The sequence below is a fragment of the Streptomyces purpurascens genome (genome assembly GCF_045040895.1).
In the GTDB taxonomy this organism is placed as follows: Bacteria; Actinomycetota; Actinomycetes; order Streptomycetales; family Streptomycetaceae; genus Streptomyces; species Streptomyces purpurascens.
On sequence record NZ_CP108341.1, the window covers coordinates 8,257,979 to 8,368,218 of the forward strand.

Sequence of the window (110,240 nt, forward strand, 5' to 3'; positions counted from 1 at the left end):
GACGTCCTGGCGGACGCGCTCGAAGAGCCGGTGGCCGCGCTCGGTGACACGGCCCTCGTCGGCCATGGTGTCCCACTCGGTGGTGACGACGTGTCCCACATAGGCCTCGATGTCGTTCCGGATCCGGTCGCGTGCGTCGGGCGGGTAGACCCGGACCCGCTCCGAGATCTCGTGCAGCGCCGTGGCCTCGGCCTGGACGTGGTCCTGGGCGGCGCTGCGCCCCTCCCAGACACCGGCGATCGCCAGGCCCAGGACGATGGCGTACACCACGCCGATCCACATCGTCATGTACTCGATGACGTCCGGGGTCTCACTGGGGTCCTCGTCGTCGGACGCCGTGCGGTGGCGTACGAGGGTGATGATGACCACCACGGCGCAGGCGGCCAGCATCGCGAGGGTGAGAACAAGCCATTCCGGCAAGAGGTACCTCCAGGGCTTCAGGGATCAGCGCGCGCGCAGCGCGGCGACGGCGACCACCGCGGGCACCGTGACGAGCAGGACGAAGGTGAGCGGCGACATCGCGTTGCCCGTCCGCCGTGGCCGTGGCGGCGCGGCGCGATACCGCGGGTAGTGCACGGGCGAAGCGGACGGACGCGGCGTGGGTGTGGCCGACGGTTTCGGTGCCGGAGCCGGGGGAGGGGGCGGCGGTGGCTCGGGCCTGCGGGTCGGCTCGGGCGGGGGCGCCGCCGGGCGTGGAGCGGGCGGCGGCGGCGCGGGCGGCGGCTCGGGTCTGGCCGTGGGCGTCGGCTTCGGCGGCGGAGGCTTCGGGTCCGGAGATGGACTCGGCGTCGGCGTCGGCGTCGGTGTCGGTGTCGGCTTCGGCGGCGGGGGTGTCGGGGTGGGTGTGGGCGTGGGCGTGGGCGTCGGTGTGGGTGTCGGGCACGGCGGCTTGGTCGGCCAGGTCTTGCTCCCGGCGTACGCCACCGCCTTCGTGCCGTCCGGCCCCGTCGAGGCGTACGCGCAGGCGGTGGCCACCGCCACTGAACCCGGTGCGCCGACGAGCGCCCAGGTCAGCGCCGCCACCGCCAAGGCCCGTACGGCGACGGCGGGTTGAATCGAGAGGGGTCCATACACGACGAAGATCATGAGCCTTGTTCCGCCGGGACGTGCCGGTGCGCAAGGGGATTGCCCCGAAAGAGGGATTTCCGGGTGTCCTCGGTTTGATCAGCGGACACCCGCAGGGCGCTCGACGCGCACGCCAGTACGACGGTGTGCGGCACTCGTCACAGGTTCCGGAAAGAAATTTGGCCGGTCGTTGAACACAATCGCCGCTCCCGTGCGTACTCATGGCCGTGCGGCGGCGCAGCAGGGCGCTGCAACACCCTTGCGATTATGGGGAGTTGACGATGAAGACCTCCTGGCGGAGCGCCTCACTCGTGGCGAGCGCCGCGGCGGTCCTGGCGCTGACGACGGCGTGCGGTCAGGACAGCCCACCGGCGGCCAGCCAGAACGTGGGCGCCACGGCGGCGCCCGGGGATTACGGAAACATCGGCGCCGGCACCGGGAACGGTGTGGGCGGCACCGCGAGCAGCCCGGCCGCGCCGAGCGCGTCCAGCCCGTCCAACCCCGCGGGCAAGCTGTCCGTGTCCACCGCCGATGAGATCGGCAAGGTGGTGACCGACAGCCTCGGCCTCACCCTGTACCGGTTCGACCAGGACACGGAGCAGCCGCCCAAGTCGAACTGCGACGGCGACTGCGCCAAGACCTGGCCGCCGGTCCCCGCGGACGACGCCGAGGCCGGCGAGGGCATCGACAAGGCGCTGCTCGGCACCGTCACCCGGGCCGACGGCACCAAGCAGCTGACCGTCGGCGGCTGGCCGGCCTACCGCTACGCCAAGGACGTCAACGCCGGTGACGTCAAGGGCCAGGGTGTGGGCGGCAAGTGGTACGCGCTGGCCCCCGACGGCAAGAAGGCTCAGGAGGGCGGGGCGGGCGCCGCCGGCGGCGGCGGGGCCGAGGCGGAGGCCGGGCTGTCCACCCGTGAGGACCCCAAGCTCGGCGAGATCGTCGTCGACAAGAACGGCATGACCGTCTACCGGTTCAAGAAGGACAAGGCCTGGCCGAAGCCCGTCTCCAACTGCACCGGTGAGTGCCTGGAGAAGTGGCCGCTCGTGGAGCCCGTCGACTTCGCCGACACCAAGGGCATCCAGGAGAAGGGTTACATGATCTTCGACCGGACCGACGGCAAGGGCAAGCAGCAGACGATCAACTGCTCGCCGATCTACACCTTCGCCGGCGACAAGGCTCCGGGCGACACCAACGGCCAGGGAGTCGGCGGCACTTGGTACGCCGTGCGGCCCGACGGAAAGCTGGTCGGCGCGTCGGAATAGCAGAGAAACCTCCCCAGGGTTGACCCTCGCGTCACCCGACGGAGCCGACCCGGTCCGCCCCTCCGTGTCTCACGGAGGGGCGGACCGTTTTGCCGTGCTTCACCTGAACTCATCGAATTCTCAGCACTCTTCCCCTTCCGGACCGGAACTCTCCGGAATGCCTCGAACACTGTTCGTCATATGTTCGAAGGGCATGCGGGCGGGTATCAATTCGGCACGTGCCGCAGGCAGTGACCGGGAACGGATGGTCAATTTCCGTTTCGGGTCGCTCCATTGGCGGGCGATCAGTAGCCTCTGCTCGAACACCGGATCGCCTACGCCTTGGAGAGATAGATGGAGCGTCCCGCCTGGGCCCCACGGAGCATCGACATCTCGGTGCCCAGCGTTTCCCGGATGTACGACTTCTATCTGGGCGGATCGCACAACTTCGAGGTCGACCGGGAAGCGGCCCGCAGGGCCATGGAGTTCCTGCCGGGACTTCCCAAGATCATGCAGGCGAACCGCGCGTTCATGCGCCGAGCCGTGCGCTACGCGGCCGACCAGGGCATCACCCAGTTCCTGGACATCGGCTCCGGCATCCCCACCTTCGGCAATGTGCACGAGGTGGCCCAGGCCGCCCGCCCCGGCGCGCGCGTGGTGTACGTCGACCACGACCCGGTGGCCGTGGCGCACAGCGAGGCGGTCCTGCGGGGCAACGACGGCGCGGGCGTCGTCGCCGCGGATCTCCGCAAGCCCCAGGACATCCTGAGCAGCCCCGAGGTGGAGCGGCTGATCGACCTGAATCAGCCAGTGGCTCTGCTCCTCGTTGCCATACTTCACTTCGTGGAAGACGAGGACGACCCGTACGGGGCGGTGGCCGAGCTGCGGGAGGCGCTCGCGCCCGGCAGCCTGCTCGTGCTCACCCACGCCTCCTACGAGGGGATCCCGCTGCCGCCGGAGCGGGCCGGGGGTGCGGTGGACGTGTACGAGGAGATCCGCAACCCGCTGATCATGCGCTCGCGCGAGGAGATCGCGCGGTTCTTCGAGGGGTACGACATGGTGGAACCCGGACTGGTGGCGATGCCACGCTGGCGGCCCGACACCGCACCGGAGGACGAGGATCCCTATGCGTTCTCCGGTTTCGCGGGCGTGGGGCGTACGGCGTGATCGCGGAACCGGACGGGCCGGAGGACAGACTGCGCAGATTCGCGACGATCTGGAGCCGGGCGGTCTTCCCGGTGACCTCGACGTCGTCGACCCGCCCTGAGTTCGAGGAGCAACTGCTGCCGCTGGCCCGTCGGCTGAGCGACGCGCTGCTGGCCCGGGCCTTCGACTCCGACGAGGGCAAGGCCGTGGGCGCCGCCCTCGTGGACGCGCACTGCACCGACCCCGAGGCGCTCAGCCACACGCTGGACTGCGTGGACGCCTACCTGGTCCTGTACTGCGGGGGCGACGGCGACCAGGAGGACCTGCGGGCGCGCTGCGCGCGACTGCAGCACGCGATGTCCGCCGGCTTCGCCCGGGCGCTGCGCGAGCGGACGCTGGCCGAGCAGGAGGCCATCGCCGAGGCCGCCCTCCAGGCGCAGGGCGTGGTGGCGCAGGCCCTGCACGCGAGCGAGGCCCGGTTCCGGGCGGTCTTCGAGGGCGCGGCCATAGGCATCGGCATGGCCGACCTCGAGGGCAACATCCTGCAGGTCAACGGCGCGCTGCTGCGCATGTTCGGGATCTCCGAGCCGACCTTGCGCAGCCGCAACGTCAGGGAGTGGACCCACCCCGACGACGCGCCCCAGACCTGGCGGCTCTACGACGAGCTGGTACGCGGCGAGCGTGAGCACTACCACCTCGAGAAGGCCTTCTACCGCCCTGACGGAACGGTCCTGTGGACCAACCTGACGGTCTCCCTGCTGCGCGACGCCGACGGCGATCCGCAGTACCAGCTCGCCCTCATGGAGGACACCACCGAGCGGCGGCTGCTCAACCTGAGGCTGCGCTACGAGGCCACGCACGACGCGCTCACCGGCCTGCCGAACCGCACCTTCTTCTTCGAGCGCCTGGAGAAGGCACTGGGCGCCGGGGAAGGCCAGCGGTTCGGGCTGTGCTACCTCGACCTCGACGGCTTCAAGACCATCAACGACAGCCTGGGCCACGCGGCCGGCGACCGGCTGCTGGTGGAGGTCGCCGACCGGCTGCAGTCCTGCGCCACCGCGCCCGGCGAGATGGTCGCGCGGCTCGGCGGCGACGAGTTCGTGGCACTGACCACCGGCACCGACACCCAGCGCGAGGTCGACGAGCTCGCCGGCCGCATCATGAACGCGCTGCTCGCGCCGATCAGCGTCGACGGCCGGGAGCTGACCGTGCGCGGCAGCATCGGCATCGTCGAGGGCCCGGCCGGGGAGCGCAGCCCGGCGGAGGTGCTGCGCAGCGCCGACATCACCATGTACCGGGCCAAGTCGGCGGGCGGCAACCGCTTCGAACTCGCCGACCCCGAGGCCGACGCCCGCGCCATCACCCGGCACGGACTGACCACCGCCCTGCCCACCGCGCTGGAGCGGGGCGAGTTCTTCATCGAGTACCAGCCGCTGGTCCACCTCGGAGACGGCAGCGTCCGGGGAGCCGAGGCCCTGGTGCGCTGGCTGCACCCGCAGCACGGCGTGCTCGGCCCGGACCGCTTCATCCCGCTCGCCGAGCACACCGGGCTGATCGTGCCGCTGGGCCGCTGGGTCCTGGAGCAGTCCGTACGGCAGGCCCGCGAGTGGCGGGAACTGCAGGGCGGCGCGGAGGCCGTGGGCCCGCTGCGGATCAACGTCAACCTCTCGCCCTGCCAGCTGACCCACCCCGGCCTGGTCCAGGACACCGTCGACATCCTGGAACGCACCGGCGTCGAACCGAACGCGCTCTGCCTGGAGGTCACGGAGTCGGCGCTGATCGGCGCGGACGACGACCTGCTGAAGCCGTTGCGCCGGCTGGCGGAGATGGGCGTCGACATCGCCCTGGACGACTTCGGCACGGGCTACTCCAACCTCGCCAACCTGCGCCGCCTGCCGGTCAGCATCCTGAAACTGGACCGCTCCTTCACCCAGAGCATGCAACAGTTCCCGGCCGACCCCGTCGACCTCAAGATCGTCGAGGGAATCGTCTCCCTGGCCCACAGCCTGGACCTCGCGGTGACGGTCGAGGGCGTGGAAACGGGTGCGCAGGCGGAGCAGTTGCGCATACTGGGCTGCGACACGGCCCAGGGCTGGTACTACGCGAGGCCGGGCCCTCCGGAGCGCCTGCACGAACTGGCCCTGGTCGACGCAACGGGCTAGGGGGTCATGCCTCAAGGGGCGCGGGGCTGTATTCGATGTGCGGCTCCGCCGCGTGGGCACGACCAGCCACACACAACCCGCACCCTCGAACGGCGCCCCTGAACCGCCTCACCGCTCAAGCAACATCCGCTGCAACTCCCGAGCAGCCCGAGGCGGAGCCACATCACTGCGGTGTGCGAGTGCAATCGTGCGGTGGAGGCCGGGTCTGGCCAGCGGCGTAACCCGCAGACCACGACCCGACCTGGCCGCGACCATCCGCGGCACCACCGCAACCCCCAACCCCGCCCGCACAAACCCCAGCACCGCGTCCATCTCCCCGCCCTCCACCGCGAAGTCCGGCTCGAACCCCTCGGCGCGGCACGCCGCCACGGTCAGCTCCCGCAGGTCGTACCCGTGCCGGAACATCACCATCCGCTCACCCTCCAGATCGGCGACGCGCACCGTGCGCCGCCCCCCGCCGGGTCTCGGCGCGTCGGGTGAGGAGACCACCACAAGATCCTCCCGCAGCAGCTCCACCGTGGTCAGCGCCGGTGACGGCGTGGGCAGGGGCAGCACGACCAGCGCCAGATCCAGCGCACCACGCGCCAGCTCCCGCACCAGATCATGAGAGCCGCCCTCCTCGATCAGCAGCCGGATCCCGGGATAGCGATCATGGAACGCGCGCAGCACATCCGGCAGCAGGCCCGTGCACACACTCGGCGTCGCCCCCAGCCGCACCCGTCCCCGCCGCAGCTGTGCCAGCTCCTGTACCTCGTGCCGGGCCGTGTCCGCGTCGGCCAGGATCCGCCGGGCCAGGGGCAGAAGCGCCTCCCCGGCGTCCGTGAGCGTGATGTTGCCGCGGGCGCGCCGGAACAGGTCCGCGCCCAGTTCCCGCTCCAGCGCTTTGATCTGCTGCGACAACGACGGCTGCGCGACATGGACCAGATCGGCGGCCCGGGTGAAGTGCCGGGTCTCGGCGACGGCCACGAAGTACTGGAGCTGCTGGAACTGCATACTCGTACGATAGCCCTGGCCTATGGAATCAAGCCGGACCATGTCTTGGACCGATCAGCCGCGCGTCCGTAGCGTGCTGGACATGGCTCTGGCAACGCGGACGGACAAACGGCCGTCCATGGCACGCACCGTGTGGGACTCCACCCTCGGCAAGAAGACCGTGATGGCGGTCAGCGGGCTGATCATGCTGCTGTACCTGGTCGTCCACATGATCGGAAACTTGAAGATCTTCTTCGGGGCCGGCGAGTTCAACGACTACGCGCACTGGCTGCGGGTCGTCGGCGAGCCGTTCATGCACTACGAGTGGACGCTCTGGCTCGTCCGGATCGTGCTGGTCGCCGCCGTCGTCGCCCACGCCACCTCCGCGTACCAGCTCAGCCGCCGCGACATCAAGGCGCGCCCGAGCAAGTACGTGCACAAGAAGCCGCGGGCCGGCTACGCCACGCGCACCATGCGCTGGGGCGGAATCATCCTCGGGCTGTTCATCGTCTGGCACATCCTGGACCTGACGACCGGCACCGTGCACCCCGGCGGCTTCCAGGAGGGCCGTCCGTACCAGAACGTCGTGGACACGTTCTCCACCTGGTACGGCAACGTCGTCTACATCGTCGCGATGCTCGCGCTCGGCCTGCACATCCGGCACGGCTTCTGGAGCGCCGCCCAGACCCTCGGCGTCGGCAGCCGCAGCCGCGACCGCGCCCTGAAGACCGTCGCCAACGTTCTCGCGCTGCTGCTCACGGCCGGTTTCATCGCCGTACCCGTGGGCGTCATGACCGGAGTGGTGAGCTGAAGATGACTTCCTACGCCGACTACGCGACCGGTGAGCCGGTCGTCGACACCAAGGCCCCGTCCGGGCCGGTCAACGAGCGCTGGGACAAGCGCCGCTTCGAAGCCAAACTCGTCAACCCCGCCAACCGGCGCAAACACACCGTCATCGTCGTCGGCACCGGCCTCGCCGGCGGCTCCGCCGGGGCCACCCTCGCCGAACAGGGCTACCACGTCGTCCAGTTCTGCTACCAGGACTCCCCGCGCCGCGCCCACTCCATCGCCGCGCAGGGCGGCATCAACGCCGCGAAGAACTACCGCAACGACGGCGACTCCATCCACCGGCTGTTCTACGACACCGTCAAGGGCGGCGACTTCCGGGCCCGCGAGTCCAACGTCCACCGGCTCGCCCAGATCTCCGTCGAGATCATCGACCAGTGCGTGGCCCAGGGCGTCCCGTTCGCCCGCGAGTACGGCGGGCTGCTCGACACCCGCTCCTTCGGCGGGGTGCAGGTCTCGCGCACGTTCTACGCCCGCGGCCAGACGGGCCAGCAGCTCCTCCTCGGCGCCTACCAGGCTCTCAGCCGGCAGATCGCCGCCGGGAACATCGAGATGCGTCCGCGGACCGAGATGCTCGACCTGATCGTCGTGGACGGGCGAGCCCGCGGGATCGTGGCGCGGGACCTCGTCACCGGCCGTATCGACACGTACTTCGCGGACGCCGTCGTGCTCGCCTCCGGCGGCTACGGCAACGTCTTCTACCTGTCGACGAACGCCATGAACTCCAACGCCACCGCCATCTGGCGGGCCCACCGGCGCGGCGCCCTGTTCGCCAACCCCTGCTTCACCCAGATCCACCCCACCTGCATCCCGCGCACCGGCGACCACCAGTCCAAGCTGACGCTGATGAGCGAGTCGCTGCGCAACGACGGGCGTATCTGGGTGCCCAGGGCGAAGGGGGACCAGCGGCCCCCGAACGAGATCCCCGAGGACGAGCGCGACTACTACCTGGAGCGCGTCTATCCGTCCTTCGGCAATCTCGTACCGCGTGACATCGCCTCGCGGGCCGCGAAGAACGTGTGCGACGAGGGCAGGGGCGTCGGTCCCGGCGGCCAGGGCGTGTACCTGGACTTCGCCGACGCGATCGCGCGGATGGGCCGCAAGGCCGTCGAGGCCAAGTACGGCAACCTCTTCGACATGTACCAGCGGATCACCGACGAGGACCCGTACCGGGTGCCGATGCGGATCTACCCCGCCGTGCACTACACGATGGGCGGCCTGTGGGTCGACTACGACCTCCAGACCACCGTGCCGGGGCTCTTCGCCATCGGCGAGGCCAACTTCTCCGACCACGGGGCCAACCGGCTCGGCGCCTCCGCGCTGATGCAGGGCCTCGCCGACGGCTACTTCGTCCTCCCGGCGACCATCAACGACTACCTGGCCCGCAACCCGCACCACGACGCGGTCACCGACGAACACCCCGTCGTCCAGGAGGTGCTGGCCGAGACCCAGGACCGGCTCAACCTGCTGCTGTCCGTCGACGGCGACCGCACCCCCGACTCCTTCCACCGCGAGGTCGGCGAACTCATGTGGGAGTTCTGCGGCATGGCCCGCACCGACGCGGGACTGCGCAAGGCACTGGAGCGCATCCCGCAGATCCGCGAGGAGTTCTGGAGGCGCGTCAAGGTGCCCGGCACCGGCGAGGAGTTCAACCAGTCGCTGGAGAAGGCCAACCGCGTCGTCGACTACCTGGAGCTGGCCGAGCTGATGTGCCTCGACGCGCTGCACCGCGACGAGTCCTGCGGCGGCCACTTCCGCGAGGAGTCCCAGACGCCCGACGGCGAGGCCGCCCGCAAGGACGAGGAGTTCGGGTACGCGGCCGCCTGGGAGTTCACCGGCACCGGCGAGGCTCCGACCCTGCACAGGGAAGACCTGGCCTTCGAGTACGTCCACCCCACCCAGCGGAGCTACGCATGAAGCTCACCCTGCGCGTCTGGCGACAGCGGAACGCCGACGCCGACGGCACGATGTCCACGTACGAGGTGGACGACATCTCGCCCGACATGTCCTTCCTGGAGATGCTGGACACGCTCAACGAGGAACTCATCCTGCGGGGTGAGGATCCGGTGGCCTTCGACCACGACTGCCGTGAGGGCATCTGCGGTGCCTGTTCGCTCGTGATCAACGGGGACGCGCACGGCCCGGAACGCACCACGACCTGCCAGTTGCACATGAGGTCCTTCGAGGACGGCGACACGATCGACATCGAGCCGTGGCGGGCCTCCGCCTTCCCGGTCATCAAGGACCTGGTCGTGGACCGGTCCGCCTTCGACCGGATCATCCAGGCCGGCGGCTACATCACCGCGCCGACGGGCGCGGCTCCGGAAGCGCATGCCACGCCGGTGCCGAAGCCGGACGCCGACCTCGCGTTCGAGCACGCGGAGTGCATCGGCTGCGGGGCATGTGTGGCGGCTTGTCCCAACGGGGCGGCGATGCTGTTCACGTCCGCCAAGGTCAACCATCTGAACGTGCTGCCGCAGGGGGCGCCCGAGCGGGAGACGCGGGTGCTGGACATGGTGGAGCAGATGGACGAGGAGGGCTTCGGCGGCTGCACCCTCACCGGGGAGTGTGCCACCGCCTGTCCCAAGGGAATTCCCCTCATGTCCATCACCAGCATGAACAAGGAGTGGCTGCGGGCCACGCGGAGGGTCGCCAAGCAGTAGTTCAACAGGCGCACACCCGCGCTCCTGGCACTCGTCACGCGCAGGACAGGCGGCATGGGCACAACAGTGGGCGGCGGCACCGCTCGCCGCCTCCGGCCCGTGACCAGGAGAGAGCCATGACCGGCGTACTGACCGTCGACCGCCCCGCGCAGCCCACGGCCCCCACCCGCTACACCGTCGCCCTCGCCCGGAACGAGGAGGACGTGCGTGCCGCGCAGCGGCTGCGGCACGACGTCTTCGCCGGAGAGCTGGGCGCCCTGCTGGCCGGCCCGCAGCCGGGCCTCGACGTCGACTCGTTCGACGCGTACTGCGACCACCTGCTCGTCCGCGAGGAGACGACCGGCCAGGTCGTCGGCACCTACCGGCTGCTGCCGCCGGAGCGCGCGGCGGTCGCCGGGCGGCTGTACTCCGAGAGCGAGTTCGATCTGACCTCCCTCGGCGGGATCAGGCAGGAACTCGTCGAGGTCGGCCGCTCCTGCGTGCACCCCGACCACCGCGACGGCGCGGTCATCAGCCTCATCTGGGCCGGTATCGCCCGCTACATGGTCGACCGCGGCCACGAGTGGCTCGCCGGCTGCTGCTCCATCCCGCTGGCCGACGGCGGCGCTCTCGCCTCCGCCACCTGGGACCGGGTGAGGGACAAGCACCTGTCGCCGCAGGAGTACCGCGTCCAGCCGCTGCTGCCCTGGACCCCGGGTCCCGCACCCGCCGCCCGCGTCGAACTGCCCGCCCTGCTCCGCGGCTACCTGCGCCTCGGCGCCTGGGTGTGCGGCGAACCGGCCCACGACCCGGACTTCGGCGTCGCCGACCTGTACGTGCTGCTGCCGATGAGCCGGGTCAACTCGCGCTACCTGCGGCACTTCCTCTCCCTCGTGCCGGCCTGATGAGCGCCTGGCTGCCCCTCGCGCCCTGTACGCCCAGGACCTGTGTCGAGCCGGTGGCGAGGGCCGTGCCGTGGGCCGTGCTGCGGCTCACCGCGGTTGTCCTGCTCCTCCTCGCCGGGATCGCGCTGACGTCGTTCGGCTGGGGGTCCCCCCGGTTGCGGGGGAGGATTCCGGCGTCCCTGGTCCGGCGGTGGTGCCGGTGGATCGTGCGGGCCGCAGGGGTCCAGGTCCGCATCACCGGCGCCGCCGCCCCCACCGGCCCCCTGCTGCTGGTCGCCAACCACATCTCCTGGCTGGACATCCCGCTGCTCGCCGCCGTACGTCCCGCCCGGATGCTGGCCAAGACCGAGGTGCGGCGGTGGCCCGTCGCCGGGCCGCTGGCCGCGCGCGGCGGCGTCCTGTTCATCGACCGGGACCGGCTGCGGGCCCTGCCGGACACCGTCGCCCGGATCGCCGAGGTGCTGCGCGACGGCCGGGCCGTCGGGGTCTTCCCCGAGGGCAGCACCTGGTGCGGCCGCTCCCAGGGAGTCTTCCGCCGGGCCGTCTTCCAGGCCGCGCTGGACGCGGGAGCCGCCGTCCAGCCGGTCCACCTGCGGTACCGGATCGCCGGCGGGACGACGAGCACCGTGCCCGCCTTCGTCGGCGACGATTCGCTGCCGGCCTCGGTCTGGCGTGTGGTGTCGGCACGCGGACTGGTGGCCGACGTGGACGTACAGGACGTCATACCCCCGGGCGCCCACCCCGACCGGCGCTCACTCGCCCGGGCCGCACAGCCGACGCGGCCCGCAGAGCCCGCCTGGACCCACGCCGCACTGGTGACCCGGCCGTACGGCGGCACGAAAAACCCCGCGACGGTCCCCGCGCCCGCTGTTACCGTCGGATCCATGGAGGTCATCAAGCGCACCGACGCCGCAGCCGCGCGAGCGACCAGCTCACCGGCTGCCGACGCCTGACCTCGTCACCCCTTCCCGGCGGCCGGAAACGGACCGCCAGGACCCCGTACCCTCCGGCTTCCTCCCGCGCGGTTCGTTCCGGTCCCCTGACCTCAAGGAGACCGCCATGGACACGGACCGGACCGTACGGACGTTCAACGACTTCTTCCGTGAGCGCGGGCACCGGCTCGTCACCGGCAGCACGCTGCTGCCCCCGCCCTCCGATCCCGTGCTGTTCACCACGGCCGGCATGCAGCCCCTCACGCCGTATCTGCGGGGCCGCCCGCATCCCCAGGGGCGGCGGCTGGTCAACCTCCAGCGCTGCCTGCGCACCACCGACCTGGACGAGATCGGCGACACCACCCACCTGACCGTGTTCCAGATGCTCGGCTCCTGGTCACTGGGCGACTACGACCATGCCCAGTCCCTTCGCTGGGGGTACGAACTGCTGCGCGACGGATTCGGCATCCCGCAAGAGCGCCTGCACGTCACGGTCTTCGGCGGATCCGACCAGGTCGGCCCCGACACCGAATCACTGCGCGTCTGGGAGGACTTGGGGCTGCCGGTGGAGCGGGCCGGGGACGAGAACTGGTGGTCCAACGGCCCGGCCGGCCCGTGCGGCCCCGACTCGGAGATCTTCGTCTGGACGGGCGAAAGCGGCACCCCGCCCCAGGGCAGCCCCGGCACCGACCCCCGCTGGACGGAACTCTGGAACCACGTCCACATGCGCTACGAGCGCCACGCCGACGGCACTCTCGTCCCCCTGCGGCAGCCCGGAGTCGACACGGGCATGGGGCTGGAACGCCTCGTCGCCGTCCTGCAGGGGCACCGGTCGGTCTACGACACGGACGTCTTCGAACCGTGGATGCGGACCGTGCCCTCGCTGTGGGACCTGGACGGGCCGTCGACCCGCCTGGTCAGCGACCACCTGCGCGCCGGCATCGTCGTGCTCGGCGACGGCGTACGGCCGTCGAACACCGGCCGCGGCTACGTCCTGCGCCGGCTGATCCGCCGTCTCCTCACCACGCTCGGCGGCGGCGATTCCTCCCGCACCCTCGCCGACCTGCCCCCGGAGCTGATCGAGCACACCCTCGACCACTTCCGCCAGTCCGTCGGCCTGGACCTCGTCCGGGAGGTCCTCCTCGACGAGGAACAGCGGTTCGGCAGGCTCCTGGAACGGGGAAGCCGTCTGCTCTCCCGGCCCGAGTACCGGAAACCGCTCAGCGAGGAGGACTACGGCTACCTCCACGACACCCACGGCCTGCCCCGGGACCTCGTCGCCGGTCTGCTCGCCGACCGCTGACGGGCTACGGCCGCTCCCGGCCGAGCGCCCGGCCCAGATACCGTGCCGTGGCGCTCGGCTGCGCCCGTGCCACCGCCGCGGGCGGACCCGCCGCCACGATCCGGCCGCCCGCGTCGCCGCCGCCCGGGCCGAGGTCGATCACCCAGTCCGCCCGCGCGACGACGGACATGTCGTGCTCGACGACGATCACCGTGTGCCCGGCGTCGACCAGGCCGTGCAACTGGCGCATCAGGACGTCGACGTCGGCCGGGTGGAGGCCGGTCGTCGGCTCGTCGAGGAGGTAGAGCGTGTGGCCGCGCCGGCCGCGCTGCAGCTCGCTCGCCAGCTTGATGCGCTGCGCCTCGCCGCCGGACAGTTCGGTCGCGGGCTGGCCGAGACGCAGATAGCCGAGGCCCACGTCCAGCAAGGTGCCGAGGCTGCGGGCCACGGCCGGGGTGTCCGCGAAGAACTCGGCCGCGCTCTCCACCGTCAGGTCCAGCACCTGCGCGATGTCCCGCCCCCGGTACGACACTTCCAGCGTCTCGGGGTTGTACCGGGCCCCGCCGCAGTCCGGGCAGGGCGCGTACGTGCTCGGCAGGAACAGCAGCTCCACGCTGACGAACCCCTCGCCCTGGCAGGTCTCACAGCGCCCGCCCGCCACGTTGAAGGAGAACCGGCCGACGCCGAAGCCCCGTTCGCGCGCCCCGTCGGTGGCCGCGAACACCTTGCGCACCACGTCGAAGAGGCCGGTGTAGGTCGCGAGGTTCGAGCGCGGGGTGCGCCCGATCGGCCTCTGGTCGACCGAGACCAGCCGGCCCACCCCCGCCGTGTCCTCCGTGATCTCCCCGATGAGCGTGGACTTGCCGGAGCCGGACACCCCGGTGACCGCCGTGAACACACCGAGCGGGAAATCGGCGGTCACCCCGCGCAGGTTGTGCCGGGTGACCGGGCCGGTCTTCAGCCACCCGCCCGGTTCGCGGACCTCCCGGGCCGGGGCGGGGGAGCGGTCGAACAGGTAGCGGGCCGTCGCCGACTCCTCGACGCCGGCCAGCTCCGCCACCGGGCCGCTGTGCAGCACCCGCCCGCCGTGCTCGCCCGCCTCCGGGCCCACGTCCACCAGCCAGTCGGCGCCACGTACGACATCGAGGTGGTGCTCCACCACGAACACCGAGTTCCCGGCCGCCTTCAGCCGCTCCAGCACCGTGAGCAGCGCCTCGGTGTCCGCCGGGTGCAGCCCGGCCGACGGCTCGTCGAGGACGTAGACGACGCCGAACAGGCCGGAGCGCAGTTGGGTGGCGAGGCGCAGGCGTTGCAGTTCGCCGGCGGAGAGGGTGGGGGTGGGCCGGTCGAGGCTGAGGTAGCCGAGGCCCAGCTCGACGACCGGTGCGATCCGGGACGTCAGGTCGGCGGTGAGGACCCGGGCGGTCTCCGACGTCGCGTCGAGACCGGCGGCCAGCTCCACCAGCGGCAGCGCCGCCAGCTCGGCGATGGTCCGGCCGCCGAACGTCACAGCGAGTGCCTCGGGGCGCAGCCGGCTCCCGCCGCAGGCCGCGCAGGGCGCACTGGTCAGGAACCGTTCGGCTTTCGTCCGCAGGGTCGGGCTCTTGGAGTCCGAGAAGGTCTTCATCACGTACCGCCGGGCGCTCATGTACGTGCCCTGGTACGGCCGCTGGATGCGGTCCGCGTCCCGCACCGGGTGCACGGTGACCACCGGCTGCTCGTCCGTGAACAGGATCCACTCCCGGGCCGTGGCGGGCAGCTCCCGCCACGGCCGGTCCACGTCGTGGCCGAGCGCGTCGAGGATGTCCCGCAGGTTCTTGCCCTGCCAGGCACCCGGCCACGCGGCGATCGCGCCCTCGCGGATCGACAGCGACGGGTCGGGGACCAGCAACTCCTCGCTCGTACGGTGCACTTGCCCGAGACCATGGCACTCCGGGCAGGCCCCGGCCGCCGTGTTGGGCGAGAACGCGTCGGAGTCGAGGCGCCCGGCGCCGGGCGGGTAGGTGCCGGCCCGGGAGAACAGCATGCGCAGGGAGTTCGAGAGGTTGGTGACGGTGCCGACGGAGGAGCGCGAGGTGGGGGCGGCGCGGCGCTGCTGGAGCGAGACGGCCGGCGGCAGACCGGTGATCTCCCCGACCTTCGGCGCGCCGACCTGGTGGATCAGCCGGCGCGCGTACGGCGCGACCGACTCGAAGTAGCGCCGCTGGGCCTCCGCGTAGATCGTGCCGAACGCCAGGGACGACTTCCCCGAGCCGGACACGCCGGTGAACACGGCCAGCACATCCCGGGGGATGTCGACGTCGATGCCCTGGAGGTTGTGCTCGCGGGCGCCGCGGACGCGGACGTAAGGGTCGTGGGGGGTGTGGGGGTCGTGCATGAGCAGGACTCTAACCGGAGGTGATCGAGGCCAGCCGCCGGTAGGAGTCCAGCAGGGCCTCGCGGTCGTACGTGCTGGTGGTGACCAGGACCTCCTGCGCCCCGGTCTCCTTCAGTACCGTCTCCAGCTCGTCGGCGACCTGCTCCTCGGTGCCGGCGAGCTGGCCGGTGAGACCGGACATGTAGAAGCCGTGCTCCTTGGCCGTCATGGTGAGTGCCTCGACGCGCTCGGCGGGCGGCAGGGGAGGGAACGTGCCGTGGGTACGGGAGTACGCCATCGCCCAGGCCTCCGGGACGAGCAGCCGCCGGGCCTCCTCGGGGGTGGCGGCCACGGCGATCGTGCCCGAGATGACGACGTACGGCTCCGGCGCCCAGGCGGAGGGGCGGAAGTGGTCGCGGTAGTGGTCGATGCCGCGCCGCATCTTCTCCCGGTTCCGGAGATCGCCGATGACCATGGGCAGCCCCGCGCGGGCGGCGATGTCGGCGCCCTCGCCCATGGCCAGGACGAACGGCGGGACGGTCAGCCCCTCGGCGGGGCGGGCATGGACCCCGGTGGGGGAGGTGCCCCGGAACCAGCCGAGCAGCTCCCGCAGCTGGGCCTCGAAGTCCTCGGCGTCGTCCTTGTCACGGCCCAGGGCCCTGCGTACCCCGTCCGTGAAGCCGACGGACCGGCCCAGGCCCATGTCGATCCGCCCGGGGAACAGCGACTCCAGCACCCCGAACTGCTCGGCCACGACCAGTGGCCGGTGATTGGGCAGCATCACCCCGCCGGTGCCGACCCGGATCGTCCGGGTCGCGGCGGCGACGGCGGCGGCCAGCACGGTCGGCGCGGACCCGGCGACCCCGGGAACGCCGTGATGCTCCGACACCCAGACCCGGTGGTACCCGAGCCGCTCCAGCTCCCCCGCCAGCCGCACGGTGTCCCGTAGCGCCTCGGGGTGGGTGTGGCCCTCGCGGGTGCGGGAGCGGTCGAGGACGGAGAAGCGGGTGGAGGCGATCACTGAACTCACACCAGGTTCAACACCCGGGGAGCGCAGGGATTCCCCGCCGGCCTGCCGATTCCCCGGAGCAGTGCGCCCCGACGGAGACACCGACCCTGGTCGTCTCCCTGTCCACCTTCCGGCAAGGCGGGCGGCCACCTGCGCGGCGCCGCGACCGCGAAGGCCGTGCTGCCGTATCTCGACCGCCCGTGTGAGGGCCCCGGCACCGGCCCCCGACACCCCGGTCCTGTTGTTCAGCAGTCGCTGCCGCAGGGAGAGTTCCGTGCCCGGGGCGGGTATGCAGCAAGGCATGGTGGGGATCGGGGGGCGACGGGAACGAGAGCGGCGCCGGGTAGGGGCCGTGCTCGGTGTGGTGCTGCTCATGGCGAGTGCCGGTTACGCGGTGTCCCAGCTGCTGCGCGGCGGGCTCGAACCGGCCGACACCGCCGGGCTGCTCGGGCTGCCGCTCGGGGTCGCGGGGCTGGTGGCCGCGGTGGCGGCGCTGCGGCGCCCGGTGCAGGGGACGGACGCCGAGCTGGTGCGGCAGTGGGCCGCGACGCTGGCCGTTCAAGTCCAGCAGAGCGAAGGCAAGTTGCGTCACCAGCTGCTCGGCCGCGACACCCGGCGCATCGACCTGAGCTACACGCTGCGGGCGGTGCCGGGGCCCGCGGCCGACGCCCCGGGGGCGGGACGAACCTTTCGCGACTCCGACGGCGCCGGCGCGGACCCGGACATAGCGGGGTTCTTCCGGGCCACCCGGCCCCGGCGGCTCGTCATCGCCGGCGCCCCCGGCTCCGGCAAGACGGTTCTGGCCCTGGAGCTCGTCCTGGCCCTGGCCGCCGACCGCGCCGACACCGACCCGGTGCCCGTGCGCATCCCCATGGCCCAGTGGGACACCGCCCACACCCTGCCCGGACTGCTGGCCGACCACCTCACGCAGGCCCTGGACTGGCCCCGGGAGATGGCGGAGCGGCTGGTGGACCACGGCATGGTGCTGCCCGTCCTGGACGGCCTGGACGAGATGGATCCCCCACGCGACGACGGCTCGCCGGACCCGGACGCACCGCGTGCGCGGGCCGCCGTACAGCACCTGAACGCCTACCAGCGGGGTCTGGAGGCGGGCCCCCTCGTGCTCACCAGCCGGATCGCGAACTACGACGCGCTGCTGGCGCACGAACCCCTGGTCGACGCCGCGCTGGTGGTCATCGCGCCCGTGGCGTCCGAGCCCGCGCTGACCTACCTGCGCGACCGTTGCCGTGATCAGGCCCGCTGGCAGTGCCTGCTGGACCACCTCGACGCACAGCCGTCCTGCGTGCACGCCCAGATCCTGTCGACCCCCTGGCGGCTCGGCCTGACCGCCACCGTCTACCGCTACCACGGCGACCCGGCGGAGCTGCTCACGCTGCGCGACACCGACGCACTCGACCGGCATCTGCTGGCCCGCTACATCCAGGCAGCCGTCGAACCCGCGGCCGGCGACCCGGCCCCCGCTCGCTACCCGCCGACGCAGGTCCACCGCTGGCTGCATCACCTGACCGGGCATCTGACCGGAACCGGCGCGACGGCCTATCCGACCACCGACATCACCGTGCACGGCCTGTGGCCGCTGGCCGGCCCCCGCAGGGTGCGGGTGGCGGACGCGCTGCTCACGTTCTGCACGATCAGCGCGGTCCTGCCCGCCGCCTGGCTGACCCCCGAGCCGGGTGAGGCCGCGGCGGGTGTGCTGGCCCTGGCCGTGGCGTGCGGACTGGCTGCCGCGCTCGCCCTCAGCCCCAGCAGGCTGGACTGGCAGAAGCGGCACATGCCCGGCCTCCGGGGGCCGTTCGTGCTGGGGCTCGTCGTCAATCCCGTCCTCGCCACCTTCGTCGGCGTCGCCGCCGGGCTCGCGGTCGGCGCGGCGATCGCGGCGGCGGGCCACCCCTCGGCCGCGCTCGCCGTCGGGACGGTCACCAGCTGGGTCTCCGGGCTGGGCGCCGGTTTCCGGTTCAGTGTGGCGGCCGGGCTGCGCGGGGCGGCGCCCACGACGGCGGTCAGCCCTCCGGTCGCGCTGCGCGACGACACCGTCTACGGACTCGTCTACGCCGTCTCCACCGGGCTGTTCGGCGGACTGGCCGTCGGCGGCACGGTGGCGCTGTTGCTGGAGCCGAGCACCGGTCTCGTCGTCGGAGCGGCGACCGCGATCGCCTCCGGCCAGGCGTCGGGTCTCAGTGCCGCGCGGCGCTACCTGGTCTTCCTGCTGTGCGCGCGCCGACGGCTGCCCTTCCGGCTGGGCCGCTTCCTGGACTGGGCCTGCGCGGCAGGCCTCATGCGCTACTCCGGTCCGGCCTACCAGTTCCGCCACGCCGAACTGCAGCACTGGCTCGCCGCGCACCCGGACCCCGTGGTCACGCCGTGACCCCTCCTAGCCCTCGGGGCGCAGCAGCCCGCGCTCGTAGGCCTTGACCAGGTTCTGCGGTACGAGGTGGCGGACGCCGTCGACGGTGACCGGGACCAGCGTCGGGGTGGCCGCCTTCCACTGGGCGCGGCGGTGACGGGTGTTGCTGCGGGACATCTTCCGCTTCGGGACAGCCATGGGACTCCTCCTCGGTGTCCGGCCGCCGATGCCCCTGGTGCGCGTCAGTCGTCGGCGCCCACCAGCATGCGCACCTCGAACTCCTCGTGCGTGGTGCTCTCCTCGGCCGGGCCCTTGTCCAGCACCGTGCCGAGCCAGCCCAACAGGAAGCCCGCGGGGATGGAGACGATGCCCGGGTTCTGGAGCGGGAACCAGGCGAAGTCGACGTCGGGGTAGAAGGAGGCCGGGGCGGAGGAGACGACGGGGGAGAACACGGCGAGCAGGACGGAGGTGGCCAGGCCGCCGTAGAGGCTGAGCAGCGCCCCCTTCGCCGTGAAGCGCCGCCAGAAGAGGGTGTAGATGATCGTCGGCAGGATCGCGGACGCCGCGATGGCGAAGGCGAGGAAGGCGAGCGTCGCGGTGTTCGCCCCCCAGGCGACGAGGGCCAGCAGGATGCCGAGGATGCCGATGACCGCACCGGACAGCCGGGCCACGGTCAGTTCCTCCGTCTCACTGGCCTGGCCCTTGCGGATCACCTCGCTGTACAGGTCGTGCGCGAGGGACGAGGCCGCGGCCAGGGTGAGGCCCACCGCCACGGCGAGCAGGGTCAGATAGGCCAGGCAGGTCAGCAGCGCGGTGAGCACGCTGCCGCCCAGCTCATGGGCGAGCAGCAGGACGGAGGCGTTGCCGGTGCGGTCCGTGTTCTCGATGGTGTCCCGGCCGAGGAGCGCGGTGGCGCCGAGGCCGAGGATGCCGGCCCCGAAACAGACCGCGCCGACCAGGCCGACGGCCCACAGGAGGGAGGAGCGCAGCACGCCGCTCTTGCGCGGGGCGAGCAGCCGCATCAGCACGTGCGGGAGGGCGGCGAGGCCGAGGACGATGGCCAGTTCGAGGCTGAAGAAGTCCAGCTTGTTGCTGACGGTCCCGCCGTAGCGCTGCCCGGGTTCGAGGAGCTGCAGGCCGGTGCCGCTGCGTTCGGCCGCCCTCTCGAGCAGCGCGTTGGGGTTCCAGTCGAAGTGGTACAGCACCCAGCCCGCGGTGAACAGCACGCCCACCACCAGCATCACGGCCTTGATGATCTGGATGACCGTGGCACCGGGCATGCCGCCGAGGGAGGCGTACAGGATCACGAACGTACCGATCACGGCCACGCACAGCGTGCGGGTGGTGGCACTCGGCGCTCCGGTGAACTGCGTCAACAGCGCCACGCTGCCGACGAGTTGGGCCACCAGGTAGAGCGTCGCGATGGCCAGGATGCAGACCGCGAGGGCGACCCGCACCGGCCGCTGCTGCCGGGGCAGGCGCAGCGCCACCGTGTCGCCCAGCGTGAACTTCCCCGTGCGGTGCAGGGGTTCGGCGATCAGCAGCAGCACCATCATCCAGGCGACGGTGGTGCCGCCGAGGTACATCAGCCCGTCGTACCCGGTCAGGGCGACCAGTCCGGTGCTGCCCAGCAGGGTGGCGGCGGACAGGTAGTCGCCGCACATGGCCAGGCCGTTGCGCAGCGGCGACATGGTGCGGTTGCCGAGGTAGAACTCGCTGATCTCGTCGCGCTGAGGGGCCGTCAGCAGGGCCGTGAACAGGGTGATCACGACCACGGTCAGGAACAGGACGAACGTCAGTTGCAGGCTGCTGTCGTCGATGGCGGCGGCGGTCGTCACCACGTGCGGAACCCCCTCGTGCCGTGCTGGAGGGGCTGCCCGGCCCCCTGGGGCGCCGTGGCCGAACGGGCGTGACGGTGGTCGTTCTCGTACTGGCGGGACCTGAGGCCGCGGGCGAGCGGATCGACCCGGCTGCGCATGTGCCGGACATAGCACCAGGCGGTCACACCCATGATGACGAACTGCCCGAGGCCGAGGGTGAGCCCGATCGTGAGGTGGCCGAACAGCGGCTGGTTCATCATCGCGGGAACAAAACTCGACAGCAGTACATACAGCAGGAATCCGCCGGCGGAGAGCATCGTCGCCCGGGTGCCGAACCGGCGCTGCGCGCGACGCAGTGAGTGGAATTCGGGATGGTCGGATATGCGAGACGGCGGTGTGTGTTCGATGTGCGGAAGCGGGAATGTGGGAGTGTCTTCCCGCCGGGGTGGGAATTCGGGCACAGGCGCACCTTCTTCGCTGCTTCGTGCCCCGCACTCGACCCCGTCGGGGAGGTGCCGCGTCCGGCTTTCGAGCAGGGTGGAGGGACGCCGGACATGGTGAGGGGGTGCGGGCTCTGTGGGGGGCTCGTGAAATCGAAAGACTCGCTGTTCGGAATCACGCGGACGGCCTCGGGGTTCTGTGTGGAGATCCCCGACCAGCCCCGGCCGCGGGTGGTGGCGAGGCTGAATGCGGAGTATGTCAGTGCTGTGCTTGAGCCATCAACTGTGAGGGTCAATTGACTTGTGTCCATGGCTCGTTCACGTCCCCGTTGAAGGATTGACGGAACTGCGACGGCCTGCGTGAAAGTGGCTTCTGATGAATAGTCCGGACCATTTCTCCGGCCAGGCTGTCTCAAACGTGCCGTACCTTCGGACAGCCCGGCCGGCCGGGATCAGAAACGGGCGCCGACGGCGGTGCCGGACCGTGGGACGAGGAACGCCGGCGCCTTCGGCAGCGAGCCGTCCGCCGCCCGGGGGCCGGTGAGCGGACCCGGGTCGGTGCTCAGTACCGAGGAGGCGTTCCAGGTGCCGCCGAGGTTCCAGGAGTTGCCGCTGGCGACCGTCTTGGCCCCGACGGCTGCCGCGCGCTGGTCCGCGATGGAAAGGTTGCCGGTGAGCCGGGCGGTCCCGCCCGAGACGTCGGCGTCGAAACCCGTACCGGCGTTGCCGTACGTGGAGTCGCGGCTCAGGTTGAGGGAGCCGGGGTTGCCGTTGTCGGTGAAGCCGTGTTTCGCGTTCTTGAAGGAGACGCTGTCGCGCACGGTGTGGGCCACTGCCGGGGCCGGGCTGCCGCCGCCGAGCTTGAAGCCGTTGCCGACACCCGCGAAGTCGGGGAAGTTCCAGCGGTTGAACCCGTTGCCGTACGCCACCGTGTTCTCGATCGTCACCGGGGAGGCGAACTCCCAGGCGTCGAAGCCGTCGTCGACGTTGTTCCAGAGCCGGGCGCCGCGTACCACGTTGCCCGTGCCGCTGCCCTCCTTGACGGCCAGGCCGTCGGCGCTCTCCCCGTTCTTGCGTGGGTCGCGGTTGCCGTAACTGTCCAGGTTCAGGATCTGGTTGCCGCTGGAGGCGCCCTGGAGCTGGAAGCCGGACTCGTAGTTGTCGTGCGTGCTCAGGCGCGAGAAGACGTTGCCGTCGCAGCCGTCGCAGTAGACCCCGTACGGGCCGTTGACGATCTCCAGATCCGAGATCCGCCAGTGCGACGCCTCCATGTGGAGCGCCCCGCGCTCGGCCCGCGGGATGCTGCCGCCGACCGGGGTGTGGCTCGCGGGCAGTCTCTCGCCGTCGACGACCACGCGCTCGCCCGGGTGGGCGGCGAGGGTGATGGGCTGGGACGCGGTCCCCGAGGTGGTGACGGTGATGTTGTCCGTGAGGGCGTACGTCCCGCCGCGCACGCTGATGGTGTCGCCGGGCTTCGCCAGGTCCACCGCCCGCTGGATGGTCTTCAGCGGCCGGGCGAGCGTGCCGGGGGCGGAGTCGTCCCCGTTCGGCGCCACGCCCAGGGTCGTGCCCGCGGCGACCGCCGGCCCCGCCGGACCGCCCAGCGCCATGGCCAGCGCCGCCCCCGTCACCGCCGCCGACCAGATCCTTGTGTTGCGCATACGGCCTCCTGCCTCTGCCTGCTTGGTGTCGCAGAGCAGTGGCCGCACGGCGAGTGAAGGTTGCCGGGCGGCGACGGGAAGTGCCGGGCGGACACGGCCTAGGGTGGGCTGTGTGAGTGACGATCGCAGCAAGACGCCGCTGGCCGTGTTCGACCTGGACAACACCCTTGCCGACACCGCGCACCGGCAGCGGTTCCTGGAGCGCAGGCCGCGTGACTGGGACGGGTTCTTCGCGGCGGCTCCGCAGGACCCGCCGCTGCCCGAGGGCATCGCGATGGTCCGGCAGAGCGCGCGGGAGTGCGAGGTCGTCTACCTCACCGGTCGGCCCGAGCGCTGCCGGCGCGACACGCTCGACTGGCTGGCCGCCCAGGGGCTGCCCGAGGGGCGCGTCCACATGCGGACGAACGCCGACCGCAGGCCCGCCCGGGTCACCAAGCTGGAGATCCTGCGACGGCTCGCCCGCACGCGTGAGGTCCGCGTCCTCGTGGACGACGACGAACTGGTCTGCGAGGACGCCCGGCGCGCGGGCTTCACCGTCGTCCGGGCCGACTGGGCCGCCCGGTCCGCCGAGCTCAAGGCGGCGCAGGAGCGGGAAGGCCGGACCTGAGGGCGCGTGCTTCCGGCTACTCGCCCTCCTCCAGCCGGAAGCCCACCTTGAGCCCCACCTGCCAGTGCGCGATCTGCCCGTTCTCGAGCTGGCCGCGCACCTGGGTCACCTCGAACCAGTCCAGGTTGCGCAGGGTCTGCGAGGCCCGTCCGATGCCGTTGCGGATGGCCGCGTCGACGCCCTCGGGCGAGGTCCCGACGATCTCCGTGACCCGGTAGGTGTGGTTCGACATGCCGCTGCTCCTCTTCCAGTGACGTTCCTTGACGTTCGTTCCCTTGGCGGATCTGCCACGCGTCACTCCACCGTGCCCCACACGGCGGCGAAGCGCGAGACGTCGCCTCCCGCTCCGCCGCCGTCCAAGGGCTCGCCGGGTGTCAGCGCGCCATGCTCAGCGACAGTGCGAACCGGCCCGCACCGTCCGTCCACCAGTGGGCCAGGTCCAGCCCCGCCGCGGACAGTTCGGCGCGCACACCCTCCTGCCGGAACTTCGCCGACACCTCGGTGCGCAGCTCCTCGCCCGCCACGAAGTCGACGGCGAGGTCGAGCGCCGGCACCTTGACCGTCTGCGCCGTACGGGAGCGCAGCCGCATCTCGATCCACTCGTGCTCGGCGTCCCACCGCGCCACGTGGTCGTACGCGGCGGGCTCGAAATCGGCGCCGAGCTCACGGTTGATCACCGTGAGCACGTTCTTGTTGAACGCGGCCGTCACCCCGGCCGCGTCGTCGTACGCCCGGACCAGCACCTCCTCGTCCTTGACCAGGTCCGTGCCCATCAGCAGGGCGTCGCCCGGGGCGAGCATGCCCCGCACGACCGCCAGGAACGCGGCACGCTCGGCGGGCAGCAGATTGCCGATCGTGCCGCCGAGGAACGCCACCAGCCGGGGCCCGGGCGTGTCCGGCAGCGTCAGTTCCGCGGTGAAGTCGGCGATCAGCGCGTGCACGTCGAGCCCCGGCCGCTCGGCGACGAGCGCCTGCCCGGCCTGGGTGAGGGCGCTCTCGCTGACGTCGACGGGGACGTAGGTGCGCAGGTCCGTGAGGGCGTCGAGCAGGTGCCGCGTCTTCTCGGAGGACCCGGAGCCGAGTTCGACCAGGGTGCGGGCCCGGGTCGCCGCGGCGATGTCGCCGGAGCGCGCGAGCAGGATCTCCCGCTCGGCGCGCGTCGGGTAGTACTCGGGCAGTTCCGTGATCTTCTCGAACAGGTCGCTGCCGTGCGCGTCGTAGAACCACTTCGGCGGCAGCGTCTTGGGGGTGCCGGTGAGACCCCGGTGGACGTCGGCGCGCAGCGCGGCGTCCGTGGCGTCCTCGGGCAGGGTGCGGGTGAGGCGGAACGGGCTCACGTACGGGGCTCCTTCAACGGTTCGGGGACGAGGGCGTCGGCCGGCTCCTTCAGCGGCGTGAGCAGCACGTCCGTGCGGCTCGCCGCGAGAAGGGTGCGGTCGGGGACCTCCTGCCAGTGCGGATCGTCGTCGTAGGGCTCGGAGGCCACGACCGTGCCGCCGCCCGGCCGGGTGAGGTACCAGAGGGTGTCGCCCCAGGCGGTCGCGGTAATGGTGTCGCCGTTGGTGAGCAGGAGGTTCAGCCGGGAGCCGGGGGCCGCGGCGGCGACCTCCAGGACGGTGTCGGCCATGGCCTGGCCCTCCTCGTCACCGCCGCGCAGCCGGGCCAGCACCAGCGCCCACACCAGCGCCGAGTCGTTGCGGGCCTCCAGCGACAGCAGGTCCTCGGGCGGCAGGCTCCGGGACACCGGGGCGAGCGAGCCGGGCCAGCCCTTGACCGCGCCGTTGTGGCTGAACAGCCAGGTCCCCGCGGCGAACGGCGCCGCCGCGGCCTCCGCGTCCGCGCCCGACAGGGTCGCGTCCCGCACCGCCGCGAGCAGCGCGTTCGTCCTTACGACCCGGGCGAGATCGGCGAACGACAGGTCCGCCCAGATCGGCCCGGCCCGGCGGTAGCGGGCCGGCACCGGGTCGCCCTCGGCGTACCAGCCGACGCCGAAACCGTCGGCGTTGACCGTCCCGTACCGCTGCCGCCGGGGCGCCCACGACTGCCGGTACAGGCCGTGCGGGGGCTCCACCAGGAGCCGCCCGAGCGGCTCCTCCGGTCCCACGTACGCCACATGACGGCACATCAGACCTCCTCCGAGCGGGCCGTGCGGAACCCGGAGAAGATCTGCCGCCGGATCGGATGGTCCCAGTTGCGGAACGTGCCCCGGCAGGCCACCGCGTCCACGGCGAACGCACCGCCGCGCAGCACCTTGTAGTCGGGCCCGAAGAAGACTTCCGAGTACTCCTTGTACGGGAACGCCTTGAACCCCGGGTACGGCAGGAAGTCGCTCGCCGTCCACTCCCACACGTCGCCGATCAGCTGCCGTACGCCGAGCGGGGACTCGCCGGCCGGATAGCTCCCGGCCGGTGCCGGACGCAGGTGCCGCTGGCCGAGGTTGGCGTGCTCGGGCCCCGGGTCGGCGTCGCCCCACGGGTAGCGCATGGAACGGTCAGCGGCCGGGTCGTACCGGGCCGCCTTCTCCCACTCCGCCTCGGTGGGCAGCCGGCGTCCGGCCCAGCGGGCGTAGGCGTCGGCCTCGTACCAGCACACGTGCAGCACCGGCTCGTCGCGCGGCACGACCTCGGTGAGGCCGAAGCGCCGGCGCAGCCACTGCCTGCCGTCCCGCCGCCAGTACAGCGGGTGCGCGATGGAGTTCCGGCGGATGTGGGCCCAGCCGTCCGCGGTCCACCAGCGCGGGTCGTCGTAGCCGCCGTCCTCGATGAACGCCTGGTACGCGCCGTTCGTCACCGGCGTGGTGTCGATGTGGAACGGCGCGACCTCGCGCCGGTGCGCGGGACGCTCGTTGTCCAGGGCCCACGGCTCGCCGGAGGTGCCCATCGTGAACGGGCCGCCCGGGACCAGGATCTCGGACGGGCCGGTGAACAGCGGCGCCGGATCCGGGTCGGGCGCGGTCAGGGCCTGCGGGCCCCTGCGCAGCTGATGCGTGATCAGCATGGTCTCGTCGTGCTGCTGTTCGTGCTGCGCGATCATCCCGAAGGCGAACCCGGCCTCCGTCAGCCGCGTCCCGTGGAACGCGGCCCGCTCCAGCACGTCCAGTGCCCGGCCGCGGACGTCGGCCGCGTAGGTGCGTGCCTCCTGGGGTGACAGCAGGGGCAGCTTCGGCCGCTCGGCCCGCGGGTGCTCGAAGGCGTCGTAGAGGCTGTCGATCTCGGGCCGTATCGCCTCGTGCCCGGCGACGGCCCGCAGCAGCCACTGCTCCTCCTGGTTGCCGATGTGCGCCAGGTCCCACACCAGCGGCGACATCAGCGGCGAGTGCTGCGCGGTCAGGTCGGGCTCCTCGACACAGCTCGTCAGCAGGGTGGTGCGGTCGCGGGCGACGATCAGCGAGGCGACGGCGCGCTCGCGCAGAATCTCGGGGTCGACGGCATCGGCGTCGACGGCGGGATCGGTGTCGGTCATGTGCGGATGTCCTTCCCGTGGGCGCGGCCGTCCGTGCCGCGCTGTCGGTCGAGCAGGTCGTCGGCGGGGCAGCGGCCCCGGACGACATAGCGGTCCAGATGGGCCGCGACGGCTTCCAGGACCTCGGGCTCGGCGCCGAGCCGGGGCAGGGCGTCCAGCGCGGTCGTGAAGCACGTGACGGCCACCTCGCGCAGTTCGGCGTCGGCCAGCCCGCCGCGGGCCGCGTCGAGCCACAGCGGGTTGTGCGGCGCGGGCAGCCCCAGCGTCCGCTCGGCCAGCGGCTTCACGGCCCGGTAGGCGGTCTCGGCGGCCTCCGGGTCGTCGAACAGCGCCGCCGTCACGGCCAGTGGCACGATCCAGCCGTCGTCCCCGGGCTGCGCGTCGATCATGCGCAGCTCCAGGTGGCCGCGGGGCCTTACCGGCGGGAACAGCGTCGTGACGTGGTAGTCGAGGTCCTCCCTGGTGGGCGGTCTCGGCACCCCCGTCCGGATCCACTCCCGGAAGGTGAGCCCCTTCGGGACGTCCCAGGGCGCGCCGTCCTGCCGTACGCACATCACGGGGGAGTCCAGCACGTGCCGCGCCCAGGCGCCGCGCGGGTCGGTGTCCAGCGGTGGTCCGCCCGCCCGGCCGGCGCCGATCCGCGTCCACAGCAGCTGCCGGGTGGACATCCAGCCGGTCGGCCGGTGACCGGCGAGCGGGGAGCTGGCGAACGCGGCCACCAGGACCGGGCCCAGATGATGGGCCAGCCACCAGCGCCGCACCAGGCCCAGGGGCCCGGGCTCCTCGTGGCCGGCGTCCAGGCACACCTGCACGGAGGCGGAGGTGCACATCATGGCGCGGCCGGAGGGGCCCGTGCGGTCCAGGCAGCGCTCCATGGCGTCGTAGCGCGGCTCGCGCAGGAACCGGCGGGGTTCGTGCCAGGGATCGTGGCCGAGGCCGACGAGCGCGAGGTCCTTCTCGCGCAGGACCGTGCGGACGGCGTCGAGGTCGGCGGAGACGATGGCTATGCACTCCGTCAGCGAGGCGGCGGGGGGCGAGCTCAGCTCCAGCTGGCCGCCGGGCTCCACGGTGAGCGCCGACCTCAGGGACAGGTTCCGTACTGCGGCGTAGGCCGCTTCGAGTCGTTCGGGTGTGACGGGGAGCTGCGGTGCGCGCAGCTCGTGGACGAGCCATTCCACCTCGACCCCGAGGCGGCGTGGCGGGCCGGTTTTGAAGCAGATGCCGCGGACCAGGGCCTCGACGTCTGCGGCGGACAGGGCGGTGGGTGGCTCGGTACAGCCACTAACCGAATCGGACATGTCGGGATCCTCCTGAGATTCCACCATGCCACCGGTCCGGGCTCTTGGCGGCCCGGGCCGGGATCACTCGTTCCACCCAAGACCTTCACGCCGCTCGGCACAAGGGGGCGAACCAGGGCGTTCCGGGCCGGTCATCGAGGCCGGCCGGACGTTTCCCGGGGCTTTCCCCGGCGTTCTCCGGCGACGGAAACTCCGTTGCGCCGCGGCTCCGGCATCACTCACGATGCCTGCGTGAGCACGACAAAGAAGACCGCGGGGCGTGCGGTCACGGCGCGCACGGGGGTGGCGCCGTGAGCGCGCGCCTGCGCGGTATCGCGCGGCAGACCGAGGAGATCGTGGCGGCAGGGGCCTACCGGGCGCCGAACGGCCGCGAGGTGTCCATCGCCGGGGAACTGCGGGCGGCGCGCGAGGGCACGCCGGAACCGGTACCGGTGCCCTCCGTTCGGGTGACTCAGGCGCAGGCGCGGATCGAGGTCACGGGCGAGAGCAGCCTGGAGGCCGCCCGCAGGCTCGGCGGGAACGTGGCCGTGCTGAGCTTCGCCTCGGCCCGCAATCCCGGCGGCGGCTACCTGAACGGCGCCCAGGCCCAGGAGGAGGCCCTGTGCCGGGCCTCCGCGCTGTACACCTGCCTGCTCCAGGCCCGCGCGTACTACGACCACCACCGCGCCCACCGCGACCCGTTCTACACGGACCGTGTCATCCACTCACCCGCCGTGCCCGTCTTCCGTGACGACCGGGGCGGGCTGCTGGACGAGCCGTACACCGCCGGCTTCCTGACCTCGCCCGCGCCCAACGCGGGCGTGGTGCTGCGCACGGCACCCGAGCGGGCCCCCGAGCTGCCGAGGGCCCTGGCCGTCAGGGCCGAACGGGTCTTGGAGACGGCCGCCGCCCACGGCTATCGCAGGCTGGTACTGGGCGCCTGGGGCTGCGGGGTGTTCCGCAACGACCCGGCCCAGGTGGCGGGGGCGTTCCGGGCGCTGCTGGAGCCCGGCGGACGGTTCGCGGAGACCTTCGAGCACGTGGTGTTCGGGATCCTGGACCGGACGCCGGACCGTGCGGTGAGGGGCGCGTTCGAGGAAACCCTCAGGTCCAGCCGTAGCGTTCCTGCAGCCGGCGCCTGACCAGGTTGAACCGCATACGGTCCAGCGCGCAGGCCTCCCGGCGCATGCCGTCCTCGTGCAGGCGCAGCACCCGGTCCACGTCGACCCACGACTCCCGGCCGGACCGGTCCCACGGCCCGCTGCCGATCGGCACCCACTCCCGGTCGCCGTCGTGCCGCTTGCTGGACAACTGCACGGCGAGGAACGTCCCGCCGGCCTCGCGGGCGACCACGAGCACGGGCCGGTCCTTGCCGCGCCCGTCGTTCTCCTCGAAGGGCACCCAGGTCCAGACGATCTCGCCCGGGTCGGGGTCGCCGTCGTATGCGGGTGAGTACTCGGTGCGTACCCTGCCGACCGCGCGAGGGTCGGCTTCGGTGGTGGCGGTGGGGCCGTCGCGGCCCGGGGCGTTCCCGTCGGTAAACGTGCTCACGGGGGCACCTTAGAGGCTGCCCCCGTGACCGCGCCCGACGGGTCACTTGTCGTCCATCGGCACCTTCTGGGCCAGCCCGTTGAGCGGCGGGGTCTCCTTCGGTGCCTGCCCGTTCTGGTTCATCGACGCGAGCAGCTGGCGGGCGAGGCCCAGGCCGGTGCCTCCCATGGTGAGGGCCTTGGCGAACATGTCCGCCATGCCGTCGGCGCCGTTGAGGACCACCATGTTGTCGACGTTGCCGAAGGCGGACGCTCCGGCCTTGACGATCTCCGGCCAGTTCTCGGCGAGTTGCTGGGCGACGACGGCCTCCTGGTTCTCGGCGAGGGCGGCGGCGCGGGCCTTGATGGCCTCGGCCTCCGCGAGACCCTTCGCCTTTGCGGCCTCGGCCGCGGCCAGCCCCCTGGCCTGTGCGGCCGCCGCCTCGGCCTCACCGGTGGCCCGGGTGGCCTGCGCGGCCGCCTCGCCCCGCGCCTTGGTCGCCTCGGCCTCGGCACCCGCGGCCGCCTTGACCCGGGTCGCCTCGGCGGCGGCCGCCAGCTCCGTCTCCTTCGCCTGGGCCTGCGCCCCCGAGATCCGTGCGTCGCGCTCCGCCTCGGCCAGGGTGCGCGTCTCGTAGGCCGCCGCGTCGGCGGGCTTGCGGACATCGGCCTGGAGTTGCTGTTCGCGGCGGTGCGCCTCCAGCTCCGCCACCCGCGTCTCCTGGACGACGACCTCCTGCCTGGCCCCGGCCTCGGCGAGCGGCCCGGCCTGCCGGGCCTTGGCGGCGGCCTTGTCACGCTCGGCCTGGTAGCCGGCCTGCAGGATCTCGCTGTCCCGGGTGGCCTCCGCCATCCGGGCGAACGACTGCTGCTCGGCCTCGGTGGCCAGCCGGTTCGCCTCCGCCTGCGCGATCCGGGCGTCCCGCTGCACGGCCGCCGCGTGCGGCATGGCCAGATTCCGGATGTACCCGGTCGGATCCTCGATCTCGTGGATCTGCAACGAGTCCACGATCAGACCCAGCTTCTCCATCTCGGTGCCGCACGCGGCCCGCGTCTGACCGGTGAGCTTCTCCCGGTCCCGGATCATGTCCTCGACCGTCAACCCGCCCACGATGGACCGCAGATGACCCGCGAACACGTTGTGCACCCGCTCCGACATCAGCTTCTGCTGGTCGAGGAAGCGGCGGGCCGCGTTCGCGATGGACACGAAGTCGTCGCCCACCTTGAAGATGACCACGCCCCGCACCTTGAGCGGGATGCCCTGGTGGGTCACGCAGTCCACCTGGAGTTCGGTCTCGTTCAGGTCGAGCGAGAGCTTGCGCACCGCCTGCACACCGGGCATCACGAGCGTGCCGCGCCCGGTGACGATGCGGAACCCCATTCCCTCCTCGATGCCCTCCGTGCGGTGCTTGGACCCCGAGATGATGAGTGCCTCGTTGGGTTCGGCGACCCGCCACATGAGCTTGAACAGACCGATCAGAACGGCAACGGCGGCAACCGCCGCCCCTGCCACGACGCCGATGACCATCGGCATGCGCCCCCTTTGGATGGTGCCCTCTCGGCACCGAACGAAGGGGAGTGTGCTCCTGCGCGGGGCCCGGGTACAGACGCCCGCGCATCCTTGTCCAAACCTTGACGCGTACGGCTCTCACCTGCGTCGCAGCGGGCTCAACTGTCGTATGCCGCCGTGACGTAGACGGTCCTCGGGGGCAGGTACTCGACCACCGTCACGACCGTGCCCGGCTCGATGCGGTCCGTCGAAGAGGCGGGGTGGGCGAGGAAGTGCTCGGCGCCGCCGCGCACACGGACGATCACCTCGCCGACCAGCCCGGGCCCGACCGTTCCGGTGACCCGCCCCATGAGCCCGACCATCGACGCGTCCGCCATGACAGACAGCGTACGGTCGCTCAGACGGCAGCGGAACGTGCCGTGACCGGCGGCGACGGCCACTTCGCGAACCAGCGCAGCTCCGCCTCCAACTGGGCGGCCACCTGGATGAGCAGAGGCTCGCTGTCGGCCGGCCCCAGCAACTGCGCCCCCACGGGCAGGCCGTCCGCCGTGAACCCGGCGGGCACATTGACCCCCGGCCAGCCCAGCACGTTCCACGGCCAGGCGTACGGGCAGGCGGCGATCATCGCGCGGTCGGTGGCGAAACCGCTGAGTTCGAGCAGGGCGCCGATGCGGGGCGGCGGAGCGGCGGTCGTGGGCGCGAGAACGACGTCGTACGAGGTGAAGAACCCTCCGATACGGCGGTGCAGGACGGCCTCCGCCCGCCGGGCCGCCCGCAGCGGGGCCCCGCCGAGCAGCCGGCCCAGCCGGGCCGCGTCCCGGGTACGCCGGTCCAGCAGCGCCGGGAAGGGCGCCTCGCCCACCCGCTCGGCGATCCCGGCCGTGGCCCGCGGCACGAAGGTCAGCCCGATCTGCCCGTACGGCGGGTCCGCCTCCTCGACCGTGTGCCCCAACGCGGCGAGCCGCTCGGCGAGTTCGACGATCCGGGTCCGCACTTCCGGACGCAGACGGGCGGGCACCGCCGTGAACGGCGGCTTGAGGGAGAGCGCGATCCGCAGCCGCCCGGGATCGCGGCCTAGGGCCGCCGAGGCGTCGACGGCCGGGGGCCGGTGCGGGTCCTGCGGGTGGTTGCCGCTCGCCGCGTCCAGCAGCAGGGCCGCGTCGGCGACCGTACGGGCCAGGGTTCCGTTGACGGTGATGCCCTGGAAGGACTCGCCGCGCGGCCAGGTGGAGACCCGCCCGCGCTGCGGTTTGATGCCGATCAGATGGGTCCACGCGGCGGGGATCCGCACCGAGCCGGCCCCGTCCGAGCCGAGCGCGGCGGGTACGAGCCCGGCGGCGACCGCGGCGGCCGAGCCACCGGACGACCCGCCGGGCGTGTGCTCCGTGCTCCACGGGTTGCGGGTCGCGCCGAAGGCGGGCCCCTCGGTGAAGGGCCACTGCCCGAACTCGCACGTGTTGGTCTTGCCGACGATCACGGCCCCGGCCGCGCGCAGCCGCCGTACCGCCTCGCCGTCCTCGGCGACCGGAGGGAACTCCCCGCAGCAGCCGAAGGCGGTCGGCTCGCCGGCCACGTCCATGTCGTCCTTCACCGCCACGGGGACGCCGAGCAGCGGCTTGCGGGTGCCCGCGGCCAGCTCCCGGTCAGCGGCATCGGCCTCGGCGAGCGCCGCCTCGGCCCGGACGATCCGGAAGGCGTTGAGGCTGCCCTGCGTCGCCTCGATCCGCGCCAGCGTGAGCTCCACCAGGGCGCGGGACGTCACCTCCCCGGCGGCCAGCGCACGGGCGGTCTCCGTCAGGCCTGCGGCGCGGTCGAGCGTCATGCGGACACCTCCGGAAGCGGGTGGTCTACCGAACGGTAACGTCCGGTGGCCGGTGGCGGAACGGCGGCGACGGAGTGGATGTTCACCGATCCCTCCTGGGCTCTGCGGCACTCGTACAAGACCATTGACGCACTTCTGCCTCAGCTCTACCTTCTGACCGACTTTCCGAACCTTGTTCGGTATTTCGACCCACTGAGTCGAGAGTGAGCCGCACATGACCCCCCGACCCGCCGCCCCGTCCCGCCGTACCCTGCTGCGCGCCCTGGCCGCCCTGCCCGCCTCGGCGCTGCTGCTCGGCGAAACCCCCGGACTGCTCGGCAGCGCCCTGGCCGCCGCACCCCCGAACGGCTCGGCCACCCGCTACACGATCGTGCCGTTCCTCAACAGCGATGACGGCACGGTCAACGTCTACCAGTCGGACGACGCCACCGACTTCCGGCTGCTGCGCTCCTCCGCGTACACGCCACCGGCGGGCCGGATCCGCGACGCGAGCGTCCTCAGGCACACCGACGGCAACTACTACGTCACCTACACCACGCACACCTGGCAGGACACCAGCACGACCATCGGCTTCGCCCGCAGCTCCGACCGCGTCAACTGGACGTTCCTGTACGACTACACCGTCCCCGTCGCGAACCTCTCCCGCGCCTGGGCGCCCGAATGGTTCGTCGACAGCGACGGCAGCGTCAACGTCGTCGTGTCCTGCTCCACCACGAACGACGAGTGGATCTTCACGCCGTACCTGCTGAGGGCCACGAACTCCGCCCTCACGGCGTGGAGTTCACCGGTGGCGCTCTCCGGCATCGGCGCCAACCACATCGACACCTTCATCGTGAAGGCCGGCTCGACGTACCACGCCTTCCCGAAGAACGAGACGACGAAGTATATCGAGTACGCCACCGCCGCGAACCTCACCGGCCCGTACACGATCCGCCGGACCGGCGACTGGGCGGGCTGGGGCAGCTACCGCGAGGGCCCCGCGCTGGTCCAGCTGGACAACGGCGGCTGGCGCATCTTCTTCGACGGCTACGGCGACGGCAACTACTACTACAGCGACAGCCACGACACCTTCGCCACCTGGTCGGCACCGGCCGCCCTGCCCGCGATCTCCGGAACGGCACGGCACTTCACCGTGGTCAAGGAGACGGTCTCGGGCGGCCCGAGCCTGGCCCGGAACACCACCCGCTCCTTCCGGTCGGCCAACTACTCGACCCGCTACTGGCAGCAGCAGTCCGCGCTTCTCAACCTGCCCGTGGTCAGCGGCTCCAGCACCTCCGCCGAGAAGCAGGCCGCCACCTTCACGGTCGTCGCCGGCCTCGCCGACGCGAACGCCTGCTCCTTCCGCGACGCGGCCGGCAATTACCTGCGCCACTGGGACTTCCGCGCCCGCTTCGACCCGAACGACGGCACGAGCACCTTCGCCAGGGACGCCACGTTCGTCCTCCGGGCCGGCACGGCGTCGGGCTCCGTCCGCTTCGAGTCGTACAACTACCCGGGGCACTACCTGCGCCACTACGCCTACCAGCTCCGCGTGGAACGCTCGAACGGGACGGACCTCTTCCGGCAGGACAGCTCGTTCGTACCGGTCACGGCCTGGGCTTGACCTGCGCTCTCGCTCAGCCGTACGGAGAGCGGCGGACGGTCAGGACGGCGACGTCGTCGTGCTGGCTGCCGCTGCCGGCGAAGGCGCGGGCGTCTTGGTACAGGGCCTGGGGCAGTTGGGTGGGGGAGAGGGCGAGGTGTTCGGTCAGCCGCTCGTCGACCGGGTAGAACGTGCCGTCGGCGGCCCGGGTCTCGGTGAGGCCGTCGGTGGTCAGCAGCAGTGTCGAACCGGCTGGGAACTCGAACCAGCCCACGGTGGTCGGTTCGGAGGCCAGTTCGGCGAGACCGAGCGGGACACCCGACTCCAGCGGCGGCGTGGTGACGATGCCGTCGTGCACCAACCGGGGTGGGATGTGCCCGCAGTTGACGACCTGCGCCTCGGTGTGGGCGTCGACGGAGACGACGAGCGCGGTGACGAACCGCTCCTCGTCGCCGTTCTGTTCGGCGTAGGAGTTGTGCCGGACGACGGAGGCGTCCATGGCGTCGACGAGCGCGGTGAGCGTGGCCTCCCTGTGGGCCGCCTCGCGGAAGGTGCCGATGACGGCGAACGCGGCCCCCACGGCGGCCAGTCCCTTGCCCTGCACGTCACCGATCAGCACCCGTGTTCCCCAGGGCGAGGCGACGACCTCGTAGATGTCACCGCCGACGAGCCGGTCCTCCTGTACGGGTTCGTAGACGCCGTTGACCAGGACGTCCTCGGTGACCAGGGGCAGGGGGTGCAGGATGTGCCGCTGCATGGCGGCGGCGGTGGAGCGCAGGCGGAGCATCTCGTGCTCGCGCCTGATACGGCGGTGGCAGGCGTAGACGGAGGTCACCGCCAGCGCGAGAGTGAGCACCACCAGCAGGGCACGGTCGATCGACCGGCCCACGTCACTGCCGCGTAGCAGCACGGTGAGGGTGACGAAGACGGTGGTCCAGGCGGACACGAACCTCGTCTGCTGCACGGTGCACAGCGCCGACGCCGTACCCGGAAGGAAGACCAGGAGACCGAGGAGCCACACCTCGGACCCGGACAGGGCACCGAGGATCTCCACCAGGGCCGTCACCGACACCACGCCGAAGGCCAGCTCGAGGTTGCCCGGAGGCTCGATCGCCTCGAGGGCGTCCGACGGCCTTCTTCGGCGGGTACCGATCATGGGAACTCCCGGGCAGGTGGTGATCTCTGTGTACGTTATGCAGGTCCTGCCGCCCGGGTGGAGGCGCCCCGCCGGGCAGACGGAGGGGCACGCGGTGGCTCCCTGAGGAACGCCGCGTCGCATCGGCGGACCTGATCGGAGATCCCTCACCCGATCAGGCAGCGGGATCGACCCGGCCGCCGACGGTGTCGCCGACGTCCTGCGGCCGCCCGTCAGGGGGTGCGGTGGCCGTTTGGCCCCCTGCGACGCGCAGAAGGTCCAGCTTCCCCGCGTCACTGCTTCCGGTCGCCGCTGTGTAGGTGACCATGCGCAGGTCGGCGCCGGGGACGATGAGGACGTCGCAGTCGACCTGGATGTCGCCGACCTCCGGATGCCGGATCGTCTTGCGGTCGGTGGTGTGTGGAGCGGATGCCGTCCGCGTGGCCCAGTGATGAGCGAACGCGCCGGACACGCCGCGCAGTTCCCGCACGAGTCGATCGAGCTGGGCGTCCCCGGGGTAGCGGGACACCGCGTCCTTGAGGTCGGCGACGATCGACACCTCGAAGACGTCCGGTCCGCGCTCGGACCGGACGGGCGGCATCGCGGCGTGTGCGAGTCCGTTGCCGAAGAGCGCACGAGCGAGGTTCCGTTCGGCGGGCGGGACGACGGCGGCGTCGCCGAACACAGCGCTCCACATGCTGTTCCACCACACCAGGGTCCAGTCCGCGCTGAACACGCCGATCGGGACGTCGCCCAGACGCGCGGCGAGCCGCTGGATGCCCGGGGGCACATGGGTGCTGACCGTCCCGTCCTGCGGCGGCAGGAGCCCGGCGCTGCGGTACAGCTGGTCCCGCTCGGCGCGGGAGAGCTGCAGGGCCCGGGCGAGGGCGCCGACGACCTGGGCCGAGGGGTTCCTGGCGCGTGACTGTTCCAGGCGCAGCACGTAGTCGACGGAAAGCCCGGCCAGTTGCGCGAGCTCCTCGCGACGCAGTCCCGGGGCACGACGGCCGTCCGTCACGGTGAAGCCGGCGTCGGCCGGAGCGAGACGGTCTCGCCAGGCGCGCACGAGGGCGCCGAAAGCGGAGCGGGAGGAAGAAGCCATGGGGCCATTGTCGCCGCGCGGCGCCGCATCAGCCTGGGTACTGCCAGTCCTGGTGACGGGGAGGGCCCTGGCCGGCGGTGGCGCGAGCGGTGAACGTGGACGTGTGCCCGAGCCGGACGGCATCGGCGCAGCAGTGAAGGAGCCTTCCGTGAAGCACACCATCGTGATGACGGGCGCGAGCCGCGGGATCGGCCGCGTCGCCGCCAGAAACATCCTGCGCCGGTCGCCGGACCTGCACCTCCTCGTCGTCGCCCGCGCGTCCTCCGGCGCACAGCTCGCCGCGGAACTCGCCACGGGCGGGCACACGGTCTCGCACGTCTCGGCGGACCTCGGCTCGCTGGACAGCGTCCGCTCGGCCGCCACCGAGATCCGGGACCGGCTCGAGGGCGGTGACCTCCCGCCGCTGCGCGGCTTCGTGGGCAACGCGGGCATGCAGTACACGAACGCGCTCACCGAGACACCCGACGGGTTCGAGGCCACCTTCACGGTCAACGTGCTCGCCAACCACCTGTTCGTCCGCCTGCTCCAGGACCGCTTCGCCCCTCCCGCCCGGATCGTGATCACCGCGAGCGACACCCACTTCGGTGACTTCAGGCACAACATGGGCATGGTGCCCGGCCCGGCCTGGAAGTCCCCGGACGTGCTCGCCCGCACGGGCGCGTTCGCCAAGCCGGACACCACGGCCGCCGGGCGCACGGCGTACTCCACGAGCAAGCTGGCCGCCATCTACCTCGTGCACGAGTACGCGCGCCGCCTGCCGGCCGGGATCGACGCCGTCGCCCACAACCCGGGCTTCGTCCCCGGTACCGGCCTCGCCCGCAACGCCGGCCCCGTCTCCCGGTTCGCGATGCGCCGCATCCTGCCGGTGATGACCCTCACCCCGTTCGCCACCAGCCGCGAGGCCGCGGGCCGCCACCTCGCCGATGTCGTCCTCGGCACGTTCCAGGCGCCGACCGGCTCCTACATCGACCGCGACCGTGTGGACCGCTCGTCCGAGGACTCCTACAACCCGCGGCGCGAAGGCGAACTCTGGGATGCCGCCGAACGGTTCACCGCAGGATGAACACACGAACCGTCAGGTGCCGAACTCGTGGTCGCGGGTCTCCGGGAGGGCCAGCAGGCACAGCAGGCTCAGCAGACAGAGGGCGCCGGTGTAGAAGCCCAGGACGAGCGGGGAATCCCAGCGGCTGTTCAGCCAGGTGGCGACCAGCGGGGCGAAGCCGCCGCCGAGGGTGTTGGCGAGGATGAAGGCCGCCGAGGCTCCGCTGTAGCGCAGCCGGGCGGGGAACAGTTCGGGGAGGAACGCGGCCACCGGGGAGAACATGAGCGCGAGCAGCATGAGGCCGACCGTGTAGGCGCCGGTGATCAGCCAGGCGTCGCGCGAACTCAGGGAGGCGTACATGGGCACCGCCCACAGCACGCAGCCGACGGCTCCGGTCAGCATCACCGGGCGGCGGCCGATCCGGTCGGACAGCCTGGCGACCGGGAGGGTGAGGGCGATGCCGGCCGCGGCGCCGATGCTCGCGGCGGTCAGCATCGTGTTCTGGGGGATGCCCAGTTCCTTCGGGCCGTACGAGAGGCTGTAGACGATCGTCAGGTAGTAGACCGCCGAACCGCCGATCGCCGCGCCGGTGCCGAGCAGCAGCCGGCCGGGATACCGCTTGAGGAGCGTGACCAGCGGAAAGCGGGACTCCGCTGCCGGGGCCGGTGCCTGCGCGGTGCGATGGGCCGCGTCGCGGAACACGGGTGACTCGGAGACCGTCGTCCGCACCCACAGGCCGATCACGACGAGCACGGTGCTGAGCAGGAACGGGATGCGCCAGGCCCAGTCGGCGAAGCCGTCCCGGCCCGCGATGTGGAGCGTGGGCAGGATGACGGCGCTGGACAGCAGAAAGCCGAGCGAGGGGCCGGCCTGCGGGACGGACGCGTACAGCGCACGGCGGCCGGGCGGTGCGTGCTCGGCGGCGAGCAGCACCGCCCCGCCCCACTCGCCGCCCATGCTGAGGCCCTGGAGCAGACGGAGTGTCACCAGCAGGACGGGAGCGAGGAGTCCGGCGGTCTCGTACGTGGGCAGCAGTCCGACGCCGACGGTGGCCACGCCCATCAGCAGAAGGGAGGCGACCAGGGCCTGTCTTCGGCCCAGCCGGTCACCGATCGTTCCGAACAGGACGACGCCCAGGGGACGGGACAGGAACGCCGCGGCGAAGGTGAGGAACGCGGCGAGGGAGGAGACGGTGGGGTTGCCGGAGGGGAAGAAGGCGGGGCCGAGGACGAGCGCGGAGGCCGTGCCGTACACGGCGAAGTCGTAGTACTCGATCGTGGTGCCGACCAGGCTCGCGGCGGCGACCCGCGGGGCCTCGGTCCGCGCGGCGGCTTTCTCTGTCGTCTTGGACAGCGATTCGGGCATGGGGAGTCACCCTAGGCCCGGAAATTCGAATTCGACAAGGAAGCGTCAGGAAAATCCGGTCGTCCGAATTATCGAACGCGACCGCAGAGGTTGCGGGAAGAGTTTCCGGCCGTTTACACGTGGCATCCGCAACAAAGCGCCCGAGACTCCACGAACAGCACCTCATGCGGTCGTCAATCCCGCTGCACCTGTCATATCGCTGTCAATATTCATGCCGAGTTCTGCATAAATATTGACCAGTGATCGCACCTTGCCAACCGGCCGCCGCGCGGTAAATGCTCACAACGGCGCAACTTGAAAGTTCTACGACCATCGTTTTTCGGACTTTATGCGGCCACCGGCTGGGGAGGCGTATTACCCATGCTGAAAACCGGCAAGTTATTACGCTTGAGAAGACTTTCGCTGGCGGGTGACGGCCGGCATCTGCTCGTTCCCCTCGATCACAGCGTTTCGGACGGCCCGATCGTCCCCGCCGGCCAATGGGACGACCTGCTCCGGGCGCTGGTGGACGGCGGGGCCGACGGGATCATCGTCCACAAGGGACGCGCCCGCGCCTTCGCGCCGGACATCCTCAAGAGCTGCGCGCTGGTGGTGCACCTGAGCGCCAGTACCGCCTGCTCCGCCGACGTCCACGCCAAGGTGCTGGTCGCCGATGTCGAGGAGGCCCTGCGGCTCGGCGCGGACGCGGTCAGCGTCCACGTGAACATCGGCTCGGACACCGAGGCGCGGCAACTCTCCGACCTGGGGGCGGTGGCCCGTTCCTGCGACGCGTGGGGCATGCCGCTGATCGCGATGGTCTACCCCCGCGGCCCCCGGATCGAGGACCCGCGCGACCCCGCCCTCCTCGCGCACCTGGCCAACGTCGCCGCGGACCTGGGCGCGGACATGGTGAAGACCTCCGTCGCCCTGCCGGTCGAGCGGATGGCGGAGGTGGTGGCGGGCAGCCCCATCCCCGTCCTCGCGGCGGGGGGTCCGCCGGACGGCACCGACCTCGTCGAGTACGGCACCGCCGTGATGGCCACCGGCTGCCGGGGACTGGCCGTCGGCCGCCGGATCTTCTCGGCCCCCTCACCCGCTTCCTTGGTGGCTCGCCTCGCCGCGGTCGTGCACGGCGCCGGCGGCGCTTCAAATGGCATGAGCATGACCCGTCCCTCGACGTTCGTGGCAGGAGTCGCATGAGGTTCGCATGGATCGATCTGCGGGAAGTCCCCGGCCGGCAGCTCCAGGGGGTGGTGGACGCGGCCGTCCACGCCCGGATGGCCGGGGTGGTGGCCGCCGATGCCGAGCTGCTCGCGACGCTGCCCCCGACCGTCACCCGGGTGCTGGCGCCCGAGGGCCGGGCCCCGGCCGCCCCGAAGAAGCCCGGTGACAAGGAGGGGAAGGGCACCGCCGCCAAGCAGGCGAAGGACGCAGCCGAAACCGGCTCCCCGTCCGGGTCCGGAAACTCCCCGGCCGCCACCGGAATCGACGTCCTGCTACGGAGGTTCGGCACCGAGGACGAGCTGGACGCCCTCGCCGCCGGCAACCGCGCCACCGGCGGCACACCCGCCGCCGGCATCGTCGACGTACGGGACGACCGCACGCTCCAGCTGTCATGCGCGGGTGCCATGAAGTTGCCGTACACCGTCATCCACTTCGCCGACCCGACCAAGATCCCGCTGGAGATCGTGCTGGCCGCGGCCGAGTCGGCCGACGGCAAGCTGGTGACCGTCGTCGACGGCCTGGAGGAGGCGGCGATCGTCTTCGACGTGCTGGAGCGCGGCTCGGACGGCATCCTGTACGCGCCCCGCAGCGCCGACGAGGTGTTCGCGCTGGCACGGCTGCTGCAGGCCACCACGCCCCAGTTGGAGCTGTCCACGCTGACCGTGGAGAGCATCCGGCACGTCGGACTCGGCGACCGGGTCTGCGTGGACACCTGCTCCCACTTCGAGGAGGACGAGGGCATCCTCGTCGGCTCGTACTCCTCCGGCTTCGTCCTGTGCTGCAGCGAGACCCACCCGCTGCCGTACATGCCGACCCGGCCGTTCCGGGTCAACGCCGGGGCCCTGCACTCGTACACGCTCGGACCGGACAACCGCACCAACTACCTGAGCGAGGTGGGCTCCGGCAGCGTCCTGCTGGCGGTCGGCGCCGACGGCCGCACCCGGCGGGTCGTGGTCGGACGCGCCAAGCTGGAGTCCCGGCCGCTGCTGGAGATCCGCACCCACGCCGAGGACGGACGGCTGGTCAGCCTGACCGTGCAGGACGACTGGCACGTACGGGTGCTCGGCCCGGGCGGGAAGGTCCTCAACGTCACCGAACTGCGGACCGGTGACGAACTGCTCGGCTATCTGGCCACCGACAAGCGCCATGTCGGCCTGCCCATCGGCGAGTTCTGCAAGGAGGTCTGAGGCCCCATGGGCGAACTCGCGACAGACCCGGCCGACTCGATGGGCACCCTCGTCCAGCGGCTGTTCGACGCGCGGGACGACGACCTGCCATTCCTGATACACCGACAGGAGACGGTCAGCCGGGCGGAGTTACGTGAGCGGGTGGCCAAACAGGCCGCCGTGTTCGCCGGCTACGGCATCGGCCCGGGCAGCACCGTGGCCCTGCGGACACCGCCCAGCTTCACCCAGGTGGAGGTGCTGCTCGCGCTGTGGCGGCTCGGCGCCCAGGTGCTGCTCCTCGACTTCCGGCTCAAGCCGGCCGAGGTGGAGTCCCTCTGCGCGGTCTGCCGGCCGCAGTTCCTGGTCGGTGCCGGGTCCAACGTCCGGGCGGCGTTCGGTTTCCGGCCCGAGTACGAGGTCACCACCGAGTGCCGCAGGACCGGCCGGCCGGCCGCCACCGGGCACCGGCTGGTGCAGTTCAGCTCGGGCTCCACGGGACGGCCGAAGGTGATCGGCAGGACCGTCCGGTCGCTCGCCGCCGAAGTGGACGCGTTCGCCACGGTCCCCGGCATGCCGGGGGAGGACGACCGGCTGCTGCTGCTCAGTTCGACAGCCCACAGCTTCGGTCTGATCGGCGGGCTGCTGTGCTCCCTGGCGGCCGGCGTCTCCGTGGTGTTCGCGCCCCGCGTCTCGGCCCGCGACATCCTGCGGACCGCGGTGGACCACCGGGTCACCGCCCTGTTCGGCGTGCCGACGCACTTCGAACTGCTCGCGGCCGCCCTCGATCCGCCCGCCCTGCCCGAGCTGCGGATCGCGGTGTCGGGCGGCGAGCTGATGCCCCCGCCGGTGGCGGCGCGGTTCGCCGAACGGTACGGCGTCCCGGTCGGCGAGGCCTACGGCACCACCGAGACCGGCATCGTCGCCATCGACGTCGGCGGCGCGCTGCGGCCCTCGGTCGGCCGGGCCGCACCGGGCGTGGTGGTACGGCAGTACCGCGGCGAACTGGACGTGGCGCTGGCCGAGTCCCCGTATCTCTTCGACTCGGGCGGTACGCGGTACGCGGACGGCTGGCTGCACACCCGCGACCGGGCCACCGTGGACGACACCGGCGCGGTCAGCGTGCACGGCCGGGCCGACTCGCTCGTCGTGATCGGCGGTCTGAAGGTCGATCTCACCGAGGTCGAGCAGGTGCTCCGCGAGCACCCGGCGGTCGAGCAGGCGGTCCTGGTCCACGAGGGCGTGACCGAGGCGTATGTCGCGGTGGCCGCCGATGCCGAGGACCCGTCCGCGGAGGAGTTGCTGCGGTGGTGCCGGGAGCGGCTGGCCGACTACAAGCTGCCCCGGGTGATCCGGCTGCTGGAGACCCTGCCGCGTACGTCCAACGGGAAGCTGCTGCGCCAGGCGGCGGCGTTGCGGGCGGCGGCGAGCGGTGCGTCGTAGTCCGGCCCGGGCCGCCCGAACACCTTCCGCACGATTCCCCCACCGGTACCTCTCACTGGAGTTCTGTCGACCATGAGCACATCGACCCTGGAAGAAGAGATCCGCGAGTTCGTCCTGACCGCGGTCATCGACGAGATGAACATCCTGACCAGCCGTGAGGGCATCACCGACGACAGCCCGGTGACCGTCGGCGGGCTGGACGTCGACTCACTCAGCCTGATCGAGCTCACGATGCGGCTGGAGTCCCGGTTCGGCGTGGAGATCCCGGACACCGACATCGAGCCGCTGGCCTCCCTGACCCTCGGCGGACTCGTCGCCGAGGTCGTCCGGCGCGGTGCGCGGGCATGAGCACGGAGGCCTCGCTGTCCACCATCACCACCGACACCGTCCGGCAGCTGCTGTCGGACCGCAAGGTCTTCCCCGGGCTGCCCGACGACCTCGGCGAGGACGCCGAACTGGTGCTGGACTCCCTCGGGCTGGTGTGGCTGCTCCACGTGGTCGAGGAGCGCTACGGCCTGGTCGTCGAGCCCACCGACGAGGACATCGCCGGGCTGACCTCACTGCGGCGGCTCACCGGATACCTGCGCGCGGCACAGACGGACCGGGCGGAAGGGAGCGGCCGGGATGAGCGGTGACGTGACGATCACCGGCTTCGGCGTACGCACCGCGTTCGGCACGGGCGCCGACGCCCTGCGGCGCGGGGTTTTCGCGGGGGTCCCCGCCTTCCGCCCCACCACGCGCTTCGACACCGGCCCGTACCGGACGCCCATGGCCGCCGCCGCCCCCGACGGACCCGACGCGGTCGAGGACTGGGCGCTGCGCCACGCACTCGCCCGCTGCGGGACGGAAGCCCTCGACATGGCCGGCCTCGGCCCGGGCACGGAGGCGGCGATCCTGCTCGGCGTCGCCGGCGACCACACCAGCGTCACGCGGTACTGGCGGAGCCGGCCCGGGGAGGCCGCGTCGGTATCGGTGCCCGGGCCGGGAACGGACGCGGGCCGGACCGGGGGTGTTGTCCGGAACGGCGTCGCCGGTGAGGGCGTGGCCCGGAAATCGGACATGGTCCCGGGCGAGGACGCGGGCCGGACGGGGGGTGTTGTCCCGAACGGCGCTGCCCGTGAGCACGTAGCCCGGACCGCGGACGTGATGCCGAACGGCTCTGGGGGCGAGGGCGCGGGCCCGAACGCGGGCGCCGTAACCACGGGCGGTCCCGGTGCCGAGCCGGGCGGTGCCGCGGCGCGGCTCGCCGACGCCGTGCCCGCGCGGCTCGCCGAGTTGCTGGCCGGCCACCTCGGGCTGACCGGGCCCCGGCTCGCCTTCACCAACGCCTGTGTCGCCTCCGCCGCCGCGATCATCCACGCCTGCCGGCTGATCTCCTCCGGCCGGATCGACGTCGCGGTCTGCGCGGGCGGATATCTCGTTGAGGAGGAGACCTTCGGCAAGTTCGACTCCGGCCGGGCACTCTCCCGCGACGGCATGGTGCGCCCGTTCAGCGCCGACCGCAGCGGGCTGCTGCTCGGCGACGGAGTCGCGGCCGTCGTACTGGAGTCCGCCGAGCACGCCCGGCGGCGCGGTGCCCGGCCGCTGGCGTCCGTGCCGGGCTGGGGCGCGGCGACGGACGCCCACCACATCGCCCAGCCGCATCCGGAGGGGGCCGGCCTGGCCCGGGCCGCACGGCAGGCGCTGCGGCTGGCCGGCGACCCGGACGGGGCGGCCCTCGGCTATGTCAACGCCCACGGGACCGGCACCAAGTACAACGACGGCGCCGAGACCCGGGGACTGCGAGCCGCCCTCGGGGGGCGGGCCGGGTCGATCCCGGTGAGCTCGACCAAGAGCACCACCGGGCACCTCCTGGAGGCGGCGGGCATCGTGGAGTTCGTCATCACCCTGCTGGCCCTCACGGACGGTGTGCTGCCGCCGACCGCCGGGTTCACCCGGCCCGACCCGGAATGCGACCTCGACTACGTGCCGAACCGGCCGCGCCGGGCCGACCCGCGCCGGGCCCTCACCATCAACGCCGCCTTCGGGGGCGCCAACACCGCACTCGTGCTGGAGCGGCCGTGACGACGGACAGACCCGTACCACGCTCGGCTCTCGGCATCCTGGCGAGCGCCACCGCGACCCACCGCACCGGGCGCCCGGACGACATCGAGCTGCCGAGGCTGCCCGGCTTCGTGGAGTCGGCGTTCAGCCCGCTGGCGTTCGAGGTCGCCAGACAGTGCCTGGCCGAACGGCCCGACGGGGGCACCTCCCGCTCATGGGGGTCCCCCCGCGCGAGCGAAGCCGAGCGTGGGGGAGAAGCCGAGAGCGGGGGAGACTCCCGGACCGCCGTGGTCCTGGCGGGCCTGATGGGCGACACGACCACCGCGGATCTCGCCAGCAGCCGGATGGTCGCCGGGCGGGTCCACAACCCGCTGCTGTTCATGCAGGCCACGCCCAACTCCGTACTGGGCCACATGAGCCGGGAGTTCCGGATCACCGGACAGATGTTCAGCCTCGCCACCCTCGACGACTCGCTGACCGAACTGCTGGCCATGGCGGATCTCCTGCTGGAGGACCCGGAGCTGGACCGGGTGCTGGTGCTGGGTGTCGAACTGGGCGGCGGTGAGCGGGCGGCCGCCGTGTACCGGGAACTGGCCGTCGACGGTCACCCGTTGGCGGGCCTTCCCGCGAACGCCGGTATCGCGGCGGCGCTGTTGCTAGCCCGTCCCGGCGCCGGGATCCCCGTCACGATCCGGGCGGACGAGACGCACGACTCGGCTACCGGGACCGCCGCCTGCCCCGGAAGCATCCAGGGCCTCTTCGATCTGGCGGCCACCCACTCCGAGGCAAGGAAGGAAACGGAGACCCATGCTCATCAGTAGGCAGGAGCGCGCCCGGATCTGCTCCGACACCGAACTGGGCGCCGGCAACGTCCTGGAGCGCCTGACGGCGTACGGCCGCCCGCTCGACGAGCCGGTGCTGCGGACGGACGGCAGCTGGCAGGCGCCGGACGGCGGCCGCCCCCGGGTGCTGACGCTCGGGCAGCTGATCGAGGCCGTCGAGACCTACGCGGGCTGGTACGCCGCCCGAGGGGTGCGGCCCCGCGACCCGGTCGCCGTGCACTCCCACTCCAGCGCCGAGTTCGCGGTGAACTTCCTGGCGCTGACCTCCCTCGGCGCGATCCCCTCGTTCGTCAACGGCAACCTGGCCCCCGAGACCGCCCGGGAGTACGTACGCGGACAGGGGGCGGTGGGCGCCTTCACGGACCGGGAGCACCACCCGGTGCTGTCAGGGTCGGGGCTCGGCTTCTGCGTCACCGCCGCCGGCATCCGCCCCGGGGACCGCGCGGCCCTGCCGCCGTCGTACCCGTACCGGCACGACCCCACCGACCCGGTGCTCATCTCGCACTCGTCCGGAACCACCGGCACGCCCAAAGGGGTTCCGCACACCCACCGGACGCTGATGTACGCGCAGCTGCACCGGCTGCGCTACTCCACCGGAACCGACATGGAACGCACCCTGGTCGGGCTGCCGGGCGCGCACAACGCCATGGTGGCGACCCTGCTGTACTGCCTGCTGCTCCGCACGGACATCAAGCTGCTCTCCAGCCGGCGCGGCACCGATGTGCTGGACGCCATCGAGGAGTTCCGGCCCACCACGGTGCTGGCCTTCGCCGGGACCTTCGGCGAGATGGCCGCGCAGGACCTGACGAGACGCCATCTGGACAGTGTCCAGGTGTGGTTCAACACCGGGGACGCGGCGCACGAGGCGCACATCCGGGCGCTGGTGCGGTACGGCAGCCACGAGAGGATCGGGCGCGATCTGCGGCGTACGCGGGTCGAGGGCTCCGTCTTCGTGGACGGGCTCGGCTCGTCCGAAGCGGGCTACTCCGTCTTCCACAACCGGCACACCAAGGACACCTCGTCCTACTCGCGCTGCGTCGGCAAGCCGATCAGCTTCGCCGAGGCCGCCGTGCTCGCCGAGGACGGCACCCCGCTGCCGCCGGGGCGGATCGGCCGCCTCGGCCTGAAGTCGCCGACCCTCACGCCCGGTTACTGGAACGACTCGCTGACCTGGAACCGGCTGCGGCTGGGCGGCTACTGGCTCACCGGGGACCTCGCCCACCAGGACGAGGACGGCAACTTCTACCACCTCGACCGGGCACCGGACGCGATCCGGACCCGCGACGGGATCCTGTTCAGCACCCGGACCGAGGAACTGCTCCTGCGGGAGCTGCCCGAACTGGCCGACTGCACGGTCGTCGGGGTGGCCCCCGAGGGCGTACGGGCGGACTGGGACGGCGGGGGAGAGGCCGAGGCGTACGCGCTGCTCCAACTCGCCGACGAGGACGCCCCCGCCGGCGACGGCGAGGCGTGGACCGGGCGGGTCAACGCGGTCCTGGCGGCCGCCGGGTTCCCGCTGGTGGCCCGGGCCCTGCGGATGGAACCCGACGATGTGCCCAAGGGCGCCACGGGCAAGGTCCTCAAACGCGTGATGCGCGACCGGTTCGCCACCAGGGGGCAGGAGTGAGTGACGACGGGACCAACCACCGCGCGCAGACGGTGGACGCGTACCGGCTGTGGTGGCAGCACGACGCCCACTGGTACCAGGGGGTGGCCGGGCGCTTCGGGCAGGAGGCCGCGAACGAGATCAACGCGGAGGCGATGCGCAAGGTGGCCCTGCACGTCGGGCAGCGCGTCGCCCGCCGGTCGGGCCCGCTGCCCGACAGCGGCGACACCGGCAAGGACCTGGAGGAACTGCGCCGCCGCTACGACGAGTGCGGCGACCGCATGTTCCCGCCGGAACTGCGCAACGCCTCCACCGAGGTGGAGGGCGACGACGGAATCGTCCTCACGCTGCGGCGGAACTTCGCCATCACCATGGTGCGGATGGCCGGTTCGCTGGAGGGCTACCGGTGTCCCTGCACCGACATCCACGCGGGCTGGTCCGAAGGACTCGGTGTGACCCTGACCGAGAACCGGGCCGAGAGCTGTCTGCGCGACGGCGACAAGGCGTGCCGCCTGCTGATGCGGGTCGCCCCGGGTACGGAGGGCTGAGCGGTGCGGGTACTTGTCGCCGGTGCCACCGGAGTGGTCGGACATCCGCTGGTGGGCGCGCTGCGGGCGCGGGGGCACCATGTGAGCGCCCTGGTGCGGGACGCTTCCCGGGCCCCGGACGCGGACGAGGCCGTGGTCGCCGACGCCCTCGACCGCGCGTCCCTGCTGCCGGCGGTCTCGGCCGCCCGGCCCGACGTGGTCGTGCACCAGATGACGGCGCTGCGGCTGCTGCGCGACGATCCCGCGGGCGCCTTCGCACAGACCGCCCGGCTGCGCACCGCGGGCACCGCCCACCTGGTCGAGGCGGCCCGGGCGGCCGGCGCGCGACGGCTGGTCGCGCAGTCCATCGCCTTCGCCGCGGCCCCGGCCGGGGTCCTGGTCCTCGACGAGGACGCACCGTTGTACGTGGACGCCCCGGACCCCGGCTGGGCCGCCACCGTACGGGCCGTGGCCGAGCTGGAACGGCTGGTGCTGAGCGGTGCGGGCCTGAGCGGTCTGGTCCTCAGGTACGGCACCCTGTATGGCCCCGGCACCGCGTACGCCCGTACCGGCGGGACCGGGCAGCGGGTGCTGGCGGGGAAGCTCCCGCTGCCCGAGGGCGGGTCGGGGATCACCTCGTTCCTGCAGGTGGAGGACGCCGTGGGAGCGGCCGTGGCGGCCGTCGAGTCGGAGGCCACCGGGGTCCTCCACATCACGGACGACGAACCTGCCCCGGCCGCCGAGTGGCTGGCGCACTACGCCCGTGCGCTGGGCGCCCCGGCCCCGCGCACGGTTCCGGCGGCGATGGCGCCCAGGCTGCTCGGCTGGTTCACGGCCCATCAGCTCACCGCGGCGCGGGGCGCGTCCAACGACCGGGCGCGTACGACGCTGGGCTGGAAGCCGCTGCGGCCGAGCTGGCGCGACGGGCTGGGGGCACGATGACCGGGCCCGGCAGGCCGGAGGCTCTCCCGTCTCGGCCGTGGGCCGTCCTGCTGGTCGTGGTCTGCGCCCAGATGCTGATCTGGCTGGACACCTCGATCCTCAACGTCGCCGTCACCACCCTGGCCGACCCGGCCGAGGGCCTGGGCGCGACGCCCGCCGAACTGGAGTGGGTGGCGAGCGCCTACACCCTGGTCTTCGCCGGCGGTCTCTTCGCGGGCGGCGCGCTGGCCGACCGGTTCGGCCCCCGGGCCACCCTCCTCGCCGGACTGGCGCTGTTCGGCGCGGCGTCCGCCGCCGGCGCGTTCGCGGGGAGCCCGGCGTGGCTGGTCGTGGCGCGCGCGTTCATGGGCGGGGGCAGCGCACTGCTGATGCCGGCGACCCTGTCGGTGATCGTGCAGAGCACCCCGGAGGCGAAACGTACCCGGGCGATCGCGATCTGGAGTTCGTCCAGCGGTCTGGGCGTGGCCGTCGGCCCGGTGGTGGGCGGGGCGCTGCTCAGCAACTTCTGGTGGGGATCGGTGTTCCTGGTCAACGTGCCGATCGTCGCTGTGTGCCTGGCCGGAGTCGCCGCCGTCGTACCCGAGTTGAAGGGTCCCCGGCGCAGACCGCTCGACCTCCCGGGCCTGGCCCTGTCGGTGCTCGGCCTCGGCGGCGTGGTCTACGGGATCATCGAAGCCGGCGACGGACAGCCCTGGTACGGGCCGCACGTCCTCCTCCCGCTGGTCCTGGGCGGCGCCCTGCTCTGCGCTTTCGTCGCCGGTCAGCGCAGGTCCCCGGCGCCCAGCCTGGATCTGCGGCTCTTCCGGCGGCCCGGGTTCACGGCCGGGAGCGTGGTGCTGCTGATCGCCTTCATGGCCTTGGCCGGGCACCTGTTCTACGCGGCCTTCTATCTCCAGGGGCCCCGTGGATTGTCGCCAGCCGAGGCCGGCACCGTGATGATCGCCGCCGCGGTCGGCATCGTCCTGGGCAGTCAGGCGTCCCCGGCGCTGAGCAGGCTGCTGTCGGCCCGGTGGACGGTCGCGGCCGGTGTCCTGGCCACGGCGGCCACCTACGTCGCCTACGCCTGGCTCGACGGGCAGACCCCGATCGGTTTCATCGTCGCGCTGCTGTGGATCCAGGGCTTCGGGATGGGCCTGGTCGGCACGCCGGTCACGGCCGCGATGATGAGCGGGGTGCCACCGCATCTCGCGGGCGCAGGCTCGGCCGTCAACAGCGTCACCCGGCAGGTCGGCGGAACGCTCGGGGTGGCGATGGCCGGTTCGATCCTGTCCGGCGTGTACCGGGAGCGGATGGCGGACGCCGAACTGCCCGGTACCGCACAGGGATTGTCCCCGGCCGCCGAGGAACGGGCCCGGGCCTCCGCCGAGGCGGCCCGCTCCCTGGCCGGTTCACTGCGCCTGCCCGACCTGGCGGCCACGGCGGACCGGGCCTTCCTCGACGCGATGTACGCCGCCACCCTCGCCGTCGCCGCACTGGCCCTCGTCGGATGCGCGGTGGCCGTCGTGGGGCTGCGCACCCGAGCACCGCGGCCGCGGAACGTCCCGGAACGAGGGGCACGGGACGAGCCGGTGGAATCCACGTGAGAGGCCACGGCACGGGAGCAGGACAGGAGAGGGAAGCCATGCCGGAACAGGCAACGGCCCGTTCGGTCTTCGTCACCGGGGGAAACAGGGGGATCGGCCTGGCCATAGCCCGCCGCTTCGCGGCGGCGGGAGACCGGGTGGCGGTGACCTTCCGAGGCGAGGAGCCGCCCGCTTCCGAGGGCTTCCTCGCCGTACGGTGCGATGTGACGGACAGCGATCAGGTGGACCGGGCCTTCACGGAGACCGAGGCGGCCCACGGCCCGGTCACCGTCCTGGTCGCGGGCGCGGGCGCCGCCAACGACCGCCTGCTGGTGCGGATGAGCGACGCCGACTTCACCTCCGTCATCGACACCAACCTCACGGGGGCCTTCCGGGTCGCCCGGCGAGCGGTGCGCGGGATGCTCCGCGCAGGCCACGGCCGTATCGTGCTGGTCTCCTCCACGGCGGCGCTGCACGGCGCCCCCGGGCAGACCAACTACGCGGCGGCGAAGGCGGGGCTGGTCGGATTCGCACGGTCGCTGACCCACGAGCTCGGCCCCAGGGACATCACCTGCAATGTGGTGGCGCCCGGCCTCACCGAGTCGGACATGAGCCGCGCCCTCACCGACCGGCAGCGCCAGGATCTGCTGCGCCGGACCCCGGCCGGACGCCTCGCCCGCCCCGAGGAGGTCGCCGACGCGGTGGCGTTCCTGGCCGGTGCCGGGTATGTGCGCGGCGCCGTCGTCCCGGTCGACGGCGGCGCCGGGCTGGGGCACTGAGGGCGGGGCCGGCGTCCTGTGCCCCCACCCTTCAGGCCAGGTTGCGTTCGAGGGCCGTGACGTAGTTGTCGATGAAGTGGTCGCGCACGCCGTCGCTCGCCGGGGCGAAGGCGTCGGCGGTCATGCCGCCGACGCGGTCGACGAGTCCGGTGACCAAGGGCAGCGTCGTGTGCACCTTGCCCTTGGAATCGATGTACCGCAGGGCCTCGACGTGGGTGAAGGCCGGCTCCGGGGGCATCTGCGGGACGATGTCGTTGTTGTTGACGAACCGGTAGAGCCGGTCCTTGAAGCCCTTGTCGCAGGCCTTGGCGAGCAGCCGGTCGCAGGTACGGGGCTGGCCGAAGGTGTAGACGCCGTCGGCCCGCAGCCGCGGCTCCTCCAGGTACATCCGGCAGCCGGCCAGCATGGCGAGTGCCCCGCCCAGGCTGTGGCCGGTGAACCAGACCGACTGTTCCTGGTCGCGCAGTTCGGAGAGCCCGTCCCGGACCGTGGGGAAGATCGACTCCAGGGCCTCGCCGAAGCCGTGGTGGATGTATCCGGTGCCCGCCGGGCCCGGTACGGGTGGCGTGACGGCGTCCGTGAGCCAGTCGCGGATCTGCACCGGCTCCGTGCCGCGGAAACCGGTGACGATCATCCTGTCACTGGCCATCGTGTACGCCTGGGTGTCCTCCAGCGGAAACGGCGGCGTGAACCGCGTTTCGTGATGGAGCACCCGGTCGAACCCCCACTTTCGCGCCTGCTGCTCGATGGTGGCACGGTCCTTGTAGGCCAGGTCGGACGCCTTGGCCATCCAGTAGGCGTGCGGAAGGCTGTATGCGGTGACGGAGTGATCAATGCTCTGGGGCACGGACACCAGCGGGTCCTTTCCCGGGTGCCGCGGCGCACGGCGGCCGAACCGAACCGCGGAAACGGCACCCTGAGGTGGCGGAAGAGGCAGCCTCGTCCTATCGCGGGCGGACGGCCGCACCCGCGAAGCGCGCCCCGGGGTCACCCGGACGGACCGCCGGCGGAACCGGGACTCTCCCGCGGCACGTACAGCCGGGTCAGCCCGTGCCGTACAGCGTCGTGAGCAGTTCGAGCGCGGCCTGGGCGGCGGGATGCGGTTCGTCCCGCCACCAGGCCAGGCGCACCGCGATCGGCTCGGCGTCGCGCACCGGCCGGTAGACGATGCCGGGACGCGGGTACTGGTGTGCGGTCGACTCGGCCGTCATCCCCACACAGCGGCCCAGCGAGATCGCGGTCAGCCAGTCGTCGACGTCATGGGTGGCCCGGGTCGCCGGACGGGCGTCCGGTGGCCACAGCTGTGTCGTGGTGGTGCCCGTCCGCCGGTCGATCAGCAGCGTGCGTCCGCCGATGTCGGCGAGTCTGACGGAGCGGCGCCGGGCCAAGGGGTCGTCGGACGCCATCGCGCACAAGCGCCGTTCCAGGCCCACGATGGCGGAGTCGAAGCGGCGGTCGTCCAGCGGCCTGCGGACCACGGCCAGGTCACAGGCCCCCTCCGCGAGGCCGGCGGTGGCGGAGTTGACGCGGACGAGCCGCAGCTCCGTCTCCGGGCGTGTGGCGGCCCAGCGGCGCTGAAAAGCCAGCGTGTGGCGGCCCACGGCCGACCAGGCGTAACCGACCCGCAGACAGGCATGACCCGAGGTGGCCTCCTGGACCAGATCGTCCACCTCGCTGAGCACCCGCCGGGCATGTCCCAGCACGCGCAGCCCCGTTCCGGTCGGACTCACCTCACGGGAGGTCCGCCGCAACAGCCGTACCCCGAGGGCACGTTCGAGGGAGGCCAGGGTGCGGGACACGGCGGCCTGGGAGACCCCGAGCGCGATGGCGGCGTCGGTGAAGCTGCCCTCGTCGACGATCGCGACGAGGCAGCGCAACTGCCGCAGCTCCACATCCATGACTCCAGCGTATAGACGCAGCCCCGGATGCATTTTGCGCAACCCCCGTGCCGTCCCAGGATCGGGCCATGCACGCAGCCTCCGCACCGACGCCGGCACCCGCGCGGGGAACCCTCGCGACGTCCTCCGCCCCGCACCTCGGCGCCCCGGACCCCGGCGGACAACGCCTGGCCGGTGTGGTCACCATGTTCGGCAGCGGTCTGTCCAATCAGACCGGCGCCGCGATCGGGTCCCTGGCCTTCCCCGTCCTCGGGCCGATCGGTGTCGTCGCCGTACGCCAGTACGTGGCCGCGATCGTCCTGATGGCCGTCGGCCGCCCCCGTCCGCGTACCTTCACCAAGGAGCAGTGGTGGCCGGTCCTGCTGCTGGCCCTGGTGTTCGGGACGATGAACCTGTCCCTGTACAGCGCCATCGACCGCATCGGCCTCGGCCTCGCGGTGACCCTGGAGTTCCTCGGGCCCCTGAGTATCGCCCTCGCCGCCTCACGCCGCCGTGTGGACGCGTGCTGCGCGCTGATCGCCGCGGCAGGTGTCGTCACCCTGATGCGGCCGCAGCCCTCCACCGACTACCTGGGCATGGGCCTCGGGCTGCTGGCCGCCGTCTGCTGGGCGTCGTACATCCTGCTCAACCGCACCGTCGGCCGACGCGTCCCCGGAGTGCAGGGATCGGCCGCCGCGGCCGGAGTCTCCGCGCTGATGTTCCTGCCGGTCGGAATCGTCCTCGTCGTCGACCATCCGCCGACCGCGGGGTCCGTCGCCTACGCCCTCGTGGCCGGCGTCCTGTCCTCGGCCGTCCCGTACCTGGCGGACCTTCTCACCCTGCGCCGCGTCCCGGCCCGGGTCTTCGGGCTCTTCATGAGCGTCAATCCCGTGCTGGCCGCCGTGGTCGGCTGGATCGTCCTCGGTCAGAACCTGGGCTGGACCGAGTCGGCCGCCATCGCGGCCATCGTGGCCGCCAACGCGCTCAGCATCGCCACGTCACGCACCTGAGGGACACCCACGTGGGCGGTGGGTCAGGCCACGAGCCGGAGGACCTCGGCCAGGCCCCGGTCGCCGGTGCGGTGTTCGGCCGGGAGGATGTAGGCGCGCAGACCGCAGGCGGTGGCGGCGCCGTCGCGTACCGGGTTGTCGCCGACCATGAGGGTGGCGCGGGGGTCGGCGCCGAGGTCGGCACAGGCTTTGAGGAACAGCTGTGGATCGGGCTTCTCGCGGCCCTGCTCGTAGGAGATGACACAGCCGTCGATCAGGTCCTCCAGCCCGGCGTGGGCCAGGTGAACGCGCAGGTCCCAGGCGAAGTCGCTGACGATGCCGATGCGCAGTCCGCGGGCGCGCAGCGCACGGAGTGTGGGCTGGGTGTCGGAGTAGGGCAGCCAGGCGTCGGGGGCGGTGAGTTCCCGGTAGGCCGTTTCCTCGACGCCTCGCAGGAAGACGGGGGCTGGACGGGGCGTGTGTCGGGAGGTGCGCGTGCCGGCGTCCTCCCGTGTCACGCGTTCCTGGCTCGCCTCACTGCTGAACCTGCGTCTCGGCGCCTGCCGTTCCCCGCCCCGCTGCCTCTCCTGCCGTGGCGGCGGCCTCCCAGGGGCGGGGGCCGGTGCCGTCCGTCCATGACCGGAGGGCCTCCCGGTCCACGCATACGACCCCGCACTGGTCGGCGTACTCCAGCGCCGGCGTGGTGAAGTCGCTTGTGGTGACCACGACGGCGATGTCGGCCTCGTGGACGGTGAAGCATGTGCCGCCGAAGCGCTGAAGATCCTGGGACCCGACCGAGTGGGTGTCGACGTACTGCTTGCACTGGATGACGACCCGGTGCCCGTCGGGGGTCACGGCCACGACGTCGGCGCCCAGGTCGCCGGCGCCTCCCGCGACGTCGACGGCGGAGCAGCCGTCGCGTTCGCAGAGGGCGGCGATCGCCTCCTCGAACTCCTCGGGCGTCAGGGCGTCGTAGTCGGGGGTGGCCTCGGCGACCGGGCGCTGATGGGGAATCGCGGGAGTGTCCAGCTCGTCGGCCGCCTCCCGCGCCGCCTCGTCGAGCACTGCTGCGGCCCGGCGTGCCGCCCTTGCCACGTGCACGCGGCGCCGCAGGCCCACGAAGCCCGCGACACCTGCGACGACCAGGACGAACACCCAGGCGGGACGCCGCTCGACAGCGTCGGCCACCATGCGAGCCATGAGGCCCAGGACCGTGACGACCAAAGCGAGAAGCACGAAGAACAGGGCGGTCGAGCGAAGGTCGAACCCGCGCCGACGGTTCGCGGGCGGTGTACGACGCGCGGGTGCGGTCACGGCATACCCCCTGATGGGGCCGGTGGAAAGATCATTTCCACCGTGTGCCCAAGATCAGGGATCGCCACCCGCGGGAGCTTTCGTTCGTGGCGATCGTCCGGTCCTTGCCGAAGCGGAGATGGGTGCGGGGCAGCCGCCCCCGGGTCTCCGCCCTGCCGACGGTCAAGGGGCCGCGTGAAGAACCGGGCCACCACGGTCCCCGCGAACGCGCGGCAGGGGTGTGGTGACCCGGCTGGAGGGGGGTCAGCGGGTGAAGGTGGTCCGGTGTTCCTTCAGGGAGCCGCAGTTGGAGCCGACCACCTGGACGTACACGTTGGCGATGCTGCCGCCCCAGTCGACGCAGTGGCCCTTGCCACGGACGTAGGTCGGTCCGGCGTACGACTTGAAGAGCCCCGCGTCCGAGTCACCTTCCTCGGTGTCGGGGACCCAGACATACGCGGACATGTCCACGGCGGTCCCCGGGTTGTTGCGGATGGTCGTGACGCAGTTGTGTCCGTTGGACGCGTTGTACGTGAGGTAGAGCGTGCCGAGCGAGCCGACGGCCGCCGAGTTCACGGTCTTGTAGCCGCTTCCGCAGACCTTCTGCGGAGTGGTGTTGGGCGCGGCGGAGGCGGGCGACGCCAGGGCGGTCATGGTCCCCACCGACAGCGCCGCCACGGCGGACGCGGCCAGGACGGAACGGGTAAATCTCATATTTCCCCCTTGCAACTCTTCGAGGTGGTTGCTCCTGCATGGTGTGACCCGCAGGGGATCCAAAGGGTTGTGCGCCAACTCGCGGGAAATTCAGGCGAGATGCTCAGAACGCGGGCGAGAATCCGGTCCGTGGGGCCGGCCGGGCCGCAAGCTCCGGCGGCGGGTGCCTGAGTGTGCCCAGGCCCTTCCGGCTTTACTCATGGGTCACTTACAGCGCACGCGAGATCCAGAGGATCTGCGCAGGGGTGTCACACAGGCTGCACACGGCCCTTTCAAAGTCTCGTTAGCGTTACGGCTCGATCCCACGTGCGAACGTGACCAGGCCGCGGCCGGCGCGCCGCCGACACAGTCAGCCAGATCGGGAAGACCACACATGGACTACTGCTCCTCGTGCCGTCGGCACCTCAACGGCGCCTTGGTCTGCCCGGGGTGCGGCGCCTACGCCCCGGACATCGACCCCTCCGCCGCCGACGGCCGTACCGGCCCCGCCGCGCCCCCCGCGTGGCGCGAGGGGAACGTGTGGGACGACCGGACCGTGTGGGACGGGGCCCGCTCCGGCACGCGTGAGCTTCCCCTCGCGTACACCGGGCCGTTCGGAGGCCGCGAGAACCCGGCCACCGACCCGGCCGGTGGCCACGAGATCCCTGACACGGACCCGTCCGGCGGTCACGGGAGCGCCGGCACCGCCGCGGCCGACGACTACCAGGTCCCGCAGCAGGGGCGGGCGGCCCGGCGTCGTCAGATGGCCCGCTGGAAGAAGAACCAGCGCCGGGCCGTGGTGGCGACCGCCGTCGCGCTCGTCGGAGGCGGTCTGACCGTCGCCGCCATGAAGGGGGACTCCACGCCCGGTGTCCAGGCGGCCACGGCGCCGGAGGACACGACCATGGGCGGCGCCGGGGGAGAGGCCCCGACGTACACCGAACCGACGTCGACCCAGCGCGACACCCCGCGTTCCACGCCCACGGAGCCCGGGGCCGGCAAGGCCCCGCACCGCGAGCAGCCCCGGACCGCCGCTCCCCGCACCACGCCGGCGGACCCGCGGACGGACGCCGCCGCCACGCCCCGCGAGCTGCCGCTGACGACCCCGCGGCAGCGGACGACCGTCCCGAGCACCGTCGACACGGTCACCGGCAACGCCCGTACGTCCACGTCGAAGGTCACCGAGCGCACGACACCGCCCGCGTCGGAGTCCGGCGCGGACACGCAGCAGCCCGCGGACCCCACCACACCCCCGCCGGCGGCGAGCCCCACGCCGACCTCTCCCTCGAACTCGGGCTCGAACTCGAACTCGGACTCGAAGTCCAAGGAGCTCTGCCTGCTGGTCATCTGCCTGGGCTGAGTGACGAGAGGGCGGTCGCCGAAAACCGGTGGCCGCCCGCGGCCCGCTCTTCGTACCTTCGGGCGCATGGCTGACGAGTGCTTCCGGCATCCGCGGCTCGCCGCGGTCTACGACCCGCTCGACCCCGACCGCGGCGACCTCGACCCGTATCTGCGCATGGCGGAGGAGTTCGGGGCGCGCCAGGTGCTCGACATCGGCTGCGGGACAGGTGTGTTCGCGCTGCGCCTGGCCGCACGCGGCCTCCGGGTCATCGGCGTCGATCCCGCCGGGGCGTCCCTGGAGGTGGCCCGCGGCAAGCCGGGCGGCGAGCGGGTGCGGTGGATCCACGGCGATGTGACGGCCCTCCCGCCGCCGGCCGCCGACCTCGCGACGATGACGGGCAACGCCGCGCAGGAGATCACCGGCCCCGAGGACTGGCACGCGTTCCTGCGAGGGGCCCGAGCGGCTCTGCGGCCGGGCGGTCGCCTGGTCTTCGAGACCCGGATCCCGGCTCGCCGCGCCTGGGAGGAGTGGAACCGCGAGGCCACGTACGCCGTGACGGACGTCCCCGGAACCGGCGCCGTCGAGTACTGGGTCGAACTGCTCGACGTGTCCGGCCCATTGGTGACGTTCCGTCAGGTCTATCGGTTCGCCGCGGACGGACAGGTGCTGACCTCGGAGTCGACGCTGCGCTTCCGCGAGCGGCGGGAGGTCGAGACGGAACTCGCCGCGCGGGGCTTCGTGGTGGAGGACGTACGCGACGCGCCCGACCGGCCGGGGAAGGAGTTCGTGTTCGTCGCACGGCGTCCGGAAACCTCCCACTGAGACGGCCCCGCCGGCTCCGCGCAACCGGAATCCGCCCGTACAATCCTCGCGACCAAATCGGGGGCCGTCAGCATCGGGGGAAATCCGTTGTGGAAACGATCATCGTGCAATTGCCCGGTCCCGCACAGTGGAGTGCGGACGAGACGGGCAGTCCCGAACTGATCCACCTGGGGCCCGGGGACATCGCCGACTTCGGACGCGGCATGCCCGGCGGAACAGGGGTGCGCATCACCCTGACCGACCCCGGCGTCTCCCGCCGCGCCGGGCAGCTCGAGGCGGCCGGGGACTACTGGCGGCTGTCCAACTACAGCCGCAGCGTGTCGTACGTCGTGGAGAACCTGGAGGGAGCCGGCGAGTACCTCACCGTCGCCCCCGGGCGCCTCGGTGCGCCCGTGCCCTTCGAGTTCTCCCGAGTGGTGCTCCCTGCCCTGTCCGGCAACGCCGCCTTCAAGGTGTTCGCACCCCAGCACGCCTACCTCGGCGAGCGGTCCGTGCCGGGCGGCGGGGAACAGACCGTCCACCCCTTCGCCCTTGACCCCACGTCGAAGTACTTCCTCGTCCTGGTGGCCCTGTGCGAGCCCCGGCTGCGCGATCCCTCCGACTCGGCGCTGCCCGGAGTCGGACAGATCGTGGAGCGACTGCGGCCACTGGAAGGCTGCCGGGATCTGACCCGCTCCGCGGTCAACTACCACATCGACTACCTCGCCTTCGCCAAACTGCGCCTGGACCTGGGCGAGGAGGCCGCGGCCGGAGCCGACGGCGGCCGCACCGGTGCCAAGCGCACCCGGCTCGCCTCGGTGGCCCTGCGCTTCGGCCTGGTGCGCGAGGAGCACCTCGGTCTGCTGCCGCCCCGCAGCGCCGGCCGCCTCGCCCCGCAGGAGGCCGGCGCATGACGACAGCCGACGCCCAGGATCCCCAGGATCCCCAGGACTCCCAGGACGACGACCTCGAGGCGCCTCGCCCCCGCCTCCCCGAGGGCTTCCGGATCGAGGGCTGGGAGACGGGCGCGGTCATCGGCTCCGGCGGCTGGGGGACCGTGTACGAGGCCCGCACGGTCGCCGACGGCACGCCCGTGGCGGTGAAGGTGCTGCCGACCGGTGCCCTGGGCCCCGGCCAGCGCGCCGCGCTCGGTGAACTCGTGGCACGCGAGGTCCGCTTCAGCGCGGAGGCCGACCACCCCCACCTCGTCCGGACCCACGCCGTGTGCACGGTCGAGGCCCCGGAACTGCCCGCGCTGGACGGCGCGATCGCACTGGTGATGGACCGTGCGGAGGCGAGCCTGAAGGACGTACTGGACGCCGCCGGGAGCGGCCGGCCGATCGACGGCGCCGAACGCGTCCTGCGCGGAGTCGCCGCCGGACTGGCCCATATGCACGACGCCGGCTGGGTGCACGGCGACCTCAAACCCGCCAACGTCCTGCTGGGACCGGGCGGGCAGGTGTGGCTGGCCGACTTCGGACTGGCCACCGAACTCGACGGCACCCACGCCCATCTGCCGCCGCTCGGCACCCTCGACCATCTGCCGCCCGAGTGGTGGTCCCAGCGCACCGGCACCCAGGGCGCCGTCGTCCGGCCCACCGCCGACATCTGGGCCTTCGGCGTCCTCGCCCACCAGGTGCTCACCGGCGGACTCCACCCCTTCGCGGGCGCGACGGCCCGGGCCCGCTCGCTCTCCGCCCAGAGCTACGCACGCGGCACCGCACCCCTGCGGCTCGACGCCGGCCTCACCGGCGACATGCGCCGGCTGATCGCCGACTGCCTGGCACCGGACCACACCACCCGCCTCCCGCACACCGCGCGCGACATCGCCGCCCGGATCGAGGACATCACCGGCAGTCCGCGCCGCCGCCGGCGACGCCTGGTGCCGGCCGTCGCGGCCGGATTCGTCGTCCTCACCGCCGGAGCGGTCGCCGGGGTGGCACTGCTCGGCGGCGGCGTCGGCACGCGGGACGACGACCATGACGGCGGCGTCTCCGCCACCGTCACCGACGCGCGCAGACCGGTGCCGGGCGAGATACCCGCGGACTCCGACGTACCCGAGGCGCTGCGCCCCGTCATCGCCCGCGCCGCCCACCGCTGCACCGACGAGGAGATCACGCCCGTCCTGCTCGCCGCGCTGATCAAGGCCGAGAGCGGCTTCGACACGAACGCGTCCCGCCCGGAGAGCGAGGAGTACGGCGTCGCCATGTGGACCCCGTCGGTGTTCCGCGCCTGGGCCGTGGACGGGGACGGCGACGGCGACAAGGACCACATGTCACCACCGGACGCGATCGCCACGATGAGCCTGTACGTGTGCTGGCTCGACCAGCGCTTCAAACAGGCCGGGCTGCCGAAGAAGGACCTTCCCGCGCTGGTCGCGGCCGGCTACCGCACCAGCGACCGCACGGTCATCGAGGAGGGCGGCGTCCCGGCCCGGGTACGGCCGCACGTGGACAGGGTGCTGCGCTACCTCGCCGCCTACGAGCGGTGACCCCCGGGCATACGCGAGCGGTGGGCGGGACCCGTCAGGGCCCCGCCCACCGCTCGTCCCCCGTTCCCGTCACGGCCGAGCCGAGCCGCACTCCGGGACGTTCGGCAGCCGGTTGTCCGGCGAGCTGATGTAGATGTTGGAGATGTAGCCCCCGTACTGGGGCAAGTAGGCCCACCACTCGTTGGTGTAGGGCGGCACGCTGACCACCTGGCCCCGGACCTGGCAGCCCACCAGCACCTCGACCCCGGCCGGGAGCTGCGTGACCCTGCCGTCGCCCGTGGCCGGGCCCTTGCGGACGTTCACGAACTCGCCCCAGGTGCCGAACCACGCCCCGGCGGGCCGCACCCCGCCCGGCACGTTCAGCGAACGGGTCAGCCGGCCGAGGTCGCTGTAGGCCTTCCCGTACGACGTCCCGACCGGATGCAGCGTCAGCACGGCCACGATCGCCCGGTCGTCCGCGCCCACCGTGCCGGTGGTGTGCAGCGCGGGACGGGTGAGGTCCACGGCCGCGGCGGCCTTCTCGGCGTCAGCGGGGGCCGGTTCCGCCGCGGCCGTTGTTCCCGCGGCCCCGCACGTCCCCTTCGCGTACGTCCCGGACCAGCCCTGCTTCACCGCCCAGGGACGCTCGAACGACCCGGCGATGCCGAAGTGCTGGTCGAAGCGGTCCGAGGCGCAGCGCGTGGAGCGGCGCAGATTGTCCATGACGAAGTCACGGACGGGTGCGGGCGCCTTCTCCAGGAGGTAGCGGTAGATCGTCACGGTGTCGCGGGCCGACAGGGCGGTGTAGCCCCAGTAGCCCTCGTACCCGGCGGGCGGCGGCGCCGTGTCGCGCAGGCCGAGCCGGGCGGACATCCGGTCGATGATCGCCGAGCCGCCGTACTCCGACCAGTAGTGGTCCGCGGCATCGTCCTGACTGCTGCGCAGCATCGGCTCCAGCCGGGCCCGGTCGGACTCGGGGACGGTGTAGTCGGGCCCGCGGTCCCACAGGAAGTCCAGGGCCAGCAGCAGTTTGACGACCGACGCGGACCGGAACCGCGCGCTCTCATCGACCTGTTCGGTGAATGTGCCGGTGCGGCGGTCGAAGACCGCGACCCCGGCGGTGACGCCGTCCGGGATCTGGGCGGCCTCGGCGCTCCGGCCGTCCTGAACGGCCGTGGCCGGCCGGGGAACCGCCGTCGCGCCGCCCGGAAGCGACACGAGCGTGACGACGGTCGCGAGCGCGGCGGCGCCGCGCAGGAGTGTGCGCATGGTTGCCCTTCAGGGTCGCCCGGGTGTCCGGCGGGGTCTGCCCCGCGGCGCCACCCTAGGAGCCGCAGAGGTGCGGGCGGTCCTGACGTATGTCAGGGAGCCCCCGAAACGACACGACCTGGGTGTTCGACCCTGATAAGTGTCAGGTGTCGTGGATGTGGTGACGCCCCGTACGGTCACGACCAGACCACCCGCCGACAACGAAAGAGAGCTCATGAGCCGCCGATCGCTCAGGACACTGCTGGCCGCCGGGGGCGCCGCCGCGGTGATGGCGCTCCTCCCCACCTCCGCCCAGGCCGCGCCGTACTCGGGCGGCAACTACGGGGCCTACGGGATGGAGGGGCAGTACCCCACCACCTCCTTCTGCTCGGGCACGTTCCGGCAGGTCGGGCCCACCAAGTACGCCGAAGGCATGGCCCTGAAGTACTTCTACTCCGACAAGTGCGGCTCCTTCGCCCGGATCGAGAGTTCCCGGCCCGGCTGCGCGGCCGTGCTGCAGCGATCCGACAGCGGCGCGGGACGGGTCGACGGATGGGTCTCCGAGACCGTCGACTCCGGCATCAACTACGCCTACACGCAGATGGGCAACAACCTCAGCGGCCGCGTCTCGCGCGCGCTGCTCTCCTGCGACGGCCACGACCTGACCTCGACCGGCTGGTACTGAGCCGCGCACACGCCACACAGGACGACAAGAAGGAGTCAGTCATGCGCACACACATCCGGCGCGCCGCATGTCTCGCCCTGGCGGGCGCGGCCCTGATGCTGTCGCCCGTCACCGCCAACGCCCAGGAGCAGGCGCCCGCTTCGGGCACGTCCACACAGCAGGTGCAGTCCCGGGGCGGCTACTTCCTCGGTGACGGCGTCAACATCCGCAGCAGGCCGGTGGACGGCACGGTCCACGGCCAGGGGTACTTCCGCGAGACGTTCACCGCGCACTGCTGGAACGGCGACGGCCACTGGATCTACCTGACGGCCCACCGGGGCAATGTCACCGGGTGGGTCAAGGTCGACTACGTCTTCTACACGGACATGGGCCCGATGGGCTACTGCTGATAAGCACGAGCCTGCGGCGGGTCACCGGTCTCCCGGTGACCCGCCGCAGTCGTGTGGAGCGGACGATGCGTCAGCAGTCCGGGACTCCGGCGATCTTCTCGCCGCCCCGGATGTACAGGTTGTTCACCCAGGCGATGTCACTGCCCGAGAACTCCATGACGGCGGTCCACCAGTTGTTGGTGCCCACGGCCGGGTCGGTGACCCGCTGGCCCTGCGTCTGGCACACGGCGTCCCCCCACCACTTCGAACGGACCGCGAGACGCGGGGAGTCGGTGGTCGGCTGCTGGCGCAGGTTGACGTCGGTGGCCCAGATGTAGACGTCGGTGAGGGTCGGGTCGCCGTTGTTCGCCACGGCGGCAGGCGCCGCGTGGGCGGTGCCGGCGAGCGCGCCGACGGTGAGCGCGACGGCGGCGAGGCCCATGGTGGTACGGCTGATCATTCGCTTCATGTGTCTGTCCCCCGTAGGACGTCGATGTGGTCGGGAGTGGTCATGGTCCGGGTCAGCAGCGCGCCGAGGACGGCAGGTCGCCGTACTCGTTGCCCTTGAGGTACACGGCGCTGACGTAGCCCTCCAGGAGCTTCACCCAGACGTCGTTGCTGTAGCCGTTGTCGGTGATGCGCTCGCCACGGGTCCAGCAGTAGGCGCCGAGCGGCTGTCCCGCAGGGCTCGTGGTGATCTTGCCGTAGGAAGTGCCCGGCCCGTAGCGGACGTTGACGTTCTCGTACGGCACGACCGCGTAGGGCGCCGCCTTGACGCGGGCAACGCCCTCCTGGCCGGCGGCCGACGCCGCGGCGGTTCCCGCGGTGAGCGGGCCGAGCAGTGCGAGCGCCCCGGCTCCGACGAGCGCGGCCCTGGCGAAGATGCGAGTGGACATGTCGAGTTCCCCCTGAACTGATGTGCAGCGGTGCGGCTCGTGGCCGACGCTCAGCACTGTAGGGAGACCTGGGGCGACGCGGTCCCTGACAATTGTCAGGGTTGTCCGGGACGGCGGGGACGAGGGCGTTCGGCCACCCTGCCGGACGCGGCCGAAAACCGCTCGACGCCCCGCACCACCTCTGTCTACGATCCACGGCGCGGCATCGCGTGCCGGTCACCGACCGGGTGAGGCATGGAGGCGCCGCGGAGATGCCCGTGGAGGCATTGACCAGTGTCAGTCGAGTTCAATCACACCATCGTCCTGTCCCGAGACCGGGAGAAGTCCGCTCGTTTCCTCGCGGAGATCCTGGGACTGGAGGTCGGGGCACCGGCCGGGGTGTTCCTGCCGGTGACGACCGCCAACGGCGTCACGCTGGACTTTCTCACCATCGACGCCGACATTCCCATGCAGCACTACGCGTTCCTCGTATCCGAGGAAGAGTTCGACGAGGCCCTCGCCCGTCTCGTCGCGGCCCGGATCCCCATCCAGGCCGACCCGCACGGCAATCAGCCGCGCCGGATCAACCGCCACGACGGGGGCCGGGGCGTGTACTTCCTCGACCCGGCGGGCCACGGTCTGGAGATCATCACCCGCCCGTACGGCACCGACCCGTCCTCCCCGCTGAACGGCGTCACGGAGGACGTGCCCGGGGCGGTCTGAGCCGGCCCGGAAACCACCCTGTCGGCCCCGGTCAGCCGCCGTCCGCCTTGAGCGGCAGGCGAGTCGGCCCGGGGCCGATGTCCGGTGTCCCGTCCCGGCGGGGGAGCAGGAACGGGGTGGTGAGGAGGAGGGCACCGGCGAGGGCAAGGGCCGTGCGGGGGCCGGTCAGGCCCGCCAGCAGCCCCCACAGCGCGGTCACGGCCGCGAGGGTGGCCTTGCCGGTGGCCGACCAGGCGGAAAGGGTGCGGGTGACCCGGCCCGCTGGGGTCCGCTCCAGGCGGTACGTGGCGAACACCGGGTTGAACACGGCGCAGCAGGTGATCAGCCCGAACTCGACCACCATGACCAGCGCCAGCCCGGCCGCGCCGGGTCCGACGAAGGCCAGTCCGAGCGACCAGCCCGCCCGCAGCACCCCGGCCGTGCGCAGGACCCGGTGCCGGCCGAACCGCGCGACGAGCCGTGGCGCCAGCCGGGAGCCGAGCAGGCCGCCGGTGCAGGGCACCGCGAAGGCGAGGGCGTACTGCCAGGGGGCGAAGCCCAGGTGGTCGACCATCAGGACCAGCAGCGGTGGCGAGGCCGCCATGACCAGGGCGTTGAACAGGACCGTGTGGAAGAACAGCGGGCGCAGGCCCGGATCGGCCAGGATGAACCGCCAGCCGTCGAGCAGGTCGCCCGCACGGGGCCGGGCCTCGGCGGACAGGGGCGGGGCAGGGGGCTTCTCGCCGCCGCCGATCGCCCCGATCCCCAACGCCGAGAGCAGATAGCTCACCGCGTTCGCCACCACGCTCGTCACCGGGCCGAACAGCCCGATCGCGGCCCCGCCCAGCGGCGGCCCGAGCATGCTCGCGGTCCAGTTCGTCGCCTCGAACCGCCCGTTCGCGACGAGCAGGTCCCGCCGGGGCACCAAGTCCTTCAGAAACGCCCCGGCCGCCGCGTTGAAGGTGATGTCGGCCGCCGCGACCGCCACCGACACCAGCAGCAACTGACCGAAGCTCAGCCGTCCCAGCGCGAACACCACGGGGATGCTCAGCAGCACCACGCACCGGACCAGGTCCGTCGCGATCATCACCGGCCGTTTGCGGCGGACCTCCACCCACGGCCCGAGCGGCACCGACACCACCGCGCCGACCGCCGGTCCCACCGCGGCCAGCAGCGCCACCTGCGCCGGCCCGGCGTCCAGCGCGAGGACCGCGATCAGGGCGAACGCGTCGAACGCGAGCCAGGTACCGGCCGTGCTGACCGCGTAGGCACCCCACAGCCACCCGAACCGCCGCCCCAGCGACCGTCTGCCCGCCATACCCGGCGCACACTCCCAGCTCCCGCGGACAACCCGGTGTTGACCGGGAGCCATCCAAGCGAGGACCGGGCCGGGCAGGCAAACAACCGTCCGTCACCCGAGCCACAACCAACCGTTGTGCCTCGGCGCGTCAGCGCTGGTACAGCCCCACCAGCGTCCCGTCCGCGAGCCGGCGCCGCTCGACCTCCTGGTGCACCTGGTCCGCGCCGGGCGCGTCGGGCAGGACGCACGGTTCGGACAGGGCGTACAGCCGGAAGAAGTAGTGATGGGCGTCGTCACCCGGCGGGGGATGCGGGCCGCCCCAGCCCTGCTGCCCGTAGCTGTTGACGAGCTCCGTGCCGCCCGGCGGACAGTGCCCGGCCTCGACACCGTCGCTGTGCGGGTCGATGCCGACCACGACCCAGTGCGCGAAGGTGCCCGACGGGGCGTCGGGATCCTCGCAGAGCAGGAGCAGCTCCGCCGCGTCGTCCGGTACGCCGCTCCAGGCCAGCGGCGGGGAGACGTTCGGTCCCTCGTACGAGTACCGGCGCGCGATGAAGGAGTGGTCGTTGAACGCGTTGCTGCTGAGTTCGATGCCGGTCATGTGGCCCGGGGTACCCCTACGGGACCCGGACATGCGATTCGGGACCGATCGCCCGGCCGCCCGGCCCGGCTGAGCGGCCACCGGATCATCGACCCGCCAGGGCCAGCGATCCGTCGGGTTCCAGCCTCACGCCCACCCCGCCGCTGATCCGGTCGAGCGTCGTCCGCAGCCAGAGACGGTCCGCCCCGGACACGGGCTCCAGCCGCATCCGCCGCGCCCGCAGCGGCACCATGCGCAGCCCGGCCAGCCGTCCGCTGTCCGCCTCGACCGAGACGAGGTACGCGAGCCGCAGGTCGTCGCGGTACTCCTCGTAGCCGGAGATGCCCTCGTAGTCGTCGACGAAGTCGCCGCAGCCGTAGAGGATCAGCCGGTCCCGGTACACCTCCAGCGGGCGGGGGTGGTGCGAGGAGTGCCCGTGGACGACGTCGACACCGCCGTCCACCAGGGCGTGCGCGAAGCGGACCTGCTCCCGGGGCACGTGGAAGCCCCAGTTCGAGCCCCAGTGCACGGACACCACGGTGAGATCACCGGCCCGTCCGGCCCGCCGGACGTGCCGCACCACGGCGTCCGCCGCGGTGGGCGAGAGCGCGGGTAGGTACGCGACCCCCGGCAGCTCCGCCGTCGCCGCCCAGCCGGACGGGATCCCGCTGGAGCGTGCCCCGAGGGCGAACACCAGCAGCCGGCCGCCACCCGGGAGGGGGACCGGGGCGGGTGCGTACGCCTCGTCGGCGGTACGCCCCGCGCCCGCCGTCCGCAGGCCCGCCCGGGCCGGCGCGTCCAGGGTCTCCAGCAGGCCCGGGCGGCCGAAGTCCAGGACGTGGTTGTTGGCGAGGACGGTCACATCGGGCCGGGCCACGGCCAGGGCCGGCAGGTTGGCCGGGTGCATCCGGTAGTGGATCTCCTTGTCCGGCGCGAACGTGTCGCCGCTCGTCACCGACGTCTCCAGGTTCACGATCCGGGCGTCCGGGGCGGACTCGTCCAGCACGCGCAGCGCCTCGCCCCACGGCCAGCAGGGCGGGACGGGCGCGGGCACCGGGCCGTGCGCCGACTCCGCCAGCCGGACGTAGGACCGCGCGTCCTCGACGTACGCCTCCCGCAGTGCCGGATCGCAGGGATGCGCCAGGATCTGGTCCACGCCGCGCCCGAGCATCACGTCACCGCACAGGAACAGCGTCACGATGCCGCTGCCCACACCTCCACGGTAGGACGGCCGCTCAGGCCTTTCAGGCCTTTCAGGCGTCGACCCTCACCGCACACGACCACCCGTACGGATCCGGCCCGATCCGCAGCTCCTCCCACGCCACCGCCGTCGGGACCGACCCGGTGATCTCCACGTCCGCGAGCCCGATGACCGCCAGCCGCACGTCCAGGCCGCCGTCGGCCTCGTCCGCCTCCACGTCCACGGGCACCTGGCCGTACTCCTCCCACCGGAAGATGACCTCGTCCAGCAGCGTGGCCAGCAGGTCGTCGTCGCTGGCCTCGGCCAGGCGCACCCGGTCCACGGCGGTGGCCCGCACCCCGGAGACGTCCGCGAAGCACTCCACCAGCGCCAGGACGGCCTCCGCCAGACAGTGCTCCCGGCACGCCGCCCACGCCTCGATCCGGACATCACCCGGATGCGGCACCGCCCGGTGCCCGCACTCGCCCGGCTGCCGTCCCTGCCCGCCGTCGCCCTTGTCGCCGCCCATGAACTGCGCTTGCCCGACACCGGCCCACCCATGCAGCGCCGGCCGCCGCAGCGGTCAGAGGGGCTCGTCCGCGAGGTACGGCGGAGCCGGGTCGTACTGGATGTAGCGGCGCACGGCCCGCGCGTGGTCCCGGCCGTGCAGCCGGCCGACGAGCCACAGCGCGCTGTCGATGCCGGCCGAGACGCCCTGGCTGGTCACCAGGTTGCCGTCCACGATATAGCGGACGTCCCGGACGACCGTCACATCGCCCCGCGCCTCGAGGGTGTCCTCCTGGCTCCAGTGGGTGGCCACCCGTCGTCCGCGGGCGGGACCCGCCGCGTGCAGCAGGAAGGTGCCGGTGCACACACCGTGCACCCAGGCGGCCCGCTCCGCCGTCCGCCCGATCCAGTCGATGACCACCGGGTTGTGCAGCTGGACCTCACGCGCGCCCCGCCCGCCCGGCACATGCAGCACGTCCAGGGGCGGATGGTCGTCCAGGGTGTGGTCGGGCAGCACACGCAGGCCCTTGTTGCACCGCACCGGGCCGGGACGCTCGGCGACGAGCACCGCCGTGTCGGCGCCGTCGCGCAGTCGGGCGGAGACGTTGAAGACCTCCCAGGGCCCCACGAAGTCGAGCTCCTCGGCTTCCTCGAAGACCAGCAGTCCGTAGGTCGTCATACGGTTTCCCCTTCCTCTGGGACGTGGTGGGCGCCGGTGGGACCCGTGGTGGAGCGGAACCGGGCGCGGTAGTCCGACGGCGCGACGCCGAGCCGGCGGTGGAACGTGCGGCGCAGGGTCTCGGCCGTGGCGAAGCCGCAGCGACGGGCGATCGCCTCGACCGGTTCGTCCCCCTCGGTCAGCGCGCGCCGGGCGGCCTCGACACGCACCCGCTCGACATACGCGGCGGGCGGCACGCCCAGCTCGGAGGTGAAGCGGCGCTGGAGGTGACGCGGGCTCAGCCCGGCGTGCGCGGCGAGGCCGGCGATGTCGTGCCGGGCGCCCGGATCGGCGTGGATCGCGCCGACGGCGGCCCGCACCGGGTCCGTGGCCGGCTGCCGCGACCAGAGCGCCACGCTGAACTGCGACTGGCCGCCCGGACGGCGCAGGAACAGCACCAGCCGGCGGGCCACCGCGTGCGCGACGTCCCGGCCCAGATCGTCCTCCACCAGGGCGAGCGCCAGATCCATGCCGGAGGTCACCCCGGCCGAGGTCCACACCCGCCCGTCCCGGACGAAGATCGGGTCGCAGTCCACGCGCACCTCGGGATGCTCCCGGGCCAGTTGCTCCTCCCGGGCCCAGTGCGTGGTGACCCGCCGCCCGTCCAGCAGCCCCGCGGCCGCCAGCAGGAACACCCCGCTGCACACCGAGGCGACGCGCCGGGCACCGGCCGCGGCGGCCTCGATCCAGGAGACCAGCGCCGCGTCCTCCCTGGCCCGGTCGACACCCTGGCCGCCGACCACCACCAGGGTGTCCGTCCCGGCCGGGTCGAGGTCCGCCACGCCGTGCCCGGCGTGCACGAGCAGCCCGCCGGCCGACCTGACCGGTCCCGGCCGGGACGCCACGACCTCGCAGGCGTAGTCGCCCGCGCTGTGGAACACCTCGTGCGGGCCGGTGAGATCGAGCGGCTGGAAGCCGTCGAAGACGACGAAGACGATACGACGTGGAGTCACTCGCGCAGTCACGCTTCTACGCTCCGTCCGCCCGGGGCATGGCGTCAACGACACGCATCCCACAGATCGCGCCACGTCACACGCGGGACGCCTGCCGCGGCGTGGGTAGGCGGACGGCAGGACCCACCGAGGGAACCCGGGGGGAACCGGGGGAGAGGAGGCCTCCGATGATCACCCAGACGGTCACCGTGCCCGCCGGCGGCGCCGCGCTCACCGGTGATCTGAACCTGCCGCCGGACGCCCGCGCGGTCGTGCTGTTCGCGCACGGCAGCGGCAGCTCCCGGCACAGCCCCCGCAACCGCGAGGTCGCCGCCGGCCTGCGTACCGCCGGACTCGGCACCCTGCTGATCGACCTGCTCACCGAAGAGGAGGAACGACTGGAGCTGCGCACCGCCGAACTCCGCTTCGACATCCCCCTGCTGGGACGCCGGCTGGTGGCCGCCATCGACTGGCTGGAGCAGTGGTACGGCACCCAGAGCCTGCCCGTCGTCCTGTTCGGCGCCAGCACCGGCGCGGGCGCGGCCCTGGTCGCCGCCGCCGAACGGCCCGGCCGGGTCCCGGCGGTCGTCTCGCGCGGCGGCCGGCCCGACCTGGCGGGCGACGCCCTGGCCGCCGTCCGGGCCCCGGTGCTGCTCATCGTGGGTGGCCGGGACCAGCACGTGCTGCGGCTCAACGAGCAAGCGGCCCGGAGGCTGAACGCCCCGCACACCCTCCACGTGGTGCCCGGCGCCACCCATCTGTTCGAGGAGCCGGGCGCGCTGGACCGCGTCACCGAGGCGGCCCGGCAGTGGTGCGACGAGCGGCTGAGCACCCCGGCGGGCTGACACCGGCCGGCCCCGGCCGCCGGGTGCGTCGTCCGCCGGGCAGGGGGTACGCGGAGGCCGGGCCGGCCGAGGGCCCTCTCCGTGCGGGAAGCAGAGGTGACCGTCATGCGGTTCCGCGATCGCCGGCAGGCAGGCCGGGAACTGGCCGAGAAGCTGCGCGCCCGGCAGGACGAAGGGGCCCTGCCCCGACCGCTCGTCCTCGCCCTGCCCCGCGGCGGGGTCGCCGTGGCGAGCGAGGTCGCGGCGGCGCTGGACGCCCCGCTCGACGTGCTCGTCGTACGGAAGATCGGGGCGCCCTTCCAGGAGGAGTACGGCGTCGGCGCGATGGCCGGGGACGAGGTGCCGCTCCTCGACGAGGAGGCCCTGCGTCACCTGGGCCTCGGCGTGGCCGCCCTCGCCCCCGTCATCGAACGGGAGCGCGCGGAACTGCGCCGCCGCGAGCGGCTGTACCGGCAGGGCCGTCCCGCTCCCGACCTGCGCGGACGTACGGTGATCGTCGTCGATGACGGCCTGGCGACCGGCTCCACGGCCCGCGCCGCGCTGCGCTCCGTACGCCGCCAGGCGCCCGCACGGGTGGTGCTGGCCGCGCCCGTGTGCTCGCCGGAGGCGGCCGAGCTGATGCGCGCCGAGGCCGACGAGGTGCTCTGCCTGCACCAGCCGGCCGCGTTCATGGCCGTGGGCCTCTGGTACGAGGACTTCGACCAGCTGACGGACCAGGACGTCCTGGAAGCGCTCCACGTGCAGCTTTGACCAATTGTTCACCTGGCAGGTGTGGCGGAAATCAGCCACAACGGACAACGATGTCCCATCCCCACACCTGTACCAGGAGCAACAGTGAACGTCTCGCTATCCGTATGGCTGCTGACGGTGGCAGCCCTGTGCGTGCTCGTCGCCGTCGACTTCTTCGTCGGCCGCAAGCCCCACGATGTGTCGATCAAGGAAGCCGGGACGTGGACGGTGGTGTGGATCGTCCTGGCCGTGCTGTTCGGGCTGGGGCTCTGGTACTTCGGTGGGAGCGGGCCCACGGGTGAGTTCTTCGCCGGGTACATCACCGAGAAGTCACTGAGCGTGGACAACCTCTTCGTGTTCGTCCTGATCATGGGGAAGTTCGCGGTGCCCTCGCAATACCAGCAGCGGGTGCTGATGGTCGGCGTGCTGGTGGCCCTGGTGCTACGGGCTGTCTTCATCGCGGCCGGCGCGGCGATCATCTCCGCCTTCTCCTGGGTGTTCTACATCTTCGGCGCCTTCCTGATCTGGACCGCGTGGAAGCTGGTCCAGGACGCGCGCAAGGACCAGCACGAGGAGGAGTACCAGGAGAACAAGCTGCTGAAGATGGCGGAGCAGCGCTTCGGGGTGGCCGACCGCTACCACGGCACGAAGCTGTTCATCACCGAGAACGGCAAGAAGATCATGACCCCGATGCTGGTCGTGATGCTCGCGATCGGCTCCACCGACGTGCTGTTCGCCCTCGACTCCATCCCCGCGATCTACGGCCTGACGCAGGACCCGTACATCGTGTTCACCGCGAACGCCTTCGCCCTGATGGGCCTGCGCCAGCTGTACTTCCTCATCGGCGGCCTGCTGAAGAAGCTGGTCCACCTCTCCTACGGCCTGTCGATCATCCTGGGCTTCATCGGCGTGAAGCTGGTGCTGCACGCCCTGCACGAGTCGGGCGTCCATGTGCCCGAGATCAGCATCCCCTTCTCGCTGGGTTTCATCGTGCTGGTCCTGACCGTCACGACGATCACCAGCCTGCGGGCCTCGAAGAAGCAGGAGGCGGAGCAGGCGGCGCGGCCGGTCGGCGAGTCCCGGTAGGCCCCCTCCTGGGGGCTTGCCGTCAGACGACGCCGTCCGCGCGCAGTGCCGCCACCTCCTCGTCGGTGCGGCCCAGTTCGGTGAGGATCGCCCGGGTGTGCTCGCCGACCGCCGGTACGGGGTCCATGCGCGCCGGCAGGCCCGCGAGGTCGGCGGGCGGGAGCAGGGCCTCGACGGTGGCGCCCGGCACCGCGACCTCGGTCCAGCGGCCGCGGCCGGCCAGCACCGGGTGGTCCAGGAACGCGGCGACGTCGTTGACCCCGGCGCAGGCGATGCCGATGCGCTCCAGGTCCTTGAGGATCTCGTCGGATCCGGAGCGGGCGAAGCGGCCGGCGATGACGGTGTCGAGCTCAGCGCGGTGGGCGACGCGGTCGGAGGCGGTGGCGAAGCGCGGATCGTCGACCAGCTCCGGCCGGTCGAGGAACTCCGCGCACAGGGCCGCCCATTCCCGCTCGTTCTGGATGGAGAACAGCACCTCCTTGCCGTCGGCGGCCGGGTACGTCCCGTACGGCGCGATGGTGGCGTGCTGGGTGCCGAGGCGCGGGGGCTGGGTGCCGCCGTGCCGGGTGTAGTAGGCGGGCTGGCCCATCCACTCCGCGAGCGCCTCGAACAGGGACACCTCCACCGGGTGGGCCTCGCCGGTGGTGGCGCGGGTGTAGAGGGCGGTGAGGACGCCGCTGTAGGCGTACATCCCGGCGGCGATGTCGGCCACGGAGATCCCGGTCCGGGCGGTCCCTTCAGGGGTTCCCGTCAGGGACACCAGCCCGGTCTGGCACTGCACCAGCAGGTCGTAGGCCTTGCGGTCGGCCCAGGGGCCGGTCGTGCCGTAGCCGGAGATCGTGCAGGGGATCAGGCCGGGGCGGTGGCTCGTGACGGTGGCCGCGTCCAGGCCGAGCCGGCCGGCGGCGCCCGGTGCGAGGTTCTGCACGAACACGTCGGCCCCGTCGAGGAGGTCGTGCAGGATCTCGCGGCCGCGTGGGTCCTTGAGGTCCAGCGTGAGGGACTCCTTGGACCGGTTGAGCCACACGAAATAGCTGGAGTGGCCGTGCACGGTCGTGTCGTACCGGCGGGCGAAGTCGCCGCCGCCCGGCCGCTCCACCTTGATCACACGGGCACCGAGGTCGGCGAGTTGCCGGGTGGCGTAGGGCGCGGCCACGGCCTGCTCCACACTGACCACCGTGACTCCGGACAGGGGGTAGCGCTGCACGCTCATGCCTCATGCTCCTGAACCTCGTACGGACGGCGCCCGGACAGTCTCTCCCGGGCGGCGGGCCGTGGCACGGGCCATGGGCGCGATCTGGATCACGACGGGTCGTATCACAGCCGGGTGGTCCCCGCGCGACCGGTCGGCTATGGACGGGCCAGGTGCCGCATGGCCAGGGCCAGTTGGAGCCGGAGCCGGCCCTGTGGGGTGCGTACCGGCCAGCCGAGCAGGTGCTCCGCGTGCGTCAGCCGGTCCTGGAGCGTGGAGTGGTGGACGTTGATCCCGGCGGCGGCCGCCCGCAGGCTCACCGTGGACGCGACCGCGTGCAGCGTGGCCAGCAACCAGGGCGTGGTCGCCGCCGCCGTTTCCAGGGCACGGGCGTCGGGCGGCGGCTCGACGCCCGGTACGACGAGGTCGGCGAGCAGGGCGATCCCGCCCAGCTCATCCGCGTACACGACCCGTGGCCCGGGGTCCTGCGAGGTGCCCTCGGCGGTGAACCGCAGGGCGGTACGGGCGGCCGCCCATGACCGGGGCAGTTCGAGCACGGGCACGGCGGGCCCGACCCCGAGCCGGCCGGCGGGGAAGCGGGCGTCCGGGGGAGCCGGGCGGGACTCCACGACGCCCGGATCTCCGTGCGGGGCGCCTTCCGTCCCGGCGGGTACGACCCGAGGCCGGTTGTTCTGCGGGGCGAGGACCCGCGCCGGTGCCATGGCGTCCAGACCGAGCCGACGGGCGGCGTACAGGCGCGCCTGCTCCGGGGCCGTGGCATCGAGGAGGGTCTCCACCAGCGCCGGGTCATCGGCCGGGGCCCGACCGCGAGTACGGTCGAGAACGAGCCGCAGGGCAACGGCGGCGCGTTCGAGTATCACGGCGTCGACGACGCTGAGCGCGAGCGCGGCGGGCTCCGCGAAGACCGTGCCGGTCGCGGCTCCGGCCTGTCCTGCCACGACCTGGCTGGGTGTCGCTGCGGCGTGCTCTGCGATGGCCACGCTGGGTGCGTCCACGGCCTGCTCCGCGTCGACCCGGCTGGGAACTGGCCCGGTGTCCTTCGTGTCGGCCGTGCCGGGTGCTGCCCCGGTCTGCTCCGTGTCGGCCGTGCCGGGCGCGGCCCCGGCCTGCTCCGCGTCCACCCGGCTGGGTGCGGCCCCGGCGTCCTCCGTGACGATCACAGCGGGTTCTGCCCCGCCCTGCTCCGCAATGCCCCGGCGGGGCGTCGCCCCGCCGGGCTCTGTGGTGGCCACGCCGGGTGCGGCCCCCGTCTGCTCCGCGACGCCCCCGTCGACCCCGGCCTCCTCCCCGGTGCCCTCGCCACGCTCCGCCCCACCGCGTTCCAGCCACAGGATCGCCGGTCCGTTCGGGCTCAGTCGGGCGGAGGGCCAGGTGGGGTTCGGTGGGGTCTCGGTGTCCTGGCGTGTGCCGTCGGGCTGCACGCGGACGTGGACGCGCCGCTCGGGGTCCACGAGCCGGGCCGGGCAGCCGGACAGTACGGCGGCGCCGCGCACGAGTGCCTCGACACCGGCCCTGGACTCGGCCAGGCGGTCGAAGTAGGCGATGACCCGGACCGCCGCACCGGCATCCGGGTCGAGCGCGGTCAGGCGTCCGGCCAGCTCTTTCATAGGCCTATGGTGCGCCATGCGGCTGCCCGCCGAGGAGACGCCGCGGTCCGGAACCGGGCCGGGGCCGGGTGCCGCGGGAGCCCTGACGTCACCCGTTCAGAAGCCTCCGCAGCCAGTTCACGTGCGCCGCCCGGGCCGACTGGGACAGCGCCGCCTGGGGTGCGAAACCGTCGAAGCCGTGGAAGCCGCCCGGCCACACATGGAGTTCGGCCACGCCACCGGCCTGCCAGATGCGCGAGGCGTAGGCGACGACCTCGTCGCGGAAGGTCTCCGCCGAGCCGACGTCGAGGAAGGCCGGGGGCAGCCCGGTCAGGTCCTCGGCACGGGCCGGTGCCGCGTACGCCGGTACGTCGGGCCCACCGCGCAGTGAGCCCAGCAGCGCGGTCCAGCCGGTCTCGTTGGCGGTGCGGTCCCACACCCCGAGGCCCGCCATCTGGTACGTCGACGGCGTGTCGTTGCGGTCGTCGAGCATCGGGCACATCAGGACCTGCCCGATCGGCTGCGGCCCCTTGCGGTCCCGGGTGAGCAGGGCCAGCGCCGCGCACAGTCCGCCGCCCGCGCTCGCACCCGCGATGACGATCCGCTCGGGGTCGGCGCCGAGTTCGTCGGCGTGGTCGGCCGTCCACAGCAGCCCGGCGTACACGTCCTCGACCGGCGCGGGATGCGGATGCTCCGGCGCCAGCCGGTACTCCACGGACACCACGACCGCGTCCAGGGCCTGCGCCCACGCCAGCGGGACGTCGACCCCGACCCGGTTGTTCCCTATGACCATGCCGCCGCCGTGCACGTGGTAGATGACGGGACGGGGCCCGGCGGCCGCCGGGGCGGACGGCCGGCAGATCAGCAGCGATATGTCGGGCTCGCCCTGCGGACCGGGCACCTGCCGGTCCTCCACCTCGAACGTCCCGCCCATCGTCAGGTCCAGCTCGGCCAGCAGCTCGATGCCCGGGCCCTGGCGCACCTCGGCGATCTGGTCCAGCGTGAGACCAGGGTTGATCATGTCCTTGATCAGCTCCAGGGCACCCGCGAGTTCGGGGTCGAACGGGGGCGGAACATGCGTCATGGCGTCTCCTCACGCGAGGTCACGGCGGCTCGTGCTGCCATGGTCGGCCCGCCGCCCCGGCCGCGGACGCCGCCGAGCGGCGGAACCTGCCCGCCGTACGGCGGGTGGCGCTCGTGTGACGGGTGAGGGCGACCGCCGTGAGTGCGGCGACCGGCACGCACACGCCGGCCACCCGAAGCGGCCGTACACGCGCATGCCCAGCCACGAGCCGACGGCGCCACCAAGATACGCGCAGGTCATCCGAGCCGGGGCGCCGCGACCCTGTGGGAACCGGAACCGGAACTGGGAACCGGAGCCGGGAACCCGAGCCGGGAACCCGAGCCGGAGGCCCCGCCCTCGCGGCCCTGCTCGGCGCGCCCCGTACCGCGCTGCCGCGGCTGCCGGCCGAGCCGCTCCCGACGGTGGAGCCGGCCCGGCGCCTGAGGGTGCCCACGGGCGCCGTGTCCCGGCACCTGCGTGTCCTGCACGCGACGGGCCTGGTCACCCGGGCCCGCGACGGCCGCCGGGTGCTCCACCGGCGCAGCCCGCTGGGGGAGCGGCTGGCGCGGCAGGGCGCGGTCTGAGCGCTCAGCGGCTCGCGCTGCCCGACCGTGCCGGAGCGGAGCCGGAGGCCGGCCCGCTGCGGGAGACGACGCGCGTCCCGCAGCCGTCGACGACCCGGACCTGCAGCGAGCCGCACCCGCAGCGCGTCCACTCCGTGCGGCCCGTGGCGGTGGTGTGCCGGGACAGCACCTGGAACGGCTCGCCTCCGTCAGGCCAGCCGCAGTGCGGGCAGGCGGTGGCGTGGGTGCTGGTCATGACTGACTCCTCGTACGTCGTGGCTGGTTGACCGTCGCGACACAGCCAGGGTGCGTCGAGATCTCCGTACACGTCCAGGTTGACTTTTTGGACGCCATTGTGAAGCGTGGCCTACATGATTGACCTGCGCAGGCTGCACGTCCTCAGGGCGGTCTCCCACTACGGCACGGTCACCGCCGCCGCCCGGGCCCTGCACTTCACTCCGTCCGCCGCCTCCCAGCAGATCCGGCAGCTCGCCCGTGACCTGGACGTCGAACTGCTGGAGCCCCAGGGGCGCGGGGTGCGCCTCACCCCGGCCGCCGAGAGCCTCCTGGCGCACGCCGACGCCATTCAGGCCCGCTGGGACCTGGCCGAACTCGATCTACGGGCCGACCACGGAGCACCGTCGGGCGTGCTGCGCGTGACCGGTTTCCCCGTGGCGATCTCGGTGCTGCTGGCCCCGATGGCGGCCCGGCTGGGCGAGCGGCATCCGCGGCTGTCCGTACGGATCGCCGAGGTGGGGGTCCCGGAGAGCTTCGACCTGCTCTTCGAGGGGGAGACCGACCTCGCGATCGTCGAGGCCACCCCGCTCAACCCGCCGCTGAGCGATGCGCGGTTCGACCAGCAGCCGCTGCTGGACGACCCCTTCGACCTGGTCGTCCCCGAAGGGCACCGGCTCGCCGGGCGGGCCCGGGTCGACCTCGCCGAGGCGGCGCGCGAGGCGTGGATCGCGCCGGTGGAGGACAGCCCCTGCCGCCCGCACGTCCTCTCCGCCTGCGGCGCTGCGGGGTTCACGCCCGACGTCGTCCACCACGCCCTGGACTGGAACGTCGCCGCCCACCTCGTCGCCCACCGGCTCGGCGTCGCCCTCGTCCCGCGCCTGGCCCAGCTGACCCCGCACCTTCCGATCACCCGGGTCCGCTGCACGGGCAACCCCCACCGCAAGCTCCTGACCTGCACCCGCGGCGGCGGCCACGCCCGCCCGGCGGTCACAGCGGCCCTGCGGGAACTGCGCGAACTGGCCCCCACGGCGGTCGCCTGACCGCCCGCGGCGCCTGCGCCAGGGATCGCCCGAGGACGGACCCTCAGCGCCCCGGAGCCCCCACCCGCAGCGCGTCCATGACGAAGTCCAGCAGCCGGGTGGCGCGTGGTTGCCAGTCGGTGTGGGGGTCGATCGTCCAGAGCCCGCCGATCGTGAGGAAGAGATCGTCCGCGGTGATCCCCGGGCGGATGGTGCCGGCCTGCTCGGCGGCGCGCAGCAACAGTTCGGCCGCCTCCGTCACCGGGGTGTGTCCCGGCTTCGCGGGCTGCCCCGGTGCGCTCGTCGCCTGGCGGATGGCGTCGGCCAAGCCCGCCTTGGTCATCGCGAACCGCGCGAGCCGGTCCATCCACTCGCGCAGCGCCCGGTCGGGTTCCCGGCTCTCGAGCAGGGGCGCTGCGGTGTCGGCGACCTGCTGCATCTCGTGGCGGTAGATCTCCAGGACGAGTGCCTCACGGCTGGGGAAGTGGCGGTAGAAGGTCCCCTGCCCGACGCACGCCTTCTTGGCGATCGAGCTCAGCGGAGCGTCCGCCGAACGCGTCAGTTCGACCAGTGCCACTTCCAGGATGCGCTCGCGATTGCGCTGCGCGTCCGAGCGCAGGGGAGCGTCCTTCTTCTGCCGCACTCGCCCTCCTCGCGATCCCATGGCCGAAACCCGGCCCTTGTTAAGCGGACAGTTGTCCGTTACGTTTCCGGGTAACGGACAACTGTCCGCTTGCTCCATCGTATCGGTGCGCCGTCCGCGCGGACAGCCCGCGTCCCCGCCTCCTGGCCTCGCGACATGAGAGAGAAGGCTTCCATGCCCCCATCGACGTCCAGCGACCTCACCCTGTCCGTCAACGGCGAGAAGTACACGCTGACCGTCGACCACCGCACCACGCTGCTCGACGCCCTGCGCGAACGACTCGATATGACCGGCACGAAAAAAGGCTGTGATCAGGGGCAGTGCGGCGCGTGCACCGTCCTGGTCGACGGCCGCCGGAGCGTCGCCTGTCTGCAGCTGGCCGTGGCGGCCGAAGGGCGCGAGATCACCACCATCGAAGGCGTGGCCGAGGGCGACCGGCTGCACCCGGTGCAGCAGGCGTTCCTCGAACTGGACGGCTTCCAGTGCGGCTACTGCACGCCGGGACAGATCTGTTCGGCCATCGCGGTGATCGAGGAGCACGCGGCCGGCTGGCCGAGCGCGGCCACCGACGACGTACGGCCCGAGGCGGGACCACCACCCCTGACGCCGGAGGAGATACGGGAGCGCATGAGCGGCAACCTCTGCCGCTGCGGCGCGTACGTGTCGATCGTCCAGGCCGTGGCCCGGGCCGCCGAGTCCAAGGGGGCGGCGGCATGAGGGAGTTCGGCTACCAGCGGGCCTACGACGTCTCCGGCGCCGTGGCGCTGCTCGAAGGCGAGGGGGAAGCCCGCTTCCTGGGCGGCGGCACCAACCTGGTCGACCTGATGAAGACCGGCGTCGAGCGGCCCGCCCTCCTCGTCGACGTACGCGAACTGCCCCTGAACCGCGTCGAGCCCACCGAGGACGGCGGGCTGCGCATCGGTGCGACCGTCACCAACAGCGACCTCGCGGCGCACCCCGAAGTCCGGCGCCGCTACCCGGCGTTGGCACAGGCCGTGCTGGCCGGTGCCTCCGGGCAGCTGCGCAACATGGCCACCGTCGGCGGCAACCTGCTCCAGCGCACCCGCTGCGGATACTTCGCGGACGTCACCGCCCCCTGCAACAAGCGCAGCCCGGGCAGCGGCTGCCCCGCGATCGAGGGCGAGCACCACAACCACGCCGTCCTCGGCGCCTCCGACCACTGCGTGGCCACCCATCCCTCCGACATGGGCGTGGCCCTGGCCGCCTTCGACGCGACCGTGTCGTACGAGACGGCGGACGGGCCGGGGGAGGTGCCGCTCGCCGACTTCTACCTGCCGGTGGGGGAGACCCCGCATCTGGAGACCGCCCTGCCGCCGGGCGCGCTGATCACCGGTGTCACCCTGCCGCCCGCCCCGGTCGCGGCCCACTCCCGCTACCGCAAGGTCCGCGAGCGCGCCTCGTACGCCTTCGCCATCGGCTCGATCGCCGCCGCGCTCGACGTCCGGGACGGCGTCGTGCACGACGTGCGCCTGGCCTTCGGGGCCGTCGCCTCCCGCCCCTGGCGGGCCCGCGCGGCCGAGGGCGTCCTGCTCGGCGCACCCGCCGACGCCGAGACCTTCGCGGCCGCCGCGGAGCTCGAACTGGCCGCCGCCAGGCCCCTGCCCCACAACGGATACAAGGTGACCCTGATGCGCAACCTCGTCGTGGCCGTGCTGAGCGAACTCGCCGAGGAGGCCACTCGATGACCACCGCCACCAGGGGCTCCGTCGGCTCCGCGCACACCCGCGTGGAAGGCCGCGACAAGGTCACCGGCGCCGCCCGCTACGCCGGCGAGATCCCGTTCGCCGAACTCGCCCACGGCTGGCTGGTGCTGTCCACCGTCGCCCGCGGCCGCATCCGCGCCCTGGACACCGAACCCGTCCTCGCCATGCCCGGCGTCCTCAGCGTGCTCCACCACCACAACGCCCCGCGCGTCGACACCGACTACGCGGGGTTGATGGGCATGGCCCCGGACCCGAGCATCGCCCTCTTCCAGAACGACCGGGTGGCCCATCTGGGCTGGCCGGTGGCACTGGTCGTCGCCGAGACGTCCGAACAGGCCCGGGAGGCCGCCGAGTCCCTCGTGGTCCACTACGACCAGGAGCCGCACGACGTCGCGTTCTCCGCCGAGCGGCAGACCGAGGCGTACGCGCTCGACGGCCACATGCCGGGCGTGGTCGAGAAGGGCGACCTGGAGGCCGAGCTCGCGGCGTCCGCCGTCGTACTGGACGCGGAATACACCACTCCGGAGGAACACCACAACCCGATGGAGCCGCACGCGGCGACGGCCCGTTGGGAGGGCGGCCGGCTCGAGGTCGTCGACTCCAACCAGGGCACCATCTGGGTCGCCGGCGAGCTCGCCAACCTGTTCTCCCTCGACCCGGCCTCCGTGCGGGTGCGGTCCGAGCATGTCGGCGGCGGCTTCGGCAGCAAGGGCGTCCGGGCCCACCAGGTGGGCGCCGTGATGGCCGCGACCGTTCTGCAGCGCCCGGTCAGGGTCGTCATGACGCGCCGGCAGATGTTCTCGCTCGCCGGCTACCGCAGCCCCACGGCCCAGCGGGTCAGGCTCGGCGCGGACGCGGACGGGCGGCTGCGCGCGCTGGACCACCGGTCCCTGAACCTCACCTCGGCCGTGCACGAGTTCGTCGAGCCGAGCGCCGCGGCGGGCCGGTCGATGTACGCCGCCGACGCCCACCACACGGCCAGCCGGATCGTGCGGCTCGACGTACCGACCCCGACGTGGATGCGCGCCCCGGGTGAGGCACCGGGCTCGTTCGCGCTGGAGTCGGCGCTCGACGAACTCGCCGAGCGATGCGGCCTCGACCCGATCGAGCTGCGCATCCGCAACGAGCCCGAGGTGGGGCCGGTGTCCGGGCTGCCGTTCGGCAGCCGCAACCTGATCGCCTGCTTCCGTGAGGGCGCCCGCCGGTTCGGCTGGGCGGACCGGGACTCGCGGCCGGGGGTGCGCCGCGACGGCCGCTGGCTGCTCGGCACGGGCACCGCCGCCGCCTCCTTCCCCGCCGGAGCCATGCCCTCCACGGCGGCCGTCACCGCGGAGGCGGACGGCACCTTCACGGTGCGGATCAACGCCGCTGACATCGGCACCGGGGCCAGGACCGCGCTCACGCTGGTCGCCGCCGACGCGCTGGAAGTGGCGACGGACCGCGTCCGGGTACGCATCGGGGACAGCGACCTCGGCCCGGCGATGATCGCCGGCGGCTCGATGGGCACCCGCTCCTGGGCCTGGGCCGTCACGGCCGCCGCCGACGAGCTGCGCCGGAGTCTCGCGCCGGGCGCCGACATCCCGCCGGAGGGCATCACCGTACGGTCCGACACGACCGAGGCCATCGGTGCCCTCGCCCAGAAGGAGCGGCACTCCTTCGGGGCGCAGTTCGCCGAGGTCGCCGTCGATCCGGCCACCGGCGAGGTCCGCGTACGCCGCATGCTGGGCATCTTCGCGGCCGGCCGGATCGTCAACCCGCTCACCGCCCGGAACCAGTTCGTCGGCGGCATGACCTGGGGCATCTCCATGGCCCTGCACGAAGAGGCCGTACGCGACCGGGCCAGCGGCGGCCTCTACGGCGCCGACCTCGCGGGCTACCACGTCGCCGCGCACGCCGACGTGCCCCACATCGAGGCCGACTGGGTCGACGACCCCGACCCGGACGACCCGGTCGGCATCAAGGGCATCGGTGAGATCGGCATCGTGGGTGCCGCCGCGGCGGTCGCCAACGCGGTGTGGCACGCGACCGGCGTCCGCCACCGGAACCTGCCGATCCGGCCCGACCGTGTCCTGATGGCGGGCGGCGATGCTTGACCTGGCCGGGCAGCTCCACGAGTGGATCGAGGAGGGCCGGGAGTTCGCCGTCGCCACGGTCGTCGCCGTCGGCGGCAGCGCCCCGCGCCCTCCCGGCGCCGCCCTGGCCGTCCGCGCCGACGGCACCGCCATCGGTTCGGTCTCCGGGGGCTGTGTCGAAGGAGCCGTGTACGACCTCTGCCTCCAGGCCCTCCAGGAGGGCGAGACGCTCGTCGAGCGGTTCGGCTACAGCGACGAGGACGCCTTCGCCGTCGGTCTGACCTGCGGCGGAACCATCGACGTCATGATCACTCCGTTCGGCGGCGACCGGGCGGCCCAGGCCGGCGCGCTGGCGGCGGCCGCCCGTGGCGAGCCGGTGGCTCTCGCCCGGGTGGCCCGTGGGCCCGCCGACCTCCTCGGCCGGGCGGTGCTCGTACGCCCCGACGGCTCGCACGAAGGCGGTCTCGGCGGCACCCCGGAGCTGGACCGCACGGTGATCAGCCAGGCCCACGCCCTGCTGGACAACGGCCGCACGGGCACGGTCGAGCTCTCCGAGGACGGCTCGCACTGCCCGGGCGGTCTCACCCTGCTCGTGGAGTCGGCCGTGCCGCCGCCCCGCATGATCGTCTTCGGCGCGATCGACTTCGCGGCGGCCCTGGTCCGGGCGGGGAAGCTGCTCGGCCATCACGTCACCGTGTGCGACGCCCGCCCCGTCTTCGCCACCCGGGCCCGCTTCCCCGAGGCCGACGAGATCGTCGTGGACTGGCCCCACCGCTATCTGCGGGCGACGGAGACCGACGGACGCACGGTGCTGTGCGTGCTCACCCACGACGCGAAGTTCGACGTGCCCCTGCTGACGGAGGCCCTGCGACTGCCGGTCGCCTACGTCGGTGCCATGGGCTCCCGCCGCACCCACCAGGACCGCAACCGGCGCCTGCGGGAAGCGGGCGTCGGCGAGCACGAGCTGGCCCGGCTGAGGTCACCGATCGGCCTCGACCTGGGCGCTCGTACGCCCGAGGAGACCGCCGTGTCCATCGCGGCGGAGATCGTCGCGGCACGGCGTGGCGGCACGGGTCTGCCGCTCACCGGCTCGGAGACCCCGATCCACCGGGCCGAGCAGCTGCCCCAAGCGGTCTGACACCGTCGAGAACACGCCGAAGGGGCCGCAGCCGGTGACGGCTGCGGCCCTCCCTGGCACCGGTCGCGTGACGGGTCAGGCGGCGGCCGGCTCCGTGGCCTGGCCGTGCAGACGGGCGATGACCTCGGTCAGCTGCGCGGCGACCTCGGCGTCGTCCGCCGGGTGCGTCTCGGCGAAGCGGGTCAGCGAGCCGGGGATGGACAGCTTGACGTCCTCCAGCACGTTGGCGCCGGCGATACCCACGGACTTGCGGGTCTCGTCGTGCGCCCAGACACCGCCGAACTGGCCGAAGGCGGTGCCGACCACGGCGACCGGCAGGCCGCTGAGGGCACCGGCGCCGTACGGGCGGGACAGCCAGTCGATGGCGTTCTTCAGGACGGCCGGGATGGTGCCGTTGTACTCGGGCGTGAACAGGATCAGGCCGTCGGCCGCGTCTGCGGCCTCGCGCAGCTTCACGGCGGCGGCCGGAATACTGCCCTCGACGTCGATGTCCTCGTTGTAGAAGGGGATCTCGGCGAGGCCCTCGAACAGGTTCACCTCGGCACCCTCGGGGGCGAGCTTGACGGCCGCCTCGGCGAGCTGGCGGTTGTGCGACCCGGCGCGAAGGCTGCCGACGAGCGCGAGGATGCGAACAGACATGGTGACTCCCACGTAGAGAAAGACTGCTGCGAAACACAGCCGTTACGATCCGGACCGAGGTCCGTTTAATGTTCTAGCATCCTAACCGGACCGCGGTCCAGTTTTGTTCCCGATGCTTTACGCTGGCTTCATGTCCACCGCCCCGCCCCCCTTCCCGACGCCTCAGGAGCCCGTCGCCCTTCCCGAGCTGCTCCAGCTCGAGACCACCCCGGAGGCCGACGAGCCGTGCCTGCGGGCCGACGCCGCGCGCAACCGGGCCCGGCTGCTGGAGGCCGCCGGGCGGCTGGTGGCGGAGCGCGGCGCGGACGCCGTCACGATGGAGGCGGTGGCCGCGGCGGCCTGCGTCGGCAAGGGCACGGTCTTCCGCCGGTTCGGCGACCGCACCGGTCTGCTGACGGCGCTGCTCGACCACTCCGAGAAGAAGTTCCAGGCCGCGTTCCTCAGCGGCCCGCCGCCCCTCGGACCCGGCGCGCCGCCCGCGGAGCGGCTGCGGGCGTTCGGCCGCGGGATGCTGCGCCGGTCGGTCGACGAACTGGAGCTGCAACTGGCGGCCGAGCCGGGCGCGAACCGCCGCTTCGTCGTCCCCGCCCGCCGGGTGCTGCGCCACCACGTGGCCATGCTCCTGCGGCAAGCGGTCCCCGACGCGGATTGCGAACTCCTCTCCCACACCCTGATGGGTCAGCTCGACCCGGCCCTGATCCACCACCTGACCAAGCAGTGCGGGATACCCCTGGCCCGCCTCGAGGAGGCGTGGACCGACCTGGTCGACCGGCTGACGGGCACGGAATCCGCCCCCTAGGAGCGCCCGCCACCCTCCGTGAACGCTCACGGCTTCGTCACAACTCCCCCGCCGGAAGCGCGCATTGAGGCTTCTGCCAAGATGCCGTACGTCATGGTGCAGATACCGAAAACGCCCGCGCCCCCGTCCCCCGCACCGATGCGCTCCGTGCCCACGAGCGCCGATGTGGCCCGCCTGGCCGGCGTCTCGCGCGCGACCGTCTCCTACGTCCTCAACAACACCAGCGCCGTACGGATCAGCGAGCCCACGCGCCGCCGGGTCCACGAGGCCGCGAAGGAACTCGGGTACGTGCCGCACGCGGCCGCCCGCTCCCTGCGCGCCGGGCACAGCCGTATGGTCCTGATCCCCGCGCCGACCTTCCCCGTCGGCCCGCTCTACAGCCGGTTCCTCACCGACCTCCAGGTAGCGCTGAGCGGCCTGGACTACACGGTCGTGCAGTACGGCACCGGCGGCCCGCACGGAGACGACGCCGCCCGCGCCTGGGCCGAACTGCGGCCCGTGGCCGTGCTGGTGCCCGGTTCCGGACTCGGTCCGCGCGGAGTGGCGGTGCTCAAGCGCTCCGGGGCGCGGGCCGTGGTCACCCTCGGCCCCGAGACCATCGAGGGCGCGCACGCCCTGCTCATGGATCACGACGTCGTCGGCTACAGCGCGGGCGCCCACCTCTACGACCGCGGCCGCCGCCGGATCGGCGTCGTCGTCCCGCAGGAAGCCGGCCTCGAGGCGTTCTCCGCGCCCCGGCTCGACGGTGTGCGCCAGTCCCTGCGGGGCACCGACGCCACGGTGACCGAACTGCCCCTCGCCTACGAGGAACAGGCCGCGGCGCGCCTCGCCTCCCGCTGGCGGACCCTCGGTCTGGACGCCGTGTTCACCTACAACGACGAGTACGCGATGCTGCTGATGCGGGCCCTGCAGGACGAGGGCATCCGCGTCCCGGAGGAGACGGCCGTGGTCGGCGCCGACGATCTGATGCTCGGCCGGCTGCTGCGGCCGCGGCTGAGCACGGTCCACCTGGAGCTGCCGTCCGGCCGTGAACTCGCCGAACTGGTCGACCGCGCCGTGCGCAAACCCGCGACCGAGCCCGAGACGCACAAGGTGCTGGGCGCGACGGTGCTGCACCGCGACTCGAGTTGACCCGACCCGGAGGACAACTCCTCGGCAGACGGCCGGAATCATCCGGCCGGCAGGCGGCGCGCCGGTCATCGCCCAGCGCATGACTAGGATGTTGCATCATCAACAAAATGGGGGCGCGTGCGAACGCGGCCGCAGCCCACACGGCTGCCCGGGATCGCCGCGCCCCGCCCTTGTGACCGCCGAACCGGCCACGTTCCAGCGGGAGTTCACCCACCCCGCACGCCGGTGACCGATCGATCGGAGAGCCGTCATGCCGCTGCTCGACACCAGGACCTGGCAGCCCCGCGCCCTGGCCGGGCCCGGGTACACCGTCACCGAGCCCGCCACCGGCCAAGCCCTCGGCGCCCTCGCCCTCGCCACCCCCGAGGACGTCGGCGCCGCCGCCGGGCGCGCGGCCGCCGCCCAGCGCGAGTGGGCCCGCGCCCCGCACTTCGCCCGCGCCGCCGTACTCCGCAAGGCGGGCGACCTGTTCACCGCGCACGCCGCCGAACTGCGCGAATGGATCGTCCGCGAGTCCGGTTCCGTCCCCGGCAAGGCCGACTTCGAACTGCACGTCGCCGCCCAGGAGTGCTACGAGGCCGCCGCGCTCGCCTCCCGCCCGGCCGGCCAGGTCCTGCCCAGCGAGGCGCCGCGCCTGTCGTACACGCGCCGCGTCCCGGCCGGGGTGGTGGGCGTCATCTCACCGTTCAACGCCCCGCTGATCCTGTCCATCCGCTCCGTCGCACCGGCCCTGGCCCTGGGCAACGCGGTTCTCCTGAAGCCGGACCCGCGCACCGCCGTCTGCGGAGGACTGTCCCTCGCGGCGGTCCTCGCCGCCGCGGGCCTGCCGCAGGACCTGCTGCACGTGCTCCCCGGCGGCCCGGACGCCGGACAGGCCCTGGTCTCCGACCCGCGTGTGCCGGTCATCTCCTTCACGGGCTCCACCGCCGCGGGACGGGCCGTCGGCGAGGCCGCCGGCCGTCACCTCAAGCGGGCCCACCTGGAACTGGGCGGCAACTCGGCCATGATCGTGCTGGAGGACGCCGACCTCGACGCGGTGATCTCCACCGCCGCCTGGGGTTCGTTCTTCCACCAGGGCCAGATCTGCATGACGACCGGACGCCACCTGGTGCACGCGTCCCTGTACGACGAGTACGTCGAGCGACTGGCCGCCAAGGCGGACTCCCTCGCCGTCGGCGACCCGCACCGTGACCACGTCCACCTGGGCCCCATCATCGACTCCGGCCAGCTCTCCAAGATCAGCGGCCTGGTCGAGTCCAGCAGGGCGGCGGGCGCCAAGATCGCGGCGGGTGGCACGCACGACCGGCTCTTCTACCGGCCCACGGTCCTCGCGCATGTCGACGACCACACCCCGGCGTACACGGAGGAGGTCTTCGGCCCGGTGGCGCCCGTGCGCTCCTTCACCACCGCCGACGAGGCGGCGGCCCTGGCCGCGCAGAGCCCGTACGGCCTCTCCCTGGGCATCGTCACCCGGGACCCGGCCCGCGGCCTGGACCTCGCCGACCGCATACCGACCGGCATCGTCCACATCAACGACCAGACCGTGAACGACGAGGCCGTGGCGCCGTTCGGCGGGGTGGCCGCCTCCGGCACCGGCGCCCGCTTCGGCGGCGAGGCCAATCTGGAGGCCTTCACCGAACTGCGCTGGACGACGGTACGCGGAGACGTGGCCCCGTACCCCTTCTAGGCCGGACACGACGCAGGGCCCGGCCCGGCCCGGCCGGCAGGCCCGGCCGGGCCAGGCCCGGGGTGGTCGCTCGGGGGCGGCCGGCCCGCCCCGGGCGGCTTACTCGCTCCCCTGCGGCTGCTGGGCCTGCTGCTCGGCGACGGCCTTGCGGACCTCGTCCATGTCCAGGCCCCTGGCCTGGCCGATGACGTCGGTCAGGGCGGCCTCGGGCAGGGCACCCGGCTGGGCGAACACGGCGACCTGGTCGCGGACGATCATCAGCGTGGGAATCGACTGGATACCGAAGGCCGCGGCCAGCTCCGGCTGCGCCTCGGTGTCCACCTTGCCGAACACCAGGTCCGGGTTCTCCTCCGCCGCCTTCTCGTAGACCGGGGCGAACTGCTTGCACGGCCCGCACCAGGACGCCCAGAAGTCGATCAAAACGAACTCGTTGTCCGTGACCGTCTGGTCGAAGTTCTCCTTGGTGAGCTCCACGGTGCTGCTCATGGTGTAAATCCCTCTTCCTGGTGTGGGGGCAAACCGTCGGCACAACACGGCCGACCTGGTAGGTATTCCGCGCCCCTACCCGTGTGGCCAGGGCGCACACCACCCACCAGACTGACCCCATGACGGAAACGGAAACCAACGCGTACGACGTCGTGGTGCTCGGGGCCGGGCCCGTGGGGGAGAACGTCGCAGACCGCGCCCGCGCGGCCGGTCTGACCACCGCGGTCGTGGAGAGCGAACTGGTCGGCGGCGAGTGCTCGTACTGGGCGTGCATGCCCAGCAAGGCCCTGCTGCGGCCGGTCATCGCCCGGGCGGACGCCCGCCGCGTACCCGGCCTGAGCCAGTCGGCGCAGGGCCCCCTCGACGCCTCCGCGGTCCTCGCCCACCGGGACTACTACACCTCCCACTGGAAGGACGACGGCCAGGTCGGCTGGCTCGACTCCATCGGCGCCGACCTGTACCGAGGCCACGGACGGCTCACCGGCCCCCGTACGCTCACGGCCACCGGCCCCGACGGCGCCGAGCACGTCCTGACCGCCCGGCACGCCGTCGCCGTCTGCACCGGCAGCCGCGCGTCCCTGCCCGAGCTGCCCGGGCTCGACGAGGTCCGGCCGTGGACCAGCCGGGAGGCCACCAGCTCCCCGAGCGTGCCCGGCCGGCTGATCGTGGTCGGCGGCGGCGTGGTCGCCACCGAGATGGCCACGGTCTGGCAGGCCCTCGGCTCCCAGGTCACCATGCTGGTCCGCGGCAAGGGCCTGCTTCCCCGGATGGAGCCCTTCGCCGGGGAACTGATCGCCGAGGCGCTCACCGAGGCCGGCACGGACGTCCGCACCGGCACGTCGGTCGAGTCGGTGACCCGCGAGGGCGGCACCGTCGTGGCCGTCACCGACACGGGCGACCGCGTCGAGGCCGACGAGATCCTCTTCGCCATCGGCCGCGCGCCACGCACCGACGACATCGGCCTGGAGACGATCGGCCTCGACCCCGGCTCCTGGCTGCCGGTCGACGACAGCCTCCGCGTCACCGGCCACGACTGGCTCTACGCGGTCGGCGACGTCAACCAGCGCGCCCTGCTCACCCACCAGGGCAAGTACCAGGCGCGTATCGCGGGCGCCGCCATCGCCGCGCGGGCCACGGGAGAATCCCTCCTCGCCCAGCCCTGGGGCGCCCACACCGCGACCGCCGACCACGCCGCCGTCCCCCAGGTCGTCTTCACCGACCCGGAGGCGGCGGCGGTGGGCCTGTCCCTGGCCGAGGCCGAGCAGGCAGGGCACCGCGTGAAGTCCGTCGACGTGGACCTCTCCACCGTCGCCGGCGCCGGCCTGTACGCCGACGGCTACAAGGGCCGCGCCCGCATGGTCGTCGACGTCGAGGCCGAGATCCTCCGCGGGGTGACCCTCGTGGGCCCGGGCGTGGGCGAACTCATCCACTCCGCGACGATCGCCGTAGCCGGCGAGGTCCCGGTCAGCCGCCTGTGGCACGCGGTCCCGTCCTACCCGACGATCAGCGAGGTGTGGCTCCGGCTGCTGGAGGCGTACCGGGACGCCTGACCGGCCGGGGTCACGCGTGCGCGGCCACCACCAACTCCCGGTAGTCGTCGCTCCACAGGTCCTCCTCAGCCTCGGGCAGCAGCAGTACCCGGTCCGGCCGCAGCGCGTCCACCGCGCCCTCGTCGTGGGTGACCATGACGATCGCGCCGGGGTAGGTGCCCACCGCGGCCAGGACCTCGGCGCGGGAGGCCGGGTCGAGGTTGTTGGTGGGCTCGTCGAGGAGCAGGACGTTGGCGCCCGAGTGCACGAGGCCGGCGAGGGCGAGCCGGGTCTTCTCGCCGCCGGAGAGGACGCCGACGCGCTTGCCGGTGTCGTCGCCGGTGAACAGGAACGCGCCCAGGACCTGGCGGACCTCGCCGTCGGTGAGGTGCGGCGCGGCACCGGCCAGGTGCTCACGCACCGTCAGTTCCGGGTCCAGTGTGTCGTGTTCCTGGGCGAAGTAGCCGAGCCGCAGCCCGTGCCCGTGGACCACCCGGCCGCTGTCGGGTGTGTCCTGACCCGCGAGGATGCGCAACAGGGTCGTCTTTCCCGCGCCGTTGGGGCCGAGTACGACCAGGCGGCTGCCCCGGTCGACGGCCAGATCCACGCCCCGCAGGACGTGCTGCCCGCCGTACGACCTGGTCAGGCTCACGGCGCCGAGCGGGATCCGGCCGCAGGGCGCCGGCTCCGGCAGCCGGATCCTGGCCGTCCTCTCGGCGCGCCGGGCCGGTTCGAGGTCGGCGAGCATACGGTCGGCCCGGCGGGCCATGTTCCGGGCGGCCACCGCGGTCGCCACCCGGGCCCGCATCCGGTCGGCCTGGGCGTGCAACGACGCCGCCTTGCGCTCGGCGTTCGCCCGCTCGCGCGCCCGTCGCCGCTCGTCGGCGTCCCGCTGGGCGAGATAGGCGTCCCAGCCGGTGTTGTGGATGTCCAGCGCGGCCCGCCCCGGGTCCAGGTGGAACACCCGGTTCACGGTGCCGGCCAGCAGGGACGTGTCGTGGCTGATCATCACAAGACCGCCCTGATGGCTCGCCAGGAAGGCGCGCAGCCAGGTGATCGAGTGCGCGTCCAGGTGGTTCGTCGGCTCGTCCAGCAGCAGGGTGCCGTGCCCGGCGAACAGAATGCGGGCCAGCTCCACGCGCCGGCGCTGACCGCCCGAAAGGGCGCCGAGCGGCCGGTCCATCAGGCCCGCCGGCAGCCCGACCCCGGCGGCCACCCGGGCGGACTCCGCCTCGGCCGCGTAGCCGCCGCGCGCCTGGAACTCGGCCTCGGCCCGCACATAGGCGTTCATCGACCGCTCCGTACCGTCGGCCATCGCGGCCTCGGCTCGGCGCAGCGCCCGTACGGCGCGGTCCAGGCCGCGCGCGGACAGGATCCGGTCGGTGACGGTGACCGACTGGTCGGCCGCGCGGGAGTCCTGCGGGAGATGGCCGACGTCGCCGGTGCGGGCGACGGTACCGGCGGCGGGCCGCAGGGCGCCCGCCAAGGTGTGCAACAGGGTGGTCTTTCCCGCGCCGTTGCGGCCGACCAGGCCGACGCGGTCGCCGGGGGAGACGTGGAGGGAGACGCCGGACAGCAGCAGACGCGCGCCCACGCGCACGTCGACGTCACGAACGGTGATCATGAGAAAACGCTCCGAACGAGAATTCCGAACAAGAATTCCGAATAAGCAAGAGGACACACGGGTGGCGTGGAAGCGGGTCCTCGGCTAGGAAATTCGGGGCGTGGACATGGGCGTCACGGTAGCTGAGGCGCCTGACGGGGCGCCTGAGGTTTTCTGCGCCCTACGGCAGCTCGAAGCCGAGTGCCCGCGCGGCCTCCTCCGGCGTCGGCTGAGCCCAGCGCTCCGCCATGGCCAGGTTGGACGACAGTGAACGCGGCTCGGCCCGGTCCAGATACAGGACGCCGTCGAGGTGGTCCGTCTCGTGCTGCACGATCCGTGCGGGCCAGCCGGAGAACACCTCGTCCAGCGCGCGCCCGTGCTCGTCCTGCCCGGTCAGCCGCACCTCGGCGTGCCGCGCCACCACCGCCTGCCAGCCCGGCACGCTCAGACAGCCCTCGAAGAACGCGGCCCGCGTGCCGCCGACGGGCTCGTAGGCGGGATTGACCAGCACCCGGAAGGGCTGCGGCACCCGCCCGCGCGCGAGAGCCACCTCCTCCGGCACCGGAGCAGGGTCCTCGATCACCGCGATCCTGAGCGGCACACCGACCTGGGGCGCCGCCAGACCGACCCCCGGCGCCGCGCGCATGGTGACCCGCAGGGCCTCGACGAACCGGGCCAGCAGCGCGGGCTCCAGCTGACCGTCGTACGGCTCGGTACCCCGCCGCAGCACGGGATCCCCGGCCGCGACGATGGTCAACGGGACGCCGTCCGCGAGGAGTTCCTCGACCCGCTCGGCCAGCGGTACGCGATCGCTCGGAGTTCCCATCGCGTCAGGATGACACGGCACCCTCCCCGCTCGCGTGACGCACGTCACACACACTCGTCGGGAACTGAACGCCCCTCCGCTCCGACTACTGCACCGCAACACCACCACCGTCCCGCGAACGACGACCACCGCAACGGCCAAGAAGACGTCCCCCGGAGAAGCCCGCCGATGACCACCGCTCCCTCGACCACCACGGACGAGGCCCCGCAACCAGCCACCCCGGCACCGTCGAAGAGCAGCTGGGCCCCCTTGCGCCCGCTGGTCCTTCGCCTGCACTTCTACGCCGGGGTACTGGTGGCGCCGTTCCTCCTCGTCGCCGCCGTCACCGGCCTGCTGTACGCCGCCTCCTTCCAGGCCGAGAAGATCGTGTACGACCACGAACTGACCGTCCCCGTCGGCGAGCGGAAGCTGCCGATCAGCGAGCAGGTGGCCGCCGCCCGCAAGGCCCACCCCGAGGGCACCATCTCGGCCGTACGTCCCTCACCCGAGGCGGACGCGACGACCAGGGTCATGCTGTCCGGCGTCCCGGGCGTCGACGAGGGCCACGCGCTCGCCGTGTTCGTCGACCCCTACACCGCGAACGTGCGCGGCTCCCTCGAACAGTACGGCTCGACCGGCGCGCTGCCGCTGCGCACCTGGATCGACGAGTTCCACCGGGACCTGCACCTGGGCGAAACAGGGCGGCTCTACAGCGAACTGGCGGCCAGCTGGCTGTGGGTGATCTCGGCCGGCGGACTGGTGCTGTGGTTCTCCCGCCGCCGGGCCCTGCGCAAGGTGCGGGGGACGAACGGACGGCGCCGCACGCTCGGACTGCACGGCAGCGTCGGCGTATGGGCGGCGGCCGGGTTCTTCTTCCTCTCGGCGACCGGTCTCACCTGGTCGGCCTACGCCGGGGCCAACATCGACGAGCTGCGCACCTCGCTGGGCCACGCCACCCCGTCGGTGTCGGCGGCGGCGGGCGGCGAACACGCCGGCCACGGCTCCGCGTCCGGGCAGTCGGGAGACGCCGCGCACGGCGTGGGCCTGGACAAGGTCCTGGCGGCGGCGCGGGCCGAGGGCCTCGGCGACCCGGTGGAGATCGTGCCGCCGGCCGACGCGACCTCGGCGTACGTCGTCAAGCAGGTACAGCGCAGCTGGCCCGAGAAGCAGGACTCCGTCGCGATCGACCCGGCCGGCGGCGAGGTCGTGGACGTGCTGCGGTTCGCCGACTACCCCGTGCTCGCGAAGCTCACCCGGTGGGGCATCGACCTGCACACCGGCATCCTGTTCGGCCTGGCCAACCAGATCGTCCTGATGCTGCTCACGCTCTCGCTGATCCTGCTGATCGTGTGGGGCTACCGCATGTGGTGGCAGCGCGGCCGCGGCTCCGCCTTCGGCCGGCCGATTCCGCGCGGCGCCTGGCAGCAGGTACCGCCCCAGATCCTGGTCCCGCTGCTGGCCGGGGTCGCCGTGCTCGGCTACTTCCTGCCGCTGTTCGGAATCCCGTTGGCGGCCTTCCTCGCCGTCGACATCCTGCTGGGTGAGATCGCCTACCGGCGGGGGCGGCGGTTGTACGGAGCCGGGACGCCCGCGCGGTAGCGGACGGCCCTCTGTCGCCGGTGCCCGGCTCCCTGGGGAGCCGGGCACCGGTCGTATCACCGACAGTCAGCGCTGCTCGAAGTCGCCCGCGAGCGCCGAGGCGATCCGCAGATGCGACTCCGCCTCCTCGTACCGCCCCTGCCGCTGGAGCGTACGGCCGAGCATCAGCCGGGCATAGTGCTCGACGGGGTCGCGCTCGACGATGGTCCGCAACTCGGTCTCCGCACGCCACAGTTGGGCGGAGTGGTAGTAGGAGCGCGCCAGCAGCAGCCGCGGCCCGGTCTGCTCGGGCACCGCCTCGACCAGCCCGACCAGGACCCGCGCGGCGGCGGCGTAGTCCTTGGCGTCGAAGAACAACTGCGCGCGCTCCCAGCGCTCCGCCGGTGTTCCATGGGCGTAGTACGTGGCGTCGTAGGTCGTGTTCACTCGGGGCCTCCTTCGAGGCCGACAACCAGGCCGGTTGGTTCAATATTCCACTACCTGGGCGGGCCCGGTGGGCCTGGGCGGGCCCGCTACTCGGCCAGGGTCGCCAGCTCGGCATCGGCCCGCTCGGTGATCAGGCTCAGTACCCGGCCGGCGACGGCCAGGTCCTCCGCCGGAATGCCGTCGTAGATCCGGGCGGTGAGGGGCGCCGTCTCGCCGGAGGTCCTGTCGTAGAGCTCCCGCCCTGCATCCGTGATCCGTACGCCCGGCACCTCGTCCGGGGTCAGCAGCCGCGCGGCGATCAGCTCGTCGATCACGCCGTGCGCCTCCGCCGCGTCGATCTTCAGTGCGCCGGTGACCCCGTCGACGAGCTGCTCGCGCCCGACCGGGCCCTCGGCGACGGCCGCGAGGCGGAGGGTGGCGGACTGCTGGAAGGTGACGCCGTGCCGGGCCAGTACGTTCTCGAGGATCGCCCGGCCGGCGTAGTGGGCCAGGGCGATGACGCGGGGGCCGACCAGGGGTGTGGTGGTGGTCATGACTGCTCCGTCTCGTTCTCGCTGAAGGGATCAAGAGGTGCGTCGAGCAAGGCCGACAGGTCGCGCGCGAACTCCCTTGTGCGCGCGCTGTCGAGACCGCCGAGCGGCTCCAGAAGCTGTTGAAGCAGCCCGTGTACGACGGTGATCGCCCGCGCGGTGACGTCACGCCCCTGCTCGGTGAGCGCGAGCTGCACCGCGCGCGGGTCGCGAGGGTCCCGGGTGCGCTCCAGGAGGCCGGCGGCCTCCAGCGCGCGGGCGAGCTTCGACACGTAGAGCGGCTCGAGTCCGGTGTGGTCGGCGAGGCGGCGCTGACTGGGCCGTTCGCCCGACCGCCGCATGCCGTACAGCGAGGCCATGAGCGAGTACTGCGCATGGGTCAGCCCCAGCGGGGCGACGGCCCGGTCGACGGCCACCCGCCACTTCATCGACAGCCGCCACACCAGGAAGCCGGGCGTCGCGCCTTCGGAACCATTGCTCATGGTCGATACAGTACATGGCTACTATGTACATGGCTACTATATTCAGAAGGTGCCCAAGGGGATGGCCGCCCGGATGACGCAGTGGCGCAGGGACGCACTGACGCAAGGCCTCCCGCCGGACTAGGTTGTGGCCATGAGCAATCTTGAGCGCGAGCCGGCCCCCGCTCTGTGCGGTGGCCGGGGCTTCGTGGTGGCGGAGCCGGTGCGTGAACTCCTCAGCCCTCGGCACGTCAAACTGGGCGAGTCCAGCGAGGTCCGTCGGCTGCTGCCCAACCTCGGCCGCCGAATGGTCGGGGCCTGGTGCTTCGTCGACCACTACGGCCCCGACGACATCGCCGACGAGCCCGGTATGCAGGTGCCGCCGCATCCCCACATGGGTCTGCAGACGGTGAGCTGGCTGCACGAGGGGGAGGTGCTGCACCGCGACTCCACCGGCAGCCTCCAGACGATCCGCCCGCGTGAACTGGGCCTGATGACCTCCGGCCGGGCGATCAGCCACTCCGAGGAGAGCCCTCGCTCGCACGCCCGTTTCCTGCACGGCGCGCAACTGTGGGTCGCCCTCCCGGACGGCCACCGCCACACCGACCCGCGCTTCGAACACCACGCCGACCTGCCGGTGGTCACGGCCCCCGGCGTCAAGGCCACGCTGATCCTCGGCGACCTCGACGGAGCGACCTCGCCCGGCACGGCGTACACCCCGATCGTGGGCGCCGACCTGTCCCTGACCCGAGGCGCGGACGTACGCCTCCCCCTGGAACCGGACTTCGAGTACGCCGTCCTGTCCATGTCCGGCGAGGCCCACGTCGACGGCGTCCCGGTCCTGCCCGGCTCGATGCTCTACCTCGGCTGCGGCCGACGCGAACTGCCCCTGCGGGCGGAGTCGGACGCGGCTCTGATGCTCCTGGGCGGCGAGCCGTTCGAGGAGGAGTTGATCATGTTCTGGAACTGGATCGGACGGTCTCAGGAGGAGATCGAGCAGGCGCGGCGGGACTGGATGGAAGGGACACGGTTCGGGGAGGTGAAGGGGTACGACGGAGACTCGTTGCAGGCCCCGGAACTGCCGGCCACGCCTCTGAAACCGCGGGGAAGGGTCCGCTGACCTGCGGAGACAGCTGATTGGTCGGTGACGGGTGGGTGACTGGCCGCCCTGTGTTGCCTTCCGCGGCTCCACCGCGTGCGGGAGGGCGGCTGGGGGCGTTGCACGCCCGATGTAAGGCTGGGGTGGCCACCGGACGGATTCCGACTGGGAGAGTGACCGAGTCACAGGCCGGTACGGGGACTTGGTGCTCGGCCTGTCGTCTTGTGGAGGGAGCAATTGTCAAGAGTTGTGGATTCGCTCGACTTTCGACGTTCTGGCAGGCATTAGTGATCAGCGGCGGTGTCGAGGCTTGCTGTGGCTCGCGGCCGTCAGGCTGGCTCCGTCGCCTGGCGCCGACTGGCGAGGACAACCAGGCCGCCGATGACCGCGAGGCCCATGAGGACGGCACCGAACACCGTGGCACCGCTGGTCAGGCCCACGGCGTCGCTGAGGTAACCGGCGGACACGGGCAGTAGCCCCGCCGGGACGTACCCGCCGACGTTGAGCGCGGCGTTGGCCTCCGCGAGGCGCTGGGGCGGGACGCTGGAGTTGAGCAGCGACAGGCCGCCGAGCTGGCCCATGCCCTGGCCGGCGCCGGCGAGCAGCGCGGAGGCGATGAGGACCGGCACCGACGAGGTGTGCACGGCGACGATCAGCGTGATCATGCTCAGCGTGGTGCTGACCGCGCCGGCCGTGAGGATGGTCCGCCGGTCGAGGCGTTGCACGGCGAACTGCACGCCGGTGGCGGCGAGGAACATGACGAAGGCCATGGCCCCGGCGACGATCCGGCTGGTGGTGCCGAGCAGGCCTGTCAGGAGCGAGGGGCCAAGTGAGAGCACGAAGGAGGTGGCCGTGATGCCGGGCGCGAACACGGCGATGCCGAGGGTGAGTTGGCGGCCGTTGCCGTGCGGCACGCCGGGCACCCGCACCCAGGCGCCCTTCGCGGGCGCCGCGGGACGCCGGAGGGGCATGCGCAGCACGGCAAGCATCGCGGTGAGGAGCAGCACGGCCTCGACGACGAAGACGGTGACGGTCGGCCCGGGCAGCGACTCGGAGAGCACCCCGGCCAGGAGCGGGCCGAGACCGGCACCGAAGACCATCGCGCAGGAGGCGAGCAGGGCGGCGATCCGCTTGCGCTCGGGACCAGCCACGTCGGTCACCGCGGCCATGCCGGCCGAGACGACGGCGCCGACGGCGATTCCGGTGAACAGCCGTGCCACGATCAGCGCTGCCACGGTGGTGGCGGTCGCGAAGATCAGGCAGGCGGCCAAGGCGAGCACCAGGGCGGGCAGCAGCACGGGCTTGCGCCCGAGCCGGTCGGAGACCACTCCGGACACCAGGAGCGAGCCGATGAGCCCGAGGATGTAGAACGCGAACACCACGGTCAGGGTGCCCTTGGAGAAGCCGATGTCTCGCTGCCACAGCACGTACAACGGTGTTGCCGCGTTCGAGAGGACGAAGACGGCCGTGACCGGCCAGGCGGCCAGCCATACCCACCCCCGCGGAGCGGCGGATCCTCCGCCGGGCTCCGCGGTGCCACTTCGCAGCCTTCCGTCGACGGCCTGGACGGGCGCGTTCCGGGTCTCGGACATGACTGTTCCCTCCGACTTCCTGCAGTACGACTTTAGTCGAACTTAGCATGCAGTACGATTGGAGTCGTACTAAGGAATCGAGTCGTGAGGACCTGCCCATGTCTTCGACTGCGGGCACCGCACCCGCCATCAAGGTGCTCCCGGCCCCTCCCGGCCTACCCGAACCGCTGCCGGAGCCGACGGTCGAGGAGTTGCGCCTGGAGACCGTTCTCGGGGCGCTCAGCGACCCCTTGCGGCTGACGATCGTCCGCAAACTCCTCCTGGAGTCAGAGCAGTTCGACCACTCCTGCGGCTGGTTCGGCTTCGACCGGCCCAAGTCGTCGCTCACGCACCACTTCAAGGCGCTGCGAGAGGCGGGGGTCACGCGCCAGCGCCAGTACGGGCTCGAACGCCGCAGTCACGTACGCGTCGACGACCTCAACGCCTGCTTCCCCGGCCTACTCGACCTGGTCGCGGCCTGGGCCCCAGAGGCATGACGAGGCGCCGCTTGACGAACGAAGACAGTCGGGCGGGTCCACAGCAAGCCCCGACACCGCCGCGCCGCACGGTCACCCGCCTGCCAGAACGGCGGAAGTCAAGGGATTCGTTCATTCATGATCAGGCGGCGGCGGCCTCGGGACGCTCGACGAGCCGGCCGTTCTCGAAGCGGGCCCCAGTGTGGACGAGGGCGACCAGGTGCGGCGCGGTGACCGTGCGCCAGCGGGACTGGGCGGACTCGGCGAGCTTGAATACCATGGCGAGCGCGGCGGCCGGGCTGCCCGCGCCGCGGGTGACCTTGGTCCGGAGCTTGACCGTGGAGAAGTCGGCCTTCTCGGCATGCTCGCGGTCCTCCGCGTTGTAGATCTCCTGCGACGCCCTCTTCGCTCCCGGCTGGGCGGACTTCGGCAGAGCATTCACGACATTCCGGATCTTATGGACCCGGCAGCGCTGATGCCGAGCGGCGGGGAACACCTCCACCAGCGCCCGCCACAGCTCCATCGCACCGTCGCCGACGACCAGCTCCGGGTCGCGCATGCCGCGACGCCGGCAGTCGCGCAGCAGGTCCGCCCACGACTCGGTCGACTCGCGCAGCCCCTCCGCCAGCGCGATTAGCTCCTTCGTGCCGTCGATGCGCACGCCCATCAGCACCAGAACACACGAGTGGGCCTGGCCGAGGCGGACCTTGGGGTGCACGCCGTCGGCCCACACGTACACGTAGTCGCTGCCCGACAGGTCGCGCTGCTGGAAGGCGGCGTGGTCGTCGCTCCACTGTTTGGTCAGACGAGTGACGGTCGGCGCGGACAGGCCGGCGGCCGAGCCGAGGAACTGCTCCAGCGCGGGCACGAAGTCGCCACTGGACAGGCCGTGCAGGTACAGCAGCGGCAGCACCTCGCTGACCTTCGGGGACTTGCGGCACGACGGCGGGAGGATCTTGGAGGAGAACCGCTTCCGCTCGCCGGTGGCCGCGTCGACGCGGCGGTCGTTCACCCGCGGCGCGGCCACCTCGATGGCACCGGCGGCGGTGGTCACAGCGCGGGGCCGATGGCGGCCGTTGCGCACCACCAAGCGTCGCCCGCTCCCGTCGCGTTCCGCAGCCAACTCGGCTATGTACTGGTTGACTTCGGCCTCCAGAGCCGCGGCGAGCATGCGGCGGGCGCCCTCACGGACGATCTCGTCGATCAGGGAGCCGGACTCGGTCAAACCGTCGGCGTTCACTACGCTGAGCACGGGCGTGTCACCCTTCCCGACCCGTGCTGCAAGGCGGGCCTACTCGGTGAGCTGGTTATCGATCACCCGGGAAGGCACGCCCTTTGCGTCCACCCCGGGGACCGATCCACACGCGAGTCTCAGCGCTGGCTGATACCGCTCTTCCCTGGGCCGCATGAGCCAGCTGATGGCGCCGAGGACGAGGCACGATTCCTGGACCGCTCGCGGACGCGGACGTGGACCGTCGAAGAACGCGTCAGCTGACCCGAAGACCGACCGCCAGCGTCAGTTCGAGGACCCGGTGCGGCGATGCGAGATCCGGAAACAGCTCCCGCAGCTGCGACATCCGGTACCGGACGGTCTGGGGATGGACGAACAACGCCGCCGCCACCTCCTCCCGCCTGCCCTGGTGCAGCAGCCACGCCCGCAACGTCTCCTCCAGCCGCCGTGCGGTCGCGACAGGCAAGGTCTGCAACGGAGCGAGGGCTCGGGCACGCAGGTCTGCGAACGCGTCCCCGTCGGCGCTCAGTATCAGCTCGGGCAGGTGGTTCTCGGTGTCGCGAATATCGGAGGAGAGTGAGCGCGCGCGTATGGCTCGTTCGTACGAGGCGGACGCACGAGTCCATGGCCGGGCCGGGCCGACCACGGCGGTGCGGTCGGTCAGCTGCCGCAAGAGATGTGATCGGTCGGCATCGGGGACGAGCAGCACACCGGTGACATCCGGCAGATCGTCGAGGAAGAGGGTGCTCGGGTCGAGCGCGCGGTAGGCAGGCCGGGCCTGGGCGGCGGGCAGCAGGACCGCGGTCAGCGAAACCGGAGGCTGCCACCCGGCCCGTTGGGCAGAGGCCAGCAGCACATCCGGGCTCGCGCCGGCGAGGAGGTCGCGGGCCAGGTGCTCCAGGTGGCGCTCGTGATCCCTGCCCCGGGCGGCAAGTTCGTCGGCGTGGCCCGCGGCGCTCGCGGCGGAGAGCTCGTCGATGTAGGCGAAGGTCAGCTCGGCGAACTTGGCGACCTCGGCGGCGGGCAGACCTGCGGGTACGGCACCCGCTGCGAGGCATCGCCAGGCCACGCGGGCGCCGACGCGGTAGGCGCTGAGCAGGGCGTCCATCGAACGGCCGTCGCGGACCTCGCCGCGGCCCAGCTCGTAGGCCGCGTCACCGCCGTCGCCGCCGGTGGCATTCCCGCTCGCGAGGTCCAGGTAGTGCCCCAGGGCAGTGCGGACGGCGCGGCGGATGGTGGCGCCCATGTGGCCCGAGAGGGCGTTGGCGTAGGGAGGGACCTCGTCGATGATCGCTTGGACGACCTCGTCGGCGGTGGCCTTCAGCGCAGCCCGAAGTACGGTGACCGTCGTCTCATCCAAGGCCAGTTCGCTGGCCCTCCGGATCACATGGCTCACTTTTTATTCCCTGCGAACAATCTAGTCGACCAGATTTACGTCTTGTGGTCAGGACTTTACGCCCTGAGGCACAGCAAGCTGGAGCCATGACGAGTACAGCCCTCCGCAGCAGGGCGTGGAAACTACTGGAGATGGTCACGACGCCGCTGCTGCCGTCGGACTACCTCGACCTGGTCAGCCCGCTGCGCGCGGGCGCAGACCTGCGTGGGCGCATCGAGGCCGTGCACCCCGAGACACGTGACGCCGCGACCATCGTGATCAGGCCGGGACGAGGCTGGCGCGGCCACACAGCCGGTCAGTACGTGCGGATCGGGGTCGACGTCGACGGCGTGCGCCTGTGGCGTGCCTACTCGCTCACCTCGCCGACAAACCGCCAGGACGGCCGCGTCACGATCACCGTGAAGGCGATCCCGGACGGCAAGGTAAGCAACCACCTGGTCCGCAGGGCGAAACCGGGCACGCTGATCCAGCTCGACCAGGCGACCGGTGACTTCGTGCTGCCGGAGACCAAACCCGCCAAGGTGCTCTACCTGACGGCCGGCAGCGGCATCACGCCCGTGATGGGCATGCTGCGCGACACCGAGTTCGACGACGTCGTCATGGTCCACTCCGCGCCACAGCCACACGACGTGATCTTCCGCGACGATCTGCACGACCTGGTCGCGGACAAGAAACTGCGTCTCACCGAGCTGCACACCGACACGGACGGCATGCTCGACATCGCCCGTCTCGACGAACTCGTGCCCGACTGGGCCGAGCGAGAGACCTGGGCTTGCGGGCCCGCGGGACTGCTCGACGCCGCCGAAGAGCACTGGACCGAACACGGCGTCCGAGAGCGCCTGCACACCGAACGCTTCCGCCCCAGCATCGTCGCCACCGGTGATGGTGGCGAGGTCACGTTCAGCTCCACCGGCAAGACTGCCGACGCGGACGGCGCCACGCCGTTGCTGGACGTCGGCGAGGAGGCCGGCGTGCTCATGCCGTCCGGCTGCCGCATGGGCATCTGCTTCGGCTGCGTCACGCCGCTCAAGGCGGGCGCCGTCCGAGACCTGCGCACCGGCGAGATCACCGAGGCCGAGCCGGGCGTTCTCATCCAGACCTGCGTGTCCGCCGCGGCGGGCCCCTGCGACATCGAACGGTAGGAGCACCTTGACCGCCATCGACCCCACCGCCCACCTGACCGCGGAGCAGATCGAGGAGCTCGGCCGCGAGCTGGACGCGATCCGCGACGAGGTGATCGCGGACCGCGGTGAGAAGGACGCCGCCTACATCCGCAAGGTCATCTCGGCACAGCGCAAGCTCGAGCTGGTCAGCAGGGGCGTGCTGCTGTTCTCGATCTTCCCGCCCGCGTGGCTGATCGGCACCGCCGGTCTGTCCGTGGCGAAGATCATGGACAACATGGAGATCGGCCACAACATCCTGCACGGCCAGTGGGACTGGATGCGGGACCCGAAGATCCACTCCACCACCTGGGAGTGGGATCACGTCTCGCCGGCCGACCAGTGGAAGCACTCGCACAACGAGCTGCACCACACGTACACCAACGTGATCGGCAAGGACAACGACCTCGGCTACGGCATCATGCGCGTCGACGAGGACCAGAAGTGGCACCCGTTCCACCTCGGCCAGCCGCTGTGGAACTTCATCAACGCCTGCTTCTTCGAGTACGGCATCGCAGCGTACGACCTGGAGCTCGGCAAGAACCTGCACAAGCGTCGCCGCAAGAACCCGGAGTTCCGCGCGCGGGCCAGGGCCGTGGGCCGCAAGATCCGCAAGCAGGTGCTCAAGGACTACGTGATCCACCCGCTGCTGTCGGGCCCGTCGTTCCTCCCCACGCTCGCCGCCACGTTCACCGCGAACCTGGTCCGCAACCTCTGGACCCACTCAGTGATCATGTGTGGGCACTTCCCCGAGGGCGTGCAGGTCTTCGAGCGCCGGTCGATCAAGGGCGAGACGCGCGGCCAGTGGTACCTGCGCCAGATGATGGGCTCGGCGAACATCAGCGGCAGCAAGGCCATGCACTTCATGACCGGCAATCTGTCGCACCAGATCGAGCACCACCTGTTCCCGGACCTGCCGAGCAACCGGTACGCCGAGGTCGCGGTGAAGGTGCGCGCGTTGTTCGAAAAGTACGAGCTGGAGTACGTCACCGGGCCGCTGCCCAAGCAGGTGTTCTCCGCGTGGCGCAAGGTCTTCCGGCTCTCGCTGCCGAACAAGAAGCCCAAGTCCCAAATTCCGGACCGCGAGCCGGAGCTCGTCGCGGCCTGATTCCCGGCATGGGTTCAGATCATTCGGCAGTACCGGCGGCACCGCCGGTTTCGGGAGATCCGTTGGAAGGGCCCGAGTCTGTCGCCAATCTCGGCCGTGCTGCCCGGACAGGACGACTACGCCGCCTTTGGCGAGAGGAGGACCGCAGGCGCTACGCGGAACTCATCGTGCACGGCCTCGCTTTCTCCTGGCTCGACTCCGCGCTGGAGAGGCACTTCGTACGCCACACCGACTCCGCCGTGACCCCGCGGCCCACTCCGCTGGCCGCCTTCCTCGCCCACGCGCCGTGGATCCCGCAGACTGCCGTCCCGGGCGCCCCCGCGGAGGGGACCGCGTAGACGCGGGACGACACCCCGGCGCGGCGGAGGAGGGCCTCGCCCGCCGGGGTGGTGAACGGGGCTCCGGCCGGGGTCTTCCGCCCGGTGGCGAGACACGGCGTGGGGATGCCGAGGCCGACGCGGGCACCGAGACCGTGGGTGTAGGCGTGCGCCTCGCCAGCCGTGACGGCGCCGAGCAGGCCACGCGCGTCCAACCCGCCAGGCGGACCGCAAGAGGAGCCGTCCGCCGCCAGCACGTCGTCCAGGAGAGATCGACGAGATCGTGGGTGTGGGCCAGAAGCCCGTACATCGCGATCCGGGCGCGCTCGTGCACGTCCTAGGCCGTGCCCGGTGGGAGCAGGTAGAGCATGCGGCCGAGGTGCTCGCGGGCGCGGAACCCGGCCTCGGTCAGCAGCCGGTCGCCATCGCGGATGCGGCGGTTGAGGACGACGAAGGTGTGCCCGTCGTCGGTGGACCCGATGAACACATCGGGGATGTCCAGAAGCGACAAGACCGAACATCAGTTGGTGCCTTTCCGACACCATGGCGTTCCGCCCAGACACCGGTACGACGAAGCCTCCGGGGCCCTACTGCGGCGCGGGCCGGACGGGGTGCTCTGCAGGTCGCGCCACGACGCGCTGTCTGTAAGCACTTCTCTCCTGCGCGGTATTGGTGGGTCCGGGCTCCACGGGCATACGAAGTTGAACCGACGTCGTGGTCTTCCCCAACCCCGACGCCGTCCTGCGGCTCGCCACTGCCGCCTTCGCCGAGCTACACGACGGATGGACACTTTCCCCCGGCCGCTGCCTCTCCGAAGAAAGCATGGCCGCCGTCTACACCAACACCGACACGACCACCCTCCCCACCACCACCAACGACTGATCCCCTACACCAGCCCGGGCATCGCCGAGTTGCGCCATCGCACGTAACAGGGGGTTATCCCCACCTCCGATCCGGATGATCACCCCATCGCCGCGCCCCTACCGCTTCGACATGCTGAAACTGCCTGCGCAGAGCGGGGGTTGAAGGCTCTGCGTCACGGGCCACCGTCATCCGCGGTGATCTTGCCGGCTGTCAAGGAGGAACACGTGATCAAGTACAAGCGTTCGCTGGGTGGGGCACTCACGCTGGCCGTGGCGATCGGTGCCGTGGCAGTCGCGCTGCCGACAGGCGCCGCCACCGCCGCGACCACGGCCGAGTCCACCGCCGCGCCGCCCGCCACCACCAGCGACGACGCGCAGCTGCGTGCGCTCATGCACCGGCTGACCACGGCCGACGGTGCGCCCGGCGCGCTCCTGCAAACGCGGGATCGGTACGGCTTCAGGGTGCTGACCAGCGGCGTCGCGGACGTGAACAGCAACGCCCCGGTGGCGCCCGACAGCAGATTCCGGATCGGCAGCATGACCAAGCCCTTCGTGGCCACGGTCGTGCTCCAGCTGGTGGGAGAACATCGCGTCGCCCTCGACGCGCCCGTAGCGCGCTACCTGCCCGATCTCCTCCGCGGCCACGACAACGACGACCGGAAGATCACCGTCCGTCAGCTGCTCCAGCACACCAGCGGCCTGCCCGAGTACCTCACCTTCCTCAGCCTGGCGGAGATCCTCGAGGACCCGCTCGCCCACCACGACACCCGCGACCTGGTCAACCTCGCGCTCGCCCAACCCCGGACGTTCAGGCCCGGCGAGGACTGGCGCTACTCCAACACCAACTATCTGATCGCCGGGATGCTCATCGAAAAGGTGACCGGCCACCCCTACGGCGAGGAAATCCGCCGACGCATCATCGAGCCGCTGCACCTGCGCCAGACATCCGTGCCGGGGGACGCCGCCGCGATCAACGGCCCGCACCCGCGTGGCTACGTGCGCCCCGGTGAGGGCGCGCCGCTGATGGACCTCACCGCGATCAACCCGTCGATCGCGGGAGCCTCCGGCGAGGTGATCTCCAGCGCCAGCGACCTCAACCGCTTCCTCGGCGCACTGATTGGCGGCAGGCTGCTGCGCCCGGCCCAGCTCAAGGCGATGATGACGACCCACCCGACCGGCGACAAGGGCCGGGAGTACGGCCTCGGTCTGGAGAGCAAGGAGCTAACCCCCTGCGGCGGCGTGTACTGGGGCCACGGCGGCGACATCTTCGGCTACCAGACCGCGGGCGGCGCCACCACCCACGGCAGGCAGGCCACGGTGATGGCCAACGTCGACCCGGGCGGCACGGACGCGCAGGACGACGACATGGAGGCCGCCGTCCAGACGGCCCTGTGTGAGGGCCGCCCCTCACACTCCCGGTAGCGCAACCCCGCGATGACGGAGGCATTGATGCCGGCCGCCCCGCCGCAACGCGCGCCGCCGTCACCTCGGCGACGCGGCGCCAGACAGCAACCCATTAACGCCCTAAATTTTGGGCCCGGGGTTCCTGGGCTGCCCACCCATTCGGTGGTCGCTCCAGTCGATGCCGTCGTCGTGCTCCTTGCTCGACGCGAGCCCGAGGAACCCGAGAAGGGGAGCTGCGATGAGGATTGCTCCGCACAGGCTGCCGATTGCCACGTACCCGGCGGCGGCGATGACGGCCCAGAACAGGATGTCGCACGCGATCCGCGCCCACAGCGGGAACGGGGCACGCCACGCGTGGTAGCGGCGGTACATGCGCACGAACTTGCCGGACGCGCGCTTGGATCGGCCGGACTTCGTCTGGCCTGGCATTGCCGTGTGGCCGTTGCCGTGCGAACGTCCATTCTTCTTGCCCATGGCGCTCTTTGTCCCTTCGAGTTTCCCTTGACCACAGCAGTTCTCTCTTCTGGAGCGTGCAGCGGTTACCCATGGCCCGGTGCACGCGACCGAGAACATGAAGATGCCCGCGAGAAACGGGCCGCAAGGTGCCGGCGACGGCGCCCGATCACGGACTCAGCTCGGATCATGGCCAAGGCCGTAGGCCGGCTGACAGCGCGAGCGGATGGCCGGATCTGTCACTGCGACACCCTGCTGGGGGTGCTACTCCGCCTCGGACAGCTCCAAACGAGACGCACCCGGCCTCTCCGGCCGGGTGCGTGGTGTCCTGTCGGGGCATGGGTGAGGCCTGCAGTCCATGCCCGCAGGGTGGTGGGTGGGCGGTGGTGGCCGCCGTGGCGGTGGTGGCCCCAGGCTCGTCGTCGATGCGGCGTCCGTTGTCGTTGCGCAGGGTTGCGGTGTCGGATCGGTTGTCCCAGACGTAGTGGCGGCGGTCCTGGCACAGGTCGCTGTCGGTGTCGCGGCCGATGCCGGTGTGGACGCGGACCGTGGCGCGGCCTTCCAGGCGGTAGTGGTCGAAGGTGTAGGTACGGCCGTCCTCGTCCTCGGGGGTCCAGCCGTCGAGGTTGACGCTGCGGCGGCCGGTGTTGGTTGATCTTCACCTTGGACCGCTCGGGGCGGGCGTGGTCGGCGGCGGATGCCGGCAGCGTCACCACCGAGACGAGAGCGCCGGGCCGCCTTCCTCACCGCCTACGGCCCCCCGCCCAGGGACTACCGTCGCCAAGCCCTGCCCTTCGCCGAGTAGACGCATCGCCAAAACAGTGTGCACTCAGCGCTAACGAAATCCGTGCGACCACCACCTACCGTGAAACCCATGCGAAAGTCCCGATTGATCACGGCAATTCTCACGGCATCGGCCACCGTGCTGCTTTTCCCGACGCCGAGCAGCGCCGGAACGAACAGCGGCTGGGTCTATACCAGCGACTACGATCCCGGCGGCGTCGGCGCCTTCGGGCACGACGGCGACTGGATCAAGGTGTGCGACGAACAGGCGGACGGCTACAACGTCAGGATTCACCTGTTCAAGATGAGCACTCTTGTGGACATGGCCACGCTCAAGACGAACGACGGCAAAGGGGACTGCGAGAGCAAGAGTTTCGCCAGTGTCGTCCCCGAGGATATTCGCGTGGGTATCAGAGTGTCCCTGACGAAGAACGGGAACGAGAAATTCCACGGCCGGAAATGGGACCTGATTTCCTAAGGGCTGTCCCGCAAAGATCTTGGCCTCGAGTGCGAGGCAGCCTGTAGCGCTGCTGAAGTGCTCAGCTGGTGGTTCGTGAGGTGTTCAGGGACCGGGCGTAGTCGGCGAGTGCGCGGAAGTCGTCCTGCCTTAGCCCGATCCGCGGGTTGATGTGGTGGAGGAGCCCGGGGCCTTGGTGGTGGGCGGTCACGTACGTCTGATCCAGCTCGCTCTGCTCGTCGTCCACCCAGGCGAAAGGACGGCCGCCTGCGTAGTCCACCAGCGGCCCGGTCTTCCAGTGGACCCCGTCAGGGCGTTCCTGGAGCAGGACGTCGCCAAAGTCGACGAAGGGGAGTTCCGGAAGGCCGAGGACCGGTGCGATCCACCGGTTGGCGTCGTCCATCCATGTGGTGGCCCAGCACAGCTCGAAGTCGAGCTGGAGCAGGATTAGTCCGTGCTCTGGGTTGAGCCAGACACGTAGGGGACGTCGTCGGGACGAGAGGCCCCTGTCGTCCTCATGGGCATCGTTCCGGGGGACTCTGAGTGTGGTGTAGCCGTCACGACGTCTGCGCCGCGATGTCCCCCACTGCCGGTGGTGTGGCGTCCGCCATCGCGCCGGCCATCGGGGTCAGCGCCTCGGCGATCTCGGGATCCAGGCTGAGTGCCATGGCCTTTTCCTCCGGTGGAGGTGCGGCGTCAGGCGGCGGACGGGACGACGATGACCTTGCCGTGCACCGCGCCTTCGGCGGCCCGGGTGTGGAGCGCCGGCAGCTTGGCCAGCGGCACCCGCTCGGCGACGGCGACGCGCAGCTCCCCGCGGTCGATCAGCGCTACCAGCTTCGCCAACTGGTCGGCGTCGCTGCGGACGAACAGGTCGATGCCGCGCACGCCGCGCTCCTCGTCGACGGGTGCGGGCATCCACACCGTCGTGTTGACCACGACGCCGCCCGGGCGGACCAGCGTGACGAGCGCGGCCAGTTCGGCCGGGTCGACCGGTGCGAGGTTGAGCACGACGTCGACCGGATCGGTCACCGCCGCGGTCACGCTGGTGGTGGTGTGGTCGATGACCTCATCGGCGCCGGCGGACGTGACCGCCTCGCTGCTGCGCGGGCCGGCCGTGGCGATGACGTGGGCACCGGCGTTCTTGGCCAGTTGCACGGCGTAGCCGCCGACCGCTCCGCCGGCGCCGTTGATCAGCACGCGTTGCCCGGCCGTCAGCTTGCCGTGGTCGAACAGCGCCTGGTACGCGGTGAGGCCCACGAGCGGCAGTGCGGCGGCGTCGGGCAGCGGGACGCCCTTGGGGGCCGGCGTCAGGACCTCGGCCGGCGCGAGGACGTACTCCGCAGCGGCGCCGTTCCCGTCCATCGGCAGGAAGCCGATGACATCGTCGCCGACCGCGATGCCGTCCACGCCCTCGCCCAGCGCGTCGACCGTGCCGGCGACGTCGATGCCGGGAGTGTGCGGCAGCACCACCGGGATGGGGCCACGCATGAAACCGCCGCGGATGTTGCCGTCGACGGGGTTGAACGACGTCGCGGCGACGCGGATCCGGACCTCACCGGCCCCAGGGAGGGGCTGCTCCACGTCCTCATGGCGCAGGACGCCGGGGTCGCCGTACTCGTGGAAACGTACTGCCTTCATTTCGGTTCTCACCTTCACTGCGATCCACATTGCTTTGAATTCGAAGCAACTGTTGATGACGGTACCTCTGCTTCGAATTCGAAGCAAGTGCTGTCGGCCCGCGACGACGACCGTGGGCACGGGGTCGGCGTGCACGTCGGTCAGGCGCCCGCGTGTCACCTGTGCGACGTCGGCCGTCAGCCGGTGCAGCTCCAGCGCCTCCACCTCGGCGCGCGCACCGCCGGCCGCCAGTGACCGGCACACAGCCTCCGCGACCCAGTCCGCGAGCAGGCGAGTCGGACGGGCATGGCCGACACCGGCGCTCACGACGGCCAAGGACACCGGACTCCACGCGGCGGTGCTCATCCCGTCATCGTGTTCATGGCTTCTTCCCCGCGGCCGGGCCGTGGTGCCGTCATCGGGGAGGGTCGAGGGCGACGTCGCCGGACCTTTCCGCGGCTTCGGCGAGCAGCTGCGCGGGCCGGCATCTCGAAGCCCTCCGGGCGCGGTTCACGAAGGTCACAGCCCGCGTGGCGGAACATCTTCTCCAGCCCTCCGGGCCTCGGGATCCGTGGGCGGCGGCGCCGTCCTCCTTTCCGCAACCCTGCGCCGCACCACTGCCCGATCTCCATGTTCTGCGGTGCTCAGTCGGGCCCAACGCTGCCCACACCGCAGGCCACACTCTTCGAATTCGAAGCAGTAGACTCCGGTCATGCCTGATTCACCGCCGTCGCTCGAC

General features: G+C 72.1%; 112 protein-coding genes and 3 pseudogenes (2 of these 115 running past the window's edge). 58 read left to right on the forward strand and 57 right to left on the reverse strand.

Features of this window, described 5'->3' with window-relative positions:
* Together OHU35_RS37440 and OHU35_RS37445 are read right to left on the reverse strand one after the other, a co-directional pair.
* Positions 1-420 carry the 5' portion of a DUF4239 domain-containing protein gene (locus OHU35_RS37440; RefSeq protein WP_189722480.1) on the reverse strand. The gene continues 345 nt to the left of window position 1, outside the view, so 420 of the gene's 765 nt are visible here — the first part of the coding sequence; the start codon lies at positions 418-420; the stop codon falls past the left edge of the window.
* 24 nt (positions 421-444) lie between these two features.
* Positions 445-576, reverse strand: a complete 132-nt coding sequence (locus tag OHU35_RS37445) for a hypothetical protein (RefSeq protein ID WP_267913587.1) — start codon at positions 574-576, stop codon at positions 445-447.
* A 22-nt stretch (positions 577-598) separates the two neighbouring features.
* Between OHU35_RS37445 and OHU35_RS37450 the strand changes: the two genes are divergently transcribed.
* The 4 genes from OHU35_RS37450 (at position 599) to OHU35_RS37465 (ending at position 5,617) form a co-directional block, all read left to right on the forward strand.
* On the forward strand, positions 599-1,054 hold the full coding sequence (locus tag OHU35_RS37450) for a hypothetical protein (RefSeq protein ID WP_405508470.1): 456 nt from the start codon (positions 599-601) through the stop codon (positions 1,052-1,054).
* Positions 1,055-1,346: 292 nt separating this feature from the next.
* A complete protein-coding gene (locus tag OHU35_RS37455) occupies positions 1,347-2,330 on the forward strand; it encodes an SCO0930 family lipoprotein (RefSeq protein ID WP_189722478.1) in 984 nt (327 codons plus the stop codon).
* 333 nt (positions 2,331-2,663) lie between these two features.
* Entirely contained in the window at positions 2,664-3,476 is an 813-nt protein-coding gene (locus tag OHU35_RS37460; protein ID WP_359889975.1) for an SAM-dependent methyltransferase, read from the forward strand.
* Positions 3,473-5,617 carry a bifunctional diguanylate cyclase/phosphodiesterase gene (locus tag OHU35_RS37465; protein WP_189722476.1) on the forward strand — a complete coding sequence of 715 codons (2,145 nt, stop codon included), beginning with the start codon at positions 3,473-3,475 and terminating at the stop codon, positions 5,615-5,617. Before OHU35_RS37460 ends, OHU35_RS37465 begins: the two co-directional genes overlap by 4 nt.
* Before the next feature lie 108 nt (positions 5,618-5,725).
* Here the strand turns inward: OHU35_RS37465 and OHU35_RS37470 are convergent, their stop codons facing one another.
* Positions 5,726-6,610 (reverse strand): LysR family transcriptional regulator, encoded by an 885-nt coding sequence (locus tag OHU35_RS37470; protein WP_189722475.1) that lies wholly within the window; start codon positions 6,608-6,610, stop codon positions 5,726-5,728.
* A 118-nt stretch (positions 6,611-6,728) separates the two neighbouring features.
* On the opposite strand from OHU35_RS37470, the gene OHU35_RS37475 reads away from it, so the two are divergent.
* The 6 genes from OHU35_RS37475 (at position 6,729) to OHU35_RS37500 (ending at position 13,217) form a co-directional block, all read left to right on the forward strand.
* Positions 6,729-7,400, forward strand: coding sequence for a succinate dehydrogenase (locus tag OHU35_RS37475; protein ID WP_189722672.1), 672 nt, complete (start codon positions 6,729-6,731; stop codon positions 7,398-7,400).
* Between the two features lie 2 nt (positions 7,401-7,402).
* A complete protein-coding gene (locus OHU35_RS37480) occupies positions 7,403-9,352 on the forward strand; it encodes a fumarate reductase/succinate dehydrogenase flavoprotein subunit (RefSeq protein ID WP_359889979.1) in 1,950 nt (649 codons plus the stop codon).
* Entirely contained in the window at positions 9,349-10,098 is a 750-nt protein-coding gene (locus OHU35_RS37485; protein WP_405508474.1) for a succinate dehydrogenase/fumarate reductase iron-sulfur subunit, read from the forward strand. The genes OHU35_RS37480 and OHU35_RS37485 overlap by 4 nt, the downstream gene beginning before the upstream one ends.
* A 116-nt stretch (positions 10,099-10,214) precedes the next feature.
* Positions 10,215-10,982, forward strand: a complete 768-nt coding sequence (locus OHU35_RS37490; protein WP_189722472.1) for a GNAT family N-acetyltransferase — start codon at positions 10,215-10,217, stop codon at positions 10,980-10,982.
* Positions 10,982-11,935, forward strand: a complete 954-nt coding sequence (locus OHU35_RS37495) for a lysophospholipid acyltransferase family protein (protein ID WP_405508476.1) — start codon at positions 10,982-10,984, stop codon at positions 11,933-11,935. The genes OHU35_RS37490 and OHU35_RS37495 overlap by 1 nt, the downstream gene beginning before the upstream one ends.
* Positions 11,936-12,041: 106 nt before the next feature.
* Positions 12,042-13,217, forward strand: coding sequence for an alanine--tRNA ligase-related protein (locus OHU35_RS37500; RefSeq protein ID WP_359889986.1), 1,176 nt, complete (start codon positions 12,042-12,044; stop codon positions 13,215-13,217).
* A gap of 4 nt (positions 13,218-13,221) precedes the next feature.
* On the opposite strand, the gene OHU35_RS37505 is transcribed toward OHU35_RS37500, so the two are convergent.
* Both OHU35_RS37505 and OHU35_RS37510 read right to left on the reverse strand, forming a co-directional pair.
* Complete coding sequence (locus OHU35_RS37505) at positions 13,222-15,573, reverse strand: ATP-binding cassette domain-containing protein (protein ID WP_405508478.1); 2,352 nt, start codon at positions 15,571-15,573, stop codon at positions 13,222-13,224.
* Between the two features lie 10 nt (positions 15,574-15,583).
* Positions 15,584-16,582 (reverse strand): LLM class flavin-dependent oxidoreductase, encoded by a 999-nt coding sequence (locus OHU35_RS37510; RefSeq protein ID WP_405508479.1) that lies wholly within the window; start codon positions 16,580-16,582, stop codon positions 15,584-15,586.
* 352 nt (positions 16,583-16,934) lie between these two features.
* Between OHU35_RS37510 and OHU35_RS37515 the strand changes: the two genes are divergently transcribed.
* Positions 16,935-18,947 carry an NACHT domain-containing protein gene (locus tag OHU35_RS37515; protein WP_405508480.1) on the forward strand — a complete coding sequence of 671 codons (2,013 nt, stop codon included), beginning with the start codon at positions 16,935-16,937 and terminating at the stop codon, positions 18,945-18,947.
* Between the two features lie 6 nt (positions 18,948-18,953).
* Here the strand turns inward: OHU35_RS37515 and rpmF are convergent, their stop codons facing one another.
* The 4 genes from rpmF to OHU35_RS37535 form a co-directional block, all read right to left on the reverse strand.
* Complete coding sequence (gene rpmF, locus OHU35_RS37520; RefSeq protein ID WP_010043581.1) at positions 18,954-19,124, reverse strand: 50S ribosomal protein L32; 171 nt, start codon at positions 19,122-19,124, stop codon at positions 18,954-18,956.
* Positions 19,125-19,168: 44 nt separating this feature from the next.
* Positions 19,169-20,764, reverse strand: a complete 1,596-nt coding sequence (locus OHU35_RS37525) for a cation acetate symporter (RefSeq protein ID WP_189722671.1) — start codon at positions 20,762-20,764, stop codon at positions 19,169-19,171.
* Positions 20,761-21,153, reverse strand: a complete 393-nt coding sequence (locus OHU35_RS37530; protein ID WP_405509401.1) for a DUF485 domain-containing protein — start codon at positions 21,151-21,153, stop codon at positions 20,761-20,763. The genes OHU35_RS37525 and OHU35_RS37530 overlap by 4 nt, the downstream gene beginning before the upstream one ends.
* A 485-nt stretch (positions 21,154-21,638) precedes the next feature.
* Positions 21,639-22,847, reverse strand: coding sequence for a right-handed parallel beta-helix repeat-containing protein (locus OHU35_RS37535; RefSeq protein ID WP_405508483.1), 1,209 nt, complete (start codon positions 22,845-22,847; stop codon positions 21,639-21,641).
* 112 nt (positions 22,848-22,959) lie between these two features.
* Between OHU35_RS37535 and OHU35_RS37540 the strand changes: the two genes are divergently transcribed.
* On the forward strand, positions 22,960-23,454 hold the full coding sequence (locus OHU35_RS37540) for a hypothetical protein (protein WP_189722463.1): 495 nt from the start codon (positions 22,960-22,962) through the stop codon (positions 23,452-23,454).
* Between the two features lie 16 nt (positions 23,455-23,470).
* Here OHU35_RS37540 and OHU35_RS37545 read toward each other — a convergent pair whose 3' ends face one another.
* The 5 genes from OHU35_RS37545 to egtA all read right to left on the reverse strand — a co-directional run bounded on the left by OHU35_RS37545 (position 23,471) and on the right by egtA (position 28,214).
* A complete protein-coding gene (locus OHU35_RS37545) occupies positions 23,471-23,686 on the reverse strand; it encodes a dodecin (RefSeq protein WP_189722462.1) in 216 nt (71 codons plus the stop codon).
* 142 nt (positions 23,687-23,828) lie between these two features.
* Positions 23,829-24,791 (reverse strand): L-histidine N(alpha)-methyltransferase, encoded by a 963-nt coding sequence (gene egtD, locus OHU35_RS37550; RefSeq protein ID WP_189722461.1) that lies wholly within the window; start codon positions 24,789-24,791, stop codon positions 23,829-23,831.
* Positions 24,788-25,579 carry an ergothioneine biosynthesis protein EgtC gene (egtC, locus tag OHU35_RS37555; RefSeq protein ID WP_359890003.1) on the reverse strand — a complete coding sequence of 264 codons (792 nt, stop codon included), beginning with the start codon at positions 25,577-25,579 and terminating at the stop codon, positions 24,788-24,790. Before egtC ends, egtD begins: the two co-directional genes overlap by 4 nt.
* The gene (egtB, locus tag OHU35_RS37560; protein ID WP_405508486.1) at positions 25,579-26,916 is read right to left on the reverse strand and encodes an ergothioneine biosynthesis protein EgtB; all 1,338 of its coding nucleotides are present in this window, start codon (positions 26,914-26,916) and stop codon (positions 25,579-25,581) included. Before egtB ends, egtC begins: the two co-directional genes overlap by 1 nt.
* Positions 26,913-28,214 carry an ergothioneine biosynthesis glutamate--cysteine ligase EgtA gene (egtA, locus tag OHU35_RS37565; protein ID WP_405508488.1) on the reverse strand — a complete coding sequence of 434 codons (1,302 nt, stop codon included), beginning with the start codon at positions 28,212-28,214 and terminating at the stop codon, positions 26,913-26,915. Before egtA ends, egtB begins: the two co-directional genes overlap by 4 nt.
* Before the next feature lie 290 nt (positions 28,215-28,504).
* Between egtA and OHU35_RS37570 the strand changes: the two genes are divergently transcribed.
* A complete protein-coding gene (locus tag OHU35_RS37570) occupies positions 28,505-29,335 on the forward strand; it encodes a TIGR02452 family protein (RefSeq protein ID WP_405508489.1) in 831 nt (276 codons plus the stop codon).
* On the opposite strand, the gene OHU35_RS37575 is transcribed toward OHU35_RS37570, so the two are convergent.
* The 4 genes from OHU35_RS37575 to OHU35_RS37590 form a co-directional block, all read right to left on the reverse strand.
* Positions 29,298-29,744, reverse strand: coding sequence for a type II toxin-antitoxin system PemK/MazF family toxin (locus tag OHU35_RS37575; protein ID WP_189722456.1), 447 nt, complete (start codon positions 29,742-29,744; stop codon positions 29,298-29,300). The two genes, OHU35_RS37570 and OHU35_RS37575, sit on opposite strands and share 38 nt — an antisense overlap.
* 42 nt (positions 29,745-29,786) lie before the next feature.
* The gene (locus OHU35_RS37580; RefSeq protein WP_233878599.1) at positions 29,787-31,256 is read right to left on the reverse strand and encodes a flotillin family protein; all 1,470 of its coding nucleotides are present in this window, start codon (positions 31,254-31,256) and stop codon (positions 29,787-29,789) included.
* A 134-nt stretch (positions 31,257-31,390) separates the two neighbouring features.
* Positions 31,391-31,609, reverse strand: coding sequence for a hypothetical protein (locus tag OHU35_RS37585; RefSeq protein ID WP_189722454.1), 219 nt, complete (start codon positions 31,607-31,609; stop codon positions 31,391-31,393).
* Positions 31,610-31,629: 20 nt separating this feature from the next.
* Positions 31,630-33,054, reverse strand: coding sequence for an amidase (locus OHU35_RS37590; RefSeq protein ID WP_359890017.1), 1,425 nt, complete (start codon positions 33,052-33,054; stop codon positions 31,630-31,632).
* 214 nt (positions 33,055-33,268) lie between these two features.
* Here OHU35_RS37590 and OHU35_RS37595 point away from each other — a divergent pair, with 214 nt between their 5' ends.
* The gene (locus OHU35_RS37595) at positions 33,269-34,657 is read left to right on the forward strand and encodes a glycoside hydrolase family 43 protein (protein WP_405508491.1); all 1,389 of its coding nucleotides are present in this window, start codon (positions 33,269-33,271) and stop codon (positions 34,655-34,657) included.
* 13 nt (positions 34,658-34,670) lie between these two features.
* Here the strand turns inward: OHU35_RS37595 and OHU35_RS37600 are convergent, their stop codons facing one another.
* Entirely contained in the window at positions 34,671-35,792 is a 1,122-nt protein-coding gene (locus OHU35_RS37600) for a PP2C family protein-serine/threonine phosphatase (RefSeq protein ID WP_189722451.1), read from the reverse strand.
* Positions 35,793-35,946: 154 nt separating this feature from the next.
* Entirely contained in the window at positions 35,947-36,873 is a 927-nt protein-coding gene (locus OHU35_RS37605; protein WP_405508492.1) for a helix-turn-helix transcriptional regulator, read from the reverse strand.
* Between the two features lie 148 nt (positions 36,874-37,021).
* On the opposite strand from OHU35_RS37605, the gene OHU35_RS37610 reads away from it, so the two are divergent.
* Positions 37,022-37,936 carry an SDR family NAD(P)-dependent oxidoreductase gene (locus OHU35_RS37610; protein ID WP_189722449.1) on the forward strand — a complete coding sequence of 305 codons (915 nt, stop codon included), beginning with the start codon at positions 37,022-37,024 and terminating at the stop codon, positions 37,934-37,936.
* 12 nt (positions 37,937-37,948) lie between these two features.
* On the opposite strand, the gene OHU35_RS37615 is transcribed toward OHU35_RS37610, so the two are convergent.
* Positions 37,949-39,280: an MFS transporter gene (locus tag OHU35_RS37615; protein ID WP_405508493.1), complete on the reverse strand. Its 1,332-nt coding sequence runs from the start codon at positions 39,278-39,280 to the stop codon at positions 37,949-37,951.
* A 360-nt stretch (positions 39,281-39,640) separates the two neighbouring features.
* On the opposite strand from OHU35_RS37615, the gene OHU35_RS37620 reads away from it, so the two are divergent.
* The 12 genes from OHU35_RS37620 to OHU35_RS37675 all read left to right on the forward strand — a co-directional run bounded on the left by OHU35_RS37620 (position 39,641) and on the right by OHU35_RS37675 (position 51,390).
* Positions 39,641-40,459 carry a 2-amino-3,7-dideoxy-D-threo-hept-6-ulosonate synthase gene (locus OHU35_RS37620; protein WP_405508495.1) on the forward strand — a complete coding sequence of 273 codons (819 nt, stop codon included), beginning with the start codon at positions 39,641-39,643 and terminating at the stop codon, positions 40,457-40,459.
* Complete coding sequence (locus tag OHU35_RS37625; protein WP_359890030.1) at positions 40,456-41,670, forward strand: 3-dehydroquinate synthase II family protein; 1,215 nt, start codon at positions 40,456-40,458, stop codon at positions 41,668-41,670. Before OHU35_RS37620 ends, OHU35_RS37625 begins: the two co-directional genes overlap by 4 nt.
* A 6-nt stretch (positions 41,671-41,676) precedes the next feature.
* Entirely contained in the window at positions 41,677-43,089 is a 1,413-nt protein-coding gene (locus OHU35_RS37630; RefSeq protein ID WP_229872828.1) for a class I adenylate-forming enzyme family protein, read from the forward strand.
* Positions 43,090-43,161: 72 nt separating this feature from the next.
* Positions 43,162-43,437, forward strand: coding sequence for an acyl carrier protein (locus OHU35_RS37635; RefSeq protein ID WP_031105264.1), 276 nt, complete (start codon positions 43,162-43,164; stop codon positions 43,435-43,437).
* Positions 43,434-43,724, forward strand: a complete 291-nt coding sequence (locus OHU35_RS37640; protein WP_189722445.1) for an acyl carrier protein — start codon at positions 43,434-43,436, stop codon at positions 43,722-43,724. Before OHU35_RS37635 ends, OHU35_RS37640 begins: the two co-directional genes overlap by 4 nt.
* A complete protein-coding gene (locus OHU35_RS37645; RefSeq protein ID WP_229872827.1) occupies positions 43,714-45,153 on the forward strand; it encodes a beta-ketoacyl synthase in 1,440 nt (479 codons plus the stop codon). Before OHU35_RS37640 ends, OHU35_RS37645 begins: the two co-directional genes overlap by 11 nt.
* The gene (locus OHU35_RS37650; RefSeq protein ID WP_405508498.1) at positions 45,150-45,953 is read left to right on the forward strand and encodes a hypothetical protein; all 804 of its coding nucleotides are present in this window, start codon (positions 45,150-45,152) and stop codon (positions 45,951-45,953) included. The genes OHU35_RS37645 and OHU35_RS37650 overlap by 4 nt, the downstream gene beginning before the upstream one ends.
* A complete protein-coding gene (locus OHU35_RS37655; protein ID WP_405508500.1) occupies positions 45,940-47,601 on the forward strand; it encodes a class I adenylate-forming enzyme family protein in 1,662 nt (553 codons plus the stop codon). The genes OHU35_RS37650 and OHU35_RS37655 overlap by 14 nt, the downstream gene beginning before the upstream one ends.
* A complete protein-coding gene (locus tag OHU35_RS37660; protein WP_189722442.1) occupies positions 47,598-48,128 on the forward strand; it encodes a hypothetical protein in 531 nt (176 codons plus the stop codon). Before OHU35_RS37655 ends, OHU35_RS37660 begins: the two co-directional genes overlap by 4 nt.
* Before the next feature lie 3 nt (positions 48,129-48,131).
* Positions 48,132-49,049: an NAD(P)-dependent oxidoreductase gene (locus tag OHU35_RS37665; protein WP_359890040.1), complete on the forward strand. Its 918-nt coding sequence runs from the start codon at positions 48,132-48,134 to the stop codon at positions 49,047-49,049.
* A complete protein-coding gene (locus OHU35_RS37670; protein WP_405508502.1) occupies positions 49,046-50,632 on the forward strand; it encodes an MFS transporter in 1,587 nt (528 codons plus the stop codon). Before OHU35_RS37665 ends, OHU35_RS37670 begins: the two co-directional genes overlap by 4 nt.
* A gap of 38 nt (positions 50,633-50,670) precedes the next feature.
* Positions 50,671-51,390: an SDR family oxidoreductase gene (locus tag OHU35_RS37675; RefSeq protein ID WP_359890045.1), complete on the forward strand. Its 720-nt coding sequence runs from the start codon at positions 50,671-50,673 to the stop codon at positions 51,388-51,390.
* A gap of 31 nt (positions 51,391-51,421) precedes the next feature.
* Here the strand turns inward: OHU35_RS37675 and OHU35_RS37680 are convergent, their stop codons facing one another.
* Both OHU35_RS37680 and OHU35_RS37685 read right to left on the reverse strand, forming a co-directional pair.
* Positions 51,422-52,243 carry a lipase family protein gene (locus OHU35_RS37680; RefSeq protein WP_359890047.1) on the reverse strand — a complete coding sequence of 274 codons (822 nt, stop codon included), beginning with the start codon at positions 52,241-52,243 and terminating at the stop codon, positions 51,422-51,424.
* 190 nt (positions 52,244-52,433) lie between these two features.
* On the reverse strand, positions 52,434-53,288 hold the full coding sequence (locus OHU35_RS37685) for a LysR family transcriptional regulator (RefSeq protein WP_189722438.1): 855 nt from the start codon (positions 53,286-53,288) through the stop codon (positions 52,434-52,436).
* 68 nt (positions 53,289-53,356) lie between these two features.
* On the opposite strand from OHU35_RS37685, the gene OHU35_RS37690 reads away from it, so the two are divergent.
* Entirely contained in the window at positions 53,357-54,277 is a 921-nt protein-coding gene (locus OHU35_RS37690; protein WP_189722437.1) for a DMT family transporter, read from the forward strand.
* A gap of 23 nt (positions 54,278-54,300) precedes the next feature.
* Here OHU35_RS37690 and OHU35_RS37695 read toward each other — a convergent pair whose 3' ends face one another.
* The 3 genes from OHU35_RS37695 to OHU35_RS37705 form a co-directional block, all read right to left on the reverse strand.
* On the reverse strand, positions 54,301-54,774 hold the full coding sequence (locus tag OHU35_RS37695) for an HAD-IA family hydrolase (RefSeq protein ID WP_359890053.1): 474 nt from the start codon (positions 54,772-54,774) through the stop codon (positions 54,301-54,303).
* A gap of 16 nt (positions 54,775-54,790) precedes the next feature.
* A complete protein-coding gene (locus tag OHU35_RS37700; protein ID WP_189722436.1) occupies positions 54,791-55,570 on the reverse strand; it encodes a restriction endonuclease in 780 nt (259 codons plus the stop codon).
* 243 nt (positions 55,571-55,813) lie between these two features.
* Positions 55,814-56,263, reverse strand: coding sequence for a spore-associated protein (locus OHU35_RS37705; RefSeq protein WP_189722435.1), 450 nt, complete (start codon positions 56,261-56,263; stop codon positions 55,814-55,816).
* A gap of 373 nt (positions 56,264-56,636) precedes the next feature.
* Between OHU35_RS37705 and OHU35_RS37710 the strand changes: the two genes are divergently transcribed.
* From OHU35_RS37710 to OHU35_RS37725, 4 genes are all read left to right on the forward strand, one after another.
* Positions 56,637-57,602 carry a hypothetical protein gene (locus tag OHU35_RS37710; protein ID WP_189722434.1) on the forward strand — a complete coding sequence of 322 codons (966 nt, stop codon included), beginning with the start codon at positions 56,637-56,639 and terminating at the stop codon, positions 57,600-57,602.
* Between the two features lie 66 nt (positions 57,603-57,668).
* Positions 57,669-58,406 carry a bifunctional 2-polyprenyl-6-hydroxyphenol methylase/3-demethylubiquinol 3-O-methyltransferase UbiG gene (locus OHU35_RS37715; RefSeq protein ID WP_189722433.1) on the forward strand — a complete coding sequence of 246 codons (738 nt, stop codon included), beginning with the start codon at positions 57,669-57,671 and terminating at the stop codon, positions 58,404-58,406.
* Positions 58,407-58,495: 89 nt separating this feature from the next.
* On the forward strand, positions 58,496-59,299 hold the full coding sequence (locus OHU35_RS37720; protein ID WP_189722432.1) for a serine/threonine protein kinase: 804 nt from the start codon (positions 58,496-58,498) through the stop codon (positions 59,297-59,299).
* Positions 59,296-60,876 carry a protein kinase domain-containing protein gene (locus OHU35_RS37725; RefSeq protein WP_405508507.1) on the forward strand — a complete coding sequence of 527 codons (1,581 nt, stop codon included), beginning with the start codon at positions 59,296-59,298 and terminating at the stop codon, positions 60,874-60,876. The genes OHU35_RS37720 and OHU35_RS37725 overlap by 4 nt, the downstream gene beginning before the upstream one ends.
* A gap of 69 nt (positions 60,877-60,945) precedes the next feature.
* On the opposite strand, the gene OHU35_RS37730 is transcribed toward OHU35_RS37725, so the two are convergent.
* Complete coding sequence (locus OHU35_RS37730; RefSeq protein ID WP_405508509.1) at positions 60,946-62,124, reverse strand: hypothetical protein; 1,179 nt, start codon at positions 62,122-62,124, stop codon at positions 60,946-60,948.
* A 214-nt stretch (positions 62,125-62,338) separates the two neighbouring features.
* On the opposite strand from OHU35_RS37730, the gene OHU35_RS37735 reads away from it, so the two are divergent.
* Entirely contained in the window at positions 62,339-62,788 is a 450-nt protein-coding gene (locus OHU35_RS37735; RefSeq protein WP_359890070.1) for a hypothetical protein, read from the forward strand.
* Between the two features lie 41 nt (positions 62,789-62,829).
* Positions 62,830-63,177 carry a hypothetical protein gene (locus tag OHU35_RS37740; RefSeq protein WP_189722428.1) on the forward strand — a complete coding sequence of 116 codons (348 nt, stop codon included), beginning with the start codon at positions 62,830-62,832 and terminating at the stop codon, positions 63,175-63,177.
* A 70-nt stretch (positions 63,178-63,247) separates the two neighbouring features.
* On the opposite strand, the gene OHU35_RS37745 is transcribed toward OHU35_RS37740, so the two are convergent.
* Complete coding sequence (locus tag OHU35_RS37745; RefSeq protein ID WP_189722427.1) at positions 63,248-63,625, reverse strand: peptidase M23; 378 nt, start codon at positions 63,623-63,625, stop codon at positions 63,248-63,250.
* Between the two features lie 52 nt (positions 63,626-63,677).
* Positions 63,678-64,052: an SH3 domain-containing protein gene (locus OHU35_RS37750; RefSeq protein WP_189722426.1), complete on the reverse strand. Its 375-nt coding sequence runs from the start codon at positions 64,050-64,052 to the stop codon at positions 63,678-63,680.
* 273 nt (positions 64,053-64,325) lie between these two features.
* Between OHU35_RS37750 and OHU35_RS37755 the strand changes: the two genes are divergently transcribed.
* Positions 64,326-64,754, forward strand: a complete 429-nt coding sequence (locus OHU35_RS37755) for a VOC family protein (RefSeq protein WP_189722425.1) — start codon at positions 64,326-64,328, stop codon at positions 64,752-64,754.
* A 31-nt stretch (positions 64,755-64,785) separates the two neighbouring features.
* Here the strand turns inward: OHU35_RS37755 and OHU35_RS37760 are convergent, their stop codons facing one another.
* The 6 genes from OHU35_RS37760 to OHU35_RS37785 form a co-directional block, all read right to left on the reverse strand.
* Positions 64,786-66,051, reverse strand: a complete 1,266-nt coding sequence (locus OHU35_RS37760) for an MFS transporter (RefSeq protein ID WP_405508512.1) — start codon at positions 66,049-66,051, stop codon at positions 64,786-64,788.
* A gap of 130 nt (positions 66,052-66,181) precedes the next feature.
* Positions 66,182-66,634, reverse strand: coding sequence for a YbhB/YbcL family Raf kinase inhibitor-like protein (locus OHU35_RS37765; RefSeq protein ID WP_189722423.1), 453 nt, complete (start codon positions 66,632-66,634; stop codon positions 66,182-66,184).
* 85 nt (positions 66,635-66,719) lie between these two features.
* Positions 66,720-67,826 carry a CapA family protein gene (locus OHU35_RS37770; RefSeq protein ID WP_405508514.1) on the reverse strand — a complete coding sequence of 369 codons (1,107 nt, stop codon included), beginning with the start codon at positions 67,824-67,826 and terminating at the stop codon, positions 66,720-66,722.
* A gap of 40 nt (positions 67,827-67,866) precedes the next feature.
* A complete protein-coding gene (locus OHU35_RS37775) occupies positions 67,867-68,322 on the reverse strand; it encodes an archease (protein WP_189722421.1) in 456 nt (151 codons plus the stop codon).
* Positions 68,323-68,376: 54 nt separating this feature from the next.
* Entirely contained in the window at positions 68,377-68,979 is a 603-nt protein-coding gene (locus OHU35_RS37780) for a DJ-1/PfpI family protein (RefSeq protein WP_405508516.1), read from the reverse strand.
* The gene (locus tag OHU35_RS37785) at positions 68,976-69,971 is read right to left on the reverse strand and encodes a GlxA family transcriptional regulator (protein ID WP_189722667.1); all 996 of its coding nucleotides are present in this window, start codon (positions 69,969-69,971) and stop codon (positions 68,976-68,978) included. The genes OHU35_RS37780 and OHU35_RS37785 overlap by 4 nt, the downstream gene beginning before the upstream one ends.
* 167 nt (positions 69,972-70,138) lie before the next feature.
* Between OHU35_RS37785 and OHU35_RS37790 the strand changes: the two genes are divergently transcribed.
* The 3 genes from OHU35_RS37790 (at position 70,139) to OHU35_RS37800 (ending at position 72,610) form a co-directional block, all read left to right on the forward strand.
* Positions 70,139-70,795: a dienelactone hydrolase family protein gene (locus tag OHU35_RS37790; RefSeq protein WP_405508518.1), complete on the forward strand. Its 657-nt coding sequence runs from the start codon at positions 70,139-70,141 to the stop codon at positions 70,793-70,795.
* Between the two features lie 105 nt (positions 70,796-70,900).
* A complete protein-coding gene (locus OHU35_RS37795) occupies positions 70,901-71,545 on the forward strand; it encodes a phosphoribosyltransferase (RefSeq protein ID WP_189722418.1) in 645 nt (214 codons plus the stop codon).
* A gap of 84 nt (positions 71,546-71,629) precedes the next feature.
* On the forward strand, positions 71,630-72,610 hold the full coding sequence (locus OHU35_RS37800) for a TerC family protein (RefSeq protein ID WP_405508520.1): 981 nt from the start codon (positions 71,630-71,632) through the stop codon (positions 72,608-72,610).
* 22 nt (positions 72,611-72,632) lie between these two features.
* On the opposite strand, the gene OHU35_RS37805 is transcribed toward OHU35_RS37800, so the two are convergent.
* The 5 genes and pseudogenes from OHU35_RS37805 to OHU35_RS37825 form a co-directional block, all read right to left on the reverse strand.
* On the reverse strand, positions 72,633-73,823 hold the full coding sequence (locus OHU35_RS37805; protein WP_405508522.1) for a CaiB/BaiF CoA transferase family protein: 1,191 nt from the start codon (positions 73,821-73,823) through the stop codon (positions 72,633-72,635).
* 137 nt (positions 73,824-73,960) lie between these two features.
* A complete protein-coding gene (locus OHU35_RS37810) occupies positions 73,961-74,983 on the reverse strand; it encodes a helix-turn-helix domain-containing protein (RefSeq protein WP_405509403.1) in 1,023 nt (340 codons plus the stop codon).
* A gap of 149 nt (positions 74,984-75,132) precedes the next feature.
* Positions 75,133-75,430, reverse strand: a pseudogene (locus tag OHU35_RS37815) (hypothetical protein); the annotation flags it as partial.
* A gap of 88 nt (positions 75,431-75,518) precedes the next feature.
* A complete protein-coding gene (locus OHU35_RS37820) occupies positions 75,519-76,493 on the reverse strand; it encodes an alpha/beta hydrolase (RefSeq protein ID WP_405508524.1) in 975 nt (324 codons plus the stop codon).
* 19 nt (positions 76,494-76,512) lie between these two features.
* Positions 76,513-76,650 carry a hypothetical protein gene (locus tag OHU35_RS37825; protein WP_405508525.1) on the reverse strand — a complete coding sequence of 46 codons (138 nt, stop codon included), beginning with the start codon at positions 76,648-76,650 and terminating at the stop codon, positions 76,513-76,515.
* Between the two features lie 106 nt (positions 76,651-76,756).
* On the opposite strand from OHU35_RS37825, the gene OHU35_RS37830 reads away from it, so the two are divergent.
* Positions 76,757-77,056 carry an ArsR/SmtB family transcription factor gene (locus OHU35_RS37830; RefSeq protein ID WP_405508526.1) on the forward strand — a complete coding sequence of 100 codons (300 nt, stop codon included), beginning with the start codon at positions 76,757-76,759 and terminating at the stop codon, positions 77,054-77,056.
* A gap of 4 nt (positions 77,057-77,060) precedes the next feature.
* On the opposite strand, the gene OHU35_RS37835 is transcribed toward OHU35_RS37830, so the two are convergent.
* On the reverse strand, positions 77,061-77,291 hold the full coding sequence (locus OHU35_RS37835) for a hypothetical protein (protein ID WP_189722412.1): 231 nt from the start codon (positions 77,289-77,291) through the stop codon (positions 77,061-77,063).
* A gap of 115 nt (positions 77,292-77,406) precedes the next feature.
* Here OHU35_RS37835 and OHU35_RS37840 point away from each other — a divergent pair, with 115 nt between their 5' ends.
* Complete coding sequence (locus OHU35_RS37840; protein WP_405508527.1) at positions 77,407-78,312, forward strand: LysR family transcriptional regulator; 906 nt, start codon at positions 77,407-77,409, stop codon at positions 78,310-78,312.
* Positions 78,313-78,355: 43 nt separating this feature from the next.
* Here OHU35_RS37840 and OHU35_RS37845 read toward each other — a convergent pair whose 3' ends face one another.
* Positions 78,356-78,934: a TetR/AcrR family transcriptional regulator gene (locus OHU35_RS37845; RefSeq protein WP_359890090.1), complete on the reverse strand. Its 579-nt coding sequence runs from the start codon at positions 78,932-78,934 to the stop codon at positions 78,356-78,358.
* A 174-nt stretch (positions 78,935-79,108) separates the two neighbouring features.
* On the opposite strand from OHU35_RS37845, the gene OHU35_RS37850 reads away from it, so the two are divergent.
* The 4 genes from OHU35_RS37850 to OHU35_RS37865 are packed head-to-tail and all read left to right on the forward strand — an operon-like array spanning position 79,109 to position 83,868.
* A complete protein-coding gene (locus OHU35_RS37850) occupies positions 79,109-79,651 on the forward strand; it encodes a (2Fe-2S)-binding protein (RefSeq protein WP_189722410.1) in 543 nt (180 codons plus the stop codon).
* Positions 79,648-80,640, forward strand: a complete 993-nt coding sequence (locus OHU35_RS37855; RefSeq protein WP_189722409.1) for a xanthine dehydrogenase family protein subunit M — start codon at positions 79,648-79,650, stop codon at positions 80,638-80,640. Before OHU35_RS37850 ends, OHU35_RS37855 begins: the two co-directional genes overlap by 4 nt.
* Positions 80,637-82,751, forward strand: coding sequence for a xanthine dehydrogenase family protein molybdopterin-binding subunit (locus OHU35_RS37860; protein ID WP_405508530.1), 2,115 nt, complete (start codon positions 80,637-80,639; stop codon positions 82,749-82,751). The genes OHU35_RS37855 and OHU35_RS37860 overlap by 4 nt, the downstream gene beginning before the upstream one ends.
* Positions 82,744-83,868, forward strand: a complete 1,125-nt coding sequence (locus OHU35_RS37865; protein WP_405508532.1) for an XdhC family protein — start codon at positions 82,744-82,746, stop codon at positions 83,866-83,868. Before OHU35_RS37860 ends, OHU35_RS37865 begins: the two co-directional genes overlap by 8 nt.
* Positions 83,869-83,943: 75 nt before the next feature.
* On the opposite strand, the gene OHU35_RS37870 is transcribed toward OHU35_RS37865, so the two are convergent.
* Positions 83,944-84,507 (reverse strand): NADPH-dependent FMN reductase, encoded by a 564-nt coding sequence (locus OHU35_RS37870; RefSeq protein WP_189722406.1) that lies wholly within the window; start codon positions 84,505-84,507, stop codon positions 83,944-83,946.
* A gap of 130 nt (positions 84,508-84,637) precedes the next feature.
* Here OHU35_RS37870 and OHU35_RS37875 point away from each other — a divergent pair, with 130 nt between their 5' ends.
* The 3 genes from OHU35_RS37875 to OHU35_RS37885 all read left to right on the forward strand — a co-directional run bounded on the left by OHU35_RS37875 (position 84,638) and on the right by OHU35_RS37885 (position 88,124).
* A complete protein-coding gene (locus tag OHU35_RS37875) occupies positions 84,638-85,306 on the forward strand; it encodes a TetR/AcrR family transcriptional regulator (RefSeq protein WP_189722405.1) in 669 nt (222 codons plus the stop codon).
* Positions 85,307-85,399: 93 nt separating this feature from the next.
* A complete protein-coding gene (locus tag OHU35_RS37880; RefSeq protein ID WP_189722404.1) occupies positions 85,400-86,437 on the forward strand; it encodes a LacI family DNA-binding transcriptional regulator in 1,038 nt (345 codons plus the stop codon).
* 250 nt (positions 86,438-86,687) lie between these two features.
* On the forward strand, positions 86,688-88,124 hold the full coding sequence (locus OHU35_RS37885; protein WP_189722403.1) for an aldehyde dehydrogenase family protein: 1,437 nt from the start codon (positions 86,688-86,690) through the stop codon (positions 88,122-88,124).
* A 99-nt stretch (positions 88,125-88,223) separates the two neighbouring features.
* On the opposite strand, the gene trxA is transcribed toward OHU35_RS37885, so the two are convergent.
* Positions 88,224-88,610, reverse strand: coding sequence for a thioredoxin (gene trxA / locus OHU35_RS37890; RefSeq protein WP_184587485.1), 387 nt, complete (start codon positions 88,608-88,610; stop codon positions 88,224-88,226).
* 119 nt (positions 88,611-88,729) lie between these two features.
* On the opposite strand from trxA, the gene OHU35_RS37895 reads away from it, so the two are divergent.
* Positions 88,730-90,160 (forward strand): dihydrolipoyl dehydrogenase family protein, encoded by a 1,431-nt coding sequence (locus OHU35_RS37895; RefSeq protein ID WP_405508536.1) that lies wholly within the window; start codon positions 88,730-88,732, stop codon positions 90,158-90,160.
* Positions 90,161-90,170: 10 nt separating this feature from the next.
* Here the strand turns inward: OHU35_RS37895 and OHU35_RS37900 are convergent, their stop codons facing one another.
* A complete protein-coding gene (locus OHU35_RS37900; protein WP_405508537.1) occupies positions 90,171-91,763 on the reverse strand; it encodes an ABC-F family ATP-binding cassette domain-containing protein in 1,593 nt (530 codons plus the stop codon).
* 160 nt (positions 91,764-91,923) lie between these two features.
* A complete protein-coding gene (locus OHU35_RS37905; RefSeq protein WP_359890110.1) occupies positions 91,924-92,568 on the reverse strand; it encodes a peptide deformylase in 645 nt (214 codons plus the stop codon).
* Between the two features lie 168 nt (positions 92,569-92,736).
* Here OHU35_RS37905 and OHU35_RS37910 point away from each other — a divergent pair, with 168 nt between their 5' ends.
* Positions 92,737-94,146: a PepSY domain-containing protein gene (locus OHU35_RS37910; protein ID WP_359890112.1), complete on the forward strand. Its 1,410-nt coding sequence runs from the start codon at positions 92,737-92,739 to the stop codon at positions 94,144-94,146.
* Positions 94,147-94,212: 66 nt separating this feature from the next.
* Here OHU35_RS37910 and OHU35_RS37915 read toward each other — a convergent pair whose 3' ends face one another.
* The 3 genes from OHU35_RS37915 to OHU35_RS37925 all read right to left on the reverse strand — a co-directional run bounded on the left by OHU35_RS37915 (position 94,213) and on the right by OHU35_RS37925 (position 95,584).
* Positions 94,213-94,572 (reverse strand): tetratricopeptide repeat protein, encoded by a 360-nt coding sequence (locus OHU35_RS37915; RefSeq protein ID WP_405508540.1) that lies wholly within the window; start codon positions 94,570-94,572, stop codon positions 94,213-94,215.
* Between the two features lie 86 nt (positions 94,573-94,658).
* Positions 94,659-95,105 carry a MarR family transcriptional regulator gene (locus tag OHU35_RS37920; protein ID WP_405508541.1) on the reverse strand — a complete coding sequence of 149 codons (447 nt, stop codon included), beginning with the start codon at positions 95,103-95,105 and terminating at the stop codon, positions 94,659-94,661.
* Positions 95,102-95,584 carry a MarR family winged helix-turn-helix transcriptional regulator gene (locus OHU35_RS37925; RefSeq protein ID WP_189722396.1) on the reverse strand — a complete coding sequence of 161 codons (483 nt, stop codon included), beginning with the start codon at positions 95,582-95,584 and terminating at the stop codon, positions 95,102-95,104. Before OHU35_RS37925 ends, OHU35_RS37920 begins: the two co-directional genes overlap by 4 nt.
* A gap of 133 nt (positions 95,585-95,717) precedes the next feature.
* On the opposite strand from OHU35_RS37925, the gene OHU35_RS37930 reads away from it, so the two are divergent.
* On the forward strand, positions 95,718-96,683 hold the full coding sequence (locus OHU35_RS37930; RefSeq protein ID WP_359890116.1) for a pirin family protein: 966 nt from the start codon (positions 95,718-95,720) through the stop codon (positions 96,681-96,683).
* Between the two features lie 308 nt (positions 96,684-96,991).
* On the opposite strand, the gene OHU35_RS37935 is transcribed toward OHU35_RS37930, so the two are convergent.
* Entirely contained in the window at positions 96,992-98,254 is a 1,263-nt protein-coding gene (locus OHU35_RS37935) for an MFS transporter (RefSeq protein ID WP_405508544.1), read from the reverse strand.
* Positions 98,255-98,352: 98 nt separating this feature from the next.
* Here OHU35_RS37935 and OHU35_RS37940 point away from each other — a divergent pair, with 98 nt between their 5' ends.
* A complete protein-coding gene (locus OHU35_RS37940; RefSeq protein ID WP_307036818.1) occupies positions 98,353-98,730 on the forward strand; it encodes a helix-turn-helix transcriptional regulator in 378 nt (125 codons plus the stop codon).
* Positions 98,731-98,851: 121 nt separating this feature from the next.
* On the opposite strand, the gene OHU35_RS37945 is transcribed toward OHU35_RS37940, so the two are convergent.
* Together OHU35_RS37945 and OHU35_RS37950 are read right to left on the reverse strand one after the other, a co-directional pair.
* Positions 98,852-99,961 carry an IS256 family transposase gene (locus OHU35_RS37945; protein ID WP_405508546.1) on the reverse strand — a complete coding sequence of 370 codons (1,110 nt, stop codon included), beginning with the start codon at positions 99,959-99,961 and terminating at the stop codon, positions 98,852-98,854.
* Between the two features lie 235 nt (positions 99,962-100,196).
* Positions 100,197-101,336: a CdaR family transcriptional regulator gene (locus tag OHU35_RS37950; protein ID WP_189722206.1), complete on the reverse strand. Its 1,140-nt coding sequence runs from the start codon at positions 101,334-101,336 to the stop codon at positions 100,197-100,199.
* An 86-nt stretch (positions 101,337-101,422) separates the two neighbouring features.
* Here OHU35_RS37950 and OHU35_RS37955 point away from each other — a divergent pair, with 86 nt between their 5' ends.
* From OHU35_RS37955 to OHU35_RS37965, 3 genes are all read left to right on the forward strand, one after another.
* Positions 101,423-102,478 (forward strand): ferredoxin reductase, encoded by a 1,056-nt coding sequence (locus tag OHU35_RS37955; RefSeq protein ID WP_359890123.1) that lies wholly within the window; start codon positions 101,423-101,425, stop codon positions 102,476-102,478.
* Positions 102,479-102,485: 7 nt separating this feature from the next.
* Positions 102,486-103,604, forward strand: coding sequence for an acyl-CoA desaturase (locus OHU35_RS37960; protein WP_189722201.1), 1,119 nt, complete (start codon positions 102,486-102,488; stop codon positions 103,602-103,604).
* Positions 103,605-103,771: 167 nt separating this feature from the next.
* The gene (locus tag OHU35_RS37965) at positions 103,772-103,942 is read left to right on the forward strand and encodes a hypothetical protein (protein ID WP_189722199.1); all 171 of its coding nucleotides are present in this window, start codon (positions 103,772-103,774) and stop codon (positions 103,940-103,942) included.
* A gap of 316 nt (positions 103,943-104,258) precedes the next feature.
* On the opposite strand, the gene OHU35_RS37970 is transcribed toward OHU35_RS37965, so the two are convergent.
* On the reverse strand, positions 104,259-104,432 hold the full coding sequence (locus OHU35_RS37970) for a hypothetical protein (RefSeq protein ID WP_405508548.1): 174 nt from the start codon (positions 104,430-104,432) through the stop codon (positions 104,259-104,261).
* 203 nt (positions 104,433-104,635) lie between these two features.
* Between OHU35_RS37970 and OHU35_RS37975 the strand changes: the two genes are divergently transcribed.
* Positions 104,636-104,803 carry a hypothetical protein gene (locus tag OHU35_RS37975; protein ID WP_189722197.1) on the forward strand — a complete coding sequence of 56 codons (168 nt, stop codon included), beginning with the start codon at positions 104,636-104,638 and terminating at the stop codon, positions 104,801-104,803.
* 206 nt (positions 104,804-105,009) lie between these two features.
* On the forward strand, positions 105,010-106,206 hold the full coding sequence (locus tag OHU35_RS37980; protein ID WP_405508550.1) for a serine hydrolase domain-containing protein: 1,197 nt from the start codon (positions 105,010-105,012) through the stop codon (positions 106,204-106,206).
* A 102-nt stretch (positions 106,207-106,308) separates the two neighbouring features.
* Here OHU35_RS37980 and OHU35_RS37985 read toward each other — a convergent pair whose 3' ends face one another.
* Together OHU35_RS37985 and OHU35_RS37990 are read right to left on the reverse strand one after the other, a co-directional pair.
* Positions 106,309-106,662, reverse strand: a complete 354-nt coding sequence (locus OHU35_RS37985; RefSeq protein WP_405508552.1) for a hypothetical protein — start codon at positions 106,660-106,662, stop codon at positions 106,309-106,311.
* 359 nt (positions 106,663-107,021) lie between these two features.
* A pseudogene (locus tag OHU35_RS37990) lies at positions 107,022-107,357 on the reverse strand (lamin tail domain-containing protein); the annotation flags it as partial.
* A 158-nt stretch (positions 107,358-107,515) separates the two neighbouring features.
* Here OHU35_RS37990 and OHU35_RS37995 point away from each other — a divergent pair.
* Entirely contained in the window at positions 107,516-107,902 is a 387-nt protein-coding gene (locus tag OHU35_RS37995; RefSeq protein WP_359890131.1) for a hypothetical protein, read from the forward strand.
* Between the two features lie 61 nt (positions 107,903-107,963).
* Here the strand turns inward: OHU35_RS37995 and OHU35_RS38000 are convergent.
* Both OHU35_RS38000 and OHU35_RS38005 read right to left on the reverse strand, forming a co-directional pair.
* Positions 107,964-108,449, reverse strand: a pseudogene (locus OHU35_RS38000) (hypothetical protein); the annotation flags it as partial.
* Positions 108,450-108,577: 128 nt separating this feature from the next.
* Entirely contained in the window at positions 108,578-109,522 is a 945-nt protein-coding gene (locus OHU35_RS38005) for an NADP-dependent oxidoreductase (protein ID WP_189722191.1), read from the reverse strand.
* 691 nt (positions 109,523-110,213) lie between these two features.
* On the opposite strand from OHU35_RS38005, the gene OHU35_RS38010 reads away from it, so the two are divergent.
* On the forward strand, positions 110,214-110,240 hold the beginning of the coding sequence (locus OHU35_RS38010; RefSeq protein ID WP_189722190.1) for a MarR family winged helix-turn-helix transcriptional regulator. It continues 477 nt past the right edge of the window; only the first 27 of its 504 coding nucleotides appear in the window; its start codon is at positions 110,214-110,216; the stop codon falls past the right edge of the window.

Excerpts from the sequence above, each read along its gene's own strand:
- OHU35_RS37670 (WP_405508502.1), top strand. The coding sequence starts at position 49,046 with ATGACCGGGCCCGGCAGGCCGGAGGCTCTCCCGTCTCGGCCGTGGGCC.
- OHU35_RS37500 (WP_359889986.1), top strand. The coding sequence starts at position 12,042 with ATGGACACGGACCGGACCGTACGGACGTTCAACGACTTCTTCCGTGAG.
- OHU35_RS37460 (WP_359889975.1), top strand. The coding sequence starts at position 2,664 with ATGGAGCGTCCCGCCTGGGCCCCACGGAGCATCGACATCTCGGTGCCC.
- OHU35_RS37900 (WP_405508537.1), bottom strand. The coding sequence starts at position 91,763 with ATGATCACCGTTCGTGACGTCGACGTGCGCGTGGGCGCGCGTCTGCTG.
- OHU35_RS37955 (WP_359890123.1), top strand. The coding sequence starts at position 101,423 with ATGACGAGTACAGCCCTCCGCAGCAGGGCGTGGAAACTACTGGAGATG.
- OHU35_RS37490 (WP_189722472.1), top strand. The coding sequence starts at position 10,215 with ATGACCGGCGTACTGACCGTCGACCGCCCCGCGCAGCCCACGGCCCCC.
- OHU35_RS37910 (WP_359890112.1), top strand. The coding sequence starts at position 92,737 with ATGACCACCGCTCCCTCGACCACCACGGACGAGGCCCCGCAACCAGCC.
- OHU35_RS37615 (WP_405508493.1), bottom strand. The coding sequence starts at position 39,280 with ATGCCCGAATCGCTGTCCAAGACGACAGAGAAAGCCGCCGCGCGGACC.
- OHU35_RS37485 (WP_405508474.1), top strand. The coding sequence starts at position 9,349 with ATGAAGCTCACCCTGCGCGTCTGGCGACAGCGGAACGCCGACGCCGAC.
- rpmF (WP_010043581.1), bottom strand. The coding sequence starts at position 19,124 with ATGGCTGTCCCGAAGCGGAAGATGTCCCGCAGCAACACCCGTCACCGC.
- OHU35_RS37645 (WP_229872827.1), top strand. The coding sequence starts at position 43,714 with ATGAGCGGTGACGTGACGATCACCGGCTTCGGCGTACGCACCGCGTTC.
- OHU35_RS37690 (WP_189722437.1), top strand. The coding sequence starts at position 53,357 with ATGCACGCAGCCTCCGCACCGACGCCGGCACCCGCGCGGGGAACCCTC.
- OHU35_RS37625 (WP_359890030.1), top strand. The coding sequence starts at position 40,456 with ATGAGGTTCGCATGGATCGATCTGCGGGAAGTCCCCGGCCGGCAGCTC.
- OHU35_RS37855 (WP_189722409.1), top strand. The coding sequence starts at position 79,648 with ATGAGGGAGTTCGGCTACCAGCGGGCCTACGACGTCTCCGGCGCCGTG.
- OHU35_RS37935 (WP_405508544.1), bottom strand. The coding sequence starts at position 98,254 with ATGTCCGAGACCCGGAACGCGCCCGTCCAGGCCGTCGACGGAAGGCTG.
- OHU35_RS37455 (WP_189722478.1), top strand. The coding sequence starts at position 1,347 with ATGAAGACCTCCTGGCGGAGCGCCTCACTCGTGGCGAGCGCCGCGGCG.
- OHU35_RS37920 (WP_405508541.1), bottom strand. The coding sequence starts at position 95,105 with ATGACCACCACCACACCCCTGGTCGGCCCCCGCGTCATCGCCCTGGCC.
- OHU35_RS37595 (WP_405508491.1), top strand. The coding sequence starts at position 33,269 with ATGACCCCCCGACCCGCCGCCCCGTCCCGCCGTACCCTGCTGCGCGCC.
- OHU35_RS37875 (WP_189722405.1), top strand. The coding sequence starts at position 84,638 with ATGTCCACCGCCCCGCCCCCCTTCCCGACGCCTCAGGAGCCCGTCGCC.
- OHU35_RS37495 (WP_405508476.1), top strand. The coding sequence starts at position 10,982 with ATGAGCGCCTGGCTGCCCCTCGCGCCCTGTACGCCCAGGACCTGTGTC.
- OHU35_RS37885 (WP_189722403.1), top strand. The coding sequence starts at position 86,688 with ATGCCGCTGCTCGACACCAGGACCTGGCAGCCCCGCGCCCTGGCCGGG.
- OHU35_RS37605 (WP_405508492.1), bottom strand. The coding sequence starts at position 36,873 with ATGGCTTCTTCCTCCCGCTCCGCTTTCGGCGCCCTCGTGCGCGCCTGG.
- OHU35_RS37905 (WP_359890110.1), bottom strand. The coding sequence starts at position 92,568 with ATGGGAACTCCGAGCGATCGCGTACCGCTGGCCGAGCGGGTCGAGGAA.
- trxA (WP_184587485.1), bottom strand. The coding sequence starts at position 88,610 with ATGAGCAGCACCGTGGAGCTCACCAAGGAGAACTTCGACCAGACGGTC.
- OHU35_RS37760 (WP_405508512.1), bottom strand. The coding sequence starts at position 66,051 with ATGGCGGGCAGACGGTCGCTGGGGCGGCGGTTCGGGTGGCTGTGGGGT.
- OHU35_RS37590 (WP_359890017.1), bottom strand. The coding sequence starts at position 33,054 with ATGACGCTCGACCGCGCCGCAGGCCTGACGGAGACCGCCCGTGCGCTG.
- OHU35_RS37940 (WP_307036818.1), top strand. The coding sequence starts at position 98,353 with ATGTCTTCGACTGCGGGCACCGCACCCGCCATCAAGGTGCTCCCGGCC.
- OHU35_RS37835 (WP_189722412.1), bottom strand. The coding sequence starts at position 77,291 with ATGACCAGCACCCACGCCACCGCCTGCCCGCACTGCGGCTGGCCTGAC.
- OHU35_RS37600 (WP_189722451.1), bottom strand. The coding sequence starts at position 35,792 with ATGATCGGTACCCGCCGAAGAAGGCCGTCGGACGCCCTCGAGGCGATC.
- OHU35_RS37705 (WP_189722435.1), bottom strand. The coding sequence starts at position 56,263 with ATGAGATTTACCCGTTCCGTCCTGGCCGCGTCCGCCGTGGCGGCGCTG.
- OHU35_RS37995 (WP_359890131.1), top strand. The coding sequence starts at position 107,516 with ATGCGAAAGTCCCGATTGATCACGGCAATTCTCACGGCATCGGCCACC.
- OHU35_RS37870 (WP_189722406.1), bottom strand. The coding sequence starts at position 84,507 with ATGTCTGTTCGCATCCTCGCGCTCGTCGGCAGCCTTCGCGCCGGGTCG.
- OHU35_RS37865 (WP_405508532.1), top strand. The coding sequence starts at position 82,744 with ATGCTTGACCTGGCCGGGCAGCTCCACGAGTGGATCGAGGAGGGCCGG.
- OHU35_RS37730 (WP_405508509.1), bottom strand. The coding sequence starts at position 62,124 with ATGCGCACACTCCTGCGCGGCGCCGCCGCGCTCGCGACCGTCGTCACG.
- OHU35_RS37895 (WP_405508536.1), top strand. The coding sequence starts at position 88,730 with ATGACGGAAACGGAAACCAACGCGTACGACGTCGTGGTGCTCGGGGCC.
- OHU35_RS37860 (WP_405508530.1), top strand. The coding sequence starts at position 80,637 with ATGACCACCGCCACCAGGGGCTCCGTCGGCTCCGCGCACACCCGCGTG.
- OHU35_RS37475 (WP_189722672.1), top strand. The coding sequence starts at position 6,729 with ATGGCACGCACCGTGTGGGACTCCACCCTCGGCAAGAAGACCGTGATG.
- OHU35_RS37820 (WP_405508524.1), bottom strand. The coding sequence starts at position 76,493 with ATGACGCATGTTCCGCCCCCGTTCGACCCCGAACTCGCGGGTGCCCTG.
- OHU35_RS37745 (WP_189722427.1), bottom strand. The coding sequence starts at position 63,625 with ATGAAGCGAATGATCAGCCGTACCACCATGGGCCTCGCCGCCGTCGCG.
- OHU35_RS37840 (WP_405508527.1), top strand. The coding sequence starts at position 77,407 with ATGATTGACCTGCGCAGGCTGCACGTCCTCAGGGCGGTCTCCCACTAC.
- OHU35_RS37775 (WP_189722421.1), bottom strand. The coding sequence starts at position 68,322 with ATGGGCGGCGACAAGGGCGACGGCGGGCAGGGACGGCAGCCGGGCGAG.
- OHU35_RS37640 (WP_189722445.1), top strand. The coding sequence starts at position 43,434 with ATGAGCACGGAGGCCTCGCTGTCCACCATCACCACCGACACCGTCCGG.
- OHU35_RS37620 (WP_405508495.1), top strand. The coding sequence starts at position 39,641 with ATGCTGAAAACCGGCAAGTTATTACGCTTGAGAAGACTTTCGCTGGCG.
- OHU35_RS37675 (WP_359890045.1), top strand. The coding sequence starts at position 50,671 with ATGCCGGAACAGGCAACGGCCCGTTCGGTCTTCGTCACCGGGGGAAAC.
- OHU35_RS37880 (WP_189722404.1), top strand. The coding sequence starts at position 85,400 with ATGGTGCAGATACCGAAAACGCCCGCGCCCCCGTCCCCCGCACCGATG.
- OHU35_RS37740 (WP_189722428.1), top strand. The coding sequence starts at position 62,830 with ATGCGCACACACATCCGGCGCGCCGCATGTCTCGCCCTGGCGGGCGCG.
- OHU35_RS37685 (WP_189722438.1), bottom strand. The coding sequence starts at position 53,288 with ATGGATGTGGAGCTGCGGCAGTTGCGCTGCCTCGTCGCGATCGTCGAC.
- OHU35_RS37505 (WP_405508478.1), bottom strand. The coding sequence starts at position 15,573 with ATGCACGACCCCCACACCCCCCACGACCCTTACGTCCGCGTCCGCGGC.
- OHU35_RS37710 (WP_189722434.1), top strand. The coding sequence starts at position 56,637 with ATGGACTACTGCTCCTCGTGCCGTCGGCACCTCAACGGCGCCTTGGTC.
- OHU35_RS37515 (WP_405508480.1), top strand. The coding sequence starts at position 16,935 with ATGGCGAGTGCCGGTTACGCGGTGTCCCAGCTGCTGCGCGGCGGGCTC.
- OHU35_RS37735 (WP_359890070.1), top strand. The coding sequence starts at position 62,339 with ATGAGCCGCCGATCGCTCAGGACACTGCTGGCCGCCGGGGGCGCCGCC.
- OHU35_RS37930 (WP_359890116.1), top strand. The coding sequence starts at position 95,718 with ATGAGCAATCTTGAGCGCGAGCCGGCCCCCGCTCTGTGCGGTGGCCGG.
- egtA (WP_405508488.1), bottom strand. The coding sequence starts at position 28,214 with ATGTCCGATTCGGTTAGTGGCTGTACCGAGCCACCCACCGCCCTGTCC.
- OHU35_RS37655 (WP_405508500.1), top strand. The coding sequence starts at position 45,940 with ATGCTCATCAGTAGGCAGGAGCGCGCCCGGATCTGCTCCGACACCGAA.
- OHU35_RS37725 (WP_405508507.1), top strand. The coding sequence starts at position 59,296 with ATGACGACAGCCGACGCCCAGGATCCCCAGGATCCCCAGGACTCCCAG.
- egtC (WP_359890003.1), bottom strand. The coding sequence starts at position 25,579 with ATGTGCCGTCATGTGGCGTACGTGGGACCGGAGGAGCCGCTCGGGCGG.
- OHU35_RS37635 (WP_031105264.1), top strand. The coding sequence starts at position 43,162 with ATGAGCACATCGACCCTGGAAGAAGAGATCCGCGAGTTCGTCCTGACC.
- OHU35_RS37470 (WP_189722475.1), bottom strand. The coding sequence starts at position 6,610 with ATGCAGTTCCAGCAGCTCCAGTACTTCGTGGCCGTCGCCGAGACCCGG.
- OHU35_RS37925 (WP_189722396.1), bottom strand. The coding sequence starts at position 95,584 with ATGAGCAATGGTTCCGAAGGCGCGACGCCCGGCTTCCTGGTGTGGCGG.
- OHU35_RS37850 (WP_189722410.1), top strand. The coding sequence starts at position 79,109 with ATGCCCCCATCGACGTCCAGCGACCTCACCCTGTCCGTCAACGGCGAG.
- OHU35_RS37480 (WP_359889979.1), top strand. The coding sequence starts at position 7,403 with ATGACTTCCTACGCCGACTACGCGACCGGTGAGCCGGTCGTCGACACC.
- OHU35_RS37715 (WP_189722433.1), top strand. The coding sequence starts at position 57,669 with ATGGCTGACGAGTGCTTCCGGCATCCGCGGCTCGCCGCGGTCTACGAC.
- OHU35_RS37535 (WP_405508483.1), bottom strand. The coding sequence starts at position 22,847 with ATGCGCAACACAAGGATCTGGTCGGCGGCGGTGACGGGGGCGGCGCTG.
- OHU35_RS38005 (WP_189722191.1), bottom strand. The coding sequence starts at position 109,522 with ATGAAGGCAGTACGTTTCCACGAGTACGGCGACCCCGGCGTCCTGCGC.
- OHU35_RS37585 (WP_189722454.1), bottom strand. The coding sequence starts at position 31,609 with ATGGCGGACGCGTCGATGGTCGGGCTCATGGGGCGGGTCACCGGAACG.
- OHU35_RS37985 (WP_405508552.1), bottom strand. The coding sequence starts at position 106,662 with ATGGGCAAGAAGAATGGACGTTCGCACGGCAACGGCCACACGGCAATG.
- OHU35_RS37790 (WP_405508518.1), top strand. The coding sequence starts at position 70,139 with ATGATCACCCAGACGGTCACCGTGCCCGCCGGCGGCGCCGCGCTCACC.
- OHU35_RS37765 (WP_189722423.1), bottom strand. The coding sequence starts at position 66,634 with ATGACCGGCATCGAACTCAGCAGCAACGCGTTCAACGACCACTCCTTC.
- OHU35_RS37630 (WP_229872828.1), top strand. The coding sequence starts at position 41,677 with ATGGGCGAACTCGCGACAGACCCGGCCGACTCGATGGGCACCCTCGTC.
- OHU35_RS37795 (WP_189722418.1), top strand. The coding sequence starts at position 70,901 with ATGCGGTTCCGCGATCGCCGGCAGGCAGGCCGGGAACTGGCCGAGAAG.
- OHU35_RS37780 (WP_405508516.1), bottom strand. The coding sequence starts at position 68,979 with ATGACGACCTACGGACTGCTGGTCTTCGAGGAAGCCGAGGAGCTCGAC.
- OHU35_RS37580 (WP_233878599.1), bottom strand. The coding sequence starts at position 31,256 with ATGCCGATGGTCATCGGCGTCGTGGCAGGGGCGGCGGTTGCCGCCGTT.
- egtB (WP_405508486.1), bottom strand. The coding sequence starts at position 26,916 with ATGACCGACACCGATCCCGCCGTCGACGCCGATGCCGTCGACCCCGAG.
- OHU35_RS37750 (WP_189722426.1), bottom strand. The coding sequence starts at position 64,052 with ATGTCCACTCGCATCTTCGCCAGGGCCGCGCTCGTCGGAGCCGGGGCG.
- OHU35_RS37805 (WP_405508522.1), bottom strand. The coding sequence starts at position 73,823 with ATGAGCGTGCAGCGCTACCCCCTGTCCGGAGTCACGGTGGTCAGTGTG.
- OHU35_RS37545 (WP_189722462.1), bottom strand. The coding sequence starts at position 23,686 with ATGTCGAACCACACCTACCGGGTCACGGAGATCGTCGGGACCTCGCCC.